The 111,777-nt window shown below is 64.7% G+C and carries 104 protein-coding genes and 3 pseudogenes (2 of these 107 cut by a window edge); 70 read left to right on the forward strand and 37 right to left on the reverse strand.

What is annotated here, in order from left to right:
- Nucleotides 1-33: 33 nt before the first annotated feature.
- The gene (locus AC1RWI_RS09495; protein WP_492865921.1) at nt 34-843 is read right to left on the reverse strand and encodes an SDR family NAD(P)-dependent oxidoreductase; all 810 of its coding nucleotides are present in this window, start codon (nt 841-843) and stop codon (nt 34-36) included.
- A gap of 440 nt (nt 844-1,283) precedes the next feature.
- Between AC1RWI_RS09495 and AC1RWI_RS09500 the strand changes: the two genes are divergently transcribed.
- A complete protein-coding gene (locus tag AC1RWI_RS09500) occupies nt 1,284-2,471 on the forward strand; it encodes a helix-turn-helix transcriptional regulator (protein ID WP_492865923.1) in 1,188 nt (395 codons plus the stop codon).
- 5 nt (nt 2,472-2,476) lie between these two features.
- Here the strand turns inward: AC1RWI_RS09500 and AC1RWI_RS09505 are convergent, their stop codons facing one another.
- Nucleotides 2,477-2,836, reverse strand: a complete 360-nt coding sequence (locus AC1RWI_RS09505) for a VOC family protein (RefSeq protein WP_492865925.1) — start codon at nt 2,834-2,836, stop codon at nt 2,477-2,479.
- Between the two features lie 14 nt (nt 2,837-2,850).
- Nucleotides 2,851-3,786 carry a 5'/3'-nucleotidase SurE gene (locus tag AC1RWI_RS09510; protein WP_492865927.1) on the reverse strand — a complete coding sequence of 312 codons (936 nt, stop codon included), beginning with the start codon at nt 3,784-3,786 and terminating at the stop codon, nt 2,851-2,853.
- A 223-nt stretch (nt 3,787-4,009) separates the two neighbouring features.
- Between AC1RWI_RS09510 and AC1RWI_RS09515 the strand changes: the two genes are divergently transcribed.
- From AC1RWI_RS09515 to AC1RWI_RS09555, 9 genes and pseudogenes are all read left to right on the forward strand, one after another.
- Nucleotides 4,010-5,161, forward strand: a complete 1,152-nt coding sequence (locus AC1RWI_RS09515) for an LLM class flavin-dependent oxidoreductase (protein WP_043355900.1) — start codon at nt 4,010-4,012, stop codon at nt 5,159-5,161.
- Between the two features lie 121 nt (nt 5,162-5,282).
- Nucleotides 5,283-6,476 (forward strand): acyl-CoA dehydrogenase family protein, encoded by a 1,194-nt coding sequence (locus AC1RWI_RS09520; RefSeq protein ID WP_492866071.1) that lies wholly within the window; start codon nt 5,283-5,285, stop codon nt 6,474-6,476.
- A 19-nt stretch (nt 6,477-6,495) separates the two neighbouring features.
- Nucleotides 6,496-8,238, forward strand: coding sequence for an FAD-dependent oxidoreductase (locus tag AC1RWI_RS09525; RefSeq protein ID WP_492865929.1), 1,743 nt, complete (start codon nt 6,496-6,498; stop codon nt 8,236-8,238).
- A 58-nt stretch (nt 8,239-8,296) separates the two neighbouring features.
- Nucleotides 8,297-8,815 (forward strand): flavin reductase family protein, encoded by a 519-nt coding sequence (locus AC1RWI_RS09530; protein ID WP_043358295.1) that lies wholly within the window; start codon nt 8,297-8,299, stop codon nt 8,813-8,815.
- 27 nt (nt 8,816-8,842) lie between these two features.
- Nucleotides 8,843-10,633 carry an FAD-binding protein gene (locus tag AC1RWI_RS09535; RefSeq protein ID WP_492865931.1) on the forward strand — a complete coding sequence of 597 codons (1,791 nt, stop codon included), beginning with the start codon at nt 8,843-8,845 and terminating at the stop codon, nt 10,631-10,633.
- Entirely contained in the window at nt 10,617-11,384 is a 768-nt protein-coding gene (locus AC1RWI_RS09540; RefSeq protein ID WP_043355897.1) for an SDR family oxidoreductase, read from the forward strand. The genes AC1RWI_RS09535 and AC1RWI_RS09540 overlap by 17 nt, the downstream gene beginning before the upstream one ends.
- Nucleotides 11,385-11,395: 11 nt before the next feature.
- Nucleotides 11,396-12,424 carry a 2Fe-2S iron-sulfur cluster-binding protein gene (locus AC1RWI_RS09545; protein ID WP_492865933.1) on the forward strand — a complete coding sequence of 343 codons (1,029 nt, stop codon included), beginning with the start codon at nt 11,396-11,398 and terminating at the stop codon, nt 12,422-12,424.
- 1 nt (nt 12,425) lies between these two features.
- Nucleotides 12,426-14,066: a FadD3 family acyl-CoA ligase gene (locus tag AC1RWI_RS09550; RefSeq protein ID WP_492865935.1), complete on the forward strand. Its 1,641-nt coding sequence runs from the start codon at nt 12,426-12,428 to the stop codon at nt 14,064-14,066.
- Nucleotides 14,067-14,158: 92 nt separating this feature from the next.
- Nucleotides 14,159-14,296: pseudogene (locus tag AC1RWI_RS09555) on the forward strand (IS66 family transposase); the annotation flags it as partial.
- 89 nt (nt 14,297-14,385) lie between these two features.
- On the opposite strand, the gene AC1RWI_RS09560 reads toward AC1RWI_RS09555, so the two are convergent.
- Together AC1RWI_RS09560 and AC1RWI_RS09565 are read right to left on the reverse strand one after the other, a co-directional pair.
- Nucleotides 14,386-15,888, reverse strand: coding sequence for a DUF1254 domain-containing protein (locus AC1RWI_RS09560; protein WP_492865937.1), 1,503 nt, complete (start codon nt 15,886-15,888; stop codon nt 14,386-14,388).
- A 202-nt stretch (nt 15,889-16,090) separates the two neighbouring features.
- Entirely contained in the window at nt 16,091-17,290 is a 1,200-nt protein-coding gene (locus tag AC1RWI_RS09565; protein WP_043355892.1) for a helix-turn-helix transcriptional regulator, read from the reverse strand.
- A gap of 417 nt (nt 17,291-17,707) precedes the next feature.
- Here AC1RWI_RS09565 and AC1RWI_RS09570 point away from each other — a divergent pair, with 417 nt between their 5' ends.
- The 19 genes from AC1RWI_RS09570 to AC1RWI_RS09660 all read left to right on the forward strand — a co-directional run bounded on the left by AC1RWI_RS09570 (nt 17,708) and on the right by AC1RWI_RS09660 (nt 38,877).
- Nucleotides 17,708-18,604 (forward strand): VOC family protein, encoded by an 897-nt coding sequence (locus tag AC1RWI_RS09570; RefSeq protein ID WP_043355891.1) that lies wholly within the window; start codon nt 17,708-17,710, stop codon nt 18,602-18,604.
- Nucleotides 18,605-18,608: 4 nt separating this feature from the next.
- Complete coding sequence (locus AC1RWI_RS09575) at nt 18,609-19,499, forward strand: CoA transferase subunit A (protein WP_492865939.1); 891 nt, start codon at nt 18,609-18,611, stop codon at nt 19,497-19,499.
- A gap of 26 nt (nt 19,500-19,525) precedes the next feature.
- The gene (locus AC1RWI_RS09580; RefSeq protein WP_043355889.1) at nt 19,526-20,329 is read left to right on the forward strand and encodes a CoA-transferase subunit beta; all 804 of its coding nucleotides are present in this window, start codon (nt 19,526-19,528) and stop codon (nt 20,327-20,329) included.
- Nucleotides 20,330-20,337: 8 nt separating this feature from the next.
- The gene (locus AC1RWI_RS09585; protein ID WP_492865941.1) at nt 20,338-21,228 is read left to right on the forward strand and encodes an enoyl-CoA hydratase; all 891 of its coding nucleotides are present in this window, start codon (nt 20,338-20,340) and stop codon (nt 21,226-21,228) included.
- Nucleotides 21,225-22,334, forward strand: coding sequence for an NAD(P)H-dependent flavin oxidoreductase (locus AC1RWI_RS09590; RefSeq protein WP_043355887.1), 1,110 nt, complete (start codon nt 21,225-21,227; stop codon nt 22,332-22,334). Before AC1RWI_RS09585 ends, AC1RWI_RS09590 begins: the two co-directional genes overlap by 4 nt.
- Before the next feature lie 12 nt (nt 22,335-22,346).
- A complete protein-coding gene (locus tag AC1RWI_RS09595; protein ID WP_052495112.1) occupies nt 22,347-23,165 on the forward strand; it encodes an enoyl-CoA hydratase family protein in 819 nt (272 codons plus the stop codon).
- Between the two features lie 9 nt (nt 23,166-23,174).
- Nucleotides 23,175-24,344 (forward strand): acyl-CoA dehydrogenase family protein, encoded by a 1,170-nt coding sequence (locus AC1RWI_RS09600; protein WP_492865944.1) that lies wholly within the window; start codon nt 23,175-23,177, stop codon nt 24,342-24,344.
- A gap of 54 nt (nt 24,345-24,398) precedes the next feature.
- The gene (locus AC1RWI_RS09605) at nt 24,399-25,508 is read left to right on the forward strand and encodes an acyl-CoA dehydrogenase family protein (protein WP_492865946.1); all 1,110 of its coding nucleotides are present in this window, start codon (nt 24,399-24,401) and stop codon (nt 25,506-25,508) included.
- 22 nt (nt 25,509-25,530) lie between these two features.
- The gene (locus AC1RWI_RS09610) at nt 25,531-26,682 is read left to right on the forward strand and encodes an acetyl-CoA C-acetyltransferase (RefSeq protein WP_492866073.1); all 1,152 of its coding nucleotides are present in this window, start codon (nt 25,531-25,533) and stop codon (nt 26,680-26,682) included.
- Between the two features lie 50 nt (nt 26,683-26,732).
- On the forward strand, nt 26,733-27,608 hold the full coding sequence (locus AC1RWI_RS09615; RefSeq protein WP_043355882.1) for an SDR family oxidoreductase: 876 nt from the start codon (nt 26,733-26,735) through the stop codon (nt 27,606-27,608).
- A gap of 14 nt (nt 27,609-27,622) precedes the next feature.
- Nucleotides 27,623-28,855: an acyl-CoA dehydrogenase family protein gene (locus AC1RWI_RS09620; protein ID WP_492865948.1), complete on the forward strand. Its 1,233-nt coding sequence runs from the start codon at nt 27,623-27,625 to the stop codon at nt 28,853-28,855.
- Between the two features lie 2 nt (nt 28,856-28,857).
- On the forward strand, nt 28,858-30,093 hold the full coding sequence (locus AC1RWI_RS09625; RefSeq protein ID WP_052495110.1) for an acyl-CoA dehydrogenase family protein: 1,236 nt from the start codon (nt 28,858-28,860) through the stop codon (nt 30,091-30,093).
- A gap of 5 nt (nt 30,094-30,098) precedes the next feature.
- Nucleotides 30,099-30,917 carry an SDR family oxidoreductase gene (locus AC1RWI_RS09630; protein WP_052495109.1) on the forward strand — a complete coding sequence of 273 codons (819 nt, stop codon included), beginning with the start codon at nt 30,099-30,101 and terminating at the stop codon, nt 30,915-30,917.
- Between the two features lie 305 nt (nt 30,918-31,222).
- Nucleotides 31,223-31,678 carry a MaoC family dehydratase gene (locus AC1RWI_RS09635; RefSeq protein ID WP_043355879.1) on the forward strand — a complete coding sequence of 152 codons (456 nt, stop codon included), beginning with the start codon at nt 31,223-31,225 and terminating at the stop codon, nt 31,676-31,678.
- A gap of 19 nt (nt 31,679-31,697) precedes the next feature.
- Entirely contained in the window at nt 31,698-32,900 is a 1,203-nt protein-coding gene (locus AC1RWI_RS09640) for an acetyl-CoA C-acyltransferase (protein WP_043355877.1), read from the forward strand.
- A gap of 72 nt (nt 32,901-32,972) precedes the next feature.
- The gene (locus AC1RWI_RS09645; protein ID WP_492865951.1) at nt 32,973-33,953 is read left to right on the forward strand and encodes a WD40/YVTN/BNR-like repeat-containing protein; all 981 of its coding nucleotides are present in this window, start codon (nt 32,973-32,975) and stop codon (nt 33,951-33,953) included.
- 55 nt (nt 33,954-34,008) lie between these two features.
- A complete protein-coding gene (locus tag AC1RWI_RS09650; protein WP_492865953.1) occupies nt 34,009-36,471 on the forward strand; it encodes an efflux RND transporter permease subunit in 2,463 nt (820 codons plus the stop codon).
- Complete coding sequence (locus AC1RWI_RS09655; RefSeq protein ID WP_043355869.1) at nt 36,468-37,658, forward strand: NADH:flavin oxidoreductase; 1,191 nt, start codon at nt 36,468-36,470, stop codon at nt 37,656-37,658. The genes AC1RWI_RS09650 and AC1RWI_RS09655 overlap by 4 nt, the downstream gene beginning before the upstream one ends.
- A 142-nt stretch (nt 37,659-37,800) precedes the next feature.
- Nucleotides 37,801-38,877 carry a 3-ketosteroid-9-alpha-monooxygenase, oxygenase component gene (locus tag AC1RWI_RS09660; protein WP_492865955.1) on the forward strand — a complete coding sequence of 359 codons (1,077 nt, stop codon included), beginning with the start codon at nt 37,801-37,803 and terminating at the stop codon, nt 38,875-38,877.
- A gap of 213 nt (nt 38,878-39,090) precedes the next feature.
- Here AC1RWI_RS09660 and AC1RWI_RS09665 read toward each other — a convergent pair whose 3' ends face one another.
- The 6 genes from AC1RWI_RS09665 to AC1RWI_RS09690 form a co-directional block, all read right to left on the reverse strand.
- Nucleotides 39,091-39,324 (reverse strand): type II toxin-antitoxin system Phd/YefM family antitoxin, encoded by a 234-nt coding sequence (locus tag AC1RWI_RS09665; RefSeq protein ID WP_043355867.1) that lies wholly within the window; start codon nt 39,322-39,324, stop codon nt 39,091-39,093.
- A 149-nt stretch (nt 39,325-39,473) separates the two neighbouring features.
- Nucleotides 39,474-40,505, reverse strand: a complete 1,032-nt coding sequence (gene dmpG, locus AC1RWI_RS09670; RefSeq protein ID WP_492865958.1) for a 4-hydroxy-2-oxovalerate aldolase — start codon at nt 40,503-40,505, stop codon at nt 39,474-39,476.
- Between the two features lie 10 nt (nt 40,506-40,515).
- Nucleotides 40,516-41,427: an acetaldehyde dehydrogenase (acetylating) gene (locus AC1RWI_RS09675; protein ID WP_492865960.1), complete on the reverse strand. Its 912-nt coding sequence runs from the start codon at nt 41,425-41,427 to the stop codon at nt 40,516-40,518.
- Nucleotides 41,428-41,482: 55 nt separating this feature from the next.
- The gene (dmpE, locus tag AC1RWI_RS09680; RefSeq protein WP_043355862.1) at nt 41,483-42,265 is read right to left on the reverse strand and encodes a 2-oxopent-4-enoate hydratase; all 783 of its coding nucleotides are present in this window, start codon (nt 42,263-42,265) and stop codon (nt 41,483-41,485) included.
- An 85-nt stretch (nt 42,266-42,350) separates the two neighbouring features.
- The gene (locus tag AC1RWI_RS09685; RefSeq protein WP_419188922.1) at nt 42,351-43,679 is read right to left on the reverse strand and encodes a DUF1329 domain-containing protein; all 1,329 of its coding nucleotides are present in this window, start codon (nt 43,677-43,679) and stop codon (nt 42,351-42,353) included.
- Between the two features lie 105 nt (nt 43,680-43,784).
- On the reverse strand, nt 43,785-45,374 hold the full coding sequence (locus tag AC1RWI_RS09690) for a DUF1302 domain-containing protein (protein ID WP_492865962.1): 1,590 nt from the start codon (nt 45,372-45,374) through the stop codon (nt 43,785-43,787).
- Nucleotides 45,375-45,644: 270 nt separating this feature from the next.
- Here AC1RWI_RS09690 and AC1RWI_RS09695 point away from each other — a divergent pair, with 270 nt between their 5' ends.
- Nucleotides 45,645-46,511, forward strand: a complete 867-nt coding sequence (locus tag AC1RWI_RS09695) for an SDR family NAD(P)-dependent oxidoreductase (protein WP_492865964.1) — start codon at nt 45,645-45,647, stop codon at nt 46,509-46,511.
- A gap of 13 nt (nt 46,512-46,524) precedes the next feature.
- On the opposite strand, the gene AC1RWI_RS09700 is transcribed toward AC1RWI_RS09695, so the two are convergent.
- Nucleotides 46,525-47,301 (reverse strand): SDR family oxidoreductase, encoded by a 777-nt coding sequence (locus AC1RWI_RS09700; RefSeq protein ID WP_492865966.1) that lies wholly within the window; start codon nt 47,299-47,301, stop codon nt 46,525-46,527.
- A gap of 150 nt (nt 47,302-47,451) precedes the next feature.
- On the opposite strand from AC1RWI_RS09700, the gene AC1RWI_RS09705 reads away from it, so the two are divergent.
- The 5 genes from AC1RWI_RS09705 (at nt 47,452) to AC1RWI_RS09725 (ending at nt 50,730) form a co-directional block, all read left to right on the forward strand.
- Nucleotides 47,452-48,300, forward strand: coding sequence for an alpha/beta fold hydrolase (locus tag AC1RWI_RS09705; protein ID WP_492865968.1), 849 nt, complete (start codon nt 47,452-47,454; stop codon nt 48,298-48,300).
- 56 nt (nt 48,301-48,356) lie between these two features.
- A complete protein-coding gene (locus AC1RWI_RS09710) occupies nt 48,357-49,142 on the forward strand; it encodes an SDR family NAD(P)-dependent oxidoreductase (RefSeq protein WP_492865970.1) in 786 nt (261 codons plus the stop codon).
- Between the two features lie 27 nt (nt 49,143-49,169).
- The gene (locus AC1RWI_RS09715; protein WP_492865972.1) at nt 49,170-49,595 is read left to right on the forward strand and encodes a nuclear transport factor 2 family protein; all 426 of its coding nucleotides are present in this window, start codon (nt 49,170-49,172) and stop codon (nt 49,593-49,595) included.
- Between the two features lie 18 nt (nt 49,596-49,613).
- The gene (locus tag AC1RWI_RS09720; protein WP_492865974.1) at nt 49,614-50,177 is read left to right on the forward strand and encodes a TetR/AcrR family transcriptional regulator; all 564 of its coding nucleotides are present in this window, start codon (nt 49,614-49,616) and stop codon (nt 50,175-50,177) included.
- Between the two features lie 298 nt (nt 50,178-50,475).
- On the forward strand, nt 50,476-50,730 hold the full coding sequence (locus AC1RWI_RS09725) for a hypothetical protein (protein WP_144410002.1): 255 nt from the start codon (nt 50,476-50,478) through the stop codon (nt 50,728-50,730).
- Between the two features lie 47 nt (nt 50,731-50,777).
- Here AC1RWI_RS09725 and AC1RWI_RS09730 read toward each other — a convergent pair whose 3' ends face one another.
- From AC1RWI_RS09730 to AC1RWI_RS09755, 6 genes are all read right to left on the reverse strand, one after another.
- The gene (locus AC1RWI_RS09730) at nt 50,778-53,570 is read right to left on the reverse strand and encodes a molybdopterin-dependent oxidoreductase (RefSeq protein WP_492865976.1); all 2,793 of its coding nucleotides are present in this window, start codon (nt 53,568-53,570) and stop codon (nt 50,778-50,780) included.
- Nucleotides 53,571-53,635: 65 nt separating this feature from the next.
- Nucleotides 53,636-54,865 (reverse strand): NAD(P)/FAD-dependent oxidoreductase, encoded by a 1,230-nt coding sequence (locus AC1RWI_RS09735; protein ID WP_492865978.1) that lies wholly within the window; start codon nt 54,863-54,865, stop codon nt 53,636-53,638.
- Nucleotides 54,862-55,233: a nitrite reductase small subunit NirD gene (gene nirD / locus AC1RWI_RS09740; protein WP_492865980.1), complete on the reverse strand. Its 372-nt coding sequence runs from the start codon at nt 55,231-55,233 to the stop codon at nt 54,862-54,864. The genes AC1RWI_RS09735 and nirD overlap by 4 nt, the downstream gene beginning before the upstream one ends.
- Before the next feature lie 45 nt (nt 55,234-55,278).
- Nucleotides 55,279-57,828 carry a nitrite reductase large subunit NirB gene (nirB, locus tag AC1RWI_RS09745; protein ID WP_492865982.1) on the reverse strand — a complete coding sequence of 850 codons (2,550 nt, stop codon included), beginning with the start codon at nt 57,826-57,828 and terminating at the stop codon, nt 55,279-55,281.
- A gap of 75 nt (nt 57,829-57,903) precedes the next feature.
- Nucleotides 57,904-59,226: an MFS transporter gene (locus AC1RWI_RS09750; RefSeq protein ID WP_492866076.1), complete on the reverse strand. Its 1,323-nt coding sequence runs from the start codon at nt 59,224-59,226 to the stop codon at nt 57,904-57,906.
- Nucleotides 59,227-59,573: 347 nt separating this feature from the next.
- The gene (locus AC1RWI_RS09755) at nt 59,574-60,077 is read right to left on the reverse strand and encodes a winged helix-turn-helix transcriptional regulator (protein ID WP_043355846.1); all 504 of its coding nucleotides are present in this window, start codon (nt 60,075-60,077) and stop codon (nt 59,574-59,576) included.
- 88 nt (nt 60,078-60,165) lie between these two features.
- On the opposite strand from AC1RWI_RS09755, the gene AC1RWI_RS09760 reads away from it, so the two are divergent.
- Entirely contained in the window at nt 60,166-60,801 is a 636-nt protein-coding gene (locus AC1RWI_RS09760) for a GNAT family N-acetyltransferase (RefSeq protein WP_492865984.1), read from the forward strand.
- Here AC1RWI_RS09760 and AC1RWI_RS09765 read toward each other — a convergent pair.
- Both AC1RWI_RS09765 and AC1RWI_RS09770 read right to left on the reverse strand, forming a co-directional pair.
- The gene (locus AC1RWI_RS09765; RefSeq protein WP_492865986.1) at nt 60,798-61,682 is read right to left on the reverse strand and encodes an EamA family transporter; all 885 of its coding nucleotides are present in this window, start codon (nt 61,680-61,682) and stop codon (nt 60,798-60,800) included. The genes AC1RWI_RS09760 and AC1RWI_RS09765 overlap by 4 nt on opposite strands.
- Before the next feature lie 92 nt (nt 61,683-61,774).
- Entirely contained in the window at nt 61,775-63,874 is a 2,100-nt protein-coding gene (locus AC1RWI_RS09770) for a TonB-dependent siderophore receptor (RefSeq protein WP_492865988.1), read from the reverse strand.
- Between the two features lie 208 nt (nt 63,875-64,082).
- Between AC1RWI_RS09770 and AC1RWI_RS09775 the strand changes: the two genes are divergently transcribed.
- From AC1RWI_RS09775 to hutG, 6 genes are all read left to right on the forward strand, one after another.
- Entirely contained in the window at nt 64,083-64,799 is a 717-nt protein-coding gene (locus AC1RWI_RS09775) for an SDR family NAD(P)-dependent oxidoreductase (protein WP_492865990.1), read from the forward strand.
- 292 nt (nt 64,800-65,091) lie between these two features.
- Entirely contained in the window at nt 65,092-65,859 is a 768-nt protein-coding gene (locus AC1RWI_RS09780; protein ID WP_043355839.1) for an IclR family transcriptional regulator, read from the forward strand.
- A 76-nt stretch (nt 65,860-65,935) separates the two neighbouring features.
- Entirely contained in the window at nt 65,936-66,685 is a 750-nt protein-coding gene (locus AC1RWI_RS09785) for a glutamine ABC transporter substrate-binding protein (RefSeq protein ID WP_043355837.1), read from the forward strand.
- 14 nt (nt 66,686-66,699) lie between these two features.
- The gene (locus AC1RWI_RS09790; RefSeq protein ID WP_492865992.1) at nt 66,700-67,368 is read left to right on the forward strand and encodes an amino acid ABC transporter permease; all 669 of its coding nucleotides are present in this window, start codon (nt 66,700-66,702) and stop codon (nt 67,366-67,368) included.
- A complete protein-coding gene (locus tag AC1RWI_RS09795; RefSeq protein WP_492865994.1) occupies nt 67,365-68,126 on the forward strand; it encodes an amino acid ABC transporter ATP-binding protein in 762 nt (253 codons plus the stop codon). The genes AC1RWI_RS09790 and AC1RWI_RS09795 overlap by 4 nt, the downstream gene beginning before the upstream one ends.
- A complete protein-coding gene (hutG, locus tag AC1RWI_RS09800) occupies nt 68,123-69,064 on the forward strand; it encodes a formimidoylglutamase (RefSeq protein WP_492865996.1) in 942 nt (313 codons plus the stop codon). Before AC1RWI_RS09795 ends, hutG begins: the two co-directional genes overlap by 4 nt.
- 41 nt (nt 69,065-69,105) lie before the next feature.
- On the opposite strand, the gene AC1RWI_RS09805 is transcribed toward hutG, so the two are convergent.
- Nucleotides 69,106-70,407 carry a type II toxin-antitoxin system HipA family toxin gene (locus AC1RWI_RS09805; protein ID WP_492865998.1) on the reverse strand — a complete coding sequence of 434 codons (1,302 nt, stop codon included), beginning with the start codon at nt 70,405-70,407 and terminating at the stop codon, nt 69,106-69,108.
- On the reverse strand, nt 70,404-70,697 hold the full coding sequence (locus AC1RWI_RS09810) for a helix-turn-helix domain-containing protein (protein ID WP_043355829.1): 294 nt from the start codon (nt 70,695-70,697) through the stop codon (nt 70,404-70,406). The genes AC1RWI_RS09805 and AC1RWI_RS09810 overlap by 4 nt, the downstream gene beginning before the upstream one ends.
- Nucleotides 70,698-71,390: 693 nt before the next feature.
- On the opposite strand from AC1RWI_RS09810, the gene AC1RWI_RS09815 reads away from it, so the two are divergent.
- Nucleotides 71,391-71,951 (forward strand): hypothetical protein, encoded by a 561-nt coding sequence (locus tag AC1RWI_RS09815; RefSeq protein ID WP_492866000.1) that lies wholly within the window; start codon nt 71,391-71,393, stop codon nt 71,949-71,951.
- A gap of 87 nt (nt 71,952-72,038) precedes the next feature.
- On the opposite strand, the pseudogene AC1RWI_RS09820 reads toward AC1RWI_RS09815, so the two are convergent.
- Both AC1RWI_RS09820 and AC1RWI_RS09825 read right to left on the reverse strand, forming a co-directional pair.
- Nucleotides 72,039-72,226, reverse strand: a pseudogene (locus AC1RWI_RS09820) (IS5/IS1182 family transposase); the annotation flags it as partial.
- 189 nt (nt 72,227-72,415) lie between these two features.
- The gene (locus AC1RWI_RS09825) at nt 72,416-72,922 is read right to left on the reverse strand and encodes a winged helix-turn-helix transcriptional regulator (protein WP_043355827.1); all 507 of its coding nucleotides are present in this window, start codon (nt 72,920-72,922) and stop codon (nt 72,416-72,418) included.
- Between the two features lie 82 nt (nt 72,923-73,004).
- Here AC1RWI_RS09825 and AC1RWI_RS09830 point away from each other — a divergent pair, with 82 nt between their 5' ends.
- The 10 genes from AC1RWI_RS09830 (at nt 73,005) to AC1RWI_RS09875 (ending at nt 81,805) form a co-directional block, all read left to right on the forward strand.
- A complete protein-coding gene (locus AC1RWI_RS09830; RefSeq protein WP_043355826.1) occupies nt 73,005-73,988 on the forward strand; it encodes an MBL fold metallo-hydrolase in 984 nt (327 codons plus the stop codon).
- Between the two features lie 8 nt (nt 73,989-73,996).
- Nucleotides 73,997-74,890: an alpha/beta hydrolase gene (locus AC1RWI_RS09835; RefSeq protein ID WP_043355825.1), complete on the forward strand. Its 894-nt coding sequence runs from the start codon at nt 73,997-73,999 to the stop codon at nt 74,888-74,890.
- Nucleotides 74,891-74,936: 46 nt separating this feature from the next.
- A complete protein-coding gene (locus AC1RWI_RS09840; protein ID WP_043355824.1) occupies nt 74,937-75,347 on the forward strand; it encodes a hypothetical protein in 411 nt (136 codons plus the stop codon).
- Nucleotides 75,348-75,410: 63 nt separating this feature from the next.
- Nucleotides 75,411-75,824 carry a tautomerase family protein gene (locus tag AC1RWI_RS09845; protein ID WP_492866003.1) on the forward strand — a complete coding sequence of 138 codons (414 nt, stop codon included), beginning with the start codon at nt 75,411-75,413 and terminating at the stop codon, nt 75,822-75,824.
- Nucleotides 75,825-76,051: 227 nt separating this feature from the next.
- Nucleotides 76,052-76,672 (forward strand): flavin reductase family protein, encoded by a 621-nt coding sequence (locus AC1RWI_RS09850; RefSeq protein WP_011295810.1) that lies wholly within the window; start codon nt 76,052-76,054, stop codon nt 76,670-76,672.
- A 157-nt stretch (nt 76,673-76,829) separates the two neighbouring features.
- The gene (locus AC1RWI_RS09855) at nt 76,830-77,726 is read left to right on the forward strand and encodes an alpha/beta hydrolase (RefSeq protein WP_011295809.1); all 897 of its coding nucleotides are present in this window, start codon (nt 76,830-76,832) and stop codon (nt 77,724-77,726) included.
- Nucleotides 77,727-77,754: 28 nt separating this feature from the next.
- Complete coding sequence (locus tag AC1RWI_RS09860; RefSeq protein WP_043355821.1) at nt 77,755-78,543, forward strand: enoyl-CoA hydratase/isomerase family protein; 789 nt, start codon at nt 77,755-77,757, stop codon at nt 78,541-78,543.
- Between the two features lie 165 nt (nt 78,544-78,708).
- Nucleotides 78,709-79,473 carry an SDR family NAD(P)-dependent oxidoreductase gene (locus tag AC1RWI_RS09865; protein ID WP_043355820.1) on the forward strand — a complete coding sequence of 255 codons (765 nt, stop codon included), beginning with the start codon at nt 78,709-78,711 and terminating at the stop codon, nt 79,471-79,473.
- A 45-nt stretch (nt 79,474-79,518) separates the two neighbouring features.
- Nucleotides 79,519-80,373, forward strand: a complete 855-nt coding sequence (locus tag AC1RWI_RS09870; RefSeq protein ID WP_492866004.1) for an SDR family NAD(P)-dependent oxidoreductase — start codon at nt 79,519-79,521, stop codon at nt 80,371-80,373.
- 55 nt (nt 80,374-80,428) lie between these two features.
- Nucleotides 80,429-81,805 (forward strand): MFS transporter, encoded by a 1,377-nt coding sequence (locus AC1RWI_RS09875; protein WP_492866005.1) that lies wholly within the window; start codon nt 80,429-80,431, stop codon nt 81,803-81,805.
- A 680-nt stretch (nt 81,806-82,485) separates the two neighbouring features.
- Here AC1RWI_RS09875 and AC1RWI_RS09880 read toward each other — a convergent pair.
- Nucleotides 82,486-83,094: pseudogene (locus AC1RWI_RS09880) on the reverse strand (DUF3363 domain-containing protein); the annotation flags it as partial.
- A 375-nt stretch (nt 83,095-83,469) separates the two neighbouring features.
- On the opposite strand from AC1RWI_RS09880, the gene AC1RWI_RS09885 reads away from it, so the two are divergent.
- Nucleotides 83,470-83,604, forward strand: a complete 135-nt coding sequence (locus AC1RWI_RS09885; RefSeq protein ID WP_492866007.1) for a hypothetical protein — start codon at nt 83,470-83,472, stop codon at nt 83,602-83,604.
- Nucleotides 83,605-83,695: 91 nt separating this feature from the next.
- The gene (locus AC1RWI_RS09890; RefSeq protein WP_492866078.1) at nt 83,696-84,028 is read left to right on the forward strand and encodes a 2Fe-2S iron-sulfur cluster-binding protein; all 333 of its coding nucleotides are present in this window, start codon (nt 83,696-83,698) and stop codon (nt 84,026-84,028) included.
- Here the strand turns inward: AC1RWI_RS09890 and AC1RWI_RS09895 are convergent.
- The 7 genes from AC1RWI_RS09895 to AC1RWI_RS09925 form a co-directional block, all read right to left on the reverse strand.
- Complete coding sequence (locus AC1RWI_RS09895; protein WP_492866009.1) at nt 83,994-85,175, reverse strand: NAD(P)/FAD-dependent oxidoreductase; 1,182 nt, start codon at nt 85,173-85,175, stop codon at nt 83,994-83,996. The two genes, AC1RWI_RS09890 and AC1RWI_RS09895, sit on opposite strands and share 35 nt — an antisense overlap.
- Before the next feature lie 54 nt (nt 85,176-85,229).
- The gene (locus AC1RWI_RS09900) at nt 85,230-86,495 is read right to left on the reverse strand and encodes a CaiB/BaiF CoA transferase family protein (protein WP_492866011.1); all 1,266 of its coding nucleotides are present in this window, start codon (nt 86,493-86,495) and stop codon (nt 85,230-85,232) included.
- Nucleotides 86,496-86,528: 33 nt separating this feature from the next.
- The gene (locus AC1RWI_RS09905; RefSeq protein WP_492866013.1) at nt 86,529-86,723 is read right to left on the reverse strand and encodes a ferredoxin; all 195 of its coding nucleotides are present in this window, start codon (nt 86,721-86,723) and stop codon (nt 86,529-86,531) included.
- A gap of 23 nt (nt 86,724-86,746) precedes the next feature.
- Nucleotides 86,747-87,949 (reverse strand): cytochrome P450, encoded by a 1,203-nt coding sequence (locus AC1RWI_RS09910; RefSeq protein ID WP_492866015.1) that lies wholly within the window; start codon nt 87,947-87,949, stop codon nt 86,747-86,749.
- A 26-nt stretch (nt 87,950-87,975) separates the two neighbouring features.
- Nucleotides 87,976-88,788, reverse strand: coding sequence for an SDR family NAD(P)-dependent oxidoreductase (locus AC1RWI_RS09915; protein WP_492866017.1), 813 nt, complete (start codon nt 88,786-88,788; stop codon nt 87,976-87,978).
- Nucleotides 88,789-88,970: 182 nt separating this feature from the next.
- Nucleotides 88,971-89,711: a FadR/GntR family transcriptional regulator gene (locus AC1RWI_RS09920; RefSeq protein ID WP_492866019.1), complete on the reverse strand. Its 741-nt coding sequence runs from the start codon at nt 89,709-89,711 to the stop codon at nt 88,971-88,973.
- 177 nt (nt 89,712-89,888) lie between these two features.
- Entirely contained in the window at nt 89,889-90,851 is a 963-nt protein-coding gene (locus tag AC1RWI_RS09925) for a Bug family tripartite tricarboxylate transporter substrate binding protein (RefSeq protein ID WP_492866021.1), read from the reverse strand.
- Nucleotides 90,852-91,257: 406 nt separating this feature from the next.
- Between AC1RWI_RS09925 and AC1RWI_RS09930 the strand changes: the two genes are divergently transcribed.
- The 6 genes from AC1RWI_RS09930 to AC1RWI_RS09955 all read left to right on the forward strand — a co-directional run bounded on the left by AC1RWI_RS09930 (nt 91,258) and on the right by AC1RWI_RS09955 (nt 98,248).
- The gene (locus AC1RWI_RS09930) at nt 91,258-92,934 is read left to right on the forward strand and encodes an FAD-dependent oxidoreductase (RefSeq protein ID WP_492866023.1); all 1,677 of its coding nucleotides are present in this window, start codon (nt 91,258-91,260) and stop codon (nt 92,932-92,934) included.
- Nucleotides 92,935-93,840, forward strand: a complete 906-nt coding sequence (locus tag AC1RWI_RS09935) for a fumarylacetoacetate hydrolase family protein (RefSeq protein WP_492866025.1) — start codon at nt 92,935-92,937, stop codon at nt 93,838-93,840.
- A 14-nt stretch (nt 93,841-93,854) separates the two neighbouring features.
- A complete protein-coding gene (locus tag AC1RWI_RS09940) occupies nt 93,855-94,796 on the forward strand; it encodes a cupin domain-containing protein (RefSeq protein WP_492866027.1) in 942 nt (313 codons plus the stop codon).
- 121 nt (nt 94,797-94,917) lie between these two features.
- Nucleotides 94,918-96,201, forward strand: a complete 1,284-nt coding sequence (locus AC1RWI_RS09945; protein WP_492866029.1) for a spinster family MFS transporter — start codon at nt 94,918-94,920, stop codon at nt 96,199-96,201.
- 55 nt (nt 96,202-96,256) lie between these two features.
- On the forward strand, nt 96,257-96,772 hold the full coding sequence (locus AC1RWI_RS09950; protein ID WP_492866031.1) for a nuclear transport factor 2 family protein: 516 nt from the start codon (nt 96,257-96,259) through the stop codon (nt 96,770-96,772).
- Nucleotides 96,773-97,108: 336 nt separating this feature from the next.
- On the forward strand, nt 97,109-98,248 hold the full coding sequence (locus AC1RWI_RS09955) for an acyl-CoA dehydrogenase family protein (RefSeq protein ID WP_492866033.1): 1,140 nt from the start codon (nt 97,109-97,111) through the stop codon (nt 98,246-98,248).
- Between the two features lie 684 nt (nt 98,249-98,932).
- On the opposite strand, the gene AC1RWI_RS09960 is transcribed toward AC1RWI_RS09955, so the two are convergent.
- Nucleotides 98,933-100,018, reverse strand: coding sequence for a porin (locus tag AC1RWI_RS09960; protein WP_492866035.1), 1,086 nt, complete (start codon nt 100,016-100,018; stop codon nt 98,933-98,935).
- Nucleotides 100,019-100,282: 264 nt separating this feature from the next.
- Here AC1RWI_RS09960 and AC1RWI_RS09965 point away from each other — a divergent pair, with 264 nt between their 5' ends.
- From AC1RWI_RS09965 to AC1RWI_RS09975, 3 genes are all read left to right on the forward strand, one after another.
- Nucleotides 100,283-100,660 carry an alcohol dehydrogenase catalytic domain-containing protein gene (locus AC1RWI_RS09965; RefSeq protein ID WP_492866037.1) on the forward strand — a complete coding sequence of 126 codons (378 nt, stop codon included), beginning with the start codon at nt 100,283-100,285 and terminating at the stop codon, nt 100,658-100,660.
- Nucleotides 100,636-101,154 (forward strand): zinc-binding dehydrogenase, encoded by a 519-nt coding sequence (locus AC1RWI_RS09970; protein ID WP_492866039.1) that lies wholly within the window; start codon nt 100,636-100,638, stop codon nt 101,152-101,154. Before AC1RWI_RS09965 ends, AC1RWI_RS09970 begins: the two co-directional genes overlap by 25 nt.
- A 238-nt stretch (nt 101,155-101,392) precedes the next feature.
- The gene (locus AC1RWI_RS09975) at nt 101,393-102,781 is read left to right on the forward strand and encodes an aldehyde dehydrogenase family protein (protein WP_492866041.1); all 1,389 of its coding nucleotides are present in this window, start codon (nt 101,393-101,395) and stop codon (nt 102,779-102,781) included.
- Between the two features lie 320 nt (nt 102,782-103,101).
- Here AC1RWI_RS09975 and AC1RWI_RS09980 read toward each other — a convergent pair whose 3' ends face one another.
- A complete protein-coding gene (locus AC1RWI_RS09980; RefSeq protein ID WP_492866043.1) occupies nt 103,102-104,277 on the reverse strand; it encodes a CaiB/BaiF CoA transferase family protein in 1,176 nt (391 codons plus the stop codon).
- A 62-nt stretch (nt 104,278-104,339) separates the two neighbouring features.
- Between AC1RWI_RS09980 and AC1RWI_RS09985 the strand changes: the two genes are divergently transcribed.
- The 6 genes from AC1RWI_RS09985 to AC1RWI_RS10010 all read left to right on the forward strand — a co-directional run bounded on the left by AC1RWI_RS09985 (nt 104,340) and on the right by AC1RWI_RS10010 (nt 109,965).
- A complete protein-coding gene (locus tag AC1RWI_RS09985; protein WP_492866045.1) occupies nt 104,340-105,461 on the forward strand; it encodes a CaiB/BaiF CoA transferase family protein in 1,122 nt (373 codons plus the stop codon).
- A 33-nt stretch (nt 105,462-105,494) separates the two neighbouring features.
- A complete protein-coding gene (locus tag AC1RWI_RS09990) occupies nt 105,495-105,716 on the forward strand; it encodes a hypothetical protein (RefSeq protein ID WP_492866047.1) in 222 nt (73 codons plus the stop codon).
- 12 nt (nt 105,717-105,728) lie between these two features.
- Entirely contained in the window at nt 105,729-107,156 is a 1,428-nt protein-coding gene (locus AC1RWI_RS09995) for an FAD-binding protein (RefSeq protein WP_492866049.1), read from the forward strand.
- A gap of 72 nt (nt 107,157-107,228) precedes the next feature.
- Entirely contained in the window at nt 107,229-108,218 is a 990-nt protein-coding gene (locus AC1RWI_RS10000; protein WP_492866051.1) for a Bug family tripartite tricarboxylate transporter substrate binding protein, read from the forward strand.
- A 111-nt stretch (nt 108,219-108,329) separates the two neighbouring features.
- Nucleotides 108,330-109,175 (forward strand): SMP-30/gluconolactonase/LRE family protein, encoded by an 846-nt coding sequence (locus tag AC1RWI_RS10005; RefSeq protein WP_492866053.1) that lies wholly within the window; start codon nt 108,330-108,332, stop codon nt 109,173-109,175.
- Nucleotides 109,176-109,494: 319 nt separating this feature from the next.
- Entirely contained in the window at nt 109,495-109,965 is a 471-nt protein-coding gene (locus AC1RWI_RS10010; protein WP_492866055.1) for a toll/interleukin-1 receptor domain-containing protein, read from the forward strand.
- Between the two features lie 180 nt (nt 109,966-110,145).
- On the opposite strand, the gene AC1RWI_RS10015 is transcribed toward AC1RWI_RS10010, so the two are convergent.
- Nucleotides 110,146-111,244, reverse strand: a protein-coding gene (locus AC1RWI_RS10015) for an IS3 family transposase (RefSeq protein WP_492866057.1) whose coding sequence is annotated in 2 segments (ribosomal slippage) — nt 110,146-110,992 and nt 110,991-111,244 — 1,101 coding nt in all. Because the reading frame shifts where the segments join, the coding sequence is not laid out codon by codon here.
- Between the two features lie 208 nt (nt 111,245-111,452).
- Nucleotides 111,453-111,777, reverse strand: the 3' portion of a protein-coding gene (locus tag AC1RWI_RS10020) for a ProQ/FINO family protein (RefSeq protein ID WP_492866059.1). 11 nt of this gene lie beyond the right edge of the window; 325 of the gene's 336 nt are visible here — the last part of the coding sequence; its start codon lies off the right edge, out of view — the gene reads right to left on this strand; its stop codon occupies nt 111,453-111,455.
- Nucleotides 111,769-111,777, reverse strand: the 3' end of a protein-coding gene (locus AC1RWI_RS10025; protein WP_492866061.1) for a PHA-granule associated protein 4. 366 nt of this gene lie beyond the right edge of the window; 9 of the gene's 375 nt are visible here — the last part of the coding sequence; its start codon lies beyond the right edge, outside the window — the gene reads right to left on this strand; the stop codon is at nt 111,769-111,771. Before AC1RWI_RS10025 ends, AC1RWI_RS10020 begins: the two co-directional genes overlap by 20 nt.

Below are 111,777 nucleotides of genomic sequence, written 5' to 3' on the forward strand. Positions count from 1 at the left end.
GGGGTGCAGGGGTGCGGGCCAGGCAGGCGCGTTTCAGACGGCGAAGGCAGGCGCCTTGCCGCTGGCGATGCCGTTCGCGCGCGCTTGCGCGGCGGCGGCCGCTTCAGCGTGCGGCAGGATCCAGAAATCTCCTGCGCACACGCCGTCGAGGATGTGCCTGGCCATGGTTGCCGCCGGCATGCCCTGCGCGATGCTCGCCCGTAGCGCCTGGTTCATGCCGCCGACGCCGCTTTGCGCGCCGGCTGGCAGGTCGAGCGCAATGCCGGTGGCCACCGGGCCTGGGCATGCCACCGACACCTTGAGCGGCAAGCCCGCCGCCTGCAGCTCCATCGCCAGCCCTTCGCTCAGCGCCACCACGCCCTGCTTGGACACGGTATAGGGCGCAAGCCAGGGGCCCACGGCTAGGCCTGCCATGGAGGCGATGTTGACGATGTGCCCGCTGCCTTGCGCCGCCATGCGAGGCACGAAGACGCGCAAGCTGTGGATGACGCTCCACAGGTTGACATTCAGTACGCGTTCGAACACGGCGGCATCCAGCTCCCAGCAGGCGCCGGTCGCCAGCACGCCGGCATTGTTGAAGAGCAGGTCGACCCGGCCCAGCAGTTCGAAGCTGCGCGCGCAGAGCTGCTCGACCTGGGCAGCTTGCGCCACATCGGTTGGCAGCATGGCTATCGTTTGCGGGTGGTGCGCCAGTTCGCCGTGCACGCGCAGCAGCGCGTCGGCATCCTTGTCCGCCAGCACCAGCGCCACACCCTGCGCGGCGAGCGCTTGGGCCAGGGCCCGGCCGATGCCGCCGCCGGCGCCTGTGATCACTGCAGTCTTTCCGGTCTCGTTTGCCGCCATGGCGGTGCTCCTCTCGAAGGGGTTGAAATGGATGGCGCGCAGGATTGCGTCCTCCCATTTCTATCGGCCGGGCCCGGCCCGCGCATCGTCTGTTTGAGTGAGGAGCCAGTCGCTCCGCCAGGCTCAGGGATTGCCCTGAGAGGGGAGTTGCCTAGTCCGTTTGCGGTATGTGAGCGCGCGGCAGGAGCGTAAGGTCTGGCCTATCCGCAAGCGGTGACGCGGGTGCGGAAACAAGCGCCGGCAACGCCGTGCGGCATGAAGCGACGGCGGCATCACAGGGCGCGCGGATCAGCGCAAAATCAGTGCAAACCATGACGCGCAATACTGCCGCCGGCACAGTGGCGATCCATATAATCGGGAACCGCCGGGGGGCCGCAGTGCCCCTGTCATGGCGAACGCCGGCCGCAGAGCCAGGCGTGAATAACAGGAGACAAAGAGGTATGTTGATGGAGGCAAGCCACAGCCAGGAACCGGCGCATTGCGATGCGCCGGTGTCGCTCTCGTTGGCGGATTTCAGTACGCTGCTTGGCAAGGTCTACCAGGGGCCCATGGAGCAGGTGCCCTGGAGCAAGGCGCTGGAACTCATCCGCACCCACCTGCGTGCGAACTACGTCACGCTGATCCTGCGCTCGCCGGCCAGCGACCGGCCCGGCCTGATGGTGAATGCCAGCGAACAGGGCGGCACCACCTTGCCCGGCGAGGCCATGTACAACAACTACTACTACGCGCTCGACCCCTTCGTTGGCTTGCCCGCCGACCGCGTGGTGACGATCGACGAGCAGCTTGGCACGGGCGTGTGGTGCAACAGCGACCTGTATCAGCAGTTCCTGAAGCCGCTCGGCATCCGCTATCTGCTGGGCGCGGATATCCGCACCGACGACGGCGTGGAATGCCGCTTTCGCGTGTGCCGCAACGCCGACGCGCCGGACTTCTCCGAGGCGGACAAGACCATTTGCGCGATGCTGCTGCCGCACCTGCGGCGCGCGGTCGATCTGCACTCGCGCATGGATGTGGTGGAGTCGGAGCGCACGCTGTACGCCAGCGCCATCGACCGCATGCTGGTCGGCATGGCGATACTCGACGAGACCGGCGCCATCATGCGGACCAATTCGGCCGCGGACGAGATCCTTGCCGACAAGGACGGCATCCGTATCGCCAGGGGCTCGCTGGATGTCGAGTACGCGCAGGAGAACCGCCAGTTCCAGCGCCTGCTGCGCCAGGCCATCATGGGCCATATCGGCAACGCGCCAGCGGTGATGGAGGCGATGTCGATCACGCGGCCTTCGGGCAACGCGAAGCTGGGCGTGCTGATCCGCACGATTCCGCTGAGCGAGTGGTCGGAAGACAACAAGCGCCAGCCTTCGTGCGTGATTTTCATCCGCGACCCGGAGCGCAAGTCGCAGGCCTCGCACGAGGTGGTGCGCAAGCTGTTCGATTTCACGCCGGCGGAAACCCAGCTCGCGCTGCAACTGGCCAACGGCCTCGCGCTGGAAGAAGCGGCCGAGGAGCTCGGCATCAGCAAGAACACCGCGCGTGCCCACCTGCGCGCCATCTTCTCCAAGACCGGCGTGACCCGGCAGGCCACGCTGGTGCGCATGTTGCTCAGCAGCGTGGTGGCGCTCGGCTAAGCGCGCTAGCCCGCCGGCCTGGCGGGCTTGGCGCTGACCACCAGCGGGAACCCCTGCGGCGTGGCCAGCACCGCGCGCAGCTCGTGCGGGCCGCTGGCAAGCGGCTGCGCGATCCGCGCGCCGCGCGCCAGCAGGTGCGCGATCGCCGCGGCGATATCCTCGCCGGCTTCCAGCCGGAATGCCAGCGCGGGCTGGGAGACAAGCCGCTCCTCGCCGGCCACCAGCGCTATCGTGATGGGGCCGGCATCCAGCGCACAATAGCGCCCGGCATCGCGAAACTTCACCGCCAGGCCCAGGCCCTGCTCGAAGAACGGTAGGGCGGCGTCGATATCGTCCACCGGGTAAAGCAAGAGGTTCGATTGCATGTTGGCGCTCCTTGTCAGCGGGCTGCCGCCGCCTGGCGGCACATGGCGCCGCTGGCGTCCTCACAGGCCGCCACGAATCCGCCCAGCCGCTGGTAGACCGCCTCGCCCTGCGCGGGCGGTGCGTCGAGGCGGGCGCCGATCACGCTGACGGTGATATTGCCGCGCTCCACCTCGCGTCCCTCGGAGCGGGCGGCGCCGCCATCGTACTGGGTCCTGGCGTCTCCCAGCACCACTCCCGGGCGCGCCGGCAGCGTCGTGCCTGGCAGCGCGTGCGGCGCCATATCGTCGACGAAGACCATGTGGTAGGGCGAGTAGTCGCCATTGACCGTTTGCATGACGCCCCGGATGGCGTTGGTGCGCGGCAGGTTCACGTTCAGCCCCACGCCCGGCGGCAGCAGCGCCTCGCCCGGGCTCTTGCCGCTCGCCTGCAATTGCGTCACCAGCGCGGACACGATGCCCGCTACCCTGGCCGGCGCGTCCTCGCTGTGGTCGGCGCTCACCGCTATGGCCGGCACGCCGCGGCGCAGCGCTATTTCCAGCACGCCGATGGTGCCGGACAGGTTGACGAGATAGCCCGTGTTCCAGCCGATGTTCGGCCCGGAGATGACGAGGTCGGGCGCCTTGTCCCGGAACACCCGGTCCAGGCCATACATGGTCGCCACTGCCGGCGTGCTGTCGACGATATGCACGTTCGGGTCCTGCGCGTCGCGGCGTACGTCGACCGGCTTGAAGTACTCGAACGAGGCCGAGGCGCCGCTGAAGTTGCGCTTCGGCGCGGCCATCACCACGTGGTGTCCATCCTGCTTCAGCCTGGCGTACAGGGCGCGGATATTGGTCGATTGATAGCCGTCGTCATTGGACAACAGGATGTCGAGCGCATGGGCGGGCGCGGCGGCGCCGGTCAGCAGGGCGGCCAGCAGCAGCGTGCGGCGAAGCGTAGGCATGTTCATGAGGGCGTATCCGTGTGGAGGTGGTGAGTGGTCCTGCACATGATAGGGATATGGTGCCGCTGCGCATAATCCAATCAGACGATGCCGCGCTCCCCCCGGCCGCTCACACTGCGCTCACGCAGGCCAGCAATAACGGTGCCGGCGATGGCGCCGCCCGCCACGACAACGCGGCGGTGCTGCCGGCCGATGGCCTGGAAACCAAATGCAAAGGAAGGGGACCGCAATGCGATTTTCGCTGATCTACGAAGCACAGACTGTCGACGCGTCGCGCGCCGGCGACCACAAGGTGTTCGACGAAATCATGGAGCAGGTGGAGCTCGCCGAGGACATGGGTTTCGATGTCGTCTGGGCGGTGGAGCACACGGCGCTGACCAACTACGCACACATGAGCGCGCCGGAGACGTTCCTGGCCTTCGTGGCCGGACGCACGCGCCGCATCGGCATCGGCCACGGCGTGGTCTGCCTGCCGCCGGCGATGAACCATCCGGTCAAGGTGGCCGAGCGCGTGGCCACGCTCGACATCCTCTCCGGCGGGCGCGTGCACCTCGGCGTGGGCAAGGGCGGCACGCAGCAGGAAGCGGGCACCTTCGGCTACGACCTCAATACCCTGCACCCCATGATCGATGAGTCGATGTACCTGATTCCGAAGATCCTGACCCAGGACGAGATCGAGCACGACGGCGAGTACATCAAGATCCCGCGCCGCCCCATCCATCCCAAGCCGCGCCAGGACCCGCATCCGCTGATGTACCTGGCATGCACCAACGCCGACACGCTGCAGCGCGCCGGCGCGCGCGGCATGGGCGCGCTGGTGCTTGGCTTTGGTGGCCCGGAAGACGTGGCGAAGAAGAACGCCATCTATCGCAAGGCATACGAGACGCGCCAGGCGGGGGACCAGGTTGGCTTGCGTCCTCACCAGCATCTTGCCGCGCTGTGTCCGACCATCGTGCTGGAAGACGGCAAGGCCGCGCGCAAGATCGGCATCAAGGGGCAGCGCTATTTCATGGAGTCGCTGGCGTACTGGTACTCCGGCGGCGAGCGCCCCAATCCCGATGCATGGGACGCGGAGAACGTCACGGAGGAGGACGCCCAGGGCAAGGCCGTGATCAAGACCAGCTTCGCCTCGGAGAAGGTCACGGTGGACTTCAGCGATCCGTCGATGATGATGCTCAACCCCAACCATGCCTACGGCACGGTGGAGGACTGCATCGGCTATGTGCAGCGCCTGATCGATGCCGGCGCCGACGAGATCCTGTTCATCTGCCAGATGGGCACGGTGCCGCAATGGGCCCAGCTTGAAACCATCCGCAATATCGGCGAACACGTGATCCCGCACTTCCGCGCCCAGGGCCGCAAGCTGCGCGCGCTCGCCTGAGCGAGCCACCGGCCCATCGCTGCCGCGCGACTAGTCCCCTCGGACGATGGCGCGGGGCGGCGGCGATGGCAGCATGAAGGCACGACAAGACCGGCCCGGCGGCCGGCAAGAGGAGATGGCGGTGCATCGAGACAACTACCCCGAAGGACTGGCAGCCGAACTGATCGGCCGCGCGCACGAAATGATCCCGGTGCTGGCGCAGCGCGCGGGCCAGGCCGAGGCGCAAGCGCGCATCCCGGCCGACACCGTGGCCGACATGCAGGCCGCGGGCTTCTTCAAGGTCCTGCAGCCGCGCCGCTACGGCGGCCATGAGCTGGACCCGCAGACCTTCTTCGAGATTCAGATGGCCCTGGCCAAGGGTTGCATGTCCACCGCCTGGGTCTATGGCGTGGTGGGCGTGCACAACTGGCAGCTCGCCTTGTTCGACGGCCGCGCGCAGCAGGACGTCTGGGGCACGGACGCGTCTACCCTGATCGCCTCGACTTATATGCCGGTGGGCAAGGTGGTGCCGGTGGACGGCGGCTTCCGCTTCTCCGGGCACTGGAAGTTCTCCAGCGGCAGCGAGCTGTGCGACTGGATCTTCCTCGGCGGGCTGGTGCCGCCGCAGCAGCCTGGCGCTGCGCCCGAGTACCGCACCTTCTTGCTGCCGCGCGGCGACTACACCATCGTGCGCAACTGGGATGTGCTGGGCCTGCGTGCCACCGGCAGCCACGACATCGTGGTGGACGACGTGTTCGTGCCGGCCTACCGCACCCACAGCGCCATCGACGGCGCCATGGGCACCAGTCCCGGCCTGTCGCTCAACAAGGCGGCGCTGTACCAGTTGCCGTTCGCCCAGATCTTCGTGCGTGCCGTCTGCACGGCCTGCATCGGCGCGCTGGAAGGCGGGCTCGACGATTTCGTTGCCTATGCCGATGGCCGCGTCAGCGCCAACAGCGGCGGCAGGACGGCCGAGGACGGCGGCGCGCAACTCGCCTGCGCCAACGCCGCGGCCGGCATCGACGAGATGCGCACCATCCTGCGCCGCAATTTCGACGAGCTGATGGCAACGGCGCAGCGCGGCGAGCAGCTCGATACCGCGCGCCGCCTGCATTTTCGCTACCAGTCGTCGCAGGTGGCCGAGCGCTGCGCGCAGCTCGCCAGCAGCCTGCTGCGCTACGCCGGCGGCAATGGCATCTACGTCACCAATCCGCTGGTGCGCCGCTTCCTTGACCTGCACGCGGCGCGCGCCCACTACGCCAACAACCTGGATCGGTTCGGCCAGAACCTGGGCGGCGTGATGATGGGCCGCACCAACACCGATTTCTTTATCTGAGGCCGGCGTGGAGCGGATCATGAATCAGGAAACAGGGCAGGCAGGCGGCACCGCCGTGTTTGATGTGGTGGTGGTTGGCTCCGGGGCGGGCGGCATGCTGGCAGCCTGCCGCGCGGCGGATCGCGGCCTGTCCGTGGTGGTGGTGGAAAAGAGCGGCCAGTACGGCGGCACCTCCGCGGTATCCGGCGGCGGGATCTGGATTCCGCTCAATCACCATATCGAAGAAGCGGGAGGCAGCGACAGCTACGACGCCGCGCTCGCCTATCTCGAAGCGTGCACCGAAGGCCGCTCCACGCCCGCCAAGCTGCGCGCCTACCTGGAACATGGTCCGCGCATGCTTGGCTACCTGGAGCAGCGCACGGGGGTGCGCTACTACTCGCTGCCGCGCTACGCCGATTACTTCCAGCGCTTGCCGGGCGCGTTGCCGGGATACCGGTCGCTGGATCCGATGCCGTTCGATGGCGCGCTGCTGGGCGCGGAGTTCGAGCGGCTGCGCCCGCCTTCGCCCGGGACGCTGGTGGCGGGCCGGGTGGCGGTGACCTCCGCCGAGGCCCACGCCATGCTGAGCAAAAGCCGGGGCTGGCTGGGCGTGGCGGCCCGGCAGTTCGGGCGCTACTGGCTGGATCTGGGCTGGCGCCGGCGCACCGCGCGCGACCGTCGGCTTACGCTGGGCAACAGCCTGGTGGGCGGCTTGCGCCACGCCATGATGACGCGCGGCATCCCGCTGTGGCTCGATACCGCGCTGGAAGACCTGCTGGTGGAGGAGCACGGCGGCGCGGCGCGCGTCACCGGCGTGCAGGCGCGGCGCGATGGCGTACCCGTGCGCATCGAAGCCCGGCGCGGGGTGATCCTGGCCGCGGGCGGTTTCGAGCGCAACCAGGCCATGCGCGAGCAATACCTGCCGCACCCCAGCCGGGCCGAGTGGAGCGCCACGCCGCCCCACAACACCGGCGACGGCATCCAGGCCGCGCAGCGCGCGGGCGCGGCGCTGGAGCTGATGTCGCATGTCTGGGGCGCGCCAACGGTGAAGGTCAACGGCGAGGAAAAGCAGCGCGCGATCTTTGTCGAGCGCGCGTTGCCCGGCTGCATCGTCGTCAACGGGCGCGGCAGGCGTTTCGTCAACGAGGCCGCGCCGTATTCCGAGTTCGTGCCCGCGATGTACCGCGACCACGAGCAGACGGGCTGCAGCGTGCCGGCGTGGCTGGTGTTCGATGCCACCTTCCGGCGCAAGTATCCCTGCGGGCCGATCCTGCCCGGATCGATCATGCCGGACCACCGCATCCCCGCGCCCTTCGCGGACATCCTGGTGCGCGCCGAATCGCTCGATGCGCTCGCCCGGCGCGTCGGCATCGCCCCCGCTGCCCTGGCGCATACCGTCAACCGCATGAACGGCTTCGCAGCGCGCGGGGTGGACGAGGACTTTGGCAAGGGCGACAACGTTTTCGATACCTACTACGGCGACACCCAGGTCCGCCCCAACCCGTGCCTGGCGCCGATCGGGCGCCCGCCGTTCTACGCGGTGCGCATCGACGCGGGCGATATCGGCACCAAGGGCGGGCTGGCGACCGACGCCAGCGCCCGCGTGCTGCGCGAGGATGGCTCGCCCATCGACGGGTTGTTCGCCATCGGCAATACCAGCGCCTCGATGATGGGCGCCAGCTATCCGGGCGCTGGCTCCACCATCGGGCCGGCCATGACCTTTGGCCTGATCGCCGCCGATGTGCTGGCGGGCGGGGCAACCGGGCAGGGCCAGGCGGAATAACACCATGACGCAGCGCGATGCGGCTACCGCGCCGCGCGGCATACAAGCAGGAGGCATGATGAACCAGACTATTTCCCCGTCGCTGCGCGACGATATGCTGATGGCAATGCGCCGCATGGCGCGCTCGGTAGCGGTGGTGAGTTGCCGCGAGGGCGAGCGCCGCTACTCGATGTCGGTCACGGCGGTCGATTCGCTGTCCGCCGATCCGCCTTCGCTGCTGATCTGCATCCACCGCAATGCCTCGATCTACCCGGCGCTCAATGCCGGAGTGGACTTCTGCGTCAACCTGCTGGCCGCCGATCATCGCGACATCGCAGTCGATTGCAGCGGCCGCCTCAAGGGCGAGGAGCGCTTTACCACGGGCCAGTGGGAGGCCGACCTGCTGGGCGTGCCTTTCCTGCGCGATGCCCAGGCAAACCTGATCTGCGAGCAGGACGGCCGTTTCGACTACGGCACCCACGCCGTCTTCATCGGCCGCCTGCGCGAGGTCCGGCTGGCCGGCGAGGTGGCGCCGCTGGTCTATGTGGACGGCGCTTACTCCACCTCGGCGCCGCTCGCCAGCCTGCGGGCAGCGTGAGGTGAACCAGATGCCGGAGCCCGCGCCATGACCGCCACCGCCGTCGTTCCCGATGCCGCTTCTGATCCCGCTTCTGATCCGACCTCAGGCGGGGTCAACGCGGTATCGCCGCCGCTGGTCGTCGCCGACCCGCTCGCCTACGGCTGGGATGCCTGCTGCGACGTGGCGGTGATCGGTTTCGGCGCGGCGGGCGCCTGCGCGGCGCTCGAAGCCGCACGGGGCGGGCTCGGCGTGGTCGTGGCCGAGCGCTTCGAAGGCGGCGGCGCCAGCGCCAGGAGCGGCGGCGTGGTGTATGCCGGCGGTGGCACGCCATACCAGTTGGCTGCCGGCTACCATGACACGCCCGAGGCCATGGCGGCTTACCTGCGCCAGGAGGTTGGCGACGCCGTGGGCGATGCCACGCTGCAGGCCTTCTGCGAGCGCAGCGCGGGCATGATTGCCTGGCTGGAGCAACTGGGCGCGCGCTTTGCCGCCACTGTGCCGCCCCGCAAGACCTCGTATCCCGCGCAGGACTATTACCTCTACTACTCGGGCAACGAGGCCGTGGCGGACTACGCGCGCCATGCCGAGCCGGCGCCGCGCGGCCATCGCTGCAAGGGCAATGGCATGTCCGGCCACGTGCTGTACGGCGTGCTGCGGCGCGCGGTGCAGGCGCAGGCCGGGGTGGAGGTGATGCGCCACGCCGCGGCGCGCCGCCTGATCGTCGATGGCCAGGGCGCGGTCATCGGCGTGGAACTGCGGCGCCTGCCGCCGGGCCGCCAGCAACGCCGGCATGCCCGCCTGGCGCGCTGGGCCGAGCGCCTGCACAATCTCTCCCCGGCGCTGGCCGATGTCTTGCGCCGGCGCGTGACGCAACTGGAAGCGAAATTCGCCCAGCCCTATGCAGTGCGTGCCGGTGCCGTGGTGCTGGCCACCGGCGGCTTTATCTTCAACCCGGCCATGGTGGCCGCGCATGCCCCCAAGTACCGCCGCAACTGGCGCTTGGGCACCACCGGCTGCGATGGCAGCGGGATCCGCCTCGGCCTGTCCGTCGGGGCGGCGGCGCGCTACCTGGAGCGTGTTTCCGCGTGGCGCTTCATCAATCCGCCGTTCGACTGGGCGCGCGGCTGCGTGGTCAACGCGCAAGGCGCGCGCATCGGCAACGAAGAAGTCTACGGCGCGCGCCTGGGCCACGCCATCTGCGAGGAGCACGGTGGCCGCGCCTGGCTGATCCTGAACGCCGGGCTGGCGCGCGCGGCCCTGCGCGATTGCGTGAGCGGACGCCTTTGGGCCTTTCAGCGCGTGCCCGCCATCATGCTGATGCTGTTTGGCGCCACGCGTGCCCCGGGTATCGAATCGCTGGCCGACAAGCTGGGCATGCCGAGCGCGGCCTTGCTGGCGACGCTGGCTGCGTATAACGCGGCGGCGCGCGGCGAGCGGCCCGACCCCGTGGGGAAATCCGCGGCGATGTGCGCATCGCTGGAGCACGGGCCCTATCTGGCCATCGACATCAGCGCGCACAGCCGCACCTTTCCCTGTCCCGCCATCACCCTTGGCGGCCTGCGCGTGGACGAGGCGTGTGGCCAGGTGCTGGCGCAAGGCGCCGGCGGGCAGGCAGCGGCGATCCCGGGCCTGTACGCGGTCGGCCGCACCGCGGTCGGCATCGCATCGAATCACTACGTGAGCGGCCTTTCGCTGGCCGACTGCATCTGGTCGGGGCGCAATGCCGGGCGCCATCTCGTTGCCCTGGCGGACCAGGCGGGCCGCATTGAAGACACCGACGAACACACCCACACCATCGAACACACCAAGGAGACAAGCCATGAGCAACCGGGTTGAAGGAAAGATCGCCATCGTCACCGGCGCCGCCAGCGGCGTCGGCAAGGAAGATGCCTTGCTGCTGGCGCGCGAGGGCGCGCGCGTGGTGCTGACCGACCTGAACGAGGAGGCCGGCCACGCCGTGGCGCGCGAGATCGGCGACACCGCCATCTTCGTGCCCCACGATATCGCCAGCGAAGCCGGCTGGCAGCAGGTCATGCAGCGCACCCAGGACCGTTTCGGCACGCCGGGCGTGCTGGTCAACAACGCCGCGGTGCTGGCGCTGGGCTCGGTGGAGGACACCACGCTGGAGCAATGGCAGCGCGTCATGCGCATCAATGCCGATGGCTATTTCCTGGGCTGCAAGTACGGCGTGGGTGCGATGAAGGCGAGCGGTGGGGTCATCGTGAATATGTCTTCGGTGGCGGCGCTGGGCGGCATGGGTGTGTTCTGTGCCTATAGCGCCAGCAAGGGCGCGGTGGCTGCGCTCACCCGCAGCGTGGCAGCCTACTGCAAGCAGCGCGGCTACAAGATCCGCTGCAATTCCGTCCACCCGGATGGCATCCTGACGCCGATGACGGCCGCGCTGATGCAAGGCGCGGCCGACGCCCCGGCCACCCATGAGCAGCAGGGCGGCGATCCGATGCAGCGCATGTGCCTGCCCGGCGACGTGGCAAACCTGGTGCTGTTCCTGGCCTCCGATGAGTCGCGCTTTGTCAACGGCGCCGAGCTGCGCATCGACAATGCGCAGACCATCATGGGCGTAGCCTGATCGCGGACATCATGGTGCAAGCGCAATTCCACCCGCTGCGCATCGCCCAGGTGGTGGCCGAAACCGACGAGGCAAGCTCGCTGGTGTTCGAGCTGCCCGACGGACTGCGCGATACGTTCGCCTACCGGCCGGGCCAGTTCCTGACGCTCAAGGTGCCGCTGGAGGGCGCCGCGCAGCAGCGCTGCTACTCGCTGTCCAGCAGCCCCCAGGTCGACAGCGCGCTGCGGGTGACCATCAAGCGCGTGCGCGGCGGGCGCGTATCCAACTGGATCTGCGACCGGCTCGGCGCCGGCGACACGGTCGAGGTGATGCCGCCCGCCGGCGTCTTCACGCCGCGCAGCCTGGATGGCGACCTGCTGCTGTTTGCCGGCGGCAGCGGCATCACGCCGGTGCTGTCGATCGCCAAGGCCGCGCTGCGCCATGGCGGCGGCAACGTCACGCTGATCTACGCCAACCGCGACGAGCGCAGCGTGATCTTCCGCGATGCGCTGTGCGAGCTGGCTGCGCGCCACGCGGACAGGCTGCGCGTGATCCACTGGCTGGACAGCGTGCAGGGGCCGCCCTCGCAGGCCCAGCTTGAAGCGCTGGCCGCGCCGTGGGGCCACGCCGATTGCTTTATCTGCGGGCCGGGACCCTTTATGGACGGTGCCCAGGCCGCATTGCAGACGCTTGGCGTGGCACGCGAGCGGATTCACGTGGAGCGCTTCGGCGCGCCGCCGCCGGCCGCGGTGCCGGCCAAAGAACAAACGCCGGCAGCTTGCGCGCCCGCCGCACTGGAAGTGGAGCTCGACGGCGTACGCCACCGGCTCGACGCGCGCGCCGGCGAAACCGTGCTCGACGCCATGCTGCGGGCCGGCGTGGCGGCGCCGAACTCCTGCCGTTCCGGCCTTTGCGGCGCCTGCATGTGCCAGGTGACGCACGGTGAGGCGACGCTGGGGGAGAACCACGTGCTCGACGCCGCCGACCGTGAGGCTGGCTGGACCCTGGCCTGCCAGGCCCGCGCGGCCGGCAGCGAACTGCACCTGAAATTTCCAGACTGACATGATGACAACCGACACCATCGAAACCGAACCGAGGTTGGCCGGCGCCGCCGGCGCGGGGGAGGCCATCCCCGCCACCATCCCGGCCACCATCCCGGAACTGGTACGCACAGCCGCCGCGCGCCACGGCGAGCGCATCGCCATCCAGGAGGACGGGCTGCGGCTCAGCTTCACGGAGCTCGACACGCTGCGTGCGCAGGCGGGGCGGGCGCTGCTCGCGCTGGGCGTGGTGCCTGGCGACCGGGTCGCCGTCTGGGCGCCAAACCTGTCGGAATGGATCGCCGCCGCCCTGGCCGCGCACAGCATTGGGGCGGCGCTGGTGCCCATCAATACCCGCATGAAGGGCATGGAAGCCGGCGCGATCCTGGCCGACAGCGGCGCGCGGGTGCTGTTCTGCATCGACGATTTCCTCGGCGAGAGCTATCCGGAAATGCTGGCGCCGCACCGGCCCGGCACGCTGGAGCGGATCGTGATGCTGCGCGGGCGCGCAGGGCGGCAGATGGCGCCGGACGAGCTTGCCTGGGCGGACTTCCTGGCACTGGCGCCGCGCACCGGCGAGGCCGCATTCCGTGCCTGCGAGAGTGCCGTGTCCGGCGACACCCTGATGGACATCATGTTCACCTCCGGCACCACCGGGCGCCCCAAGGGCGTGATGACCGCGCATGCGCAGAACCTGCAGGCCATCCACGGCTGGGCCTCGATCACCGGCGTGGAAGCCAGCGACCGCTACCTGATCGTCAATCCCTTCTTCCACACCTTCGGCTACAAGGCCGGGTGGCTGGCCGCGCTGGCCAGCGGCGCCACCATCCTGCCGCACCTGGTGTTCGATGCCGAGGCCGTGATGACCCGCATCGAGAACGAGCGCATCACGGTGCTGCCCGGGCCGCCCACGCTCTACCAGACACTGCTGAACCATCCGCGCCTGCGCGAGTTCGACCTGTCCTCGCTGCGGGTTGCGGTGACCGGCGCGTCGGCGATCCCGCCCGTGCTGATCCAGCGCATGCGCCGCGAGCTGGGCTTTCGCGACATCTTCACCGGCTATGGCCTGACCGAGTCGTGCGGCTTCGCCACCCTGACCCGTGCCGCAGACGATGCCGACATCGTGGCGCTGACCTCGGGCCGCGCCATGCCGGGGATCGAGCTGCGCTGCGTGGATGGCGCCGGCCAGCCGGTGCCGGCGGGCGAGCCGGGGGAGGTGACGGTACGCGGCTACAACGTGATGCGCGGTTACTTCCAGCTACCCGAGGCCACTACCGAAGCCATCGATGCGGGTGGCTGGCTGCGCACTGGCGATATCGGTACGCTGGACGTGCGCGGCAACCTGCGTATCACCGACCGCATCAAGGACATGTTTATCGTCGGCGGCTTCAATTGCTATCCGGCCGAGATCGAGAAGCTGCTGGTATCCCATCCGGCGATCGCGCAAGTGGCGGTGGTGGGCGTTCCGCACGAGCGCCTGGGCGAGGCGGGGAAGGCTTTTGTGGTGCTGCGGCATGGCAGCAAGGTTGGCGCAGACGAACTGATCGACTGGGCGCGCCGGCATATGGCTAACTACAAGGTGCCGCGCGAGGTGGTGTTCGTGCAGACGCTGCCGACCAGCGCGGCCGGCAAGATTCTTAAGTATCGGTTGCGGGAGGGGTGAGGGGCCAAGGAATCTGTTGGAACCCAGGGCCGTACGACGAAACTCTGGCGTTCCCAATGAGGCCACGCCAGCCTCCTGCAAGGATCGCTTTATTTCGGTTCAACCAAGCCGAACGCGACATCCGCATGCCCAAACTCAAACGGAAGGTCTCGGGCGGCTTGCTCACCCCGCACGGGCTGAGCGCGTTCTGCACCATTCGCTCCTATCTTGCCTCCCTGCGAAAACAGGGCCGCGCTCTTCCAGGCGCCGACCCTTGCATTTTCGGGCAACGTACCTTCGCCTGTCTGACGCGTGGTGGCTGAATAGTTACGTTCTCTCCTCAATCTCTTCGTACCAGTTTCGGCATGGCGTAAGACCCGTCGATCAGCGGCGCGGTCGGTCCATAGAAGCGCGCAGCGACGCGGAACGGTCCTTGCGGGGGCAGCGGTAGCCAGTTTCGCGCCTGTTCCGGGTCAGACGGCTTGTCATGCTGGAAATACAAGGTGAGCTTGCCGTCGTTCACCGCAAACTGCCCGGCCGCGACCTGGTAGCTCGTTACGCTGTAGCGGTCGATCGGGTTGTCGACAAAGTAGCCGCTGTCGTCGTAGACCGGCAGCTCCCAGAACTCGGTGACCGCAGGAAGGTTCTTCATGTCGAGCGTCATCGTGTAGCGACGGGCGCTGTCGAGCGGCCTGCCCTGTGCGTCCGCCATGGCGTAGGCAATGGTGTGCGACTGGTATGGCACGGGGCTGCCCCAGGCAATGTCCGCGGCCCCGGCCCTCGCCTTGAAGTCGTTGCCGTTGTTGAAGAGACTGCTCTGCAGCTTCCAGCCGTTCATGTCGGCCTGCGCGGCGCTGAACGCCGCGCGCGCCTCGGCACGTGCGGCGTCGAACCCCTTCTGCACGGCGCTGCGCTGCGCGCGTGTGAGCCTTTCCGGATCGAATCTCACGCCCTTGCGCAGGCCGAGCGGCCCCAGCGCGCGCAAGGTATCGCGCTCGGTCACCGAGTCGCTACGCAGGGTCAGGGATTCGTCGTTGATCACGAGGCTGGCCAACTGCAGGTAATCGGTGGCCGTCATCGAGTTGGCCATGTCGGAAATCTGAGACATGCGCGCAAAGGCGCGGTAGTTCGCGGCCTGCTTCGGGACCTCGGCCAGCGGCACCGGTTTGCCGCCGTTGCGTTTCCAGCGCTCCAGGAGCTCGACAGCCACACCGTCCATCAGGCGATGTGCGGATTCGAAGTCGGCGTCGTCGCGCGTGGTGATCGCCACGCGCAGCGTGATCGCGAACGCGTCGGACGGCGCTCGCACGACCTCGGTGCCGCGAAACCCCTGCGGCAAAGTACCGTGCCAGTTCGGCCCGACGATCAGGTAGCGTTGCGGCGCGTTGCCGGTGAACTGGCTACCCACCATAAAGAACCAGTCGGCGTACTGGTCAAGCGCCTGGATGCTCCAGTAGCGGCCATCTTCGACCTTGGGCGAGGTAACCACGACCGGCTGGCGGGACAGGTCGAAGAAGCCACCGGCATACAGGGTCGAGGCGTTCGGCGTGGTCGCGAAACGCTCTTTCGCGGTGAAGAGCTTCCGGTTCTGCGCCAGGCGGTTGATGCCGCGATATGCGGGCATCGCCTCCGCCTGCGTGAAGACGTAGCGCAACTCGTAGAACCCGGCTTGCTGCAGGCCCCAGAAGTACGCCTGCCGGGTCAGCGCTTCGATCTGATGAGGCGCAAGCCGCGCATCGATGCCCGCCGGGGCCAGGGGCGCCGGCGTCGGCTGGGCGTGGGCCTGCAGGCAAGCAAGGGCGAGGATGGCGGCGCAGGCGCGCCGCGACCAGTTGGCATTCATCGATGTGCTCCTTGTCGGTAAGGCTGCCCGATGGCATCGGGTCAGCAGCGCGGCACGACGCCGCCGGGCATGACTGCCCAGGGCCCGCCGTAGCCGCTACGCACGTCAGTGTCCCCGCAATGCCGGGCGCCGGCATCGTCCGGGTGAATGGCTGGGATCTACTCCAAATATGGGTGGCGCCGGCCCACGGCGCGTGCGTGGCTCAACTGAGCGACATGACGCTGTTGAGCAGCGTGCGCACCAGCTCGGCTTGCCGGGTGACGCCCGCTTTCTGGAAGACGGAGCGCAAATGGCTGCGCACGGTATTGGTCTTCACCTTCAACGCTTCGGCTGCGGCTTCCAGCGAACAGCCGTTGGCCATCAGCAGCGCCAGCGATGCCTCCGCCGGCGTGAAATCAAACAACTGGCGCAACACCTCGACGGAGGTCCGGGAGCTGCACGCGGGGTCGCGGATGACCACCACGCAAGCGGGACACCATTTGTTCTCTTCCGACCATTCCCTAACGGGTATCGCGCGGATCAACACCTCGAGCCTGCCCTTGCCCGAAGGGCGGGCCAGGGACATCGCCTCCACCATGGGCCCGGGGGCGCCGTCATCGTGTGAGATCGGGATCGAATCGATCGAGCGCCGGACCAGCTCACGGAAGCGGCCGCGCGCCCGGCTGTCTGCGAGCTCGAACTTGCCGCCGCGCAGGCGGATACCGTCATCCTCGCTCAGAACCGTGCGCGCCGCCGCATTGGCCTTGAGCACGATGCCCTGGTCGTCCAGCATGACCATGCCGATCTGCATGCGGTCGACCGCGTGTTCGTAGAGGCCACGTTCGGACTCGGCCACATCGATGCGGGAGTACACGTCGACGGCGCGCTTGATGTGAGGCAGCAGCGCAATGCAGACGGCTTCGTCCTTCTCCGAGAAATCCCCGGCGTCGTGGCTGCGGCACAGGCGGAAGCGGCACATCACGCCGTCGTCGGTCTGGATATCCGCGCCAAGGATATAGCGCATATCCATGCCCTTGAGCAGTTGCCGGTAGATGCCGCTCTGGCACCATGCCTCGGTGCCCAGGAACTTGTCCACCGTGGTCACGGTGCCTGGCGGCAGGTCGACAAACGGGTCCAGCGCATGGTAATGGCTGTCGTACGTGATCGGGTTGCGCGCATAGGTGTCGCGCGGCGGCATGTTGAACATCGATCCGGGACGGTCGAACGTGGGCGGTCGCAGCATCAGGGCTGCGGCGCGGGCATTGAGCAGGACGCGCACGGACTCGAGCGCGCTCGACCACGGTGCTTCCTCGAGCGGTCCGCGATAGATGGCGTCGAGCAGCTCGCCATACTGCGGGACCGTAAAACCCGCCGTTGCATAGATCGAAGGCTCGATACGATGCACGGTTTTCGCCATTGACATATTCCTCTCGTCTTCAGGTGAAGAATTGCCAGCCGGATTGTTCCATGAATTCCGGCGCGGGCACCATTGGCGTTCACCCGAAGGGCGACCGGCGCTTCGGCACATCGTCTGCGCAGACAGGGGGCGTCCACTACATTCCGAGGTCGCGCGCCCGCCTCCGCCACGCTTCTCGTCTCTGCGCAAGTGGCTGGGACGGCTCACAAGACTTCCCAGGAAATTCAGCCGCGCCAGCAGCCAGAGGCGCTAAAGCCGCGCCCCTTCGCGCCCCACCGCGCCACCCGCCAAAAGCCCAACCAACCCCACCTGGCTAGTCCCAACAGACGATGCCCACATCCCGCTTCCCCTGAACAATGGCTTCACCAACCTGCCGCACCCAACGCGGCAGCAAATGAAATCCAGGAACAGCGAGGAGGCAGCATGATGGACATCCGAGCGCTCGGCTATATCGTGGTCGAGTCCACCGACACCGAGCGCTGGCGCCACTACGGCGAGCAAGTGCTCGGCATGGCGTGCACCAATGCGCCCCATGGCGCGCTCTATCTCAAGATGGACGAGCGCGACTACCGCTACCTGATCGTGCCCGGCAAGCAGGACCGCTACCTGGCATCGGGCTGGGAGCTGGCCGGCGAGGCGGCCTTCAACCACGCGCTTGCCACGTTGCGTGCCGCCAACGTGGAAGTCACGCATGCCAGCGAGGCTGAGCGCATCCAGCGGCGCGCGCAGGCTGTGGCCTGGTTCGCCGATCCTTCCGGCAACCGGCACGAGATCTTCTGGGGCATGCGATCGGATTTCCTGCGCTTTGTCTCGCCCATCGGCGTGTCGTGCTTCGTCACCGATCCGCTGGGTGCGGGGCACTCCGTGCTGCCGGCGCCGGCCTTTGACGAAACCTATGCCTTTCTGCGTGATGTGATGGGCTTCGGCCTGTCGGACATCTTCCGCGCGCGCTTCACTACTGATCCGGCGGAGCCGGAGAAGCGCATCCACTTCCTGCATTGCGGCAACGGGCGGCACCACAGCCTGGCCATCTTCGAGGCCCCCGCGCCCAGCGGCTGCGTCCATGTGATGGCCGAGGTGCCGGACATGGGGGAGGTGGGCCGCGCGCTCGACCGCGCGCAGCAGCACGGCGTGGCGCTCTCGGCCACGCTGGGCCAGCACTGCAACGATCGCATTGTTTCCTTCTACATGAAGACGCCCGGCGGCTTCGACCTCGAGTACGGCTACGGTGGGCTGGTGGTCGACTGGAGCCAGCACGCCGCCTTTGAGGCCACCCGGGTCAGCCTGTGGGGTCACGATTTCAGCATCGGATATCGCTAGGACTATGCGCAAGACACTGGACAAGACCATGACCGCGGCCGAAGTGGTCGGCCGCCTCGCTGATGGCATGACCATCGGAATCGGTGGCTGGGGCCCTCGCCGCAAGCCGATGGCGCTGGTGCGGGAAATCCTGCGCTCGCCGTTGAAGGATCTCACCGTGGTGGCCTACGGCGGCCCGGAAGTCGGCATGCTGTGCGCGGCCGGCAAGGTGCGCAAGGTGGTGTTCGGCTTCGTCTCGCTCGACGTGATCCCGCTGGAGCCGCATTTCCGCGCGGCCCGCGAGCGCGGCGAAATCGACGTCTGGGAACTCGACGAGGGCATGTTGCAGCTCGGCTTGCGCGCCGCCGCCGCGCGCCTGCCGTTCCTGCCGACGCGCGCCGGGCTCGGGACCGACGTGCTGGCTTGCAACCCCGCACTCAGGACCGTGCGCTCGCCCTACGCCGATGGCGAGGTGTTGCTGGCGATGCCGGCCATCCCGCTCGACGCTGCGTTGCTGCATGTCAACGAGAGCGATGTGCTGGGCAACACCCGTATCGATGGCCCCGATCCCTTTTTCGACGAGTGGTTCGCGCGGGCGGCGGGCCAGTGCTATGTGAGCTGCGAGGTCCTGCACGACCGCCTGGAGGACGAAGACCTCGCGCGGGCGCGCAACAACCCCTTCGAGCGCGCGCTTGTCAGCGGCGTGGTGCACACGCCAGGCGGGGCGCATCCCACTTCCTGCGGGCCTGCCTATGGCTTTGACCTGCCGCAGCTGAAAGCCTACTGCGCCAGCGCCGAGCAGGAGGCGGGCTTCGCCACCTACCGCAAGGACGTGATCGGCGGCACCGAAGCCAGCTACCTGGACAAGATCGGTGGCATGCGCCACGTGCTGGACCTGCCGTTGCCGGTCCTTTGAACCCGTCACAAGGAGAAGGAGCCATCGTGAGCGCCACTCAACAATTCACTCTCGCCGAACTGATGATCGCCGCCGCGGCCCGTGCCTGGCGCGACGACGGCGAGGTCATGGCCACCGGCATCGGCACCGGCCCGCGCATCGCGGCCGGGCTGGCGCGGTTGCTGCACAACCCTGGCCTGATGCTGACCGACGGCGAAGCCTACCTGGTGGAAGAGCCGGTGCCGCTGGGGCGCCGCGAGCCGGGCTTCAAGGTGCGCGCCAGCGGCTGGATGGGCTATGCGCGCGTATTCGACTGCCTGTGGGGCGGGCGCCGCCATGCGCTGGTGATGCCCACCCAGATCGACCGCTTCGGCCAGGCCAATATCTCCATGCTCGGCGGCACCCATGCGCAGCCAAAGAAGCAACTGCTCGGCGCACGCGGCTTTCCCGGCAACAGCATCCACCATGCCAACTCCTTCTTTGTGCCGGCGCACAGCCCGCGCGCCTTTGTGGCCGGCGAGGTCGATATGGTGTGCAGCGTGGGCTACAACCCGGCGCGCCAGATCGAAGGCATGCGCAGCTTTGTCGACCTGCGGGTGATCGTGACCGACCTGTGCGTGATGGATTTCACCGGTCCCGATCACGCCATCCGCGTGCGCTCGCTGCATCCCGGCGTGAGCCTGGAGCAGGTGCGGGCGGCCACCGGATTCGCACTGGCCAACCCGTCCGGGGAAATACTGCCGCAGACCCCCGCGCCCACCGCGGATGAGCTGGCCGTCATCGGCCGGCTCGATCCGCACAACCTGCGCGCCGCCATCGTGCGCGAGAACCCGGCCGTGCGCGCCGCGTGAGGAACACCATGTCATCGCAAGCTAACGAATCCCTTGGGCTGGGCCCCAACGCCGAGGTGCTTTTTGAGGCGGCCGACGGCGTGGCCATCGTCACCATGAACCGGCCGCAGTACCACAACGCGCAGAACTCCAAGATGACCTATGCGCTGGACGAGGCGTTCCGGCGCGCGGCGGCGGACGACGCGGTCAAGGTCGTGATCCTGCGCGGCGCCGGCAAGCACTTCTCGGCCGGGCACGATATCGGCACGCCGGGGCGCGACATTGGCGAGTCGTTCGAGCGCGTTTCGCTGTGGCCCGACCATGTGGGCAAGCCGGGCGGCGAGATGCTTTACACCCGCGAGCAGGAGGTCTACCTCGGCATGTGCCGGCGCTGGCGCGACCTGCCCAAGCCGACCATCGCCGTGGTGCACGGCGCCTGCATTGCCGGCGGCCTGATGCTGGCCTGGGTGTGCGACCTGATCGTGGCGTCGGACGATGCCTTCTTTGCCGATCCGGTGGTGCGCATGGGCATTCCGGGTGTGGAGTATTTCGCGCACGCCTACGAGCTCAATCCGCGCATCGCCAAGGAATTCCTCTTCATGGGCGAGCGCATGGATGCCCAGCGCGCCTACCAGATGGGCATGGTCAACCGCGTGGTGCCGCGCGCGGCGCTGGATGCCACCGTGCAGGGCATGGCGGCCAAGATCGCGCAGATGCCGCGGCTGGGCTTGAGCCTCACCAAGCAGGCCATCAATCACGTCGAGGAACTGCAGGGCAAGCGCGCGGCCATGGACGCGGCCTTTGCCTGGCACCACTTCGCCCATGCCCACAACGAGCTGGTCAGCGGCGACAAGCTGGGCGGCTTCGACGCACGCGCCATGGCGGCTTCGCAACGCACCGGCGAGGAGAAGGCGGCATGAGCGGCGCGCCCCTGCATACCGTGCTGTGCGACTTGCTGGGTTGCCGCTACCCGATCGTGCAGACCGCGATGGGCTGGGTGGCCGATGCCCGCCTGGTGGCCGCCAGCAGCAATGCCGGGGCCTTCGGCTTCCTGGCCGGCGCCACCATCGAGCCGGGCGCAGTCGAGCAAGAGATCCTGCGGGTGAAGGCGCTCACCAGCCAGCCCTTCGGCATCAACTTCCATATGTTCCAGCCCAACGCCGACGAGGTGGTCGAGATGGCCATCCGCCACCGGCTGCGCGCGGTCAGCTACGGACGCGGGCCGGACGCCGCGATGATCGGCCGGCTCAAGGCCGCGGGCGTGGTGTGCATGCCCACCGTGGGCGCGGCCAAGCACGCCGCCAAGGCCGTGGAGCTGGGCGCCGACGTGGTGACCGTGCAGGGCGGGGAGGGCGGCGGGCATACGGGCGGCACGCCCACCACGCTGCTGCTGCCGCAGGTGCTGGACAAGGTGGCGGTGCCGGTGGTGGCCGCGGGCGGCTTCTTCGACGGCCGCGGGCTGGCCGCGGCGCTGGCCTACGGCGCGGCGGGCATCGCCATGGGCACGCGCTTCCTGATGTCCGGCGAGTCGCCGGTGCCGCCGCAAACGCTGGAGCGCTACCTGGCAGTCCGGGATGCGGCGCAGATCCGCGTCTCGCTTGCCATCGACGGCCTGCCGCAACGGATGATCGACAACCGCCTGCTGCTGGCGCTGGAGCAGGCCGGAGCGCTGCGCCGCACGCTGATGGCGCTGGCTACCGCCCGCCAGTGGCGCCAGCACAGCGGCATGGGGCTCGCGCAGATGCTGGCGGTGGCTTGGCGCGCGCTGCGCCAGCACGACTACACCACGGCGCAAACGCTGATGGCGGCCAACGCGCCCGTGCTGATCCAGCGCGCCATGGTCGAAGGCCACCCCGACGAAGGCGTGCTGCCGAGCGGACAGGCCGCGGCGGCCATTGGCGCCATCGAATCCTGCGAGCAGATCGTTGCCCGCATTGCCGCGCAGGCCCAGGCGCGCCTGGGCGCGCTGACGGGACCATCCAGCGCCAGGCCGGAACGCGGCAATCCCATCCAAGCCATCCATTGAAGGCAGACGTTCATGACAACGACGAGATCAAGCGAGCCTGTAGCACTGGCCGGTAACGAGCCCTTTCACATCGAGGTGCGGGACGGCGTGGCGGAACTGGCGATCGCCCATCCCCCGGTCAACGCGCTGGACAGCGCGGGCTGGCATGCGCTGGCGGCGGCCATCGAGCGGCTCGGCAGGGATGACGCCGTGCGCGTGATCGTGCTGCGCGCAGAGGGCCGGGGTTTCTGCGCCGGGGTCGACATCAAGGAGCTGGCGGCCCACCCGCAGCGCATCGTGGCGGTCAACGCCGGCAACTACGTCACCTTCCGCGCGGTCCATCGCAATCCAAAGCCTGTGATCGCGGCGGTGCACGGCTTCGTGCTTGGTGGCGGCATCGGCATCTGCGGCGCGGCGGATATCCTGATCGCCGCCGAGTGCGCGCGCTTCGGCGTGCCCGAGATCGACCGTGGCGCCATGGGCGGCGGTGCCCACCTGCAGCGCATGTTTGGCGTGCAGAAGGTGCGGGCGATGTATTTCACCGGCGACATGATCGACGCCGCCGAAGCCTACCGCCTGGGCGCGGTGGAGCGGGTGGTGCCGCGCACGGCGCTGCGCGATACCGCGCTGGAGATGGCGCGGCGCATCGCGCAGAAAAGCCCGGCCATGGTGCGCCTGGCCAAGGAGGCGCTCAACGGCGTGGAGGACGGCAACCTGGAGGACAAGTACCGCTGGGAGCAGGGCTTCACGCTGCAAGCCTATATGAGCGCGGATTCCGACGAGGCGCGCGCCGCCTTCGTGGAAGGGCGCGAAGCGCGCTTCGCGGCGCAGGCTTCCACTGTCAACGCCTGAGGTTGCCCGATGCATCTCGAATACACCGAACGCCAGCAGGCCTTTCGCGCCGAGATCCGTGCCTGGCTGGCCGAGCGCGTGCCGCGCGCGCCGCTGGCCAGCTTCGACACCGCCGAAGGCTTCGCGCAGCATCGCGACTGGGAGCGCACCCTGTACGAGGGGCGCTGGAGCATGGTGACCTGGCCCAAGGAACTGGGCGGACGCGGCTGCGACCTGATCGAATGGCTGATCTTCGAGGAGGAGTACTGGCGGGCTGGCGCGCCGATGCGCGTCAACCAGAACGGCATCTTCCTGCTCGGGCCGACCTTGATGGAGTTCGGCACGCCGGAGCAGAAGGCGCGTTTCCTGCCACGCATGGCCGCCGGCGAGCACGTGTGGGCGCAGGGCTGGTCGGAGCCGAACGCGGGCTCCGACATGGCCGCGATCCGCTGCACCGCCATCCGGCAGGGCGACGAGTACGTGCTCAACGGGCAGAAGATCTGGTCGACCCGCGCGGTCTGGGCCGACTGGCTGTTCGGCCTGTTCCGCACCGATCCCGCGTCGTCGCGCCACCACGGCCTGACGTTCCTGCTGATGCCGCTGGATACGCCCGGCATCACGGTGCGGCCCATCCGCCAGCTGAACTGCCTGACCGGCTTTGCCGAGATCTTCTTCGACGATGTGCGGGTGCCGGCGGAGAACCGGCTGGCGGCGGAGGGGGCGGGCTGGCAGGTGGCGATGGCTACCGCCGGCTTCGAGCGCGGGCTGATGCTGCGCTCCCCGGCGCGCTTCCAGGAGACCGCGCGCGCGCTGGTCCGGCTCTACCAGGAACACCGGGAATCGGCCGACCGCGACCCCGCATTGCGCGACGCCGTCACGCGGGCCTGGATGGATACCGAGGCCTATGCGCTATCCACCTACGCCACCGCCAGCAGGCTGGCCAAGGGCGGGCATATCGGCGCGGAGTCCAGCACCAACAAGGTGTTCTGGTCCGAGCTGGATATCCGCATGCACGAAACCGCGCTGGCGATCCTCGGCCAGCGCGGTGAACTGGTGCCCGCGCAAGACGCGGCGCAAGGCACGCTCGGTGCCTGGCTGGACGGCTTCCTGTTCGCGCAGGCGGGGCCGATCTACGCGGGCACCAATGAGATCCAGCGCAACATCGTCGCCGAACGCCTGCTGGGGATGCCGCGCGCCTGAGCGCGCGCGGCGGCAGCCAGTCTGACATCGTCCTTGACCCAACCGTGAACCACGATGGAATTCGCATTCAACGAAGAGCAGCAGCAGTTCGTCGAGTCAATCAGGCGCTTCCTGATGACCGAAGTGACGCCAGAGCTGACGCGGGAACAGTGGAGCAGCGCCAGCGGCCGCTCCGATGCCCTTTGGCAGAGGCTGGCCGCGCAGGGCCTGACGGCGTTGCTGGTGCCGCAGGCTTGCGGCGGCCTGGGGCTGTCCGAAACCGAATGGGCGCCGCTGGCGCAGGAGTGCGGCTACTTCGCGCTGGCCGAGCCGCTGCTGGACACCGCGCTGGTAGCGGCCGGCATGCTGTCGGACTGCCACGCCGCCACGCAGGACGCAGGCATCCGCGAGCGCTGCGAAAGCTGGCTGCGCCGCATCGCGCACGGCGGTGCGCGCGTGGCGGTGGCGCATCCGGGCCAGGCCCTGGTGGCTGACGCCCACGTCGCCGATGCCATCCTGTGCGAGCACGGCGGCGCGCTGCACCTGGTGCTGCCGGCGCAGGCCACGCTCACCGCGCATGCCAGCCTCGATCCTTCACGCCGGCTCTTCGCGCTCGGCTGGGCGCCGGACGCCGGCAGCCTGGTGCTGAGCGCGACGGCCGCGAAGCCCGTGTGGGAAGCCGCGCTCAATCGCGGTGCGCTCGGCGTCGCCGCGCAGATGCTCGGCCTGACGCAACGCATGCTGGATATCGCCATCGACTACAGCATCCAGCGCAAGCAGTTCGGCAAGGCCATCGGCGCCAACCAGGCGCTCAAGCACCTGCTGGCGGATGTCGCCATCCAGCACGAATTCGCCAAGCCGGTGGTGTACCGCGCGGCCTGCACGCTGGCGCAAGGCCATGGCACCGCCGGGCTGCATGTGTCGCACGCGCTGCTGGCCGCCACGCGCACCGCGCTGCTCGCGGCACGCAACACCATGCAGGTGCACGGCGCGATGGGCTACACCTGGGAGCTGGACCTGCAGATCTTCATGAAGCGCGCCTGGGCCCTGGCCGACAGCTGGGGCGACCGGGCCTTGCACAAGGCGCGCGTGGACGCGCACATCCTCGGGGCGGCCGTGCCGATCGGGGCCGGCGCCACCTTTGCCACCTTTGCCACTACAGCCAACTTGGCATCAACCCTTTGACAGGCGGAATGACCGAATGACCATGAGAGATGCATATATCGTCGACGCGCTGCGCACCCCGACCGGACGCCGCAAGGGTGGCCTGGCACACATGCACGGGGCCGACCTTGGCGGCTTCGTGCTGGCCGAGCTGGTGGGCCGCAACACCATCCCGGCTGCGGAGTATGACGACGTGGTGTTCGGCTGCGTCGACACCATCGGGCCGCTGGCCGGCAATATCGCCCGCAGCGCCTGGCTGGCCGCCGGGCTGCCGCTGGCCGTGCCCGGCGTGACCGTGGACCGCCAGTGCGGGTCGTCGCAACAGGCTGTGCACTTCGCCGCGCAAGCGGTGATGAGCGGCAACCAGGACGTGGTCATCGCCGGCGGCGTGCAGACCATGACGCAGATCCCGATTTCATCGGCCATGCTGGCCGGGCAGGCGCTTGGCTTTGCCGATCCGTTCTCCGGCAGCAGGGGCTGGCAGGCGCGTTTCGGTGACCAGCCGGTGTCGCAGTTCCACGCCGCGCAGCGCATCGCCAGGCACTGGCAGCTGTCGCGCGAGGCGATGGAGGCCTATGCGCTGCAAAGCCACCAGCGCGCAGCCAAGGCCATCGAGAGCGGCCGCTTCCAGCGCGAGATCGTGCCTTGCGAAGGCGTGGTCCACGACGAAACGCCGCGGCCCGATACCACGCTCGCCAAGATGGCATCGCTCGAACCACTGATGCCCGGCAGCGCGCTGACCGCCGCGGTTTCCAGCCAGACCGCGGACGCGGCGGCGGCACTGCTGGTGGTCTCCGAAGATGCGCTCAAGCGCTACGGACTCACGCCGCGCGCGCGCATCGCTCATATGAGCGTGATGGGCGACGACCCGCTGTGGATGCTGACCGCGCCCATTCCCGCCACGAAACGCGCGCTGGCGCGCAGCGGCCTGCGCTGGGAAGACATCGACGTGGTGGAGATCAACGAGGCGTTTGCTTCGGTGGCGATGGCCTGGCTGGCCGAGACCGGCTACCCGGCCGAGCGCACCAACCCGAACGGCGGCGCCATCGCGCTGGGGCATCCGCTGGGCGCAACCGGCGCGCGGCTGATGACCACGCTGCTGCACGAACTGGAGCGCACGGGCGGCCGCTATGGCCTGCAGACCATGTGCGAGGGCGGCGGCCTGGCCAACGTCACCATCATTGAGCGCCTGTGAGCCGGGTTCCCGGGGCATTGGCGCAAGCAACGGATAAGGGGAGTAGCGACATGGGAATCTGCGACGCACGGACCGTCATCATCACCGGCGCCGGCGGTGGCCTGGGGCGCGCCTACGCGCTGGCCTTCGCCGCCGAAGGCGCCAGCGTGGTGGTCAACGATATTCGCCGCGAGGCGGCCGAGGCGGTATGCGGGGAGATCCGCGCGCAAGGCGGGCAGGCGCTCGCCAGCGACGACGACATCACGCAACTGGCCACGGCCCAGCGCATCGTCGATGCCGCGCTGGCGGCCTTTGGCGAGGTGCATGTGCTGGTCAACAACGCCGGCATCTGCCGCGACCGCATGTTCGTCAGCCTGAGCGAGGCGGACTGGGACGAGGTGATGCGCGTGCACCTGCGCGGCCACTTCTGCCTGGCCAACTTGCTGGCGCGGCGCTGGCGCGACGCGGCCAAGGCCGGGCGGCCGGTCGATGCGCGCATCATTAACACCAGCTCCGGCGCCGGGCTGCAAGGCTCGGTGGGTCAGTCCAACTACGCCGCCGCCAAGGCCGGCATTGCCGCGCTGACGCTGGTGCAGGCGGCGGAGCTGGAGCGCTATGGCATCACCGCCAACGCGCTCGCGCCGGCGGCCCGCACCGGCATGACCGAAGACGTGTTCGCGCAGGTGATGAAGGCGCCGGCCGAAGGCTTCGACTACTACGACCCGGCCAATATCGCGCCGCTGGTGGTCTGGCTTGGCAGCCGGGCCTCGCGCCATGTCACCGGCCGCGTGTTCGAGGCGTCGGGCGGCATGGTGGCGGTGGCGCAAGGCTGGCGCACCGGCGTGAGCACCGACAAGGGCGCGCGCTGGCAAGCGGCCGAGTTGGGGGGCGTGATCGACGTGCTGCTCGCCCGCGCCGAGCCCGCGCAACGCGTCTACGGCACCTGAGGCGAGGACGCACGATGCGCTTCACGCTCTCCCTGGAACAACAAATGATCCGCGACGCCGCGCGCGATTTCCTGGCCGTGCGCAGCGATTCGGCGGCGGTCCGGCGGGTGGTGGATGCGGTTGCCGGCGCGGCGCGGGACGGCCATGACACCGCCCTGTGGCGGGAGATGGCCGGCGAGCTGGGCTGGTGTGGCATCGCCTTGCCGGAGCCGGCCGGCGGCGCCGGGCTGGGCGCTGTCGAGCTGGCGCTGCTGATGGAGCAGATGGGCCAGCGGCTGGCCTGCGTGCCGTACTGGTCGGCCATCTGCCTGGCGGCGCCGGCGCTGGCGGGCAGCCTCGCGCCCGAGGCCGCCGCGCCGTGGCTGGCGCGGCTGGCGCAGGGCGAGGCGCGGGCTGCGCTCGCCTTGCCTGCCTGGATGGCGCCCTGCGCGCACGGCTTGCTCGATGCCGATGCGCTGAGCGTCACTGCCGCCGTGGCCGGGGATGGCTTTGTGCTGGACGGGCAGCTTGCGCAGGTGTTCGACGCCGCTGGCGCGGACTGGCTGCTGGTGCCCGCGCGCCTGTGCGGTGACGCGGCAGGGCAGCCGGCGCTGTTCCTGCTGCAAACCGCAGCGCTGGCAGGCCAGCCAGGCTTCGGGCTGCGCCGCCTGGACGTGTTGGACCGTACCCGCCCGCTGGCCGATCTCGTCTTCGACGGGCTGCGTGTGGACGCGAACGCTTGCCTGGCGCAAGGCGCCGGGGTGGCGGCGGGAGTCGGCGCGGCCGTGTGGCACGGCAGCCTGATGCTCGCCGCCGAGCAGCTCGGCGGCGCCCAGCAATGCCTCGACCTTACCGTGGCCTATGCCGCCGAGCGCATCCAGTTTGGCCGGCCGATCGCCGCCTTCCAGGCCGTCAAGCACCGCTGCGCGCAGATGATGGTGGCGGTGGAGGCGGCGCGCTCCGCGGTGCATGGCGCCGCGCGGGCCTGGCAGGCGGGTGCGGCAGGTGGCGCTGCAGGTGGCGCGATGGACACAGCCAGGCTCGATGTAGCCGCGGCACGCCTTGCCGCCGGCGATGCCTTCGCCTTCTGCGCCCAGGAGGCCATCCAGTTGCACGGTGGCGTGGGTTTTACCTGGGAGTACGACCCCCAGCTCTATTTCAAGCGCGCGCAAGCCGCCGGCGGCTGGCTGGGGGGCTCGGCGGCCGCGCTCGCTTGCATCGCAGATGGCTTGCCGGCCGCATGCGCAGACTCAGCACTGCAAGGATAAGCATGGACTCGATGGAAAACCAAAGCGCCTGCGCCGGGCAGGCGCAACTGCGCGCGCAGGTGGCGGACTGGATGTCCGCCAACCTGCGCGGCGAATTCGACTGCCTGAAGCATCGCGGCGGCCCCGGCGACGAAGAGGCGCATCCCGGGCTGCGCAAGGCCTGGGAGCGCCGCCTGGCCGAAGGCGGCTGGACCTGCGTGGGCTGGCCGCAGGCGCACGGCGGGCGCGGCTTGCCGGTGATGTCGCAGGTGATCTTCCAGGAGGAGTACGCGCGTGCCGGCGGCCCCGGCCGCATGGGCCATATCGGCGAAGGGCTGATCGGTCCCACGCTGATCGCCTTCGGCAGCGAGGCGCAGAAGGCCCGCTTCCTGCCGGGCATCCGCAACGGCACCGAATTCTGGTGCCAGGGCTACTCGGAGCCGGGCGCCGGCTCCGATCTCGCCAATGTGCGCACCCGCGCCGAGCGCGATCCTGCCACCGGCGACTGGCGCGTGAGCGGGCAGAAGGTGTGGACCTCGCTGGCCCACGAGTCGGACTGGATCTTCGTGCTGGCGCGCTGCGATCCGGCGTCGCGCGGCAACAAGGGCCTGGTTTTCCTGCTGATGCCGCTGGCGCAACCGGGCGTGGAGATCCGCCCGATCCGCCAGATGGGTGGCGGCGTGGAGTTCAACGAGGTGTTCTTCGATGGCGCACGCGCCGCCGCCGCCGATGTGCTGGGCGCGCCGGGCGACGGCTGGCGCATCGCCATGGCGCTGCTGGGCTTCGAGCGCGGCATCTCCACCCTGGGCCAGCAGATGCAGTTCACCCACGAGCTGGGCTGGATCACCGAGGCCGCGCGCGCGAACGGCGCCTGGCAGGACGCGGCGCTGCGCCAGCGCATGGCGCGCGCCTGGGCCGGCCTGCGGGTGATGCGCTACAACGCGCTGCGCATGCTGGAAGGCGCGGAGCAGGGCGGTGGCGGCGGTGGCGGCGATGGCGGCGCGCCGTTGCAGCGCGAGACCCTGATCTACAAGTACTACTGGTCGAACTGGCACCGCGACCTGGGCCAGCTCGCGCTCGACGTGCTTGGCCCCAACGCTAACCGGATCGACGAAGCCGACGCGCGCCGCACGCGCCTGCAGCAGATGGCGCTGTTCTCGCGCGCCGACACCATCTACGCCGGTACCAACGAAATCCAGCTCAATATCATCGCCGAGCGCGGGCTGGGCATGCCCCGCGAGGCCAGAGGACAGTCATGACTGAAATGGCAGACAAGCAACCGGCCATGGCCGGCACCCCGATCCCACCGCCGGCTTATGTGGCCGGCCACCAGCTGCTGGCCGGCAAGAGCGTGCTGATTACCGCCGCCGCCGGCGCGGGCATCGGCTTCGCTGCCGCCAGGCGCTGCGCGGAGGAGGGCTGCCGCGCGCTGATGATCTCCGATATCCATGAGAAGCGGCTCGACGAGGCCGTGGCAACCCTGCGCGCCGAAACCGGCCTGCAGGCGATCCATGGCCAGCTTTGTGACGTCTCCGACCAGGCCCAGGTGCGGTCCCTGGTGGCGGCGGCCGAGGAGGCCCTGGGCGGCACCGATGTGCTGATCAACAACGCCGGGCTGGGCGGCTCGCGCCGCATAGTCGAGATGGACGATGCCGAATGGTCGCGGGTGCTCGACATTACGCTTACCGGCACCTTCCGCATGACGCGGGCCATGCTGCCGCATATGCAGGCGCGCCGGCGCGGCGTGATTGTCAACAACGCTTCGGTGCTGGGCTGGCGAGCGCAGAAGGAGCAGGCCCATTACGCCGCCGCCAAGGCCGGCGTGATGGCGCTGACACGCTGCAGCGCGGTGGAGGCTGCGGAGTTCGGCGTGCGCATCAATGCGGTGGCGCCGAGCATCGCCTTGCACGATTTCCTGCGCAAGTCGGCGCCAGCGGAGCTGCTGCGGGAGCTGGCCTCGCGCGAGGCGTTCGGGCGGGCGGCCGAGGTGTGGGAGGTGGCGAACGTGATGGTGTTTCTGGCTAGCGACTATGCGTCGTACATGACGGGCGAAGTGTTGCCAGTCAGCAGCCAGCGGGCGTAGCGGCTATCGGAGAAAAACCAGAGGCATCGGCCGAAGCCGAAGAACGGGCCAAAACCGCGTGCCATGACGACGGCTGTCTCTCCCTCTCCCCTCAGGGGGAGAGGGTCGGGGAGAGGGGTGGCTTAGCTAGGAGCCACTTGAAGCGAAGCCCCGTGGTTTTTGACGGCACGACAGCGTGACGAGCGCCCACCCTCTCCCCCGGCCCCTCTCCCACAAGTGGGAGAGGGGAGCAAACCAGCGATGGAGATCGGCGACGGTGCGGAGCAGGAACCCCGCAACAGGGAAGCAGCAAGGCAAGGAGAGGCATGACACGAGTATTCAATGGCGCCGAGGCGCTGATGCGCGCCGTGGGCGAGCAACTGGGACACAGCGCCTGGACCGTCATCACGCAGGCGCGCATCGACGGCTTTGCCCAGGCCACCGGCGACCACCAATGGCTGCACGTGGATCCCGGGCGCGCCGCGCAAGGCCCCTTTGGTGCCTGCATCGCGCACGGCTACCTCACCCTGTCGCTGGTCAACCAGTTCCTGCCGGAGATCCTGACGGTGGAGAACCTGCGCTGGGGCGTCAACTACGGCTGCGACAAGGTGCGCTTCCCGGCGCCGGTGCGGGTCGGCTCGCGCCTGCGTGGCGTGGGCGAACTGGTGCGCGCAGAGGCGCTGCCCGGCGGTGTGCAGTCGGTGGTGCGCGTCAGCGTGGAAATCGAGGGCGAGGATAAGCCCGCTTGCGTGGCCGACACCATCAGCCGCTATTACTTTTGATCCTTCCAAGGAAAGCAGCATGAGAGAAGCAGTCATTGTCGCCGTGGCGCGTACGCCCATCGGCAAGGCATTCCGCGGCGCCTTCAACGATACCGAGGCGCCGGCGCTGGGCGCTCACGTGGTGCGCGCCGTGGTGGAGCGGGCGGGGATCGACCCGGCCGAGGTCGACGATGTACTGATCGGCGCCGCCGCGCAGCAGGGCACGCAGGGCTACAACCTGGGCCGGCTGTGCGCGGTGGCGGCGGGCCTGCCCGACAGCGTGCCGGGCATGACCATGGACCGCATGTGCTCGTCGGGGCTGATGACCATCGCCACGGCGGCGAAAAGCATCATCTGCGGCGAGGCCGATATCGTGGTGGCCGGCGGCGCCGAGTCGATCTCGCTGACGCAGAACAAGCACAAGAACGCCTATCGCGCGCAATCCGAGGCGGTGCTGGCGCGGCAGCCGGACGCCTATATGGCGATGATCGAGACCGCCGAAGTGGTGGCGCAACGCTATGGCATTGCCCGGGCCGCGCAGGACGAATACGCGCTGCGCAGCCAGCAGCGCACCGCCGAGGCGCAGCGCCAGGGCCTGTTCGACGACGAGATCGTGCCGCTGGAGACCCGCCGCGCGCTGTTCGACAAGGCGGGCGCGCTCACCGGGTACGAAACCGTGCGCCTCGCGCTGGACGAATGCAACCGGCCCGATACCAGCGCCGACAGCCTGGCCGCGCTCAAGCCGGTATGGAGTGGCGGGCGCACGGTGCCGCAAGGGCTCCACATCACCGCGGGCAATGCCTCCCAACTGTCGGACGGCGCCGCCGCCGTGCTGCTGATGAGTGGTGAACAGGCCGAGCGCCGTGGCTTGCGCCCGCTGGGGCGCTATCGCGGCATGGCCGTGGCTGGCTGCGCGGCGGATGAGATGGGCATCGGCCCGGTGTTCGCCGTGCCCAGGCTGCTGGCGCGCCACGGCCTGACGGTCAAGGACGTTGGCCTGTGGGAGCTGAATGAAGCCTTTGCCTGCCAGGTGCTGTACTGCCGGGACACGCTCGGCATTCCCGACGCGCGCCTGAATGTCAACGGCGGCGCCATCGCGATCGGGCATCCGTTCGGGATGTCGGGCGCGCGCATGACCGCGCACGCCTTGCTCGAAGCGCGCCGGCGCGGTGCCGCGCATGCGGTGGTGACGATGTGCGTCGGCGGCGGCATGGGCGCCGCCGCGCTGTTCGACGTGCTGTAGCGGCCATTGCCGGTGGCAGTGCGAGCGGCCGGCACAAGGCCGGCCATGCCCCCCGGCACGGAGGAGACGACAATGAAAAAAGTGATTGGCATCGCCATGTCGCTGACGGTACTGGCCGCCGCGGCATGGTCCTTCTCGCCGCGGCCCTTGCCAGCCTTCGCCGCGACCGCGCTGCGAGCGGACCGGCTGCAGCTCAATGGCATCGCCCGGGCCGGCAGCCGCCTGGTAGCGGTGGGCGAGCGCGGCACCATCCTGCTCAGCGACGACGAAGGTGCGCACTGGCGGCGCGCCAGCGTGACGCCCGAGCATGGCGCCGCGCTCACGCAGCTTGCCTTCGCGCTCGGCAAGGACGACAGGGTCGGTGTGGCGGTAGGCCACGGCGGCTGGATCCTGCGCACCACCGACGGCGGCGAGCATTGGCGGCAAGTAGCCTTCGATGCGGCGCAGCCGGACCCCCTGCTGGGCGTCTGGGGCGAGGCGGCCGGACCGTGGTTCGCCATCGGCAGCTTCGGGCGCTTCCTGGTGTCGCACGACCAGGGCGCGCACTGGCAGTCCGCCGCCACGCCGCAGATGCAGGACAAGCACCTGAACGGCATCGCCGGCGATAGCCAGGGCCGCATGATGCTGGTGGGCGAGAACGGCCTGGTGCTGCGCTCGGCCGATGGCGGTGGCACCTGGGAAGCGGTCAAGGTGCCCTACGCGGGCTCGCTCTACGGCGTGCTGCCGCTGCGCGGTGGCGCCTGGCTGGTCTATGGCATGCGCGGCAACGTGCTGCGCAGCGCCGACTTCGGCGCGACCTGGGAGGCCGCCGAGGTGGGGCTCAAGACCTCGTTCTTCGGTGGCGTGCAACTCGCCGACGGCCGCATCGCGGTGGCCGGCCAGGGCGGCATGCTGGCCGTCTCGGCCGATGGCGGGCGCCATTTCAAGCCGGTGTCGGGCGGCGGCGCGCAGACGCTGGCCGCGCTCATCCCGGCTGCCGGCGGGCATGTCCTGACGCTGGCCGGCAACGCGGGGATTGCCCGCTTCACCCTGGCGCCGGACGCCGCGCCCTGATCCCGCCGCCGCACCAACAGCGCACCTCACCGCATTGCATAGAAGCGAGAACGCCATGACCCGCCCCGAAATCTCCGGCCCCCGGGCCACGACAACCCGCCTGAGCCGCTTCGTCGCGCGTTGCGCGGACCTGCTGATCCGCCGCCGCCGCCTGTTGCTGGTGCTGTGCCTGGCGATGACCGTGGCGATGGGTTTGTCCGCCACGCGCCTGCGGCTCGATCCGGGCTTCAACAAGATGATCCCGCTCCAGCATCCCTATATGCAGGTGCTGGGCAAGTACGCCAGCACCTTCTCGGGCGCCAACACCGTGCTGGTCAGCCTGCGCTGGAAGGGCGACGGCGATATCTACAACCAGGCCTTCATGGACAAGGTGCGCCGGGCCACCGACGAGGTCTTCTTCATCCCCGGGGTGGACCGCGCGCGCGTGTTCTCGCTGTTCACGCCGAACGTGCGCTACACCGAGGTGACCGAGGCGGGCTTTCGCGGTGACGTGGTGGTGCCGGGGCGGTTCTCCGGTTCGCCGGAGCAGCTCGACCAGGTGCGCCGCAATGTGGCGCGCTCCGGCCAGATCGGCCGCCTGGTCAGCAATGATCTCAAGTCTGCCCTGATCCGGGCCGAACTGCGCGAAGTCGATCCCGTTAGCGGCAAGGCGCTCGACTATGGCGAAGTGGCGCGCCAGCTGGAGAAGATCCGCGCCGGCTTTGCCGGCCCCGACGTCGAGGTCAACGTCATCGGTTTTGCCAAGCTGGTGGGCGATGTGGAGGAGGGCATCGCCGGCGTGATGGTGTTCTTCGCGCTGGCCTTCGTGGTGACGGCGCTGATGCTGTATGGCTACACGCGCTCGCTGCGCATCACCCTGCTGGCGCTGGTCGTGGCGCTGCTGCCGGTGGCCTGGCTGCTGGGCTTGCTGCCTCTGCTGGGCTACGGCATCGACCCGATGTCGATCCTGGTGCCGTTCCTGATCTTCTCCATCGGGGTCTCGCACGCGGTGCAGATGACCAATGCCTGGAAGCAGGAGGTGGTGCTGGGCCACGACCCGGTCGAGAGCGCCCGCGCGGCTTTCCGCAAGCTCTTTATCCCGGGCACAGTGGCCTTGCTGACCAACGCGCTGGGCTTCATGGTGATCATGCGCATCGAGATCGAGATCGTGCGCGAGCTGGGCATTACCGCGTGCCTGGGTGTGCTGTTGATGATCCTGACCAACAAGGTGTTCCTGCCGCTGCTGCTGTCGTACACGCGCCTGGAACCGGGCGTGGTGGCGGCTGCCCGCGTGCGCGCCGGGCGGCACGGCGCCTTCTGGGACCGGTTCGGCCGCTTTGCCCGGCCGGGGCCGGCGCTGGCGGTGTTCGGTGTGTCGCTGGCGCTGCTGGCGGTGGGCGCGCTGCAATCGCGCGGGCTCAAGGTCGGGGATATCGGCAATGGCGCGCCCGAGTTGCGCGCCGACTCCCGCTACAACCGCGACAGCGAGAAGGTCGTTGGCCAGTACAACATCGGTGTGGACGTGCTCACGGTGGTGGTGGAACCCAAGGGCTTCGACGATGCCTGCCTGCACTATCCGGTGATGAGCGCGGTGGAGCGCTTCGAGATGAACCTGCGCGGCGTGGCCGGGGTGCAATCGGTGGTGAGCGTGCCCTCGCTGGCCAAGGTGGTGATCGGGGCCTACAACGAAGGCAATCCGCGCTGGGAGGCATTGCCGCGCAATAGCGAGGGCCTGAGCCAGGGCGCCAAGGCCTTCGATCCGGACAACGGCATGAACACGTCGAACTGCCAGGCGATCCAGGTGCTGATCTACACCGCCAACCACGAAGGGGCCACGATTGCCCACATCGTGAAGGAAATCCAGCGCTTCATCGCCGCCGACCACACGCCCAACGTGGCCTTCCGTCTTGGCGGCGGCAATATCGGCGTGATGGCGGCCACCAACGAAGCTGTGGAAGAGGCGGAGGTGACCATGCTGCTGGCGATCTTCGGCGCCATCACGCTGCTATGCCTGCTGACTTTCCGCTCCTGGCGCGCCGTGCTTTGCATCATCGTGCCGCTGACGCTGGTGTCCATCCTGTGCAACGCGCTGATGGCGCGGCTGGGGATCGGGCTGAAGGTCTCGACGCTGCCGGTGATCACGCTGGGGGTGGGGGTGGGCGTGGACTACGGCATCTATCTGTATGAGCGCATGCAGCACCAGCTGCGCGACGAAGGCCAGGGCTTGCCGCAGGCGTTCGCCGAAGCCATGCGCCAGCGTGGCACGGCCGCCTTGTTCACGGCCATGACGATGTGCATCGGGGTGGGCACCTGGGCCTTCGCCGCGCTCAAGTTCCAGGCGGACATGGGCATCCTGCTGGCCTTCATGTTCATGGTCAACCTGTTTGGCGCGGTGTTCCTGCTGCCGGCGCTGGCCAGCTGGCTGGGCGTGGAGGAAGAGGAACGCGCACGCGCCAAAGGGCATGGCGCCGGTGCGCCGGCTCACGCGGGCGACATGGCCGCAGCCGGCGAGCGCGCGCTCAAGTCGGACGCGATATGAGCGCCCGCGCCTTCACGCCGCTGCGGCTGGCGGGCGTCACGCTGCCGAACCGTTTCATCAAGGCGGCGACCTTCGAGGGGCGCGCGCCGGCCGGGGAGCCAAGCGCCGCGCTCGCCGATTTCCATGCCGGCATCGCCCGCGGCGGCGCCGCGCTCACTACGGTGGCCTATTGCGCGGTGGCGCCCGGCGCCCGCACCTTCGATGACCAGATCGTCGTGGGGGAGGCCGCCATGCCCGGGCTGCGCCGGCTGGCGCACGGCGTGCATGCGGCCGGCGGGCGGGTATCCGCCCAGCTTGCGCACGCGGGTGCGTTCTCGCGGCTGAAGCGCCCTTTCGGGGAGCGTTCGCGCGGCCCGTCCGTGACGCTCAATGACTACGGCTTGCTGGCCGGGGAGCCCATCGCGGGCGCCATGCGGTCGAGCCATATCGAGCAGGTGGTGGCGCATTATGCCGCCAGTGCATCGCTGCTCAAGGCCGCTGGCTTCGATGCGCTGGAGATCCACATGGGGCACGGCTACCTGCTCAGCCAGTTCATCAGCCCGGCCACCAACCGCCGTACGGACGAGTATGGTGGCAGCCTTGCCAGGCGCATGCGGCTGCCCTTGCGCGTACTTGCCGCGGTGCGCGAGGCGGTGGGCGGCGACATGGCGTTGCTGGCCAAGCTCAACCTGGACGACGGCCTGCCCAACGGGGTGCATGTCGGCGACAGCGTCGAAGCCTGCCGGTTGCTTGCCGCGGGCGGCATCGATGCCATCGAGCTCAGCGGTGGCTTTGTCAGCCGCTCGCCGATGTACCTGTTCCGCGGGCAAAGCCCACTGCCGGACATGATCCGCAACGAGCGCAGCCGCCTGTACCGGTTTTTCTTCCGGCTGGCCGGGCCGTCGCTGTTTGCATCGCAGCCTTTCGCCCCGCTGTACTTCCTCGATCAGGCACGGCGCGTGCGGGATGCCGTGGAGATCCCCCTCATCTACCTGGGCGGTGTCACCAGCGGCGAGGACGTGAGCCGCGTGCTGGACCAGGAAGGCTTCGACGCCGTCGCGCTGGGCCGCCCGCTGCTGCATGACGCGCATTTCGTCGAGCGCCTGCGCGCGGACGATCGTCACGCCAGCGGCTGCACGCACTGCAACCGCTGCGTGGCACTGCTGGATGCGCCCGGGGGCGTGCGCTGCCCGCTGGCGCAGGGCTGAAGTGGCGCTCCGGGCCGCAAGGCCGGGGCTAGTCCGAAGGGACGATGAACCGCGCGTGCCCGGTCCGTATCGTGGTGCGTGGCCCGGGGTCCGGCGCCGGGGCGCCGGCGCGGCGGGCCGCATAGAACTATCAGGAGAAGACATGTCCACACAAGGCTACAAGATTGAATCCCGGCCGCCGCAGGCACGCTTCGCGCGCGGCTGGCATTGCCTCGGGCTGGCGGCCGACTACAGGGATGGCCAACCTCACAGGCTCGACATCTTCGGCCGGCGACTCGCCGCCTTTGCCGACTCGGCCGGCAATATCAAGATCATCGACGGCTATTGCCCCCATATGGGCGCGGATCTCAGCACGGGCACCGTGCAGGGCGACAACATCGCCTGCCCGTTCCATGGCTGGCAATGGGGCGGCGACGGCGGCTGCAAATCGATCCCCTACTGCAAGCGGGTGCCGCCCAAGGCGCGCATCGGCAGCTGGACCACCTGCGAGCAGAACAAGCTGCTGTTCATCTGGCACGACCCGCAAGGCAACGCGCCGCCGCCGGAAGTGGCCATCCCGCGCATCGAGGCGTGCTTCTCCGACGAGTGGTCGGACTGGGCGCTGGACAAGATGCTGATCCACACCAACTGCCGCGAACTGGTCGACAATATCTCCGACATGGCCCACTTCGGCACGGTGCACGGCGCACCGGTCGACTACTTCGCCAACCTGTTCGAGGGCCACAAGGGAACGCAGCTGATGATCGGCCGCAGCGCCAGGCTCTCGGGCGATGACCAGCTGACCGCGCTCTCCACCTATTTCGGCCCCGCGTACCACATCACCGAAATGAGCGGGCGCATGGGTGACCAGCCCATCCACTCCATCCTGCTCAACTGCCATGTGCCGGTGGACGCCAACAGCTTCGAGCTGCGCTACGGCGTGCTGGTCAAGCGCGTGCCGGGCCTGTCGGATGCGCAGAACCGCGCCATGGCGCAGGCTTACGTGGAGCAGGCGCGCGGCGCCTTCTACGAAGACGTCGTGATCTGGGACAGCAAGATCCGCATCGACAACCCGCTGCTGTGCGAGGGCGACGGCCCGATCTACCAGATGCGCGACTGGTACGGGCAGTTCTACACAGACATTGAAAGCGTGCCGCCAGGCAGTGTGGAGCGGCGCAAGTTCGAGCTCAATATTGCCGGGATCGAGCCGCCGGCGTTGCATCACGTGTTTGAGGGGTAGGCATACCGGACGCGGGGGCCTCCTGGCCCGCCGCGCCCGCTCGGCGCTGCGTTACGGCACAGCGCGCGACCGGCTACGGGAGCCGTTACCAGATCGTCTTGACGTGCGGGTAGGCGCGGATCTTCTCGTCCTTCGTCACCGGCGGACAAGGCGCTCGCGCGCCACCAGTGCCGCGACTCACCCACCAGACGAGCGCGCGCGTGTCCAGGACGGTCACTGCGCCGCCTCCCAATCATCGGCGTCCACCGGCTCGGTCGGTGCGTCGTAGCGCACCACGGAATCGCGCAGGATTTCCAGCGGGCTACGTGAAGGACTCCGATACGGCCGGACCTCGAGAACCGGCTTGCCGTGGTTGGTCACCACCAGCGGTTCGCCCGAGTCCTCAACCTGGCGGAAGTACGCCAGCGCATGTGCCTTGAAGTCCGATTTTGAGACTTGCCTCGCCATCTCTGCTCCTGATCGTATGACCATGGTCACATACTCTAAATCAAGATGACCGGCAGATTCGAACCTTCTTTTGGCGGCGGGTGACGATACAGGCATCTGCCCAGGCCACGGGAGGTGACGAGGGCAAGTGCGTGCGCCGCCGCGTGCCGTCAGGCCAGCAACCCACGCTCGCGTGCCAGCGTCATGGCGGTGTCCTCGATCATGTCCTCCTGCCCGCCCACCAGGCGCTGGCGCCCCAGCTCGACCAGGATCTCGCGCGCCGGAATGCCGTACTTGGCCTGGGCGCGCTTGGCGAACAGCAGGAAAGACGAGTACACGCCGGCGTAGCCCAGCGTGAGCGCATCGCGGTCGATGCGGATCGGCTGGTCCATGATGGGCACCACCAGGTCTTCGGCCACGTCGGCGATGCGGAACACGTCCACGCCGGTCTCGATGCCCATGCGCTCGCAGACCGCCACGAAGACTTCCATCGGCGTATTGCCGGCGCCAGCGCCCAGCCCGGCGGCGGCCGCGTCGATGCGGGTGGCGCCGCAGGCCACGGCCGCCAGCGAGTTGGCGATCCCCATGGCGAGGTTGTGGTGGCCATGGAAGCCCAGTTCGGTGTCCGGCTTGAGCGCCTGGCGCACGGCCGTCAGCTTGGCGGTGACGTCGTGCGGCAGCATATGCCCCGCCGAATCGGTGATGTAGAGGCAGTTGGCGCCATAGGACTCCATCAGCAGCGCCTGTTCCACCAGCGTCGCCATCGGCGCCATGTGCGCCATGTGCGCCATCATGAGGAAGCCCACGGTGTCCATGCCGAGCTTGCGCGCCATGCCGATATGCTGCTCGGAGACATCGGCTTCGGTGCAGTGGGTGGCTACGCGGATCGTGTGCACGCCCAGTTCATGCGCCATGCGCAAGTGTTCGATGGTGCCGATGCCCGGCAGCAGCAGGGCGGAGACCTTGGCTTGCTTGAGCTCGCCCAGCACGGCTTGCAGGTACGCTTCGTCGCTATGCGCGGGAAAGCCGTAGTTGACCGAGGCGCCGCCCAGGCCGTCGCCGTGGGTCACCTCGATCAGCGGCACGCCGGCTTCGTCCAGGCCGCGGGCGATCGTCTTCATCTGGTCGAGCGAGATCTGGTGGCGCTTCGGGTGCATGCCGTCGCGCAGGGTCATGTCGTGCACGGTAATGCGTTGGCTCATCTCTTGCTCCTTATGCGGTAGTGGCCACGGCGGGCAACGCGCCGCGCAGCATGGCGGCGCCGATGCGCTCGGCGGTGCGCGCGGCGGCGGCGGTCATGATGTCGAGGTTGCCGGCATACCTGGGCAGGTAGTCGCCCAGGCCCTCGACTTCCATGAAGATGGAAACGCGCTTGCCGTCGAAGACCGGGCCGTTCTTGAGCGTATAGCCGGGCACGTATTGCCGCACCTCGGCAATCATGTCGTGGACCGACGCCGTGATGGCATCCACGTCCGGCTCGTCCTCGGTCAGGCAGTGGATCGTGTCGCGCATGATGAGCGGAGGCTCGGCCGGGTTGATGACGATGATGGCCTTGCCCTGCCGCGCGCCGCCCACCTGCTCGATGGCGCCAGCGGTAGTGCGGGTGAACTCGTCGATGTTGCGGCGCGTGCCGGGGCCGACCGAGCGCGAGGAAACGGTGGCGACGATCTCGCCATATGCCACCGCCTGCACGCGCGATACCGCATACACCATGGGAATGGTCGCCTGGCCGCCGCAGGTGACCATATTGACGTTCATCGCATTGCTGCCGAGGTGTTCGTCCAGGTTGACCGGCGGCACGCAGAAGGGGCCGATGGCCGCCGGCGTCAGGTCGATCACGCGCACGCCGCGCGCGGTGAGCAGGTCGGAGTGCTGGCGGTGCACGTAGGCCGAGGTCGCATCGAAGGCGATGCGGATGTCGTCGGCGGCCAGGTGCGCAAGCAGGCCGTCGAGGCCCTGGTCGGTCGTCTTCAGGCCCAGTTCGCGGGCCCGGGCGAGGCCGTCGGAGGCCGGGTCGACGCCGACCATCCACACCGGTTCCAGAATGGTGCTGCGGCGCAGCTTGTAGAGCAGATCGGTGCCGATATTGCCGGGGCCGATCAGGGCACACTTGATTTTTGCCATGGGGCTTCCTTGCTTGGAGCGGGCAGGGTGGGAGAGTTCAGGTGAGTCAGGTGAGTCAGGTGAATCGGGTGCTGCAACTGCCGATGCCGTCGATGCGCAGGTGCAGGCGGTCTCCGGCAACGACCGGAATCAGCGCCGCGAGCGAGCCGGACAGGATGGTCTCGCCGGCGAGCAGGCCGATGCCAAGCGCGCCCAGCGTATTGGCCAGCCAGGCCACCGCTTCGGCGGGGTGGCCGAGGGCGGCGCTGCCTTGCCCCGTGGCGACCACGACGCCGTTCTTTTCCAGCGTCATGGCACAGCCGGCAAGGTCGAGGCCGGCCGGGCTTACGCGCTCCTCGCCCAGCACGTAGGCGCCGCAGGAGGCGTTGTCGGCCACGGTGTCCTCGATGCGGATGCGCCAGTCGAGGATGCGCGAATCGACGATCTCGAAGCAGGCGGAAACCGCTTCGGTGGCGGCCAGCACGTCGGCGCGGGTCACGCCGGGGCCGCGCAGGTCGCGCTTGAGAAAGAAGGCGATCTCGCCCTCAGCGCGCGGCTGGATCAGCGTGGCGGCGGGGATGGGCTGGCCGTCGGGGTAGCGCATGCTGGCCAGCAGCATGCCGAAATCGGGCTGGTGCACATCCAGCATCTGCTGCACCGGCAGGCTGGTGACGCCGATCTTCTTGCCGGTGATGCGGTCGCCGTGTGCCAGACGGTGCGCGACGAATTGTTGCTGGATGCGGTAGGCGTCGCGCACCGTGATCGGGTCGCCACGTCCGCTCAGGGGTGCGACCGGCACGCGCGCGGTCAGCGCCTGGTGGAGTTCCTCGCCTAGCGAGGCGATCAGGTCAGGTTTCATGGCGGGAAGGGACTGGATGGCCGCGGCGGACCGATGCCATTGGCATGGGTCCGCGCGAGCCTGCGGTGAGGCCGGGGGGCCGGTATCAGGTGCCCGAGCCGCGCACGGCGTCCGGCGAGAAGTAGGACTCGTTGAATTCCGGGCTGTGGTTGAGCACCGGCATCGGTTCTTCGTTGGTCAGGCGATCGGCAAAATAGGCACCCGACACCAGATCGTGATAGAACGCCGTGGTCGTGTAGAAGCGCTGGGCATCGTAGGCGTACACGGAGCCGGCCAGGTTGACCCGCCACAGCTGCCCGCGCGCGTCATGGTTCTCGGCGATCACCGCACTCCAGCTGTCCTCGTCGATGTACAGCACCCGCTTGGCGTACTGGTGGCGGAAGCCTTCCTTGAGCGAGGCCTCCAGCACCCACACGCGATGCAGCTCGTAGCGCATCAGGTCCGGGTTGGCGTGGCCCTTGCCGAGGATATCCTGGTACTTCACCGCGGTGCTCATCAGCTTGTAGTTGTTGTAGGGCACATAGATTTCCTTCTTGCCCACCACCTTCCAGTTGTAGCGCTCGCCAGAGCCATTGAAGAGCCGGTCGTCGTCGACGGTACGGAAGCCGCCCGGGCCGGAGGGCTGGTCGAAGCCGTACTCCGGCGTTTGCCGCACGCGCCGCGTGCCGGGGTTGTATTGCCACGTGCGGCGGGTGTTGGCGCCTTCCTGGTCCCACAGCTCATAGCCCACCAGCAACGTGCCGCGATCACGCAGCGGCAGCTCGGTAGCCTGGCGGAAAAAGGTCTTGCTGTTGAGCGCGCTCTTTGCGTCGAAGCTGGCTGCGTTGCGCGGCGAGAAGATGTTGTAGCGCACGCGGCCCCAGGCGATATTGCCGTCCGGGTACACCACCGCCTGGCCGTAGGTGGCCGATTCCGTGCCGATGGAGGAGGCGAAGCGCAAGTTCCACATCAGTTCCAGCCCGCTCTTGGGGATTGGGTACGGCGCTTGCGGCGGCGCGTTCCTCAGGCCATTGCCGTCCGCCGTCATGCTGACTTCGGGGGCGAGCAGGCGGATATTCTTGTAGGCCGCGTCCTCGTAGCGGAAATCGCGGTGGCTCGGGTAGACCGGCATCTTGAAGGTATCGGGATACTTCTTGAACAAGGCCTTGGTGCCTTCGGTCAGGTGCTCGGCGTATTGCGCCATGTTCTGCGCGGTGATGACGGCGAGCGGCTTCTCCGCGGCGTAGGGGTCCGGATAGCGCTCGCCGCGCTTCCACTGCACCCCCGCTGGCACGCCAAGCCACTTCCCGCTCCAGGCGGGGATCTGGCCGTCCTTGCTGCCGGCGCGTTCCGCGCCCATGGGCGTGAGCTTGTCATCGAGCTGCTTGAGCTCATCCGGTGTCACCTTGGCGTAGGCGGCGACAGCCAGCATCATGCTGGCCGCCAGCAGCGTGCCGCGGATCGTTGTCTTCGTATGCTGTTGCATGAGTGCGCTCCTGGGAATGAGGCCGGCCCTCGCGGGCACTGGCCCCGCAAAACGTTAAAACGAGTACTTCGCGTTGAATGCCACGTAGTCGCGGTCGGCCAGCGGGCGGTTGAGGGTGTTGGCGCCGCCCATGAACATGGCGTAGGTGAGGTTCAGTTCGAGGTTGTTGAGGTACTTGAAGGTCACGCCCACGCTGGCGCGGCGGTCGCCGAAGCCGGTCAGGGAGCCGAAGGCGCCGGCCACGGCCGACTTGCCGCTGAGGGCCTGGGCATAGGTGAGCGGCACCGTCATGTCCCAGCCGTCGAAGACATTGTTGTAGGTCAGCGACCAGCCGAGCTGCAGCGCTGCCGAGTTGGTGGTGTTGGTCAGCGTGCTGAAGCCGTTGACCGGTGTCACGCCGACGACGTGCTGGTAGGCGATTTCGCCGAGCAGGCTCTGCGAGTTGGCCAGGAAGCTCGGCCCGATGGCGTAGATGGCCGAGAGCTGCCCCTGCAGCACCTTGCCGCGGGTGGCTGTGGGCGATCCGGCCACGTTGACCAGGACCGGCACACCGTCCTTGTAGCTGACTTCCCCGGCGATATTGGCGCCAAGCATCTGGGTGGAGAAGCTGGCGCCGGTCAGGTTGATGTCGCCAAAGAATTTCTGCTGGTATTGCAGTGTCGGGAACAGCGAGGTCACTACACTCGGGTTCTTGTCGTGGTAGTGCAACTGGTACAGGCCGAGCTCGGTGTCGCCGAACACGCGAAAGCGCGTGCCCAGGCCCCACTGGCCGGAGTTGGACGGGTTGATGTCCGGCCCGCGCGGGATCTGGAAGCCGCCCGGGCCGATGATGTACTGCGCACCGGGGCCGACGATATCGCTGGTGCTGAAGTAGCTGCCGGGTGCGCTCAGCTGGTTGGACTTGTAGGTGAACTGGTAGTAGCCGAGCAGGCTGAGATCGGGATTGACCTGCCATTGCAGCGCGAGCTGGGGTACCGGCAGCAGGATGTCCTTGACCTCGGCGCCCGGCACGAAGGACTTGGTGGCGTCCGCGGGGCCTTGGGCGCCGGCGATATTGGGGAAGAACAGGCTCTCTCCCCATGCCACCACCTGGTTGCCGACCTTGACGTTCAGGCGTGTGCTGTCGATGCCGAAGGTGCCGTAGGCGTAGGCGTCCAGCAGTTGCGCGCGCTGGCCGTGGTAGTAGCGCGCCGAATCGGTGAACGCGTTGAAGGCGCCGCTGTGGTTGACGGTGGCCGGCGCATCGTTGGAATTCGAGGTGCGATAGGCGCGGTCGTAGAAGGCGCTGCCGCGCACGAACACGCCAAACTCGCCGCGCTGCAGATTGGCTTCGCCAAGCAGGGTGGCACGGTTGGCGATCATGTCGCCGCGCTTGAAATTGCGGTCGCCATCGTCGCCGTTGACGTTGGACGGTGACAGCAGTGCGCCGCTCGGCGCGCCGGTGCGGACCGCGGCGCCGTAGGTGGCGGTAAAGGAGTAGTTCAGCGACGTATCGTTGCCGAGATCGATGGTGTTGCCGGCCCAGGCGTTGGGTGTGATCGCCGCGGCGATGGCTGACACGATGGCGGCTGGCCGCAGCCTGCGCTTGCGATGCGGTGAACCCTGCGGTGTACCCTGCGTTGTACCCGTTTGTGACGCTTGCATATGTCTTCCCTATGGTGTTGGTGATGCGCGGTGATGCATTGACCTGGCACGTCTTGTGGCTTCTTCTTTGATGGAAAGCGTAATGACCGGGGCAGGGCCCGGAATCGTCAGAACGGACTAGACGGTTTCCCCTAGGCGATGGCCAGCGGCGCGACGCGCGGGCACGCCGCTAGTCCGAACGGAGGATGACGCGCGGCGGCATGCGCGATAGCGTCGGGCATCGCCCCGCGCGGCGGGATCGCGGCGTGGGAATCACAGAGGAGGAATGCAATGCGCAGTGCAAAGGAATACATCGTTGCGGTGGTCACGGGCGGCTCGCGTGGCGCGGGCAAGGGCATCGCGCTGGCGCTGGCGCAAGCCGGCGCGACGGTGTACGTCACCGGGCGCACCGAGCGCAGCGGCGAGGCGCCGTTGCCCGGCACCATCCACGAGACCGCGCGCGAGATCGATGCGCGCGGCGGCATGGGCATCGCGGTGGCCTGTGACCATCGCGACGATGCGCAGGTACGCCGGCTGTTCGAGCGGGTGGGCGACGAATCGGGGCGGCTGGACATCCTGGTCAACAACGCTACCTTCCTGCACGACGCACTGATCGAGCAGGGCGGCTTCTGGGACAAACCGCTGGCCCTGGTGGACATCCTCGACGTGGGCCTGCGCTCGGCCTATGTGGCGAGCTGGCATGCGGCGCCCCTGATGGTGGCTGGCGGGCGCGGACTGATGGCGTTCACGTCGTCCTTCGGCGCGAGTTGCTATATGCACGGCCCGGCCTACGGCGCGCAGAAGTGCGGCGTGGACAAGTTCGCCAAGGACATGGCGGTCGACCTGCGCCCGTACGGCGTGGCCGCGGTATCGGTCTGGATGGGCCCGCTGCGCACCGAGCGCACCATGCGGGTCTGGGCGCGCGAGCCCGACAAATACGCCGCTTTTGCGCCGAGCGCGGAGAGCCCCGAGTTCACCGGCAAGGTCATACTTGCCTTGCATGGCGACGCTGCCGTCATGGAGAAATCGGGCCAGGTGCTGATCAGCGCCGAGATTGCGCAGGAGTACGGCATTCTTGATATCGACGGCAAGGCGCCCGTTTCCTATCGCTCGGTGCTGGGTGGGCCGGTGCAGGCGCACCCGGCCAAGGTCGAGTAGCCGCGCTGCGTGGTCAGCCCGCGTGGCGGGCGGCCGCGTCGAGAAAGGCCGGCCGCTCGCCGCCGCCGTCGATGACCAGGTTGGCCCCCGATACATAGGCCGCATGCGGCGAGGCCAGGAAGAGGCAGGCGTCGGCGATGTCGCGCGGGTCCGCGAGCCGCCCGAGCGGCACGGTATCAGCCACCTGCCGGAGCGCGGCCGGATCACCGTAGTGTTGCTGCTGCGCAGCCTCGGTGAGGACCAGTCCCGGACTCACGGCCGTCACCCGCACGCGTGGCGCCCATTCCACCGCGAGCGAGCGGACCGCGCTCAGGATGCCCGCCTTGGCCGCGCCATAGGCCGCGGTGCCGGGGGAGGGCCGCAGCGCGCTGACGCTGCCGATGAAGATCTGCGTGCCGCCGCAGGCCTGGGCCTGCATGCGTGCGTTGGCGCGCTGCGCCAGTTGCAGCGGCGCCACCAGATTCAGGCGGATGATGGATTCCATCAGGCGCGGCGAGGCGTGCGCGGCGAGCGCGAAGGGTGCGCCGCCGGCATTGTGGATCACGATATCGAGCGAGCCGGCGCTGTCCACGATCCGGGTCAGCAGGGACTCCACCTGCTCGGCGTCGCGAATGTCGGCTGCGATGAACTCCGCCTGACGGGGCTGCCCCCCGTCAGTCTCCGGTGGCGTGCGCCCGCAGGTGAACACGCGGGCACCTGCTGCCAGGAAACCCTCGGCGATGCCACGGCCAATGCCGCGCGCGCCACCTGTCACCAACACCGTCTTGCCGCTGAAGTCGAATCCCGTCATCTCTGTCTTTCCCTGGTCTCGTTGCCTTGCTGGTCAGTGCGATCTTAGGGAAATCCACGGGACGCTTCGTAGTCTGAAAGGACGATGCCTGCCGCGTTGCGCATGAGCATGATCGGCCAGGTTCGTCATGACAACAGGGGAGACACCGACATGTCCAGTACGTCGCCTGCGGCATTGCCAGCCGGCCAAACCATCACCACGCCAGACGGCCTGCGCCTGCACTACCTCGATGCAGGTGCTGGCGAACCCGTGGTGTTCATCCACGGCAGCGGCCCGGGTGCCAGCGGCCATAGCAACTTCAAGCACAACGCACCGGCTTTTGCCGCGGCGGGCTTTCGCACCGTGGTGGTCGACCTGCCAGGCTACGGCCAGTCATCGAAACCGGCGGATGTGGAATACACGCTGGACTTCTTCGTCGCCGCGCTGCGCGCGCAATTGCTGGCGCTGGCGCTGCCGCGCTGCGTGCTGGTGGGCAACTCGCTGGGCGGCGCCATTGCGCTGAAATACGCGCTGGATTACCCGGAGCATGTCAGCCGCCTGGTGATGATGGCGCCGGGTGGCGTCGAAGACCGCGAGACCTATTTCCGCATGGAAGGCATCGAGAAGATGGTGTCGCTGTTTACCGGCGGGCATATGAACCCTGACACCATGCGCCAGTTGCTGACATTGCTGGTGCATGACGCCACGCTGGTCACCGATGCGCTGGTGGATGAGCGCATGGCCGTGTGCAAGGCGCAGCCGCGCGAGGTGCTGGCCACCATGAAGGTGCCCAACCTGACCGAGCGCCTGGGCGAGATCGCGTGCCCGGTGCTGGGCTTCTGGGGCACCGAAGACCGCTTCAACCCCGCCGGCGGCGCTCTCAAGTTCCTGCAGGGGTGCCGCGATGCGCGCTTCGTGCTGATCAATCGCTGCGGCCACTGGGTGATGGTCGAGCACAGCGATTACTTCAACCGCGAGTGCCTGGGCTTTCTCGCGGATACGGTCGAGGCCGCCGTGTAGCATGGCTGTGCGGCCGGCGTGTCGGCAGCGCCAAGAACCATAAACCTGGAGACAACATGGAATACCCGTTCAACCTGTTCGACCTGCGCGGCAAGGTGGCCGCCATCACCGGCGCCGCGCGCGGCATCGGCGCCGAGACCGCACGCGTGCTGGCTGCCGCCGGCGCCAAGGTCGCGGTGCTCGATTTGCTGGAAGCGGACGGCCAGGCCGCCGTGCGGCGCATCGAGGCCGAAGGCGGCCAGGCCGCCTTCTGGAAGCTGGACGTGTCCAGCGAGGCTGAGGTGGGCAAGGTGTTCGGCGAGATCGCCGCGCGCTTTGGCCGCCTCGACATCCTGATCAACAACGCCGGCATCGACGGCGTCAACGCGCCCACCCACGAACTGGCGCTGGCGCAATGGCAGCGGGTGATGGACGTCAACGTGACCGGCACTTTCCTGTGCACCAAGCATGCCATCGCGCATCTTGAGCGTGCGGGTGGCGGCTCGATCGTCAATGTGTCGTCGATGTACGGCATCGTCGGTGGCCCGGACGTGCCGCCGTACCACGCCTCCAAGGCCGCGGTGCGGATGATGGCCAAGACCGATGCCATGCTCTACGCCGGCAAGAACATTCGTGCCAACTCCGTCCATCCGGGCTATATCCGCACGCCGATGCTGGAGGAAGTGGCGCATGCCTCGGGGCAGGGTGAGGGCTTGTTCGCCTATCTTGGCTCGCAGGCGCCGATGGGCCGTCTTGGCGAGCCGCGCGACATCGCCGCGGGCATCCTCTACTTGGTGTCCGACGCTGCCCGCTACGTGACCGGCGCGGAACTGGTGATCGACGGCGGCTACACCGCGCGTTGAGCGTCTTCAGCTTCAACGAGGAAGGGAATGAGCATCGACACGACCAAAGCCATGACCAAAACCATGACCATGGACACGAGCAAGAGCGCCGGCATGAAAGCCACCTTGCTCGATTACGTGGCCGCTTTCAATGCGGCGGACGCCGAGCGCGTGGTGGCGCTGTTTGCCGACGACGCTACCGTCGAGGACCCCGTTGGCAGCCCTGTGATTGCCGGGCGCGAGCGCATCCTCGCCTTCTACAGGCACGCGGCGTCGCTCGGCGCGCGCCTGGAAGTGGTGGCGCCGCCGCGGGGGTCGCACGGCAACGCCGCGGCCCTGAGTTTCGCGGTGTATGCGCGCATGCAGGGGCATTCGGTACGCATTGACGTGACCGATGTGATGACCTTCGGTGCCGACGGGCGCATTACCGGCATGCGCGCCTTCTGGGGGCCGGATGACGTGCATCCGCAGTAAGGCGCGTGCCGTGCGGGCATGGTAAGACGTTGCCCGGGTGATGCGGCCGCCACGCGCGAGCGCATCCTTGCGAGCGCGGAGCTGCTGTTCGAGCGCCAGGGCGTGCAATGCGTGACGCTGGAGCAGGTAGCGAGCGCCATCGCCATGACACGCGGCGCGATCTACGGGCACTTCCGCAGCCGCGCCGAGCTGCTGGCCGCCATCATGGCGCGGGCGGAGGCGCATCTGGCCAGCCGGCTCGCAGCCTTCGGCGGTAGCGGCGGGGGCCTGGCCCGCCCGGATCTGGAGCGCGCGCTGGCGACGATGTTGCAGGATGAGGCCGTGCTGCGCTATGCGGGCATCATCCTCGGCTTGCTGCACCACGCGTGCACGCCTGGGTGCGAGCTTTGCCACCTCACGGTCCGCATCCGTGCCCGCGCCAGGGCGTTGTGTGATGGCCTTGGCAGGCTGCTGGGCGAGCAGGGCAAGGGCGCGCTGCTGGCGGCGCATCTATGGGGCCTGCTGAGCGCCTGTTCGCTGCGGCTGGCGCCGGTGGACCTGGCCGGCTGCGTCGGGCCGCTGCTGCGGCTCTATGGGGAATAGCCGGCTGCGCCCGGGGCGCCTTGCCGGTAGCTCGCGGCGAATTCCGCACGCTTCTCGCCTGTTCCCCTATCCATGCCCCTATCCATGCCCCTATCCATCGCCAATCCGGTCTTGAAGCACACGGCGCGCATGGGCGTACGGGATTGACCCTAGTCCGCATGGACGAAGAGGTTCTCTCCTCCGGCACTTACCTTTCAGTTCAGCAGACCGTGCTGGCGCAAGTGCATCGCCACCGCGCCACCGCGCCACATGAGCATGGCAATGCAAGAAAAGGGATACGAGCAAAGAGGAGGCAATTGTGAAGGATCGATATCGCATCACATGTCTGTTGGGAACCTGCGCCGTGCTGGCGCTGGGCGTCGCTGCCGGCCAGAGGACGGGCGCGCCTGTGGCCAGAGAGGACAGCGCGAGCGAGCGCATAGCGGCGGCCGCGAGCGCCGCGACGGATATCCGGGCGGCGGTGGACGCCGCGCTGAGCGATTGCGACGATGCTTGCCGGCAGAGCCGGGGCATCGCGGCCGTGATGGCGCTGGGTTATCGCCCGCCGCCATAGTACCCAGGGAGCACCGCAGGCTTGCCCTGGAGCGCTGCCGGCCACCATCAAGCCACTTCCGCCACCCGTATCTCCGCCAGCAGCTTCTTCAACTCCGGCACGCAAGACCCGCAGTTGCCGCCCGCCTTCACGCAGGCGGTGACTTCGGCCGGTGTCTTGAGGTCATGCTTGCGCACCGCATCGCAGATGGTGTTGCGCCCCACGCCGAAGCAGGAGCACACGGTGGGGCCGGCGTCCGCGCCCTTTTCCATCGGCTGGCCCAGCAGCAGGCCGATGCGATCGGCGTCTTCCAGGCGGTCCTTGGCGAACAGCGTGGACAGCCACGCGCGCGAGGGCAGGTCGGGGCGCGTGCATACGTAGAGGCAGGCCTGCAGGCGGTCGTCGACCACGTGGCCGGCGTGATAGATGCCGGCGGTGCGGTCTTCATACTCGATCCAGTCCGCATTGGGGTCGTCGATGCCGAGCAATTGGCGGGCCCACGCGGCGCGGTCGGCGATATTCTCGCGGCCGGCGAACTCGTAGCGCTGGAACTGGCGGCCCTGGACGCGCGTCCAGTAGGTCAGCTCGTCCGCCTGGAGGTCCTCGCGGCTCAACACGAAGCCATGCCACGACACGCGGAACTCTTCCACGCGCACCGGCGTGTGCTTGAACTCGGGCTCGCCCGAGACCGGGTCCACCACCGGGTTGACCAGCGCGCCCACGCGCGCGTCGGAGCTGAACTGGCCGTTCCAGTGGATCGGCACGAATACGCTGCCGCGCGGGATGCCGCCGCTGTGCTGCACCCGCGCCACCATGGCGCCCCAGCGCGTGGTCACGCGGGCCAGCTTGCCTTCGCTGACGCCGGATAGCAGGGCGTCCTGCGGATGCATGTCGACGAATGGCTCGGCGATGTGGTCTGCCAGCTTGGGCGATTTGCCGGTGCGGGTCATGGTGTGCCATTGGTCGCGCACGCGGCCGGTGTTGAGCACTAGCGGGAATTCGTCGTCGGTGGCGTGGAACGGCGCGCGCGGCGCGGTGGCGATAAAGCGGGCGCGGCCATCGGGGTGGGCGAAACGGCCATCGGCGAACAGCCGGGCAGTGCCGCCGGACGCGTTGGCGAGGCGCCCCGGGGGCGTGGCCATCACCGGCCATTGCACCGGCGAGAGCGCGTCGAATTGCTTCTGGCTCATGCCAGCCAGCCCGGCGAGGTCGAACATGCGTGGCGCGTGGGGCTGAGCGCTGCTGCCCGCGTTGCGGTAGGTGCTCAGCCGCGCGTGCTCGTCGAAGATCTCGTGCGGTCCGGCAAAGCGGAATCCATCAAAGCCCATGCGCGTGGCCACCTCGCACAGGATCCGCCAGTCAGCGCGGGCCTCGCCGGGCGCCGGCAGGAAGGCGCGCTGGCGCGAGATGCGGCGCTCGGAACTGGTGACGGTGCCGTCCTTCTCGCCCCAGCCCAGCGCGGGCAGCAGGACGTGCGCGGCGTCGTTGGTATCGGTGCGCAGCATGATGTCGGAGCTGACCACCAGTTGGCACTTGGCCAGCGCGCGGCGGGCCTGGTCGGCATCCGGCAGGCTGACCACCGGGTTGGTGGCGATCACCCACACGGCCTTGACCCGGCCTTGCTCGATGGCCTCGAACAGCTCCACCGCCTTCAGGCCTGGCTTGTCCGCGATGGCAGGCGAGCCCCAGAACGATTGCACGATTTCCCGGTGCAGCGGGTCGGCCAGCTCCATATGCGCGGCCAGCATATTGGCCAGCCCGCCGACCTCGCGCCCGCCCATGGCATTGGGCTGGCCGGTCAGCGAGAAGGGGCCCATGCCGGGCTGGCCCACGCGGCCGGTGGCCAGGTGGCAGTTGATGATGCTGTTGACCTTGTCGGTGCCGGCCGACGACTGGTTCACGCCTTGCGAGAAGCCGGTCACCACCTTGGGCGTGGCGGCGAACAATGCGTAGAAGCCGCGCAGGGCTTCAGGGTCGAGCTTGCATGCCTTGGCTACCTTGGCGATGTCGGCGCAGTCCGGGCCGGCGGCCGCCAGCGCGGCGTCCAGGCCGCTGGTGTGGGCGTCGACGAAGGACTGGTCCACCGCGCCGTGCTGTGCCAGATAGTGCAGCAAGCCGTTGAACAGCCACACGTCGGTGCCGGGCTTGACCGGCAGGTGCAGATCGGCCAGCTCGCAGGTGGCGGTGCGGCGCGGGTCGATCACCACCAGCTTCATTTCCGGCCGCGCCTCCTTGGCTTTGAGCAGCCGCTGGAACAGGATCGGATGGCACCATGCGGTGTTGGAGCCGACCAGCACCACCAGGTCGGCCAGTTCCAGGTCTTCGTAGTTGCCCGGCACCAGGTCCTCGCCAAAGGCGCGCTTGTGCCCGGCCACCGCCGACGACATGCACAGGCGCGAGTTGGTGTCGATGTTGGCGCTGCCGATAAAGCCCTTCATCAGCTTGTTGGCAACGTAGTAATCCTCGGTCAGCAACTGGCCGGAGACGTAGAGCGCCACGGCATCGGGGCCGTGTTCGGCGATGATGTCCTTGAAGCCCTGGGCGACCTTGTCCAGGGCATGGTCCCAGGACACTGGCTGCAAGGCGCCGTCGGCGCCGCGTACTTGCGGGTGCAGCAGGCGGCCTTCCAGGCCGACGGTTTCCGCCAGCGCCGAGCCCTTCACGCACAGGCGGCCCTGGTTGGAGCCGTGGCTGGTGTCGCCGGCCACCTCCACGCTGCCGTCGGCATGGCGGGTGGCGCGCACGCCGCAGCCCACGCCGCAATACGGGCAGGTGGTATCGGTGACGGTGACTGAGGCGTCGGCGGACAGCAGGGTGGGCGAACCGGTGGAGAGGATGACGGGGATATCGGACAGGTTCACGTTAGCGCTCGCTGCTGGCGGTCAATCGGGGACTAGGTCGTTCAAGCGTTCGGGCGTTCGGGTGCTCAGGCTGCCATGGCCTCACATTGTGCCTTGCCGAACAGCAATCTCTGGCGCATGGCGCCTACCGGGGCGCCGCTCTGGATCAGGTCGAAGTACCAGGGGCCGTCCTGCACGTCGCCGTACAGCACCGCCCCGACCAGCCGACCGCCTTGCAGCACCAGCCGCTTGTACATGCCGCGGCGCGGATCGCGCATGACGAGATCCTCGCTGCCTTCACCTCCGATGAAGTCGCCGGCGGAGTAAAGATCCACGCCAGTCACTTTGAGCTTGGTGGCGGTGGCCTGCTGCACGTAGCGGCGATGCCCGGCGCCGGCCAGGTGCGCGGCGGCCACGCGCGCCTGTTCCCAGATCGGCGCGACCAGGCCGAAGGTGGCCTGGCGGTGCTGCACGCATTCGCCCACGGCATACACGCGCGGATCGTAGCTCTGCAAGGTGTCATCGACCACGATGGCGCGCTCGCAGCGCAGCCCGGCCTGCTGGGCCAGCTCGATATTGGGGCGCACGCCGGCGGTCATCACCACCAGGTCGGCGGGGATCTGGGTACCGTCCTTGAAGCATACGCCGGTGACGCGGTCTTCCCCAAGGATGGCGCTGGTATTGGCGCCCAGCAAAAAGCGCAGGCCTTTGCGCTCCAGCGCCTGCTTGAGCAGCGCGGCGGCGGGCTTGTCGAGCTGGCGCTCCATCAGGCTGTCGGCCACGTGCACCACGCTGACCTCCATGCCCTGGCGCATCAGGCCGTTGGCGGCTTCCAGGCCGAGCAGCCCGCCGCCGATCACCACGGCGTGGCGATGGTTGCGGGCCGCCGCCAGCATGGTTTCCACGTCCTGGATGTCGCGAAAGGCGATGACGCCATCGAGCTGGTGGCCCGGCACGGGGATGATGAAAGGCTTGGAGCCGGTCGCCAGCAGCAGGCGGTCATAGCCCACCTCACGCCCGGATTGCGAGCGCACCAGCCGGCGGCGGCGGTCGATCGCCACCACCGGATCGCCGGCCAGCAGTTCGATGCCGTTCTGCGCGTACCAGTCGCGGGTGTTGAGCATGATGTCCGCGACCGTTTTCTCGCCCGCCAGCACCGGCGAGAGCAGGATGCGGTTGTAGTTGCCGTGCGGCTCGGCGCCGAACACGGTGATGTCATAGAGGTCGGGCGCGAGCTTCAGCAGTTCCTCGACAGTGCGCATGCCGGCCATGCCGTTGCCGACCACCACCAGGCGGGGTTTGGAGGGCGTGGTCATGCGGCCACCCAGACCTTGCCGTCATGGACGCGGGCCGGATACGCCGCGATCGAGTGCTCGGGCGCTTCCAGGCATTCGCCGGTCTGCAGGTCGAAGTGATGCTTGTAGATCGGCGACGCCACCACGATGCGTTCGCCCAGGCTGCCGACCAGGCCGCGCGAGAGTACGGCGGCGTTGGCGTTGGGATCGTAGTTGGAGATGGCGAACACTTGGTCGCCGTTGCCGCCCTGATCGTCGCTGTAGCCGTCGCCGACCCGGAACACGGCGATCTGTGCCTTGTCCACCAGTGCGCACACACCGGTATTGGGCACGATGTCGCGCAGGCTGCAAACGGCGGTCCAGGCTTCGGTATGGTGGGTGGGGCTCATGATGTTCTCCTTGGGCGTTGGCGCGAGATGATGGGTCGGTACGGTTCAGGCTGCCTTGACGATCACAGGGATCTGCTCAAGCCGGGATTTACGCAAGTTCCGTTCCTCCGGCGTAGCCGGGCGGATCTGGCCGCGCTCTTCCATGAAGACCAGGTTGTCGTCGCGCAGGTCGCTGTTGACGAAGTGGCGGAAGCGCTTGCGGGTTTCCGGGTTGGTCACGGCGGCCTTCCATTCGTCTTCGTAAGTGTCCACCACGTGCTGCATCTGCGCCTCCAGTTCGGCGCCAATGCCCAGGCTGTCGTCCAGCACCACAGCCTTGAGGTAGTCCAGCCCGCCTTCCATGTTGTCGCGCCACACGCTGGTGCGTTGCAGGCGGTCCGCGGTGCGCACGTAGAACATCAGGAAGCGGTCCACGTAGCGCAGCAGCGTTTCGCGGTCCAGGTCGCTGGCCAGCAGTTCGGCGTGGCGGGGCTTCATGCCGCCGTTGCCGCACACGTACAGGTTCCAGCCGCGTTCGGTGGCGATGATGCCCACGTCCTTGCCCTGGGCTTCGGCGCACTCGCGGGTGCAGCCGGAAACACCAAACTTGATCTTGTGCGGGGCGCGCAGGCCCTTGTAGCGGTTTTCGATCTCGATGGCCAGGCCGACCGAGTCGTCCACGCCGTAGCGGCACCACGTGGAACCCACGCAGGACTTCACGGTGCGCAGGGACTTGCCATAGGCATGGCCCGATTCGAAGCCGGCCGCGATCAGTTCTTCCCAGATCATCGGCAACTCTTCCACGCGCGCGCCGAACATGTCGACCCGCGCCCCGCCGGTGATCTTGGTGTACAGGCCATACTTCTTGGCCACCTGGCCGACCGCGATCAGGCCATCGGGGGTGACTTCGCCGCCCGGCATGCGGGGCACGACCGAGTAGGTGCCGTCCTTCTGGATGTTGCCCAGGAAGTAGTCGTTCGAGTCCTGCAGGCTGGCGTGCTCTTGCTTGAGCACGAATTCGTTCCAGCACGAGGCCAGGATGCTCGCCACGGTGGGCTTGCAAACGTCGCAGCCCAGGCCTTTGCCATGTGCAGCCAGCAGTTCGCCGAAGGTCTTGAAGCCGCCCACGCGCACCAGGTGGTAAAGCTCCTGGCGGGAGTAGGCAAAGTGCTCGCACAGGTGGTTGTTTACCGCCAGGCCTTGCTTCTTCATCTCGGCCTTCATGACCTGCGTGACCAGCGGCACGCAGCCGCCGCAGGTGCTGCCGGCCTTGGTGCAGCGCTTCATGTCACCGATGTTGGTGGTGCCGCTGCAGACGGCGGCGCAGATATCGCCCTTGGTCACGTTGTTGCAGGAGCAGATCTGCGCGGAATCGGGCAAGGCATCGGCGCCCAGCCCCGGCTTGGCCTGGCCGTCGGAAGACGGCAGGATCAGGAATTCCGGCGACTCGGGCAGCTCGATCTTGTTGAGCATCATCTGCAGCAGGGTGCCGTATTCCTCGGCATCGCCTACCAGCACGCCGCCCAGCAGGTACTTGCCGCACTCGGACACCACCAGCTTCTTGTAGACCTGCTTGCGCTCGTCGGTGAACTGGAACGAACGGCTGCCGGGCGCATTGCCGTGCGGGTCGCCCAGGCTGGCCACGTCCACGCCCATCAGCTTGAGCTTGGTGCTCATGTCGGCGCCGGCGAACTCGGCCTGGTGTCCGAGCAGGTGCTTGGCGGCCACGCGGGCCATTTCATAGCCGGGCGCGACCAGGCCGTAGATCTTGCCGTCCCACAGCGCGCATTCGCCGATGGCGTACACGTCGGGGTCGGAGCTCAGGCACTGGTTGTCCACCGTGATGCCGCCGCGCTCGCCAATGGCCAGGCCGCTGGCGCGGGCCAGCTCGTCGCGCGGGCGGATGCCGGCGGAGAACACGATCATGTCAGTGTCGAGGTGGCTGCCATCGGCAAAGTTCATGCGATGGGTGCCGTCTTCGCCGTCCACGATCTCCACGGTGTTCTTGCGGGTATGCGCGGTGACGCCAAGCTCTTCGATCTTGCGGCGCAGCATCGCGCCGCCGCCGTCGTCCACCTGCACCGCCATCAGGCGCGGGGCAAATTCCACCACATGGGTTTGCAGGCCCATGTCGCGCAGTGCCTTGGCGCATTCCAGGCCCAGCAGGCCGCCACCGATCACCACGCCGGTCCTGGAGCGGGCGCCGCATTCCTGCATGGCTTCCAGGTCTTCGATGGTGCGGTAGACAAAGCAATCCTTGCGGTCCTTGCCGGGCAGCGGCGGCACGAAGGGGTAGGAGCCGGTGGCCATGATCAGCTTGTCGTAGGACAGCGTCTCGCCGGTGGAAACCGTCACCGTCTTGGCCGCGCGGTCGATGCCGGTGGCGCGCGCGTTCAGGCGCAGCAGCATGTTGCTGCGCTCGAAGAAGCCGGCTTCCACCAGCGAGAGATCCTCGGCGGACTTGCCGGCAAAGAACTCGGACAGGTGCACGCGGTCGTAGGCGGGGCGCGGTTCCTCGCACAGCACCGTGACTTCGAGATCTTGCGAGCCGGCCTCGGCCAGGCATTCCAGGAATTTGTGGCCGACCATGCCGTGGCCGATGATGATCAGTTTCATGATGGTTTCCTTGTTCTGTGGGGCCGCTGGTGCGTGTGCTTTGGTGGCGTCGTTGCGTCGTTGCGTCGGGCGGGCTCAGGACCCGGAACCTGCCAGCGCGTTGTCGAACAGCGCCTGCTCGCTGGCCTTGTGCTCGGCCGAGAAACGCACGGCGATGGCGCACAAGGCGGAGACCATGGCCGCCGTGCCCAGCACGGTCAGCGTTTGCTGCAGGTTGCCGCCCAGGCCCTTCATCAGGAAGCCCGCCGCCACGGCGCCCACGTTGCCGCCGGCGCCGATGATGCCGGCCACGCCGCCCAGCGCCTTGCGGTCGATAAAGGGCACCAGCGCATAGGTGGCGCCGCAGGCCATATGGGTGAACAGGCCAAAGCCCAGCATGGCGGCAACGGCAGCCACGACGTTATGCGCCTGCGCAAACCACAACAGGCCCAGGCCTTCGCCCAGGATCAGCACGAACAGCAGCATGGAACGCGCATCCAGGCCACGGCGCAGCGCAGCCTTGTCCGACAGCCAGCCGCCCAGGGCACGGGCGAACAGGGCGAGCAGGCCAAAGCTGGCGGCGGCCAGGCCGGCGCTGCTCAGCGACAGGCCGAAGTGATCCACGTAATAGGTAGCGGCCACGTTGTGGATGAAGATCTCCACGCCGAAGCAGGCACCGTAGGTGATAAACAGCATCCACACGCGGTAGTTGCCGGCAGCGGCGACAAAGCTGGCCCAGCCGCCTTTCTTGCCGCTGTCGATGGCGATGCCGCGCGCGCGCAGATCCTTGAAGTCGCCTTGCGGGCAGTCCTGCGTATAGCGCCAGTACAGCACCGCCATGATCAGCATCAGCACGCCCGGCACCAGCAACGCCAGGCGCCAGCCCATGGTGTGGCTCACGCCCAGCATCAGCACGCCGCCCAGCAGCAGCGGCATCAGCGCTTGCGCGGCGCCACCGCCGGCGTTGCCCCAGCCAGCGGCTGCCGCGTTGGCGGTGCCCACCACATTGGGCGCGAACATCACCGAGGTGTGGTACTGCGTGATCACGAAGCTCGCGCCAACCGCGCCAATCAACAGGCGGAAGAACAGGAAGGCTTCGTAGCTCTGCGCCATCGCCACGCCCAGCACAGGGATTGCACCCAGTGCGAGCAGGCCGGTGTAGGCGCGCCGGGGGCCAAAGCGGTCGCACAGCGGGCCGATGGCCAACCGCACGAGAATGGTCACGGCCACCGCAGCGATATTGATATTGGCGATCTGGTCGGGCGTCAGGCCGAATTCGCCCTTGAGCACCGGCATCAACGGCGCGCAGGCGAACCACGCGAAGAAGCACACGAAGAAGGCCATCCACGTCAGGTGGAAGGCGCGCATCTGCGGGGTGCGCAGGCTTAGCAGTTCGATGCGGGTGGCTTTGCCGGTCATCATGGCTCCATAAAAACAAATGGCGTCCCGCAATCCGGTCGTGAAGACCAGATCAGGGGACGCCGTTGTCCTGGTGGCAGCGGTGAAGACCGCTACCACCCTGTGTGAGGTGAGCGGGCCGCCGTTGGTCCGCTCGCGTCTTATTACGCAAGCGTTGTGCCAGGGCTGTTTGTGATGGATGGCGGGCTTTTTGCGCCGCGCAGGAGCGTCAGGCCGGGAGGCGATGCGCCGAGGTGGGGCGGGGCGGCACGGTCATGGTGCAGTGCAATGGGCCGGGCGGTGCGCGGGGTGGTGCAGGCCGTGGCCGAAGGATTGACGGCCGATCGCGCCCAGGATCGCGCCCAAGATCACGCCTGCGTGGCAGGCGCGTGCGGGAATTCGCCCTCAGCCGCCGGCGCTGGCCGCTGGCTAGCGTGGCAAATCTCGATATCGTTGGGCCGCACCAGCTGATCCGCGTCATCCACCAGCGCCGCGCGCACGCGGCGCCCCTGCTGTGCGGTAAGCAAGGTCACCGGCCCCTGGCCGCTGGCGGCCAGGTGGCGATCCCCCCATTGCATCAGCCCGATGACCACCGGCAGCAGCTCCACCGCGGCGCGCGTCGGCCGGTACTCGAACCGTTCCCGCTCGCCCGGCTCCCGATAGCTCACCTTGCGCAGGATGCCTGCCTCGGTCAGCGTTTTGAGCCTGGCCGACAGCACGGCGGGGGAGCACTGCAGGCGCTCCAGAAAATCGTCGAAGCGCCTGATACCGTGGAAAACGTCGCGCAAGATAAGGATTGTCCACTTCTCTCCAACCAGCGAGAGGGTCGCGGCAATCGAGCAGTTGCGGAGTTCTTGGGTGGTGAGATCCATGCAATGAGCATAGCAGGCTAACTTCATTTGCAAAAGTCAGGGTATTGCCTATACTTCTGACTACGAAATATGAAGTCAGGAGCCGGACATGCAGCCTTCGAATCCCCCCAGCCTTGCCGGCCAATCCCGCCTGACCGGCGGCGGCTGGCATGCTGGCTGCCCGGAATGCGCCGAGACCTGGAAGTTGAGCGGTGGCGAGCGCGTGGTCGTGCGCGCCGTTCGTGCCGCTGATGCCGATAGAGAGCGGGCCTTCGTCCAGGCCCTGTCGCACGAAAGCCGTTATTACCGCTTCCTGACCGGCGGACGCGTGTCCGACGAGGTAATCGACCTGTTTATCGAGAGCCACGCTGGCCTGGCGCTGGTGGTCACGGCGGAAGTGGCGGGGCTGCCGGTGATCGTCGCCAACGGCAACTACGTGGTGACGCGTGGCGAAGACGGCGGCGTTGGCGAGTTCGCCGTGGCGGTGGCCGACGACTGGCAAGGCAAGGGTATCGGCCGCCGGCTGATACAGCGCTTGCGCGACGCGGCGCTGGGCGCCGGCCTGCATCTGCTGCGCGGGGACGTGCTGAGCGAGAACCGCCGCATGCTGGCGCTGATGCGGGAGTTCGGTTTCTCCACCCGGCGCAACCCGGAAGACAGCCTGCTGTATGAGGTGAAACTGGTGCTGGGCGAGCTGGCCGGCAACGGCGCGTTGCAGGGCGCCGCCCGGGTCCCGGCGCCCTAGGCCTCCGCGCTTGCGCGCCTGCGCGATCCGGCTGTCACGGTGCATCCCACTGACGCCGTGATGATGCTGGCAATCGCCAGCCATTGCTGCGTATTCAGCGTCTCGTGCAGGAAGGCGAGGCCTGCCAGGGCGCCCATGGCGGGTTCCATGCTGAGCAGGATGCCGAAAGTGCGGCGCGGCAGCCGCTTGAGCGCCACCATTTCCAGCGAATAGGGAATGGCGCTGGAAAGCAGGCCAACCGCCAGCCCTGCCACCAGCAGCGACGGGCTGAACATGGCCGCGCCGGCATGCGCCAGTCCGAAGGGCAGCACGACCAGCGATGCCATGGTCAGTCCGAGCGAGGTGGCTTGCCCGCCATGCGCGTTGCCTGCCATCTGCCCGAAGATGATGTACAGCGCCCAGCCCACGCCGGCCGCCAGCGCGTAGCCGATGCCCACGGGATCGAGCGTGGCAACGTTCTCCCCGAGCGGCAACAGCAACAGCAAGCCTGCCACCGCAAAGGCAATCCAGAGAAAGTCGATGGCCCGCCGCGACGACGACACGGCGACCACCAGCGGGCCGGTGAACTCGATGGCAATCGCCAGCCCGAGCGGGACGGTGCGCAGCGACATATAGAACAGCAGGTTGGTGGCGCCCAGCGCCGCGCCGTATAGCGCGATCACGCGGGCGTTGGCCAGGCTGAGCGGCATCCGCCAGGGCCGCCACACGCACAGCAGGATCAACGCCGAGAAGCTCACCCGCAGCGCCGTGGTGCCCTGGGCGCCAACCTCGGCAAACAGGCTCTTGGCAAACGACGTACCGATGCAGAGCGAAGCCATCGATCCGATCAAGGCCAGCACGGCGATCAGGGTGGCACTTTGTTTCAGGCGATTCAGCGGCAATTGCGACTCTCGGGCGATTCTGCGAGCCCGAATCTTGAACGATCCTGGCCCGGCTGGCTAGGCTGCGATGTGCTGCAAGCGCACAGCGTAGCTTAGTAGCTGAGCGCCACGTTGAGCATGACCGTACGGGGATTGCCCACCGGCACGATGTTGTTGCTCAGGCCGCCGGCGTAGTACGCCTTGTCGAACACGTTCTTGACGTTGAGCGCGGCCTTCCAGTGCGATGCCACATAGCCCACGCCAAGGTCCGCCACCGCGTAGCCGGGCACGGTGTAGTTGAAGGTGTAGCCGCGCCTGGCGCTCTGCGCGCGCATGCCGGCGCCGGCGTACCAGCCTGCCAGCGGCCCGCGGAAATGCTTGGTGCCCCAAAGCGAGACGCTGTGCCGGGGCACGTTGTTGAGCGGCTTGCCCACATTGGCGGCAACCGTGTCTTCCGTGACCTCGCTGGCGACGTAGGCATAGGCGCCGGCAAGGCTCCAGCCGCCGCCAAGATCCGCCGTCAGCTCCGCCTCCAGCCCGCGCGTGCGCTGCGCGCCCGTGGCAATGCTGAAGCCGGTATTGACCGGGTCCGAGCTCAGCACGTTGCGCCGGGTCAGGTCGAAGGCCGACAGTGTCAGCAGGCCGCTCTTGTTGGGCAGATCGAACTTGATGCCCACCTCTGCCTGGCGCCCCGTTTCGGGCTTGAAGGTGCCACCGTTGACGTCGGTGCCGCTATTGGGCAGGAACGAGGTCGCGTAGCTGACATAGGGGCGTGCCCAGCTGGTCAGGTCGTACATCAGCCCGGCGCTGCCGGTGACGGCCCGCGCGGTGTCGTCCAGGCGCGTGGCGGCCAGGCGGTCCGTGGTGCTGGTGCGGGCGGTGTCGTGGCGCAGGCCGGCGGTGAGCAGCCAGCGCTCGGCAAGCCGCACCTGGTCGCGCGCGTAGAAGCCCAGCGTGCTGACATTGTCTTCCTGGTTCAGGCTGTAGGCGCTGGGGCAGTTCACGGCCGCGCCATAGACCGGGTTGTAGACGTTCAGCGCCGCGACGCGGCAGGTGCGCTGCAGGCGGCTCTCGTTGCTGCGGTTGTAGTCCACGCCGAGCGTGATCTCATGCTGCTGCCCGGCAATCTCGAAGCGCCGCTGCAGGTTGGTGTCCACGCCGATGGTGGTGCCGGAAAAGTCCTGCTGCGTGCCGCTGCGGTTGAGCAACTGGCTGTTGACCGCCATGGTGCCGCCCGCGATCAGCGTGCCGGCCAGCGACAGCGTTTGCCAGCGGAAATTCTGGTTCAGCGTCCAGCCGGAATCGAAGCGGTGGGTCAGCGCATAGCCCAGCCGGTTCTGCTCGCCGTCGTATGGCGCCAGGCCCGGCTCGCCGGTAAAGCGGCTGTTGGGCAGGGTGCCGTTGCGGTTGGCGGTGAGCGTGCCGTTCACGGGCAGGCCTTGCTGGCGCACATATTGCCGCGCGTTGTGGCTCGCCAGCAGGGTCAGGTCGGTGCGCGCGCCGAGGTCCAGCGACAGCGACGGCGCGATATAGCGGTTGCGGTAATAGACGTAGTCGGTCGCGTCGTCGCTGTTCATCGCCAGGGCGTTCACGCGCAGCGCGGCCTTGCCGTTTTCCGACAGCGGCGTGCCCACGTCCGCCGTGGCCTGCCACAAGCCGTAGTTGCCTACCGTCAGCCCCAGTTCGCCAAACCGTTCGGGCCTGGGGCGCTTGCTGACGATATTGACCATGCCACCGGGCTGCACCTTGCCGAACAATACCGAGGCCGGGCCTTTGAGCACTTCCACGCGCTCGGCGCCGAACAGCTCCTGCGCCACGCGGTTGTTGCTCTCGACCAGCAGGCCATCCACAAAGACGGATTCCGATGCGCGCTGGCCGCGGATGATGAAGTCGTCCCAGCCGCGCCGGCCGTAGACATTGGTGGCCACGCCTGCGGAATTGGCCAGTGCGTCACCCAGGGTTTGGGCTTGCTGGCTGTCCATCAGGTCGCGCGTGATCACGGTGATGGACTGTGCGCTGTCCGCCGCGGACGCGCCGGACTTGGTCACGCCAGCTGCCCGGCGCGTGGCAAAGCCGGTGTCGGCGCGGGGGTCTTCGGCGGCGCTGACCGTGACGGACGGCAAGGTGGTCTCGGCGTCCGGGGCGGCCAGGGCCATGACGGGGGAGAACAGGCAGCCCAGGGCGGCCGGGGCAATCAGTTGGCGAGTGAGCATGGCGCTGCGAGAGTGCGGAAAGCGCCGGATTGTAAATGATAATGATTAGCGTTTGTAAGATTTTGCAATGACATCGATACGTGCTTTGCCGGCCACGGCGAGGCCGAATGCATGCGCCGGTCTTGCGCCTCGCCCTCGAACGCGCTTTGCACCTCAAGCGCGGCAGGCTATGGTGACTAGGAGACAGAAACCCGAACAGGAGAACACCATGGCACCGTCAGCATCCCCCCGCCGCATCGTGATTACTGGCGCCGGTGGCGCGCTTGGCCGCGCCGTTACCCAGGCGTTCGCGGACGAGGGGGCGCGGCTGGCCCTGATCGACCGCGACGTGGCAGTGCTGCGCGCGCATGCGCCGGTGCCCGAGGCTGCGGACTGGCACCTGTTGCTGGCGGCGGACGTGACCTCGACGCAGAGCATGGCCATGGCGGCACGCAGCATCCTCGACGCGTTCGGTGGCGTGGATGTGCTGGTGCACGTGGCCGGCGGCTTCGAGATGGGCGAGCCCGTGCATGCGCTCAGCCGCGAATCCTGGATGCGGATGATGGATCTGAACGCCTGGTCGCTGGTGGCCGTCACGCAGCACCTGCTGCCCGCCATGCTTGCGCAGGGTGCCGGCAAGGTCGTGGCTGTGACCGCGCGCGGCGCCGCCAGCGGGGCCGCCGCGATGGGTGCCTACTGTGCTTCCAAGAGCGCGTTGCAGCGTCTGGTGGAGAGCCTGTCGCGTGAGGTGCGCCGGGCCGGCGTCAACGTCAACAGCATCGCGCCGAGCATCCTCGACACCCATGCCAACCGCCAGGCCATGCCGGCCGCCGACCCGAGCGACTGGGTCTCGACCGCGGCGGCGGCGCGCGCCATTGCGTTTCTCGCCTCGGACGCCGCGCAGGCGATCCATGGACAGCACCTAGTGCTGGATGGGTTGAGTTGACCCGCGGCCGGCACGTGGGCCGGCATGGCGCGAGGCTTCTCCTGTATGGATTCCCCGGACTCGGCAGGCGCAAAGCCTGCCCGGGACGCTGCATCCATGGCGCGCAGGTAGTCGCTCTTCGCAGCGATTGGCGCTTGATGTGCACATGGCATGGGAAGTGGATCCGGGAGAACCCCGGTGATGACGCAAGCGGAAATCCATTTCGATGCTAGGGTAAATCCCAGTCCCGTTTTCCCGACTATTGGGAATCGAAGTTTTGATATTTGGGAAAACACGCGCATGCTCTCGTTCCATGCAGATCGAAGCCGACGCCCCCGAAACCAACTACCCCGCCGCTGGCGCGGATCGCGTGCTGTTTGTGCTCGCCGCCTTGGCCCAGCAGGGCAAGCCGATGACCGTGCGCGAACTGGGCGCTGCCACCGGCTTGCCCAAGAGCACCCTGTATCGCCAATTGGTGCTGCTCAAGAAATGGGGCTTCGTGCTGGAGTCGGATGGACGGTATGCGCCCGGTCCGATCAGCCTGCAGCTGGCGCTTGGTTTTGACATGGCCTCGCACCTCGCGCGCGAAGCGCAGCCGGAAATGCAATGGCTGGTACAGCAATCCGGCGAGAGCGTAGGGTTGGTGGTGGCGGTCAAGGACCAGGCGGTTTGCCTGGAAATGATTGAAAGCCGGCAGTCGCTGCGTTGCTCGTTTGAAAAGGGGCGCGGCGTGCCATTGCGGGCGGGGGCGTCGGCAAAGTCCCTGCTTGCGTTCATGCACGAGGACGCACGCCGGCGCATCGTGCTTGGCCTGCCCGATATGGACGCCATGCAGGCAGAACAATTGCTGGACGAACTTGCTGGCATCGAGCGGGCTGGCTATGCAGTCAGCCAGGGCGAGGTGGATGCCGGCGTATGGGGCGTCAGCGTGCCGGTGTTTCGCCGGCGCGAGAAGACGGCGGCGGTCGGCTCGATCACGCTGATGGCGCCGGCCACCCGCACGCAGGGGCGCGAGCCGCTCCTGATCGAGATGACGAGGTCGGCCGCAGGAAGAGTCTCGGCTGGGCTCCAGTCCTTCTAGTACCCGGCACCCTGGCACCCAGTACCGGATACGCAATAACCAGTACCAGATCCAATACCTACGAGAGGAGCGATTGATGAATCTTCGACGCAAATGCCTGCTTATCGGCCTGATGGGCCTCAGCCTCGCTGCCGGCCTGGCGCGAGCCCAGGACAACGCAGTCCTGCGGGTGGCCACGGATGCCACCTTCCCGCCAATGGAATTCGTCGAGAACGGCAAGCGCACGGGCTTCGATGTCGAGTTGGTCGAAGCGCTCGCCAAGACGATGGGCAAGCGCGTCGAATGGACCGACATCGATTTCAAGGGGCTGATCCCCGGCCTGATCTCGCGCCGCTTCGACATGGCGGTGTCCGGCATCTACATCACCGAGGAGCGCCGCAAGGTGGTGGATTTCACCGATCCCTACTACACCGGCGGCCTGGTCGCGCTGGTTAAATCCGGCAATACCGCCATCAATACGCCGGCGGATCTCAATGGCAAGAAGGTAAGCGTGCAGGTCGGCACCAAGTCAGTCAATTTCCTGCGCGAGAACTATCCGCAGGTCCAGCGCGTGGAAGTCGAAAAAAACCAGGAAATGTTCAACCTTGTCGAGATCGGCCGCGCGGATGCGGCAGTGACCGGCAAGCCCGCGGCAATGCAATATGTCAAGGCGCGCGGCGGTATGCGCGTGGTCGAGAAGGCCCTGACCACCGAGGAGTACGGCATGGCGGTGCGCAAGGATACGCCGGAGCTGACACGCGCGGTGAATGCCGCCCTGACCAAGCTCAAGGCCGACGGCACCTATGCGCAGCTGGTCCAGAAGTGGTTCGGCGCCGCGCATAAGTAAGGAGGGAAGACATCATGGAGCTGGACTTCTCGCCGGTCTGGGCCGGCTGGCCCGACCTGATGCGCGGCGCCGCGGTCACGGTCGAGGTGACAGCCTGCGCGCTGGTGCTCGGGTGCGTGATGGGTTTGCTGGTTGGCATCGGCCGGCTCGATCCGCGGCGCCGCGCCGTGTATGGGATCTGTACCGCCTACGTGACCGCGATCCGTGGCACGCCTTTGCTGGTGCAACTGTTTTTGCTGTTCTTCGGGCTGCCGCAGTTCGACATCCTGCTACCGGCATTTGTTTGCGGCGTGATCGGCCTGGGCATCTATTCCGGCGCCTATGTCTCCGAGATCGTGCGGGGCGCGATCCAGTCTGTCGACAAGGGCCAGATGGAAGCTGCGCGTTCCATCGGCATGTCGTCAGGCCAGGCGATGCGCGCGGTGATCCTTCCGCAAGCGATCGTGCGCATGATTCCGCCGCTGGGCAATGAGTTCATCGCATTGATCAAGAACTCTGCACTGGTATCGCTGCTGACCATTAACGACGTGATGCACGAGGGGCAGAAGATCATCAGTGTGTCCTATCGCTCGTTGGAGGTGTACCTGGCAATCGCGTTGGTCTATCTGCTACTGACCAGCGCCGCTGGATTGTTCCTGCGGCACATGGAGCAACGGCTGCGTATGGGAGGCATGGTGCAATGAGCGATTCCGCAATCATCCGGATCCGCAATCTGGGCAAATCCTTCGGCGACCATATGGTACTGAAGGGCATCGATTTCGATGTGGAGCCATCGCAAGTGGTGGTGGTGATCGGGCCCAGCGGCTCGGGCAAGAGCACGTTCCTGCGTTGCTGCAACGGCCTGGAGCAGGCGGAGAGCGGCACCATCGAGATCTGTGGCACCAAGCTGCTCGATCAGGGGCTGCTGATCGCCGACCCGGAACTAAACCGATTGCGCACGGAAGTCGGGATGGTGTTCCAGTCCTTCAACCTGTTCCCCCACCTGTCCGTGCTGCACAACGTCACGCTTGGTCCCCGCATGCTGCGCGGCGCCTCGCGCGACGACGCCGAGCGCAAGGCGATGGCGCTGCTGGAGAAAGTGGGCCTGGCACACAAGGCGCACGCCATGCCGGCCAGCCTCTCGGGTGGACAGAAACAGCGTGTGGCCATTGCGCGCGCGCTCGCCATGGCGCCGCGTGTGATGCTGTTCGACGAGCCTACCTCTGCGCTCGATCCTGAGCTGGTGGGCGAGGTCCTGCAAGTGATGAAGGTGTTGGCCGCCGAAGGCATGACGATGGTCGTGGTCACGCACGAGATGGGCTTTGCCCGCGAGGTTGCCGATGTCGTGGTGGTGATGGACGGCGGCGGCATTATCGAAGCCGGTCCGCCGTCCGTCATCTTCACCGCGCCCACGCAGGAGCGCACGCGCGGTTTCCTGCAAGCCGTGCTGACGCGGCAATGAGCATGGCAATGACAGAGTCTGTCTGGCAGGGCCGTAGCGACGCTGGCGAGCGTGGTGACACCAGGCGTTTGTTCCATGTCGTGCGCGCCGCGGGCGCGCCGCTGCCGGCCGGGTCGCCGGTGGTGGTCGGGTTTGCCTGCGATGCCGGCGTGCTGCGCAACCACGGCCGCGCCGGCGCGGCGCAGGGGCCGGATGCAATCCGCCGCGCCCTGGCCAACGTGCCCGCGCACGGACTGCCGGCCTTGTACGACGCTGGCAACGTGATCTGCGAGGACGATGCGCTGGAAGCCGCCCAGGAACGCTTGGCGGGGGCGGTCCGTGCCGTGCTGGACGGCGGCGGCTTGCCGCTGGTGCTGGGCGGCGGCCACGAAGTCGCCTGGGGCAGCTGGCAGGGGTTGCGGGCGCATCTGGATGCCGCCGGCGACGGCGGCCGGCTGCTGATCGTGAATATCGATGCACACTTCGACTTGCGTACCAGCCGGCCAGCCAGCTCCGGAACGCCGTTCGACCAGATCGCGTGCGAGAGTGCGCGCCGCGGGCTGCCTTTCGACTATGTCTGCCTGGGCGTAAGCCGTCTTGCCAATACGCCGGCCCTGTTTGCCCGGGCCGACGAACTGGGGGTGTCTTACGTCGAGGATGTCGACTTGCAGGAACGGCATCTCGATGCTCGCCTGGCCGCGTTGCGGGAGCGCATGGCCTTGGCCGAGCATGTCTATCTCACCATCGATCTGGATGCGCTGCCGGCGGCCGTCATGCCGGGCGTCTCGGCGCCCGCTGCCTTTGGCGTGCCGCTGGCGGTAGTCGAGGCGCTGGTGGGCGAGGTGCGGCGCAGCGGCAAGTTGCGCGTGGCTGACCTGGCAGAGTACAACCCCGGCTACGACCGCGATCATCAGGGCGCGCGGGTGGCGGCACGGCTGGCGTACCGGTTGCTGGCCTGAGGCGGTGCCCGCTTGCCCGGGGTCCGTCTCCCAGCGGCAGTCTATTTCCGCCGTGCCAGCGGCAATGTCGCCAGCCGTTCCAGCACGACGGCACGCATGCCCGCCGGCGCCGGCAACTGCTCCAGCAATGCCGGCCAGCGCTCGTTGGCCATCGCCACAGCGTCTTTCACGGCAGCGGTGGCGATGCGCTCGGCGATCCGGGCCTCGCGCGCGAACTCGCGGTAGGTCTGCAGCGTTTGCCCGCGCTGCTGGCGGTCGATGGCCACGTTCTGGCCGAAGCCGGCAAAGCCCGGCAGGGCGGCCACGCTGACGATGTCATAGGCGGGCGACAGCTCCGGCGCGATGCCGTTGCGGTACAGGAAGGAGAAGTTCTTCAGGTGGGCGTCGCTGTTGCCCAGCAATGTGTTGACGGCCTGCCGGATAAAGAACTGCCGCACATCCTCGATCCCGCGCACGCTCAGCCGGTCGAGCAATTGCACCAGCACGGCGTAGGCGTCGCGGCCGGCGTACTTGCTATTGGGCATGCGGGTCAGCAACTGGCAACCGTCTTCGGCATGCACGCGTCCGCCAGGTTCTCGGTCAAAGCGGTCCACGGCAAGGAAGTGCAGATCCGCGCCAAGGGCCTCGGCCAGCCCCTCAACCTCGATGGCGGCAAGCGGCACGGGCCGGCACGGCGCCACCGCCACGCCAGCGGCCTGCGCCAGCTGCATCGACACGTATTCGTTGAAGACCTGGCTATCGTCATTGCGCGCGGGCAGCTTGGCGATCAGGTCCGACAGGTGCCCGTGGGTGGGCATGGTGTAGCGCTTGCCGGCATGTGCGGTGGAAAGTGCAATCTTGTTCTGCACGCCCGAGACCGAGGCCGCGCCTTCGGTGGCGCCTTCGATCACGGCGATTTCCAGGTTGTCCGCGCCGCCTGTCACGCCGATGGTGCGCACGTGCGCGGGCAGGGCATCGATGGGCGCGGGGCGCACCACCACCGCGCCCGGCAGGTCGTCGCCGGCGGCGGCCAGGATGCCGAAATCGTCACGGTCTTCGGGATGGCGGCGCGTGGCCTCCAGGCGCTTGCGCAGCTCGCTCTCGGGCAGCAGCCCGGCGAAGTAGGGCGGCAACGCCGCGTTGGTGTTGTACAGCGCGGGATGGAAGGGGTTGGACAGCACCGAGGCGCTCAGCGTGTCGTTGCCGGGGAAGGTCAGCGAAAGGCTGAGCGTGGGCCGCAGCGGGTCGCCACGGAAGGCTTCCGCCGGCACGAAGCGGCAGGTGCGCCCGACCTCGCACAGATGGCCGCACAGCACGCCGTGCAGGTGCACTTCCAGATAGCGGGGCCGCAGCCCGGTGCTCATGATTCCTGCTCCAGGAACATTTCCACCGAGGTCTTGGCCTCGCGGTCCGGTCCGCTGTCCTTGCCCTCGACCAGGCGCTTCACGGCGAGCAGGTGCTCGCGGGGCACCAGGACCCATTCCGCATCGAGCGCGGCACCCACGGCTTCGAGTGTGGAGGCGCGCACATCGCTGCGGCCGCTCAGCGCCGTGGTCAGGTTGGACGGCGCCATGCCGATCAGCCGGGCCACTTCCCCCAGCGAGGATTTGCGTGCGGCTCGGCGTGCCCGGAGCTGGTCGTAGAGTGATGCCATGGCATATTTTCATCTAAAAAGATATGAAATAGCATAGCATACGACGGTGTTTGTTATGTTATTGCATAATATATATCAAGTTTATATGTCATAACATAGTAGCTTGCGCGATCAGGCCGCCTTGCTCTGGTCTGCCGCTTGCCCTGCGGACGCCAGAATGCGGAAGCGGCCCAGCTGTTGAGGAACAGGGATCGTGCGAGCGATGTACACAATGTGTAAAACCAATCACATTGCCAAAACACTTTGATTTCTAAGCGAATTCGTTCCGTAAGTACGCTTTTCGACAGTTGCTGAAAGGCAACGTCAAGGCCATGGATGCTCAGCATTCGTGAGACTACGTCGAACTCGCCAAAATCGCAGTTGCTTCGCGAAGCTTGCGCAACGTCCGACAGGAACGTTGGTTCGCATTGAAAAGCTACAGTCGCATGAATGCTGAGCGTGAAAAGGCTACGCTAGCATGAATGATGAGCGCGGCTCGCACGAATGACGATCTTCAACAGTTGCTGAACGGGCCCCAGTGGGACTCAACAGGGTTGGTGCTCGAGCCAGCGCACTGGGAGCGAGCCGTCCGGGAGTCCGGTTACGTGGCTGCGCAGCAGACAGTGCGGCTGCAGGTGTAGCGATGGTACTGCCAATACTGATAGTGCCGCCGATCCCGGTACAGGAAGCAGCCCCGCGCCAGAACAGAAAGCAGTGAATGGCCGCGACGCGCTCATATGCTATTGGCGCCGGGTGCTATGGCTGCCGCCACAAGCTATCGGCAATTGGCAGGGCAGGGCGGTGGCACTGCGCGGCACGACATTTGGGTTCGGCGGGATGACAGAAGCCGAATCGTACGATCTGCTTCGCGATTGCGAGCGGCTGACTCGGCTACTGCTGCGCCGATCGTGGGCGAGCCTGCCGCGGCTCCAACGGCGGTGGATCCGCAACGCTACCCGGGTCTTCGATCCAGGCATGCCGACTATCAAGGTGGCACGAGCGCAGACGAATGCTGCTGCCTGGCTGCTTTCGGCGATGCATTGGTGCGGCTGCCGCCATCCCGATGCCCTCCGGTGCAAGCCGCTGCATCCGCCGACAGGGGTGGTGCGCTGGCTGAGCGGCTTCAACGTGGTCGAACAGAAAGGCCATCCGCGCGCCATCATGACTAAGCTGGCGCAAAAGGTTGGGCGCGTAGAACAGCAAAGCCGCAAGCTCGTCAGCGCAATGAGAGGGCGAAAGGGAGTCGTCGCCTTGCTGCCCGAATTGCTGCTGTGAAAGTCGGCCCCGTAGAACAAATCGAGGGATTCATAGGATGGTTGCAACTTTACTACGCAAAAGTTGCATCTTTACTACACTTCACGGCAAGCGCGTCCACTTGCGCCGTGGATCCAGTTGTCCGCGCATACCCGGCTGCATCGCCACGTGCCACTTCGGCCCTGCGCTTCTTCGCGTTTATTCGCGCCCCGGTACCCAGCATCGCTAAAGGCCACCGTCTCTTCACCTTGCAGTAGCAAGCAAGCTTGCGTCACGTCGTTGACGTTGCTTGTGCTCAGACGAGGTACTGATCCGTGTATTCACCGCAAGGGACGGTAGACATGACAGGCATGTTCCTTTGCGCCAAGGCCGCCGCGCGGCAGATGCGCGGTGGCGGCGGCGGGCGAATCGTCAACACTGCATCGATCCTGTTTCAGTGCGCCAAGCAATTTGCTCGTCACGTCCCGCAATTCCTGAGCTAATTACTAACTAGTGATTGCCTTCTCGTAGTCAGCCCCGAGCTCGCCCAATACTGAGCGTGCCGGACGCGGTGCACCGAGATGCAGGTAACGTAGTTCATCCATAAGGGCACTCCAAAGTGAAGGGCCGCCCTTTTCCAGCAGTTCCGAGCGCAAAGACGCCTCCGGATGCGTATGCCGAAGGCCCCAGACAGCCATATATGCGAGCAGAGGTACAAGCTGTATGGCCGCTTCCGTGAGGCTGTAGATGCCTTTCTGTTGATGATTCGGATCCGGAGATCGTGTCAGCAGGCCAGACGCGGTCAAGTGCTTCAGCCGGCTTGCGAGGATGTTCGAGGCGATGCCTTCCTTGTTGTGCTCCAGCAGAGCGCCATAGCTGCGCCTGTTCTCGAACATGACATCGCGGATAACGATCAGGCTCCAGCGGTCGCCCATCTGCTCAAGCGTCAAGTTGATCGGGCAGCCCGATCGTCTTGTTTGGGACAAAGTCTTCTCCTGAATTTCTACTTGCATTATGCAATTGCTGGGCATACCATGCAACCACTTGCACAATGCAAGTGCCCGTAGAGATCTTGGCAGATCGTTAGGAAACACTATGAAATTCTCAACCATCACTTCGCATGCCGTTCTCGCGGTATCGCTGGCATTCACTGGCACCTTCGTTGCAGTAGCACCGGCCCACGCTGCAGCGCCGATGCAGCACAAGCAGGTTCCGGGCTTCTATCGCGCCATGATTGGCGACTATGAAGTCACCGCGCTTCATGACGGCAGCGCCGGCATTGACTCCAGCCTCCTGCATGGCGAACCGGGACTCATCCAGTCCCTCTTGGAGCGCTCCTTTCAAAACGACCCCAAGAATGTCTCGGCAACCGTCCAAGGCTACCTGGTCAACACCGGCTCCAAGCTTGTTCTCATCGACACGGGTGCGGGCGGCCACTGGGGCCCACCCGCGCTGGGCAAGCTGGTGCAGAACTTGAAAGCCTCCGGCTACAAGCCGGAGCAAGTTGACCTGGTGCTGCTGACCCATCTTCACGCCGATCATGTTGGCGGAATCTACAAGGAAGGGAAACGTGTCTTCCCGAACGCGACCGTGATGATGAAGAAGGCCGACTCCGACTTCTGGCTGTCGAAGGAAATCATGGCCAAGGCCCCGGAAGACGCAAAGATCTTCTTCAAGGTGGCACAGGATGCAGCCGCGCCTTACATCGCTGCCGGCAAATGGAAGCCGTACGAAGGCATGGACGAAATCGTCTCCGGCATCGCACCGTATGCCATTCCCGGCCATACGCCCGGTCACACCGGCTACATGATTTCCTCAAAGGGTCAGTCGTTGCTGGTCTGGGGTGACACCGCTCACGTCCTCGCCGTCCAGATGCCGCACCCGGAAATCGGCATCGCCTTCGACTCGGACGGCGCGACGGCCATCAAAACCCGTGAAGACCTTCTGGTGAAACTCGCCGCGGACAAGACGATGATTGCCGCAGCCCACATGCCGTTCCCCGGCCTGGGCCGTATTCGAAAGGCCGACACCGGCACTGGCTACGACTGGGTACCCGCAACTTTCCTCAACCTAAAGTGAGGTGAACCATGGCCTACGATTCCTCTTCCGCCCGCAAGCTCCGCGAAGCGATGTTCGCCTTCAACATTGCGCATCCCGTAAGCACGATCGAGACGCTCCGCGTCGGCATGGAGGCAATTTCACAAGCAAACCCGCCGGCGGCTGACCTAACCGTCGAGCCGACCCAACTCGGTGGCATAGCCGCGGTGGCGATTACGGCTCCCGATGCGTCCAAAGACCGTGTCATTTTGCATTTCCACGGTGGCGGCTGGGTGGCTGGCTCTCCTGCCTCGCATCTGGGCATGCTCGGAGAGTTGTCTCGAGCGGCTAAGTCCCAGGTTATCGTCCTGGACCACTCCTGGGCGCCCGAGCACCCATTCCCTGCTTCCTACGACGAGTCCATCCGCGGCTACGAAGCAGTGCGTGCGCTTGGCAAGCCGTTTGCCGTGACCGGAGATTCCAGTGGCGGCGGCATGGCTCTCAACGTCCTTGCCTACGCATCCTCGAAGGGCCACAAGGACGCACGAGCAGCACTACTCATTAGCCCATGGGCAGACTTAACGCTGACGCTGCCCTCGCTAACGCAGTTGGCCGACCGCGACCCAATGGTCAACGCGAGCGCGATGCGGGCGATGGTCGAGGCTTACGCTGGCAACCACGATTTGAAGGATCCGCGCATCTCACCGATGTTCGCCGACATGCGCGGCTTTCCTCCACTGCTCATCCATGTCGGAAGCGACGAAGTACTTCTCGACGACGCCCTTGAAATTGACCGGAAGGTGCGCGCGGCCGGCGGCAAGTCGTACCTCGAGGTCTGGCCGGAGATGCTGCACGTCTGGCACATTCAGACAGCCTCATTGCCTCAGGCCCACGACGCGCTGCAGAGAGCCGGCGAGTTTCTCATTGGGCACCTCGAGAAGTAGCACGCACGCCCTCAACGAAGACTTAGACACCAGATTGGAGAATGCAATGACTACTGACACCAAGACACCGGCAACGGCCTGGATGGAAATCGTCAAGAAGAAAGGAACCAGCGAATTCGCGGCGTCGTTCACCGCTGACGCCAGCCTTCAGACCTCTGCCCTCAGCAAGGCCGTGGTCGGCCCGACACTCATCGGGGCGTTCTTTGCCGCGACGAGCACGATGTACGAACAATTCGTGTTCACTGCGGAGACGGTTGACGGTGCGAAGACTTACCTTGAGTGGGATGCCATCCACGGTGGCAAGCCGGTCGCCGGCACCACCATACTCACTCGGAATGAGTCTGGTCTCATCAACAACATCAAGCTCTTCCAAAGCCCGTTTCCCGTCGTTCGTGAATTCTCATCTGGCCTTAAGGGGCGACTCGAAGGAACACTCGGTCAAGACTTCTTTAGTTAAGCAGGGAAAACATCCAACTTCATCGCCTCATTTGACCTGAACAACACAACCAAGGAAGCACTCATGCCAACATTTCACGCTCACATTCCAGCTAAAAAGCTCTCTAGCGAAGAAAAGCGGGCCCTGGCGGATGCCTTGAATCTCGCTCTTCATGAAGCCATGGATGCGCCTATGGATGACCGTTTCGTCATCATCAGTGAGCACAAGGACGATGAATTCTTCATTCATCCGACCTTTCCTGCCATGGAGAGATCCGACAAGCGCATGGTCGTAACGGTGACGTTCGGTACGAGCAGGACCGTGGAGCAGAAACGCAAGCTCGCGGAGTTGGTTACCCGATACGCAGTAGAAAAGGTTGGCGTCAGCGAAGACGATATCAGCTTGATGATGTATGCCATTCCCTTGGAAAACATGAGCTTTGGAGGCGGAAAGCTGGTCTCTGATATCGACCTTTCCATGCCTTGGGTGAACAAGTAAGAAGGACGCGCCTGCCCTGTTCTTGAAGCTAGGGCGCTGAATTGGCGGGAAACGGAAGTCTCGTTCGTTTCTAAGGCGTGGGACCACGAGGCTTCGATCCGAAACCATTCCCTGGACGGAACTCGCGATTGGAAAGTGCCAACGCTCCGGCCCTTTGTGCAGCAGACTCACCGAGCCGGAGGCTTGGAGTCTGCAGTCCTTGCGCCCGTCCACAAAGAGTTAGAGCTATGACCGACTGGCACTTCTACGAACCGGCACGGGGGCATGCCCTGCGTCATGATCCGCTCAACGCCATCGTTGCTCCGCGACCGATTGGGTGGATCAGCACAATCTCTAGCGACGGCGTGCGCAACCTTGCGCCCTACAGCTTCTTCAACCTGTTCAGCTACAAGCCTCCGATCGTCGGCTTTTGCTCGCTTGGTGCGAAGGACTCGCTCGCCAACGCGCGTGACACCGGCGAGTTTGTGTGGAACCTAGCTACGCGACCGCTTGTCGAGGCGATGAACGCCTCCGCGGCAATGGTGCCCGCGCACGTCGATGAGTTCGAGTTGGCCAAGCTGGAGACGCTGCCCTCCGCCAAGGTGCGGCCAGCGCGCGTTGCGGCTAGCCCGGTGCAGTTCGAGTGCGTGGTCACCCAGATCGTGCAGCTTGAGGCGCAGGGCGGCGCGGCGCTCCCGGCGTGGCTGGTGTTAGGCGAAGCAGTAGCGATCCACATTGACCGGCAGCTCATCACGAACGGCGTTTACCAGACTGCGCAGGCGCGCCCGATCCTGCGCGGCGGTGGGCCGGCCGACTACTTCGAAATCGGCGCGGGACAGCTCTTCACGCTTGAGCGACCGGGTGATTGACTTGGCGTCGAGCGAGATAGTGCACGTAGCGATTCATCGCTGGCCGCTTGATGGCGGCCGGAAATTTTCCGCGGGACTCGGTCGCCACCTGCAAGGCAAGGTCGACGCAAGTCACTTTTACGGCGTCGCCTGAAATCTTTCTACAAGGAGAAATCCCATGTTTCAACGTACCGATATCGCATTCGAAGCCGAGGGCGGCGTCACGCTGCGCGGCTGGCTCTATGTACCAGCCGGCGGCACCGGGCCCCATCCCGCCATCACCATGGCGCATGGCTACGCAGGCGTGAAGGAGCACGGCTTGGAGCGATTCGCCGAGAAATTCGCCTCAAACGGCTTTGTCGTTCTCCTGCATGACCACCGCAACTTCGGCGCCAGCGACGGCACGCCGCGCCAGGATATCGACCCATGGCGTCAGATCGCCGATTGGCGGCGCGCGATCAGCTTCCTCGAACACCAGGACGTCGTCGATCCGAAGCGCATCGGCTTGTGGGGCACGAGCTATTCCGGCGGCCACGCACTCGTGCTTGGCGCAACTGAACGCCGCTTGCGCGCAGTAGTCACGCAGGTGCCGACGATCAGCGGCTTCGAGCAAGGACTGCGCCGCATTCCGCCCGACGCCGTCGCCGCCATCGAGGAGGCCTTCTCGGCGGACGAACGCGCGCAGGCACGCGGCGAGCCGCCGCGCCGGCAGACGATCGTCAGCGCCGATCCGGCCGTCCCTGCTTCGTACCGCGCCAAGGACGCCATCGAGTTCTATCTGCAGCCCGTGCCTGACGGTGCCTGGGAGAACAGCGTCACCGTGCGCTCTACGCGTGCTGCGCGCATGTACGAACCGGGCGCGTGGATTGCGCGCGTGTCTCCCACGCCGCTGCTGATGATCGTCGCGCTCCAAGACACGATCACGCTGACCGATCTCGAGCTGGCGGCCTACGAGCGGGCCCTTGAGCCGAAGCGCCTCGTGACGATCCCCGGTGGCCACTTCGATCCGTACGTCGCAAGGTTCGATCAATCCAGTGCCGCCGCACTGGACTGGTTCAAGGAGCACCTCGCGTAACCACTTTGCAACAACGCAGGAGCCCGACATGTCTCATCTCACCCATACCATCGAGCATGGCATTGCCACGATCATTCTCGATCGCTCGCCGCAAAACCGTATCGGCGACCGGATGGTTGACGAACTGGCTGTAGCAATCAACGCGATCGAACGCAGCGACGCACGCGTCGTGCTGGTGCGCGCTGAAGGCGATAACTTCAGCTTTGGCGGCGACATCATGCCGTGGCCCGACGACACCCCCCGCCAGTTGCGTGCGCGCTTCGAGGGTTACATGGACGTCTTCAATCGCTTCGAACGCCTGCCCTTGCCTGTCATCGCGGTGGTGCACGGCTTGTGCGCCGGCGGTGGTTTCGAGCTGGCGTTGCGCGCCGATGTCATCTTTGCCGCCGAAAGCGCAACGTTCTGCCATCCGGAACAGTCGCTTGCCTTAGTGACCCTGCTGGGCGGCATCTACCGCGTCGCCGAACGCGCAGGACGCGCACGTGCCATGGAATGGGCACTGACTTCCGAGCGCGTCCCCGCCGCAACGATGGAGCGCTTCGGCGTGATCAACCGCGTCGTCGCCGATGCCGGGCTGCTTGCAGAGGCGCACGCGTTCGCCGGAAAGTTCGTGCACGGCCCGACGCGCGCCCACGCCGCCCACAAGGCCTTGCTGCGGGCCTGGGCCAACGGCGGTGTCCAGGCGGCCGACGATGTGATGTTCAACGTTGCCATGCCCTTGTTCGAGACAGAGGACGTGAAGGACGGGCTTGCTTCGGCCATCAAGGCCCTGAAGGCCGGCACACCGCGCCCACCGCTCGAATTCAAGGGCCGTTGATCCGCCACGCAAGCCCTGCAAGGAGCGCACATGCAGGAGTTGCTGGAGCGGGTGGTCGAGGCGCACGGGGATTGGCGCGCTAGAAGCGGGATGAAGCGCTCAGCGCCACGATCGTGACGGGTTGCCTTGCCCCAGTACCTCACTTGATTAACAGAAGGAATTCACATGCCTCATCCATTCCCCGATTTTCGCCTTACTGGCCAGGTCACCGTCGTTACTGGTGGCGGAAGCGGTATTGGCAAGGCCCTCGCACACACGTTTGCTGGCGCAGGTGCCCGGGTCGTTGTACTAGATACAAACGGCGCGGCGGCAGAACAGGTGGCCAACGAGATAGGCTCGATGGCACAACATGCGGTTGCGGACGTGTCCAATGAAGACGCGATCGAAAGCGTCATGGAGGACGTCGCCCGCCAACACGGTCGAATCGACGTGCTATTCAACAACGCAGGTGTCAATCGGCGCAACACCTCGTTTGATTTGACGATCGCGGATTGGAATGCGGTTGTAGCAGTAAACATGACCGGCATGTTTCTTTGCGCCAGGGCCGCCGCGCGGCACATGCGCGATGGCGGTGGCGGGCGAATCGTCAACACCGCATCGATACTTGGTATTTCCGGCGGTTGGTATCCGAATATTGTCTACCAGGCTACTAAAGGCGCGGTGGTCAACATGACCCGTTCGTGGGCTGTCGAATGGGCGCCCTACAACATCCGCGTCAACGCTGTAGCGCCGAGCATTATTCGCACTCCAATGACCGAAGCGCTCACAAGTCAGCCGGATGTGGTTGCGAAGTTCGAAGCGCTGACACCGCTAGGACGACTGTGCGAACCTGCGGACATGACCGGGCCAGTATTGTTTCTTGCTACTGCCGCATCGAGCATGGTTACCGGCCACATCCTTCCCGTTGATGGCGGCGTATTGGCGCAATAACATTTGAACGGAGCCTGCCCCACCAGATCGATTATCCAGATCTGGGTGCGCAAGTTTCCTGCTCAATGTTCAACAGAATTTTCCGATTCCATCCTTCAAATTCTCATTTACTTTAACGGAGAGAGAAAAACTATGAATTACAAGGGATTTGACCTTACTGGACGAGTTGCAGTAGTGACCGGATCCACTTCTGGAATGGGCTTGGCAATTGCTCGGGGCTTGGCCCAATGCGGTGCGCAAGTCGTCGTATCAAGCCATCTCCAGTCGGACACCGACTCGGCAGCGTTGTTATTGGCAAGTGAGGGTTTCGACGTTAAGGGTATCCCCTGCGACATCACCAATCTCGACAACGTAAAGAATTTTTCTGAAGAGTCTAAGCGCGCCTTCGGTCATGTCGATATTGTCGTTTGCCATGCGGCAGGTCCGGTCCCGGTCGGGCCAATTGCCGAAACCGATATTGATCTACTGGACTCTTTGCTCCTCACAACAGTGCGAAATAACTTGGTGTTGATCCGTCAATTCTTGCCAGAGATGGCGGAACGCCGTTACGGGAGCGTTCTCATGACGTCCAGTATCGCATCGGAACGCGCCAGTCCGGCTCTTGGCGCCTATGGTGCGGCTAAGGCCGCGCTGAACGGCGTGGTACGCAGCATCGCGGCCGAATGGGGGCAATGGAACATTCGCGCCAACGCCTTGGCCCCATCGATGGTGCGCACGGCGTTCTCGCAAGTCATGTTGAGCACCCCGGACGCCGTAAAAGCGATGGCCGCAAAATCCCCCTCTAACCGCATCGCCGAACCAGACGACATCGTTGGCGCCGCGATTTTGTTGGCGTCGCCAGCCGGATCGTACATATCTGGCCAGACCCTGCTCATCGACGGGGGGCGCTCAATTATTTAAGCCGTACCACGGCGCGATCTACGCTGCAATTAAACGAAAAAATACGGAGACAACAATGTCGGATAAGAAAAAAATTAATGTCGTTTCGTTTATTGATGAGCGCCCGGTTGGGCGCTATCAGATATTCATTATTATTTTGGTTTTTCTGGTCGTTGCATTTGATGGAATGGATGTCGCGATCATGGGCTTCGCTGCACCGGAAATCATTCGCACCTGGGGCATTACAAAGTTGCAAATGGGCTCAATCTTGGGGGCGGTCTTCTTCGGCGTAGCAGTCGGCGCCCTCATTGCAGGCCCAATCGGCGACCGCTACGGTCGCAAGCTCATTTTGACCGCCAGCGTGTTCTGGTTCGGGGTGCTGACTCTGGTTTCCTCTCAGGCGCCAGACGTCAATACGTTGATCACCTTGCGGATCTTGACAGGCCTCGGCCTCGGCGCGGCATTGCCGAATGCTGTTACGCTCATTTCCGAGTATGTACCCGTGCGGAAACGTTCGTTAATCGTAACGATCGTCTACAGCGGCTTTACTGGCGGGGCTGCCGTTGCCGGCCTGATTGCGGCGTGGCTACTCCCGGTGTTTGGATGGCGAGTCATGATCGCAATCGGCGGGCTACTCCCGATCGTATTGGCCCTTATCCTAGCTATTTGGCTGCCTGAATCGGTGGCATTTCTCACGCTTAAAGGAAAGCGCCTTGCTGCCATTCCTAAAATTCTCCGCAAAATCGACAGAGGCTCCAGCGTCCTCTCGGATGCCACGTTTTGGATTCCAACGCCCGTTGATCAATCAAAGGGATCTGTCGCCATCTTGTTCACAAAAGCCTATGCCATGGGGACATTTTTGTTGTGCGTCGCGTATTTCATGGGCGTGTGCGCCACGTACGTAATGGTCAACTGGCTGCCAGTCATTGCCAAGGACGCCGGTTTCACCCTCGGGCAGGGCGTGGTCATTACGACCCTGATCACGCTCGGCGGTCCGATTGGATCGATCTGTATCGGTGCGATCATGGATCGCGTACGTCCGCACTGGGTACTGGTACCGACGTTTCTGATCGCTGGCGCATTCCTCGCCTCCCTCAGCGTCGCGCCAAGAAATTTTGGTGCCTTGTGCGTATTGATGTTTGCCTTGGGGTGCTTCTTCCACGGATCAATGACTGGCTTGCAGGCGCTCTCGGCCATGTCATTCCCAACAGCGGCTCGCTCGACAGGGATCAGCTGGATGCATGGCTTCGGCCGCTTGGGCGCTATTGCCAGCGGCTTTATCGGCGCAACCATGATGGGCTGGGGATGGGGACTCGGACAGATTTTCCTGGCGCTGGCGGTGCCGATGGTCGTAGCAGCCTGCGCCGTCGCCGTTTTGGGCATGCGCAATGAGCGTACGCGTATTGAGCATAGTGAAATAGGTAGCTCACAGGCACTCAGTTTGCGAACCTGACCCTCGAATGGTCCTTCTGGTCCTTCTGGTCCTTCTGGTCGTTCGGGATGGTTGGGTAGTCTCATTACGACCAGCGGCTCGTGCAGTATGGCGATGCGGCCGTACGAGCAGCACGACATCAGCATCGGAAGACGGCCGGCCGTCTGGTCGAAAAATATCGGCGCTGACGCGTTGAGGTCGACATGGGAAGCGTTGCCAGTCGACGTAGCACGGCCGCGCGGGCCGAGGGGTGGTGTCGCCTTCGTGACCATTCCGTCGTGCGTGGGGATCTCGACATCCCAATCGCGATGATCACCGGGTGGCTCATACAGCCATTGACCTACATGCACCAAAAGTTGTCCACGATCGACGCGGCACTGCACTTCGTCGCGCAGAACCCGCATTAGCGCTCGGCGCTGGGTTCGCTGGTCCAGCGGAACCCAGCGGTCTCGCAGGCCAGATGCTGATGGCTCGGCAGAATGCGCGTGCGTATACAGCGATCGCAGCGACGCAAGGTAGGGAACCTCGATGTCGAGTCCGCACCGAGGTGACGCAGTAGGGTAACAGGGAGGACCCAAAGTGTGTTCAGCGGCCGCCCGCTTATGCACACGACGCCGATATGCAGCGCCAAGCCAAGCTTCATCGACCCGCCCACGCCGGCGAACGATCAGGCCCCTCTCGGCACCTGACTGCGGCCATTGCCGCCACGGCACCATGCTGAATCCCATGCTGTCATCGAGCATCGCGTATCGGCCGCTGGCGAGCATGACGGAACGTCGGTAGATGCCGGCCACGCGCTGCCCGTCCGCCATCGGGCGATGCTCCAAGCCGGTTTCGGCGGCGATGTCCTTGGCGGCTTGCGCTAGCTCCCGATTGCGCCGCGTGCCTAGCAGGTTGCGCGCCAGGATCACGCGCTGCCCGCGCCGCTGCGCCAGCCCCAGTTCTTCGAGGAAGTCGGCGCGCTGCTGCATGGCCTGCTTGGCATCGCCGCCAAAGCCCAGGTCGCCAAGTCCTCGGCCGCGGCAGATTAGTTGCTGGTCAAGCCAAGTCGCGCCGATGACGCGGGCCTGCCGCTCGATGGGCAGGTGCGATTTCAGCTCTACGGCCACGCCGCCCAGGCGCTGCGCATCGTACCGGCGGCCACGCTCGGCCAGGTCGTCCGGCACCTTCCATAGCCCTTCGGAAATGCGCGCCACGATGCCGGCCCGACGCAGTGCCTCTAGCCGCCGAACGTGAGCGGCGACGACTTCCTGCGGGTCGCGTCTCTCCTTGGCCCGGCCCTGTTCGATGGCCAGGTGGTGATCGGCGCGGTTGTTGAGGAACAGGGATCGTGCGAGCGATGTACACAATGTGTAAGACCAATCACATTGCCAAAACACTTTGATTTCTAAGCGAATTCGTTCCGTAAGTACGCTTTTCGACAGTTGCTGAAAGGCAACGTCAAGGCCATGGATGCTCAGCATTCGTGAGACTACGTCGAACTCGCCAAAATCGCAGTTGCTTCGCGAAGCGTGCGCAACGTCCCACAGGAACGTTGGTTCGCATTGAAAAGCTACAGTCGCATGAATGCTGAGCGTGAAAGGGCTACGCTAGCATGAATGATGAGCGCGGCTCGCACGAATGGCGATCTTCAACAATGGACGCCATCTTCCTACCTCTTGGCGAAAAAAAGTCTCTGAAACTACGTGCGTATTGCTGCGGTGGTCGCGCTTTTCTTCGATGCGTGGCGTTCTTCCGACTGCCTCGAGCACGGCGGCATCTACCAGTACGACCACCGCCTGGAATATTCGATGGCGATCGGCTGCGACGGCCGCGATTGACATGACGTCCTGGCGGCGATGGTCGGCTTTGGCTGCAACGCGGGAGCGGTACCCACGGATGGACCGTTCCAGGAAATCCTTCATCCCCAGCATGTGTTGGGGGTGCGGATTCAGTGCAAGTCAACTGCTTCTAACCGATTGCTCGAATGGGCAGTGTGGTACCTGCGCAGCCAACTGCGTATCTGGCTCGCCCGAGCTGGACGACTACGATCCAAGCGTCTTGCCCAACGATGAACGCGAAGATGGCGCAGTGCTGTGCTGCGTCTCCCGCGTTCACGAACCTGCTGTTATCGAATTCCAAAAAAGGCCCTGCACTGACCGAGTTCACAGCCTTTGGAGCGTTCAATGCGGGGCAGGAAGTGGAGATCCTAAGATACGTCCTTACCGGATCAGGCAGGTAGTAGGGTGTTTCTCGCGTCAATGAGGACCTGCCGATACTTCATCAGTCGTACTGCGGCATTGCAACCGGCCACACCGACAAGCCTGCCTTGATGGCGATACTCGACCAGGAAGGAGCCCTTTTCCAGATCGTCGTGAACGAACTTGCATTCGTCGGCGTCTTGAGGACTACCGAGTGCTTGAATGCGTTTGCCGTGCATGTCGGACCAGAAGTAGGGCACATACTCATCCCAGCGTGAGTACTCGCGGCCCGTAATATGATGGGCAACAATGCGAGCTTGTTCTCGCGCGGAGGTCCAGTGCTCGTCGCGCTTGCCCCAGGTCCCGTCTTTTTGAGCCCAGTTTGCGACGTCGCCAGCGGCGTACACATTGAGGCAATTCGTCTGCCCAAAGCTGTCACACACGATGCCATCTCGAACTTCGATGCCAGAGTTGGCGAGAAGCTCGGTATTCGGCAACGCACCGAGTCCTGCCACCACAATGTCTGCCGTGTCGACGGAGTCGTCGGCAAGATGGAGCTGATACGGTTCCCCAACTGGCTTCAGAATCTGCTGCACGCGCGCACCGGTCTTGAGCGTAACGCCTGAGGAACGGTGCAGCGTAGCCATTCGTTCACCAACGTCGCGGCCGAGAATGCGAATGAAGGGAAGAGCGTCTGCTTCGTAGATGGAGGCGGCCAGACCCAGCTTTCGGGCACTGGATGCCACCTCTGCACCGATGAATCCCCCACCGACCACTGCCACATGCTTGGCTGTGCGCAGGGCATTAGTAAGGGTTAGCGCATCGGCGAGCTCGCGGATGGTCAGGACGCCCTCTGGCGCGCTAGGGAAAGGACGGGCACGGGCTCCGGTCGCAATAATCAGGTGCGTGGCAGAAATCGACTCGCCCGACGCGAAGCGTACGGTCCGTGTCGACCCATCTACCTGTGAAATGGTTTCACCGAGGCGCAGTTCGATCCCGTGCTTCCGATACGCCTCTTCGTCGTGCAGACGTACCGATTCGGTGTGGGCCTCTCCGGTAAGGAACGCCTTGGACAGGGCGGGACGGTCGTAAGGAAGATGCGGCTGGGCATCCACCAGCGTGATCGTACCTTCATAACCGCATTCGCGTAGCTCAGTTGCCGCGCCAACGCCTGCGATTGAGGCGCCGATGATGATGACTGAATTGCTCATGAATTATGTCCTAAGACAACGCCGTGCGTAGCGCAACTATGCACGGCGAATCGGTCAGATGATGCCGCTCTCGCGGTTCTGCTTCAGTGCCTCGCTGGACATCCCGATGACTTCGCTCAGAATCTCATCAGTGTGTTCGCCTAACAGCGGCGGGCACTTCACGACAGGTGTTGGTGAGCAAGACATCCGCACGGGCCAGCCCGGCAATACGACGGGACCCCGAACGGGGTGCTCGACCTCGGTGAGAATCCCGGTCGCCCGTAGCGATGGGTCATTAATCAGATCCGCGCTGTCGAGGACCGCACCGGCCGGCACACCTGCATTGTTCAGCAGTGCCATGGCTTTGCGCTTGTCCTGTTCCGCCATCCAGGGAGCGATGATGGCGTCAACCTCTTCTTTGCGGTTGAACCGCTCCGAAGGGGTGTTGTAGCGAGGGTCGTCGATCAGATCTTCCCGGCCGATCACCTTGAGCAGCGCGTTCCATTGCTGGTTTCCGGTGATGTTGTCGCGTGCCGTGTAGATGAAACAGAAGTCGTTAGCACCGCCTCCCTTGCACGCATACAGCGCCGACGGTGCCGAGCTGCTGCTGGGAGAGGCGTTACCAACGCGTTCGGCGGGAGAACCGGTAACCTGTTGACGGGCGATGGACATGCGGGAGAACGTGAGCGTTGCTTCCTGCATGGCAACTTTCACGTGCTGACCGAGACCTGTGGCCTGGCGCTGGTACAACGCGGCAACGATGCCTGTAGCCAGGTAGATGCCAGTTCCGGTATCGGCGAAGGTCGGGCCGGGCTTCAGCGGCGGGCCGTCGCTGACACCAGTGATGGCGACGGCGCCACCCATCGACTGGGCGATGGCATCGAAACAGCGGAAGTCGCGATATGGACTCTGATCACTGAATCCCTGAATCGAACCATAGACGATGGCTGGATTCAGTTCGCGAACCGCTTCGTAGCCGAAGCCCAGTCGCTCGATAGTGCCTGGCGCGAAGTTCTCAAGAAGTACATCGCTCTTCTTGATGAGTTCGCGCAGGAGAGCCTTGCCTTCTGGCTTCGCAAGATTCAGCGTGACGCCCTTCTTGTTGACGTTCAGTACCAGGAAGTACAACGAGTCAGCATCCGGGCTGTCCATGGAGGCGATTCGGGCCGGATCGCCACCTTGTGGCCGTTCGATCTTGACAACCTCTGCGCCAAGGAAGGCAAGAGCGGTCGCGCAGGTCGAACCCGCCTCCCATTGGGTGAGATCGAGTACGCGAACTCCTGAGAGCGCCAGCGGTGCGCCTTGACCTGGAGAGTTCTGTTGGGGGTCGCTTTTCATCATGAACCTTCAGAATTACTTCTAAGTGGCAACTGCTTAGTCTTCGACTTTGATGGCTTCGGCGGGGCAGACGCGCGCTGCGAGAACCACGGACTCGCGCAGATCTTCCGGCGGATTTTCGTTGAGCAGGATCACGATGCCGTCTTCTTCACTTTGGTCGAAGACCTTCGGGGACTTGAGAACGCATTGGCCGGCGGCGATGCAGCGGGATTTGTCGATGATGACGCGCATGATGGTTGACTCCGAGAATTGATTTACCAGGCGAGGGGCAGTTCGTGGACGCCGTAGACAAACATGTCGTGGCGGAAGCGGAGCTGTTCAAAGGGAACAGCCAAGCGCAGGTTCGGCAGTCGTTTGAAAAGGGTGCCGTACACGATCTGAAGCTCTGCGCGCGCCAGCACTTGCCCCAGGCACTGATGTACGCCGTAGCCGAAAGCGACATGGCGTGCAGCATCTCGACCCACGTCGAATGCATCGGGATTGGGAAAGAGTTCCTCGTCTCGGTTTGCTGCAGGGATGGAACAGATGACGCCCTCTCCGGCCTTGACCACATGCCCATTGACGTCGATGTCTTCCAGTGCAACACGACGTGCACCGGTATGCAGGACGCTCGAGTAGCGCAGGAGTTCTTCGACCGCATTCGGAATGAGGTCGGGGTCCGCCTTGATGCGGTTCAGCTCGTCCGGATGCTGAAGGAGCGTGAGCACACCGAGGGCCGTCATGTTTTGCGTGGTCTGATGGCCAGCGCTGAGCAGCAGGCGGACGATGTTCAGCAGCGTGTCGCGATCAACATTGCCGGGGTTGAGTTGCTCCTCGACCAGGCGGCTGATGACGTCGTTCAGAGGCTCTTGCTGCTTCTTGGTGATGAGCTTGTCGAGGTACGCAAAGAGCTCTTTCAGCGACGTGCGCACTTGTTCGGGCGTCGAGCGGTTGCCGAACTGGATCTGCGTGGCCTCGTGGAAGAAATCGTGATCTTCGAACGGAATGCCGAGCAGGTGCGTAATGATCTCGGTCGGCAGCGGGCCGGAGAAATGCTCCACAAAGTCTGCGCCTTGCGGCAGGCTGGTATAGCGGTCAATCAGACGGTCGACCGTCTCCTGAATCATCGGCTTGAGGTCATTGACTTTCTTGACCGTAAATTCCTTCGTCACCATGCGACGCAGGCGGTCGTGCTCAGGGTTGTCGATACGCAGGAAGGAGCGATCTGCGACGTCCGCGGCCTTGCGGCCTTCGTAGACGTGCGGAAAGCCCTCGCGGTTCGGCTCGCAGCTGAACTGGGGATGTGCCAGAACCACTTTGATGTCGTCAAATTTGGTCAGCAGGTAGGGCTGCGTGCCGTCCCAGAGGCGGACGCGAGCAAACGGCTCCTCGCGTCGCAGTCGCTGATATTCTTCGGGCGGGTGAAACGGGCATCCCCGTTGCATCGGGTAGCGCAGTTCGGTTGTGGAGGTAGTCATTTCGTCTCCTTCTTGGTCAATTCGTGTTAGTGCGTTGTTTGGGGGGGAACGGTGCGCTGATAGGCTTTGCCCCTGCTTGCGATCCAGCGGCTTCGGTCTGAGGCGCGGCGTTGCTCAAATTCGGCAACCCGTGGGTGCGGCAGGATCAGGAACTCGCCGGCGCCAACGCGATCCAGCGTGAAGCGCGCAACCTCTTCAGGTTCAAGGAAGGTCATGCCTTTGGCTGCGTTCAGGCTGTCCGCCTTTGTCATGGCGGTGCGTACGCCTTCGGGGCAAACGCAATGAACGGACACGCCTGTCCCACTGGTCGTGATAGCAAGCCATTCGGCGAATGCGACAGCGGCATGCTTGGTGGCGGTGTACGGTGCTGTCCGGAAATCGGAGAGAAGACCGGCCGCCGACGCCATCATTACGAACCAGCCGCGTTGGCGTGCTTGCATGCCAGGCATCAATGCTCGCGCGGCATGCACATGTCCCAGAACGTTGACGCCGATGCTGCGCTGCCAATCCAGCGCGCTGCCAATGCCGCTGCCAACGTTGATACCCGCGTTCGAGAACCAGAAGTCGATCTCGCCGATTTCCTGGCGAATGCGTGTGATCAGGCCGCTTACGGCTTCCTCACTGCTGACATCGAGGGCAACGGCGATGGCCTTCCCCAGATGTCGCGCGTTGATTTCAGCCGCGACGGATGTGGCATTCTCATGATTGATATCAGCGACGACGACATGGCGCGCGCCAGCTGCGGCCAGCACTTCGCAGAAGGCTCGGCCGATGCCGCTCCCGCCGCCGGTGACGACGGCAATCATGCCCTCTGCCGAGAAAGTTTGTTTTGTCTCCATGGTATAATGGTAGTACCAATGTTAGAAAAATATTGGCGCCAAATTCTGCCGTTGCTACAGGGGAGGATTTGACGCTCGCGATCTTAGTCGCGGATTAGAACGAAGTTTAATGGTACTACCATTGAAAGTCAAGAGAGGGAGTTTCCTCCCTTGCTTCAGTGGACGACCGAGTGATGCGTAGTTTACGCCCCGGCCGCGGCTTTGCGGCGCGCACGTGGTTTCGGAGCCTCAAAGCGCGACAAGTAGTCGTTATGGACGCTCTTGAGGTAGTCCTCCATTTCTTTGGTGGCCCGCTTGGGATCTCGATCCCGCAGATAGCTGATGAACCTTACGCGTGACTCAAACACGTCATCGCTACGAGGCGGCCCAATGGTGTCAATGAAGTGCTCCATCACTGCTACCAAGCCGTCCATCACGGCAACGAAGATGGGATTGCCAGTTGAGCGCGCCAGAATTTTGTGGAACTGAAGGTTGATCCGCGAGCGGCGCTCGTAGTCTCCGGCACGCCCGGCCTTGCGTGCGTCCTCAATGTTTTTCTCCAGTTCAGCAATGACCTGTTCGGTGCATCGCTCGCAAGCGACGGGAACAATGGAGGCCGTGAAATGCAGGCGCGCCTCGGTCAGTTGCATCGGGGTCACCGAGCCGAGCTGGAACATGTCTTGGAAGGCCGTCGATACGGTCGTTCCGTCCGGCGCAACCAGGAAGGCGCCACCATGTGCCCCTTTGTGCAGCTCGAGCACGCCGGCCATTTCGAGGCCGCGGATCGCTTCACGGATTGTATTGCGTCCGACGCCCAGCTTGATGGCCAGGTCACGCTCGGAAGGCAGCCGGTCTCCAGGACGAAGGTGCCCCTCGACCACAAGGCGGCGCAACTGAGCCATGACCTCTTCGAAAGCACGGGATGTTTGAACGACCTCGAACATGGTGTCTGATTTTTCCTTTTTTAGCATCATCCCTCCCGAAGGACGTATTCCGTCTACAGTCATTGGATCGCCTTGATGGCAGGCAGCCCGCCCACACGGCCCAAGCAATGTTAATGGCAGACCATTCTACCATTGCAAAGTTTGACGATCTTTGGCGGAGGGTCCTAGAGCAAAGGGCTATTCCGGCACGATTCCGGCGGCCTTCACCATCTCTTCCGTACTCTTGCTTTCTGCCTGAATGGCGCTGGTGAGTTCGGAGCCGGCACTCGCCACCAACTGCAGCCCGGTCGGCGTCAGGTGCCGGGCGGCGAACGTGGGATCCTTAAGGATCGCGCGAACCTGGTCGCCCACTTCTTTCACGATTGCCGGCGGCGTGTCTCGCGGTGCGAACAGTCCATACCAGATGGACATCCGGGCATAGGGAAAGCCCTGTTCTGCGACCGTTGGCACATTGGGGTAGCCGGGCAGGCGTTTATCGCCAGTCACTGCCAAAGGGCGGAGCCGACCGGCCTGAATAAAGGGATTCAGAACCGCGGAACTGCCCAAGCCCACCTGGACTTCGCCCCCTAACAGGGCGGTCACGCTTGGCGCGATGCCGTTGTACGGGATGTGAGCAATCCCGATGTGCTCGCGGTGATTCAACGTGCCGAACAGCAAATGGGGCAGGCTTCCGTTTCCATACGAGCCGTAGTTCAGTGCGATGCCGTTCTTGCTGCGTGCGAGTTTGACGAACTCGGCCAGGCTGTGCGCAGGCAACTGAGGATTGGCTACGACCAGTTGGTCCGATTTCACCATCATTGTGATGGGCGCGAAGCTGCGATCCGGGTCATACGCGAGAGAGTGATAGAGATATCGATTCCCCGTCATCGTCTGGTTCACGGTGGCCAGCAGCGTGTAGCCATCCGGGCGGGCGCGTGCGACGAAGGTGGCGCCAATTGTCGAGCCAGCGCCCACCTTATTCACGACGATGACGGGTTGGTGCCACTTTTCGCTGAGTACTGCAGCCACTTGGCGCATCAGCACATCCACGCCACCGCCCGCAGGGAATGGCACTACCACCGTAACGGGCTGATCTGGGTAGGCCGCATGCGCCACTCCCGCTCCAGCAAGCGTCAAGCCGATCGCAAGTTTCCTGAACATTTGGGTCTCCATGTTGTTGACGACAGCCACTTCCAGCTTTGTCGTGCTCTTGTCAGATTGACACAATGGTACTACCATTGACCGAAATTAAACAAGGCGGCGTGGAAGCTCGAGGCTCGAGGTCCCGCTGAGACGTGAAGCAATCGAACCGGAGACAGGCGATGGCTCGGAGACAAATCAAAGCGGCGCGACTTGGGGTGGCGCTGACCAGCGGTCTGAAGTGGTTGGGAGAGTGCGTGATTCTCTGCGCGGTGTCCTGGTCCGTTCATGCGAGCACACCCTAGCCGCATTGCCGCGAAATCGCAAATGAAAGTCTGACGTCGACCGTGAGCGGCAGCGCCATGGCGTAGCCGTCGGGAAGACACACACCTGAACCTAGTGCATCGAGTTTTGGAGGAGAGTTGGCATGACAAATAGTGCATCGCGCAAACAGGCGCCGGTGGTGGTCGTTGGCGGTGGCCCAGTTGGCCTTGCGCTGGTTGGTGACCTGGGCTGGCGGGGAATCCCCGCCGTCCTGATTGAACGTGGCGATGGTTCTGTCTTCCAGCCGCGGATGGATATGGTCGGCGTGCGGACAATGGAATTCTGCCGTCGCTGGGGCATCGTCGACTGGGTTGAGAACGCAGGATACAACCGCGACTATTCCCAGGACTATGCCTGGGTTTCCCAACTGCACGGCGGTTACGAATTTGGCCGCGAGCATTTCCCGTCCGTACGCGATGAGCCAAAGCCTGAGCAAAGTCCTCAGAAACGTGAACGTTGCCCGCAGAACTTCTTCGATCCCGTGCTCTCGCGTTTTGCGAAAAGCACAGGGAATGTTGAGATTCGCTACGAAACGGACTATGTCTCCCACGAGGAGCACGCCGACGGCGTGACGCTGACGCTGCGCAACCTGCGTACAGGCGAACAAGAGACGCTGGAATGCCAATATCTCGTTGGCTGCGATGGCGGGGCAAGCAGTGTCCGGCAGGCGCTTGGCATCAAGATGAGCGGTGAACCGGCGCTGACCTACACGACGAACGCCATCATCGAGTGCGAAGGTCTGGAAGCTCTGCATGACAAGGCGCCCGGCTATCGCTACATCTTCATCGGGCCGGAGGGCACCTGGGGCACGGTGGTCGCAATCAACGGCCGCAACTGGTGGCGCTTCTCCATCGTGGGCGATGGCAACATGCGCACGTTGAACGAGGATGATGTTACCGAAGCCTTCTATCGGGCGGTCGGCCGAAAGGACTTCAAGTTCAAGATCATCTCCATCATGCCGTGGATCCGTCGCCAGCTCGTCGCCGACAGCTTCGGCACGTCGCGCGTGCTGATTGGGGGCGATGCGGCCCACCTCACGTCGCCGACCGGTGGTTTTGGCATGAACATGGGCATCCAGGATGCGGTGGATCTCGGGTGGAAGCTCCAGGCCATGGTCGAAGGCTGGGGTGGCCCTGACCTCCTCAAATCGTACGAAATCGAACGCCGCCCGGTATCCATCCGCAACGTTACGGAAGCGACCAACAACCTCAAGCTCATGCTGACGCCACGTCAGAAGCTGAACGCGCAAGTCTTCGAGCCGGGTGAGGCCGGAGATCACGCACGCAAGGAATTCGGCGATGCCTACACGGCCATGATGAAGCGGGAGTGGTACACGATCGGGATCCATCTTGGCTATCGCTACGAGGACTCGCCCATCGTCGTGCCGGATGGTACCCCGGAGCCGGACGACACGGTCAGCACTTATGAGCAAGTGGCTCGCCCGGGTCACCGAGCTCCGCACGTGTGGCTGACGGAAGACAAGTCCATGCTCGACCTGTTCGGAAAGGGATTCGTGCTGTTGCGATTCGATCAGAAGGTTTCCGCGGATCGTCTCATGCAGGCGGCCGCACAACGAAAGGTGCCGCTCCAGGTCATTGACATCGAAAACGAGGCCGCTCGAGCACTGTATGGCACGGCTCTCGTGCTGGTCCGACCCGACGGCCACGTGGCATGGCGTGCAGATGCTGAGCCGGCCAATGCCGCAACCATCTTGGCCAAGGTCACTGGCTTTGACGCCTCGGAAATCGAAACCAAAAAAATGAAGCAGGAGGCCGCTTAAATGAAGTTTGTATCGTTCAACAATGGTCGCATCGGCGTCGTTCGTGACCAGGAAGTCATCGATATCACGGAACTGTCGGGGATCTCGCCGGACTTCTGGCCGCCCATCGGCATGGTGCGCTTCATTGCCGAATTCGAGGCGCTGCAAAGCCAGCTTGAAACCGCGTTGACCAAGGGAGTCGCACAACAGCTGTCGAGCGTGCGCCTTGATGCGCCAGTCCGCTGGCCGAACAAGGTCATTGCCTTTCCCGCCAACTACAGTGCGCACATCGATGAGATGGGAAAAGCTGGGCGCAGCGGTGTCATCTCGACGTTCAAGGCGAGTGGACAGGGCTTCTTCCTGAAGGCCAACTCCAGCCTGAGCGGGCCGGCTGACCCCATCGTGCTGCCGCCCCTCGAGGATCGAGAGGTGCATCACGAGTGTGAATTGGGCATCATCATAGGCAAGCGTGGCCGTGGCATTGATCCGAACGATTCTCGTCCGTACATCTTTGGCTTTACCTGCTTGCTTGACATGGTGGTGCGTGGAGCGGAAGAGCGCGTGATGCGCAAATCGTTCGACACGTTTTGCCCGATCGGGCCGTGGATCACGACCGCAGACGAAGTACCCGATCTCGAGAACATTCGCCTGTCGCTCAAGGTGAACGGCGAAGTCAAACAGACCGCGAACACGCGGGACCTGATCGTGTCGATTCCGGAGATGATTGCGATGTCCTCCGCGGTCACCACCTTGGAGCCCGGTGACATCATTGCAACGGGCACACCGGCTGGCGTCGGCCCGGTGAAAGATGGCGACATCGTCGAGATCTCGATCGAAGGCGTCGGCGCCATGTCGCTTCCGGTAAAGCAGGGCAAGATCGGCGCGCATTCCGTCTGGAGTGCGAGCAAGACTGCGCTCGTTGCCTGAACGGAGGCCAAGCCATGAGTTCCCCTCAATCGGCACTTGAAGCCCCGGCAGGATACTTCGAGGCGTTGGAGCAGAAGGCGCTTTCGCCGGGTTGGGCGAAGAAGCGTCCGCAGATGTGGTCGGAGCCGCGGCCTCATTATGTGCCGGCGATCTGGCGCTATGCAGACGCTCGCGCAGCCCTCGACCGTGCGTGTGATTTCGTTTCTCCGGAGTTTGCGGAGCGCCGGAATCTGATCATGGTCAACCCCGTGCCGGAGAACATTTATCCGACGTCCAGAAACCTCGTTGCGGCTTTCCAGTTGGTACTGCCTGGTGAGACCGCACGATCGCATCGGCACACGCCGAACGCGTTGCGAATCATCCTGGATGCGGGCGGAAGCACCTACACCGTCGTGAACGGTGTGAAGGTCGACGTTGCGCCAGGTGACGTTGTGCTGACGCCCTCATGGAATTGGCACGGGCATTCCAACGCCGGCGACGAGCCAGCATTCTGGATTGACATTCTTGACGTACCGCTCGTCCAGCACCTGGAGAACATGTTCTTCCAGGATTATCCGGAGCGCAACGAGCCTGTCATTGGTCATGAACCCGATTCCGTTCTTCGCTTCAAGGGTGCCGACCTGGCGCGCGACGCACGGGAGAAAGGGACGTCCGATGTGGCGACAGGCTTCTACCAGACCATCGGCATCCAGGCCATCGGCATCTCCCGCGGGGATTCCCGCGTGATGCGCTCCCGGCGAGACAGCAGCATCTTCGTTGTCATGGAGGGGGAGGTTGGATTCGACGTGGCCGGTTTGCCCAAGGCCGATCTCTCACGCGGGGACGTCATTGTCGTGCCAGGTTGGCATGACTACAGCTACGCGGCGCTGTCGGATACGGCGAGGTTGATTCGCGTGAGCGATGAGCCTTTGTTCTCGGCATTGGGATTTCATGGGGAGCCCCCCGCGAAAGCTTAAATCCCGGAGCGCGTCACGGCGCTCAACAGACACAAAACTATAGTCGGGGAATGTTCCATTTCCGGTGACGTGGTAGGACGTCACCGGTCTTTTTGGTCCCGACAACACCGGAGACAACATCGTGACAGACCCTCAAAAGAATACAGGGCATCGATACACGCGCTACGCGTTCTTTATTCTGTGTGGCGTAGCACTATTCAACTACATCGATCGCCAGATCCTGGTCATTCTCCTGGATTCCGTGAAGCGGGATTTCGGCGTTAGCGATGCCGCAATGGGGCTGCTGACAGGAACCACATTTTCCATCTCTTACGTCCTTGGCAGCATGCCACTGGCGCGGTGGGCGGACCGCGGGGTCCGTCGCAACGTCCTGGCGTGGGCGCTGGGCGTGTGGAGCGCGATGACCGCGGTATGTGGGCTGGCTCAAAGCTACCTGCAACTCGCCATCGCGCGAGCCAGCGTGGCGGCCTCCGAATCGGCGGCCATGCCCATCTCGCATTCGATGCTCTCGGATCTCTATCCTCCAGCGAAGCGGGCAACGGTGTTTGGGATCCTGATGGCTGCGGGCGCGGGGGGTATCGCAGCCGGCCTCTATCTGGGAGGCTGGATGAACCAACACTACGGCTGGCGGATGACCTTCTTTGTAGTTGGGCTGCCAGGGGTGGCACTGGCACTCCTCCTGCGATTCACGGTGGCCGAGCCAGTCCGGCATGCTGAAGACGGCACCCGTTCCAGTGCCCTGCAGTTGATGAAGGAGCCGCTTTTTGCTGCCCTGATGGCACTCGCGGCCTTGGGGGGCGTTGCCGTCTACGCGACGCTAACCTGGTCGCCGGCGTTCTTGTTGCGTGTGCATCATCTTCAGACGGCCGAGATTGGCTGGAAGCTGGGCCTGGCGACTGGTCTTGGGACGGCGCTCGGTCATCTGGCAACCGGCCATATCGCCGACAAGCTCGCCGAACGGAGTGTGTGGTGGTACGCACGGGTTGCGTCCATCGGCAGCTTGGTGGCCATCCCATTTGGCTTTGCGTTCCTGTTCCTGCAGGACGTGACGTTGTGCATCTGGAGTTTGTTCGTACTCACCTTTCTGCTTTGTGCTTGGTACACGCCCACCTACGCTCTTGCGTTGCGTATGGCCACCAATCAGACGCGAGCTCGAGCTTCGGCATTGATCACGGCGAGCATGGTTCTGATTGGTCTGGGCCTTGGTCCCCTGGCGGTGGGTACGCTTAACGACGCGCTCGCGCCTATCTATGGCGCGGAGGCAGTGCGGTACTCGATGCTCTCGATTCTTGGAGTCATCGGTCTGATGGCAATCGGCTACTGGTGCTTTGCGGAGGCCGGTGCAAAGCGCCTCCACAACGTGTCCGTGACGGAGGGCACGGAAGTCGGCGCCGCGGCAAGTTGAGTTGGGTAGGAGTGTCCGCGATTGGCGCGAGCACTCGGAATTTTGGAGATCAAGTATGAGTAAGGCAAAGAGCCTGGGTGAACTGCTTCGGAACGACGAGGATCCTTTTGACTCGTGGGAGGCGCGCCGTACTGCAAAGAACGCAGTCAAGACATTCTTGAAGGCGGTAGCCGCAGGTGACATGGGCGCGCTTGCCGCCGCGGTGACAGACGACGTGGTCTACGAAATGCCATTTAGCGAAACGGGATCCACCGAACAGGGACGTTATCGTCAGTACCTGGGGCGTGATGCCGTTGTGGAGTTCTGGCGCGGTATGTCAGGGTCGGGCATCAAGAATGCGGGGCCGGAAGATGTTGAGCTGTCGATTCTGGGTGACGGAAGTCGATTGTTCATCGAACAACGTGGCAACATGACGATGCCGAATGGCAAGGACTATCGCAATCGGTACGTATTTCGCTTCGATGTTGAGGGCGGGCGGGTCAGCCATGTCAGGGAATATCTGAATCCCATCATCTCGGCCTACGCGTTTGACCGTCCGATCGCTAACGGCATCAAGATAGAAACTGTTTGAGTCCTACTCTGAAGAGGTTGAACAAAGGGCGCCTCGGCATCCTTTGTTGTGACTGAATGCCGACCTGATCTAGCAGAGTCGGTCACTACGCCCAAGTGATTGGCGCCTGCCATCGTGGTTCCAAATCCCGGCGTGCCTGGAATGAGACCAATGCTGAGGCAAGTAGTCAACCTTGCGATTTGGCAGGGATGCCGCTTGCTTGGCGCTAGCTTGCGTTTGTTCTGCTGCCAAGAGGGGAACCTGACTATTGCCTGGCAAGGGTCTGTTTCACTACTCACCAGCGTATCCCCTCATGAAATCATTTTTAACGATTATTAGCTAAGACTGGAAAGACACATGGAAATCAGCCGCACCATCTTTCGCGATGATCACGAAATGTTTCGCAGTACTGTACGCCGTTTCCTTGAGAAGGAATGCGTGCCGAAGCAGGTCGAATGGGACAAGGCCGGCAAGGTCGACCGCGAGACTTGGCTGAAGGCCGGGCGCGAAGGTCTGTTGTGCGTTACCTTGCCAGTTGAATATGGCGGAGGCGGGGGAGATTTCGGCCACTCGACGGTCCTAAACGAAGAGATCAACCGCCTCGGGCTTAACGCCCTCGGCTTTACTGCCCACTCGGATATCATCGCGCCATACATCGCGCGTATCGCCAATGAGGAACAGAAGCAGCGCTGGCTTCCAAAGGTGTGCTCGGGTGAATACATCCTCGCCATCGCAATGACCGAGCCCGGCAGTGGCAGCGACCTTAAGGCTGTACGGACTACCGCCGTTCGAGACGGGGACGAATACATAATCAACGGGAGCAAGACCTTCATCAGCAATGGGCTGAACGCCGATCTCATCATCATGGTGTGCAAGACGGATCCTTCAGCAGGCTCGCGGGGCGTGAGCCTCATCGTGGTGGAGTCCGCGCGCGAAGGGTTCCGCCGTGGCGGGAAACTGGAGAAGATTGGTCGACACGCACAAGATACCGCCGAGCTTTTCTTCGACAACGTGCGCGTCCCTGTAGCCAACTTGCTGGGAGAGGAGGGTAAGGGGTTCGGCTACCTGATTAGCGAACTTCCGCAAGAGCGCCTGTCCATCGCCGTGGGCGCCGCTGCCTGCATGGAGGCTTGCCTTGAGCATACTCTGACCTATGTGAAAGAGCGAAAGGCCTTCAACCAAACAGTTTGGGATTTCCAGAACACCAAATTCAAGCTGGCAGACATTAAAGCGCAAGCTATCGCCGTTCGCTTGATGGTTGACCACTACGTTAGCGAGAATTTGCGTCGACGCTTGACGCTGGAAGAAGCAGCAGTTGCCAAGTTGTTCGCCACGGAGACGCTTGGAAAGGCGCTTGATGAGATGGTTCAGTTGCACGGTGGCTACGGCTATATGCTGGAGTACCCCGTCGCGCGTTCGTTCGTTGACGCGCGCGTCAACCGAATCTATGGCGGTACTAGCGAAGTGATGCGTGACCTGATCTCACGCAAGTTGTAACGTAGTAGACCCGTTTCCTGAGGAAATCGGGTCATCAAGCCGCACCCCCTGTTGAGTAAAGTTCCGGACTTGGCTATGGAATTTATTGCAGGAGAGGTGTTGCTCAACGATCTTTAAATTCTCGGCAAGGAGCCTTGGCAAGCAACAATGCGATGCTTTCTGAGGCGCTGCCCGTCTACGAAACTGAGACGTGTCGAGCCTGCTTTCGGCTGCACCGGAATCGCTTGAAGTCAAGGCGGACCTGGCGCATCCGCATTTGTGGTGGAAGAGAGTGAGTCGTACCGTTTGAATCTTCGCGATCTGGCCTTTGCATGCAGGATGCGCTGCACGTTACCAATCGGCAACCTACGCAAAGGCGAGCGATCGCTTGAGCGTGAACGGCGGAATCAGGGGCGGGTCGACCCCTGCGGCCAGGCTGTGCTGCATGCCGAAAGGCGTGGTCTTCCCCGATATTTCGGTCTGGTTTGCCACGCTGTTGCACGTGGGTTGGTATTGGACCTGAGGTGGTGCGGCTATTGAATGCCGAGTGATCGCGCGAATGTAAGCCTTGCTCAGTAAGTATTAGGCGTGCTGCAACTACTTTGGTCGCGTACCGGATTATTTTTGCCTGAAAAAGTGGAAAGGGCGCCTCAGGCGCCCTTTCTTATTTTGCATGCCACGCCTACCGGTGCAGGCGCGTCGCAATCAGAACTTATGACGCAGACCGGCAATGACGCCTAGCTGGCTGGCTCCAACGGTTGTGGTGCCGAATCCCGAGGTGCCTGGAACAAGGCCGAGGTTGGCCGCGCCCTTGTTCTTCGTGTAGCCGACATTGAGGTAGACGTCAGTGCGTTTGGAGAACGTATAGTCTGCTGACGCGACAAAGAGCCATGCATCGGAGCTGCTTTTCGCAAAATCCTGATAGTAGGCGGCGCCAGTCAAGGACACGGCCGGCGTTACCTGCCACGCAAGACCTGTCCACCAGAGGTTCGATCGTTGTACGGCACCTGGTTGCGCACCCGCTAGCGTTGCGCCATCCAGGGCATTGGCCCAGCGATAGCCTACATAAGCCTTGCCATCCGTGAAGGCATAGGTGGCAGCCACAACCGCGCGCCGCGTCTTCGCATCGGGATTCGTGGTGAGCGTGCCGGTGCTGACTTCATCGTATGCAGTTCCGAAGCTGACGGGGCCTGTTGAGTATGTCAGGTTGAATCCATACTGCCGCCCAAGTTTGCTGTTGCCTGGGACTTCGCTGCCATTCACAGTGGTGCTGTCTGCGCCAAAGCTGTACATGGCAGATACGCCCAGACCACCAAATGTGCCCGTGTACTTGATGGCGTTGTCGGAGCGCCCGGTAAACGCTGCATCCTGAATCACGATGGAGTAGCGGGGCGCTAGGACCATGGGGTCGAAGTTGCCGGCCATGTCAAAGATCAGATTTTGCTGGCGGCCGAGATAGACGCTGCCCCAAGCATTTTGCAAGCCTAGGTATGCCGAGCGTCCAAACAGGCGGCCTGCGTAGCTTAGGACGCCCGTATCGTTCGCGAAGCCGCTGTCGAGCAGGAAGATGGCCTTGAGTCCTTGGCCGATGTCCTCCACGCCGCGAATTCCCCAGCGAGGGCCGGACAAACCGCCTGAGTCAAGCCTTGTCACGCTATTGCCGCCACCGGCCTGGTGATTCGCAAATTCGATGCCGTTGTCCACCACGCCGAATAGCGTGACGGAGGACTGCGCCATTGCAGAGCCTGCGCACATTGCACCACAGGCCAAGACCAAAGCTGTTCGTTTCATTCGTCTCCCCATTTTTGAGATGTACCGCGTTGGCCGCGGATGGAGAATTATCCTATGGAAGAATGGTAGGACCAAGCAGTGTAAACACTAGGTGGCAGATGCCGTGACTTCAGTGAGGCGTCGCAGGAGTTTAGCTCGCATCTTTTGTGTGGTGCGGGATTGGCTTGTTGTTGCTTAAATTGGAAGTAAACCCCAATGGTCCTACCAATAAATGTGATATAGCTTGTCGATCTATCAATAGGAAGACAACAAGGAGAAGGCAGCATGAAGGCAGCTGTACTGAACGCCGTTGCTGGTGGCTTCGATATCGAAGACGTGCAGCTCGGTGGGCCACGCGCCAGTGAGGTGTTGGTAGAAGTCAGGGCCGCAGGCTTGTGCCATTCCGACTTGCATCTGGCGGAGAACGACTACGGCATCCCGTTGCCCGCAGTACTCGGTCATGAACTGGCTGGTGTAGTTCTCAGCGTCGGTCCGGATGTAAAGGATTTTCGGTTGGGGACCATGTTGTTGGATCCCTGGTGCAATACTGCGGCCATTGTATGCACTGCGTTGGTGGCAGCACATGGCTTTGCGACAGTCCCGAAGAAACGCTCAGAGCAACGGATCAGGCTCCGCGCTTGCTCCGTGCCAATCGACCGCTGACGCAGGTATTCGGCGTCTCGGCATTCGCCGAATGCGCGCTCGTTCATTCTCATCAACTCGCACGCGTTCCCACGGACATGCCTTTTGCTGTCGCCTCGCTGCTGGGGTGCGGCGTCATCACGGGGGTCGGTGCCGCAATTAATACGGCGGGCGTCCGTCCTGGAGATAGCGTTGCCGTTATTGGCATCGGAGGTGTCGGTCTGAATGTTGTTTCCGGTGCCCTCTTGGTTGGGGCGGCTCGCATCATTGCCATCGACACGCGGCCAGAAAAGGAGGTGCTCGCGAAGCAATTCGGTGCTACGGACTTTGTTGATGCGGGTCGAGGTGATGCTGTTGAAGCCGTGAATGCTTTGGTCCAGGGCGGCGTCGACCACGTGTTCGAGGTTGTAGGACTGCGAAGCACGCTCAAGCAAACAATCAAAATGACTCGGAAGGGCGGCGGAATGTACGTGATTGGGCTGCCGAAACCCGGCTTGAGGTGCACGCAGATCTGATTCGCCGGCAAGTAACGATTAAGGGCGTGTACATGGGATCAACGAACATCAAGCGTGACACTCCCATGTATGCCGAACTGTACCGGCAAGGGCGCATCCGCCTCGATGAACTCGTTTCGCGCGAAATAAACATTCGAGATATCAATGCAGCGTACAACGAGCTGAAATCAGGAAGAATCGCACGCAGTGTGATTACATCTTTCTAAAGACTGGTCACGGAATCTCGGAGATTGGACCGATGGAATTTAAGCTTTTGGTAGAAGGCAAGCTAGTGGACGGTGCCGGGAAACTTGACGTGATCAACCCAGCAACGGCTAACGTGTTTGCAACGTGTTCCCGTGCTGATGTAAAGCAGCTGAATGATGCTGTCGAGGCTGCGCGGCGCAGCCAAGCTTCCTGGTCGCGATTGGAATCGAAGGAGCGAGGTGCATACCTGGAATCGCTGGCGGACGAAATCATTCGTCGTGAAGACGACTTCGCTCGGCTGCTGACCTTGGAGCAGGGCAAGCCGCTTGCGCAAGCATACGGAGAAATCAGATCAGCAGTGGCGCGCCTTCGATACTTCGCGCAGGTGAGAGTCGACCCGGTTGTTCTACGGGAAACCGATGCGGAGAGGATCGTGGAGATTCATCGACCGTTGGGCGTTCTGGCAGCCATTACGCCGTGGAATTTTCCATTCAGCTTACTTATTAGCAAGATGGCGCCGGGGCTCGCTGCTGGAAATACACTCGTGGCAAAGCCAGCTCCAACCACGCCATTGACGACTTGCCTACTGGGAGAGGTGGTTGCCAAATTGCTACCTCCTGGGGTATTCAATGTCATCGTTGATTCGAACGATCTCGGTGCGAACCTTACCGCGCATCCGGATGTGGCCAAGATTGGGTTTACAGGCTCGACCGAAACCGGAAAGAAGGTTATGCAGAGCGCGGCCGGTACCCTTAAACGAATCACTCTCGAGTTGGGCGGAAACGACGCCGCCATCGTGTTGGATGATGCCGGTGTCGAGGTTGTAGCGCGTAGGGTGTTTCAAGCAGCGATGCTAAACGCCGGGCAGGTTTGTCTGGCCGCGAAGCGTGCCTATGTGCACCGCAGTCTGTACGACAGCTTTTGTGACGCGTTAGGAAAATGCGCGGAACAGGCAAGGGTCGGGGATGGCATGGCGCCAGAAACTGAAATTGGTCCGCTCCAGAACCGTATCCAGTACGAGAAGGTGCTGGGAATGATCGATAGGTGTAAGTCGGACGGTCGTATCGTCGCTGGCGGGTTCGCTCTTGATCGCGAAGGCTATTTCATCGCACCAACGATTGTGCGCGAAGAACAGTTCGGTCCGGTACTACCTCTACTTGCATTCGACGATGTTGACGAGGTCGTGCGCCGTGCCAATGACTCTGTCTTCGGACTTGGTGCGACCGTGTGGACCTCGGACTATCGTCGTGGCATCGAGATCGCCGAGCGACTTGCGACGGGTACAGTCTGGGTCAATAGGCACCTGGATCTACCGTCGGACGTTCCCTTCGGCGGCGCACGCCAATCTGGAATTGGTTGTGAGAACGGCATCGAGGGCCTCAAAGAGGTTATGCAACGGCAGATCGTCAATGTCGCTAAGGATATGCCTCGAGCGATGTAATAATCATGCCCCGAGGCTAGTGGGCTTCCCACTAGCCATCGCACTGAAGGCTTTGACGGCACGCGATCGCATTCCGTTCGATGCCCGGAATTTGCGCTAGGTTGCCCACGCCTTACGACTGCTCGTGCGCTAGTGCGTATCGTTGTTTCGGGGGAAGCGTTTCGTTTATCAAGCCGCACCACTGTTGCGCGAAGCTTTGTCTACGAAGCAGAGATAAGTCGAGCCCGCTTTGGCTGCGCTGGAATCGCTCGAGGTGAAGGCGATTCTGGCGCAGCCGTATCACTGCAGCCACGTTGATCGGCCGAACACAACGGGGGTACTTAAGAAACCGCTCCGATCGCATGCAGCGTGTGAATGTCGTCGTCCGAGAGGCCATGCTCTCGCAGAATTTCGTCGGAATGCTGGCCGGCATGCTGCACAGGGGGACTGACTATGGCAGGGTGCGATCGGCTGAACCGCGGCGCCGGGCGTGGTTGTTCAACATCGTTTACTTTGCAGAACATCTCACGTGCGACAACGTGAGGATGCAAACGCGATTCGTGAATGGACAGCACTGGCGCAAAGCAGCAATCAGATCCTTCGAGGAGATCACACCATTCTGCGCGGGTGCGGGAGCGGAAAATCTCACTGAATGTCTTTTGTAGCGCGGGCCAACATTTTCTGTCGTGTCGGTTCGGAAGGGACTCGGACTCGATGCCAAGTTTGTCCAGCAGCAGACTGAAGAAGCGGCTCTCGATACCACAGATAGTGACGTACTCACCGTCAAGGGTCTCATAGACTGTGTTCCATGGCGCGGCTCCGCCAATAACGTGTTCTCCGCGATTGGCCAGCCAAGTCCCTGCTGAGGCTTGTCCGTGTACCGAGGCCAGCAGTGTGGAGACGCCATCGATAATCGCGGCGTCGACCACCTGCCCGGTCCCTGAGACCTGTCGCTCCAATAGTGCGGATAAGACACCTAGCGCCATGAAGAGCGATCCGCCCGCGAAATCGCCTACTAAGTTCAGTGGTGCCACAGGAGGGCCCCCTGCCGTACCGATTGCATGTAGCGCGCCCGTAAGAGCGACGAAATTCATGTCGTGACCAGCCGCCGCCGCCAGAGGGCCGTCTTGGCCCCATCCTGTAAGCCGGCCGTAGACCAACCGGGGGTTGGACGCTAGGCACGGCGTTGGGCCCAGCCCGAGATTCTCCATCACGCCAGGGCGATAGCCTTCGATCAGGACGTCGGCCTGTTCGATGAGCTTCATGGCACTGGCTTTGCCTTCCGGATGCTTGAGGTTCAGTGCCACCGAACGCTTGCCTCGGCCCGTGATTTCAAAGTTCGGATCCCTGTGCACGCCCAATTCGGCTTCGATCGTGCGGTCCACGCGGATGACTTCTGCCCCCATGTCCGCCAACAACATGCCGCACATAGGTACTGGGCCAACACTGGCCATCTCAATGACTTTGAATCCTACAAGTGGTCCCATTGCCGTTCTCATTCCTTGGTTGGTCATCATGATTGACTCTATCGTACAATGATCCTACCATTGGACCTATAAGATTTTAACGGAGAGAGTACATGTCGCAGAGAAAGCCGCTTGAGGGCATCACCGTGGTGGACTTCAGCATGCATATGGCTGGTCCATTCTGTACCCGCGCCCTCGCGGATATGGGGGCGGAGGTGATCAAGATCGAACCTCCCGGTGGGGACAATATGCGCAGCATGCCGCCGCACCGCGACGGGGCGAGTAGCTATTTCGGGCATGTCAACGTGGGCAAGAAGAGCGTTGTGCTGGACCTGAAAGACTCCGAGCAGCGTGCGGCGGCTCGTGCATTGGCGTGTAGGGCCGATATCGTCATCGAGAACGGCCGCCCTGGTGTAATGCGCCGGCTCGGGCTGGATTACAGTTCGATTCGCGAAGACAATCCACGTTTGATCTATTGCTCCATTTCCGGATATGGTCAAGAAGGGCCAGGCGCCCAGCGCCCAGCGTTCGCGATGACGATCCATGCGGCATGCGGAATGGATTTAGCTCATATGGCTTACCAGGATCGGCAGGCTCGCCCGTCGAACGTCGGTATCTTCACTGCCGACTTCTTATCCGGGGTCTACGCCCTCTCCGGCGTCCTGACTGCATTGTTTGATCGAGAGCGAACTGGCGCGGGTCAGCACGTCGACGTGTCTCTAATGGACTGCATGCTAAGCATGCTCCCCTACGAGATTCAGGAAGCGCAGTTTCCAACTGGCAAACGCAGGAACACCTACAAGCCTATCGCCACCAGCGACGGTTTCATCATGCTCGCGCTCATTACCGGCAAGAACTTTGAATCGGCGTTTGAAGCTATTGCACTGCCTGAGTGGCGTAGCAATCCGAAGTTCGCGACGCAATCCAGCCGAGCCGAGCATTGGGATGAAGTTTTCTCAACAATCGAACTGTGGACTTCGTCGCGTACGACAGAAGAGTGTCTAGCGGTGTTCTCGCAAGCCGGAGTACCTGTGGCGCGCTACCAGACGGTGGCGCAGGCAATTCTGGACCCGCAACTCGCGTTCCGGCAAACACTTTCGACTGTACGTGATAGGGCAGGCGAGTTTTTGGTCGCCAATCAGCCTTTCAAACTCTCCGCTGCTGCAATCGTTCCGGACGGTCATTCGCCGGCGCTTGGGGAACACACGGAAGAGGTGTTGCATACCTATCTGTGACGTGACCGCCAACAACAGTATTAAGGAGGAGCAATGAAGACATATCCGGCAATCAAGTTGTTTTCCCAGTGCGGCCGCGCGGCATCCTGGGTGGTACTAACTCTGGGATGCTTGGCAATCATCTATGCAGTGATCCGATCTGAGCGAATTGAGAACGTCGCTATCGTGGCAGGCATTGTTTTGCTCGTGAGTGGCATCGTTCGGTTAGGAGCTGAGCTGATGGAAGTAGTGTCCGACACGTTAATCCCGCGCTGAGGAAAACTAGCTATGAATCCTCACAAAGTTGTTGTAGTTGGAGGCGGTTTGGCGGGACTTGTGGCGGGGGTCAGAGCTGCTGAGCTTGGCCTGCCTGTCGTCGTACTCGAACAGGGGACAGAAGAACGTTACCTGTGCAATACGAGGATCTCGTCGGGCGTGTTTCATTTTTGCATGACCGCACCGCGTGCAGAACCTGAGGCGCTGTACAGCAAGGCTCAGACCGTGCTCGACCCGTGTGTCGACCCAGAGTTGGTGCGCACGATCGCAGGTGACGTGAGTCGTTCGATCTCATGGCTTCAGCAGCAAGGTGGCCGCTTTGTTAGTCGGAACGACCCGGCCTGGCCGCACCATACACACTTGTTGGCGCCAGTGGCGCCGATGCAATTGGGGCGGCAATGGGAAGGGCGCGCTGGGGACGTGCTATTGCGAACGCTTGAAGCGCGCCTGCTTCTTCTTGGGGGTGAACTGCGCCGCGGCCACACAGTGGTCGATCTAACTATTGATGAAGGTAGTTGCACCGGTGTCACTGGTACGCTCGCCTTGGAAAACAGGCCTTTCTCGATGCCAGCATCTGCCGTGGTGTTGGCCGACGGTGGGTTTCAATCCAATCCGGAAGCCCTAAAGAATTGGATTGCTCCTCGCCCAGAGCGTCTTCTCCAACGGAATGCCGGTACGGGCGTCGGCGCAGGGCTGGCCATGGCCGTGCGTGCTGGCGCTGCTACGTCCGATTTATCGGGGCTCTACGGCCATCTGCATTCTCGTGATGCCCTAGTCAAGGACGCACTTTGGCCCTATCCATCCCTCGACGAGGTCGCTTGTCGGTACATGCTTGTGGATGGTTCTGGCAAGCGTGTGGTCGACGAGGGACGCGGAGGCATTTACGCTGCCGCCGCCGTCGCGCGGTCCGCGGATCCAGCGGGAGTGACGATTATCTGCGACAAGAACGGTTGGGAAGGCAAGGCCAGCGCGGCCAGTTCAGGCTACCTACCCGTAAACCCCATGCTGGAGAAGGGGGGAGGCTCGGTACTTCTCGCGGGAAGCATTCGTGAACTGGCGGTAAAGGCCGGCATCGATCCGAACGGATTGGCGGCGGAGGTAGAGCGGTACAACACGGCCTTGGCTAACGGGACGCTCGCCGAGCTTAGCCCGTCGCGCTCCAGCGCGGCATATCCGGCGATGCCGATTGCAGAAGCACCATTTGTTGCGCTGCCGGCTGTGGCCGGCATTACTTACACGATGGGTGGTCCCCAGATCGACATCCACAGCCGCGTGCAGCGCCGCAAAGGCGGCGAGATTCCCGGGCTCTATGCCGCGGGTAGCACGAGTGGCGGCCTGGAGGGCTATGCAAGTAATGGTTATGCCGGCGGCCTAGTCAAGGCCGCCGTCACGGCACTACGTGCTGCGGAGCATATTGCAGCCAGGAGATCAACTCCGTGAGACGAGAGAAACAGGACTTCGCGGATACAAGGGCGCCCATCTGAGACCCCAGTTCATAAAGGAGACAATGCGATGAAACTAAAGAGATTGGTCCCCGCAATCTGTACGGCGGTGGCAATGAATGGTGCCATTACCAAGGCTTCGGCCCAACAGTCGGTGCAGCAGTATCCCACTGCACCCGTTCGAGTGCTCTGTGGATTTGCACCCGGCGGGTCCACAGACGCTGCGGCACGCCTTGCAGCAAAGTGGCTAAGCCAGGAACTGAAGCAATCGTTCGTGGTGGACAACAAGGTAGGCGCCAATGGGCTGGTATCGATCCAAAGCCTGAAGAACAGCAAGGCGGATGGCTACACGCTGATGATGGCTTCAGCCGGTTCCATGACGATAACGCCAGCAGTTAAGCGCAACGCTGGCTATCAGCCTCTGCAGGACTTTGCACCGATCGCGATCGTCGGTTGGTATCCCTATGCGCTCGTGGCTCGCCCTTCCTTTCCGGCCGATAACACGGCTGAGTTGATCGACTACGCAAAGAAGCATCCGGGGCAAGTTTCCTACGGTTCCGCAGGGCTTGGCTCAACTAATCACCTTGCCGGGGAATGGTTTTCCAAACTGACCGGTACGTCGATGAATCATGTGCCTTACAAGGGGGACTCGCCTGCCGTCACTGACCTTCTCGCGGATCGCCTGGACGTGTACTTTATGACGCCAAGTGTGGCAATGCCGCACGTGAAAGCCCACAAGCTTAAGCTGCTGGGATCCACAGCCGCGGGTAGCAGCCCATTGATTGATGGTGAGAACCGAATGGTGTCGAGCACTGTTCGAGGCTTCGAGATGGGTAGTTGGCTTGGTCTGGTGGGCCCTGCTGGCATGTCGCCTGAGTTGGTGGCGCGACTAAACAAAGTGCTAAATGACGCCATGCGTCGCCCCGATGCGCAGGCCGAGATGCTTGCCGCTGGGCTTGTACCGATCATCGTTACTCCGGCAGAGTTCAAAGCTCGTATCAAGACCGAGTTGAACCATTGGACAAATATCGCCCGGACTTCGAAGATTGAGATTGATTGAGTCGATAGTTGCGCCAAGCCTGCGTGAATGCAGGCTTGGCTGTGTTCCTAGGACGCAGGCTGCGCTTGTGCCTGCCTCCTTCTCAATCGCCTCTCTGACGCAGGATAAAAAGTGGAAACTACAGTCGTGGCGCGGGATCTTGGTTTCATCGAGGGACCGGTCTGGAGGCCATCAGGCACTCTTCTCGTCGCATCAATCAGTCACGGTTGTGTATATGAGATCGGTCTCGATGGCCAGCATTTAGGCAAATGGGTGACGGGTGGTGGTCCCAACGGCCTAGCATGCTATGCCGACGATGTTCTAGTGGCGCAGAACGGGGGAATTTTTGGCGCCTCAGGACAAAGTAAAGGAGGTGTTCAGCGGCTGAATAGAGGATCGTCCGCGCCACTACTGTTCGCGAGCGAATTTACTGCACCAAACGACCTGTGCGTCGCCCCCGACGGCAGAGTGTTTGTCAGCGATCCTTTGACTGATCGTGCGCTTCTTGAGCCTGTGCTGGGCAGGCTAGTCGTCTGCGACGTCGAAACCGGTGAGCACGAGATAGTCGCGGCGGACAGGCTATTTCCGAACGGTCTGGCGTTTGATCCATCAGGCGAAATTCTGTATCTCGCGCAAACCTACTCTCGAGTCATTGAGCGGTTCTCAGTGCGCGGCAGCAACGTGGTCTCGCTGGGCTTCTTGTGCATGATGAGAAATGGTCGCCCCGATGGCATGGCGGTCGACGTGGATGGAAATATATGGGTATGCACGCCAGGCACCGGCGGGTTAGAAGTGTACTCGTCGAGTGGTCATCTGCTTGATCGTATCGAGATCGGAGCGGGCTCGATGACAACGAATTGTTGCTTCGGCGGAGAGAATATGTCGGATCTGTTTGTCACCGCGTCTGGGTGGGGCAGTCTGCTACGGCTGCGGACCTCTACTCAAGGCTTGTCGTTGTATCGAAGTGCCCCGAAATAGGAGAGCCAAGGCAGCGCAGCACAAGCCCGGCTTAAGCAATTGGGTTTAACATCATCGCTGTCACAAGAGAAGAGGCTGCATGGCTATGGCAAGATGCACGGCACCAGTACGCGGACACAACTCGGCTGCAGCGGCGGCTGCCTGTCCTGCATGTAGCAGCCGCGGCTACCGTCACAGCGGTGGCTACAGCTCGCCCTACTCAACATCGGGCAGCGGAGGAGATGGTTACAGCAACAACGGCGGTGGTCGCAGGTCCAGTGGCGGAGCAAGGCCGCGGTGGTCGCGAGCCGGTTCGTCCGTCTCGTACACGACTTCTCAAGTGCAGTCACTCACGCCAATTCGCCAATCCGTTGAGAAGACAGCGGTAGAGCAGCCTGACCTTCGCGATTGCTTCCTGTGCCACGCGTGGGACGACCGGCAGGGGGCAGCCAAAGAGCTGTACGAATTGCTCGTGGCGGCCGGTGTCAAGGTTTGGTTCAGCGAGAAGGACCTTGGCCTCGGCGTGCCGATGATGCGTGCGATCGACAAGGGCTTGGCAAATTCCCGCATCGGGCTCGTGCTGGTCACCCCGAACCTGTTGCGTCACCTCCCGCAAGAGGGCGTCGCCGACAAAGAACTTTCGGCCCTCTTGGCGGGCAACCGGCTCGTGCCCATCGTGCACCAGACGACATACCCAGAGCTCCGGAATGTCAGCCCCTTGCTTGCCTCCCGAACCGGCCTGGACACTGCCGAAGACTCAATGGCGGTGGTCGCGACCAAGATTTCCGAGCTAGTCGCCATCTGGACCTAGCTGGCTTTCTTCCAATCGGCCGAGAGGCCAACGGACTGCTGGCTTCTTCCACCTTTGCGCCCCTTGGCTTCGCCCTTGGGGCGTTGTTGTTTGCGCCTACCGCGCCGAAAACTCTTCAGGCAGGCGAGTGGTCGGCTACTACGTGGAAGAGAGTGACCTGCGGCGGGATTTTGTAGCCAATCAGGCAGTGAGTCGGCTGTCGATATTAGCAGTATGCAGCCAGGCTCGACGAACCGTGGCCGGAGGTTGATAGCGATGGGCGCTGTGCGGTCGGCGCTCGTTGTAGAACTGCCGCCAGCGCTCGATGAGCACCTTAGCCTCGGCGCGGCTGCGAAACCATTCGCGATTCAGCAATTCGTCGCGCAGCTTGCCGTTGAAGCTCTCGACGAAGCCGTTCTGCCATGGGCTGCCGGGCGTGATGAAGGCCGGGCCGATCGCAGCATCACGCAGCCAGCGCATGACCTTGGCCGCCGTGAATTCGGCGCCGTTGTCCGATCGAATGTGGGCCGGCTTGCCGTACAGCCGCATCAGACGCGACAGCGTCAGAATCACGTCCTGCGAGCGCAAGCTGGCGCCGACCTCGATCGCCAGGCATTCGCGGGTGTATTCGTCGATCACGCACAGCATCTTCAGCGCCCGGCCATCGACCAACTGGTCATGGACGAAGTCGTAGCTCCAGACCGAGTTGGGCTGCGTCGCGCCTGGCAAGCGGATGTCGCTGCCGCAACGGCGCCGACGAGGGCGCCGTCTCGGGATGCTGAGTTTCAGGGCGCGCCACATCCGGCGCACACGCGATTCCCCCATTGCCAGCCAGGCCGCCATCCGACGATAGCCAAAGCGCGGCACCTCCGACGATGCCGCGAGCAGCCGGTCGCCCAGGCGCCGATCCTTCCCCGGCTGCTTGAGCACGTAGGTCGCCACCCGGCGGCTGAGTCCGAGGTAGCGACATGCCTTGCGTTGCGAGAGACCCCGCCGAGTCAGGACTTCCAGCGCCTCACGCCGGCCCGTCGGGGTGATCATTTTTTTGACTGAATTCCTTCAAACCATCAATCACCAACAACTGCTCGGCAAGCAGGCGCTTGAGCCGCTCGTTCTCCGATTCCAGTTCCTTGAGCCGGTGTGCCTCGGCCACGTCCATGCCGCCGAACTTGTTGCGCCAGCGATAGAACGTCTGCTCCGTGATGTTGTGGCGCTTGCACAGATCCTTCGTCGGGACCTCCCGGCTTTCTGCTTCCCGCAGGATGCGGATGATCTGTTCGTCGGTAAATCGCTTCTTCATCGAGTTCTCCATACTCCAAGGATACGAGAACTCACTTTCCGACTGGCTACAGGATTCGTCTCAGGTCAAGGCCGCCGCTCACGCGGCCAGAGTCTCCGGGCAGGCAGCGAGGGAGGATCACACGCACATGGAAGAGGGTAACGCCCAATACTTTTAAGCAGACACGCCGGCGCGAACCAGCACGCCTGCGGCGGGCCCCCTTCGTGGATCAATTGGTTCGCGGCCTGCGGCAAGGCCCGTGCTGCGCGACGGGCTTGCCATTGCCGTGTCCGTTTTGCATTGGCCTGCGATACCTGTCCCACCTCTTGGTCTGCCAGATCCACGCGCGGCGCGCCTTCCACCAGAGAGGTCCATATCGGGTGCCGCGGCACCAGGTCCGGAGCGCGTCGCGCAATGCCGGCTCTGTCAGGGCCAGTTCCGGCGCGTGCTTGGCCAGGTCCTCGAAGATGTCAACCTTCAGTGGCACCTTGGACGCGGGACTCTTCGGGAACGCCGCGGACGCTCCGGACCAGAGCCGCGATGGCTTAGTCAGT

It is taken from the genome of Cupriavidus sp. MPR-AND1C, assembly GCF_058809705.1.

What these genes read in the sequence shown, in the direction of transcription:
- AC1RWI_RS09495 (WP_492865921.1), bottom strand. Translation starts at nt 843, where the DNA reads ATGGCGGCAAACGAGACCGGAAAGACTGCAGTGATCACAGGCGCCGGC.
- AC1RWI_RS09500 (WP_492865923.1), top strand. Translation starts at nt 1,284, where the DNA reads ATGTTGATGGAGGCAAGCCACAGCCAGGAACCGGCGCATTGCGATGCG.
- AC1RWI_RS09505 (WP_492865925.1), bottom strand. Translation starts at nt 2,836, where the DNA reads ATGCAATCGAACCTCTTGCTTTACCCGGTGGACGATATCGACGCCGCC.
- AC1RWI_RS09510 (WP_492865927.1), bottom strand. Translation starts at nt 3,786, where the DNA reads ATGAACATGCCTACGCTTCGCCGCACGCTGCTGCTGGCCGCCCTGCTG.
- AC1RWI_RS09515 (WP_043355900.1), top strand. Translation starts at nt 4,010, where the DNA reads ATGCGATTTTCGCTGATCTACGAAGCACAGACTGTCGACGCGTCGCGC.
- AC1RWI_RS09525 (WP_492865929.1), top strand. Translation starts at nt 6,496, where the DNA reads ATGAATCAGGAAACAGGGCAGGCAGGCGGCACCGCCGTGTTTGATGTG.
- AC1RWI_RS09530 (WP_043358295.1), top strand. Translation starts at nt 8,297, where the DNA reads ATGAACCAGACTATTTCCCCGTCGCTGCGCGACGATATGCTGATGGCA.
- AC1RWI_RS09535 (WP_492865931.1), top strand. Translation starts at nt 8,843, where the DNA reads ATGACCGCCACCGCCGTCGTTCCCGATGCCGCTTCTGATCCCGCTTCT.
- AC1RWI_RS09540 (WP_043355897.1), top strand. Translation starts at nt 10,617, where the DNA reads ATGAGCAACCGGGTTGAAGGAAAGATCGCCATCGTCACCGGCGCCGCC.
- AC1RWI_RS09545 (WP_492865933.1), top strand. Translation starts at nt 11,396, where the DNA reads ATGGTGCAAGCGCAATTCCACCCGCTGCGCATCGCCCAGGTGGTGGCC.
- AC1RWI_RS09550 (WP_492865935.1), top strand. Translation starts at nt 12,426, where the DNA reads ATGATGACAACCGACACCATCGAAACCGAACCGAGGTTGGCCGGCGCC.
- AC1RWI_RS09560 (WP_492865937.1), bottom strand. Translation starts at nt 15,888, where the DNA reads ATGAATGCCAACTGGTCGCGGCGCGCCTGCGCCGCCATCCTCGCCCTT.
- AC1RWI_RS09565 (WP_043355892.1), bottom strand. Translation starts at nt 17,290, where the DNA reads ATGTCAATGGCGAAAACCGTGCATCGTATCGAGCCTTCGATCTATGCA.
- AC1RWI_RS09570 (WP_043355891.1), top strand. Translation starts at nt 17,708, where the DNA reads ATGATGGACATCCGAGCGCTCGGCTATATCGTGGTCGAGTCCACCGAC.
- AC1RWI_RS09575 (WP_492865939.1), top strand. Translation starts at nt 18,609, where the DNA reads ATGCGCAAGACACTGGACAAGACCATGACCGCGGCCGAAGTGGTCGGC.
- AC1RWI_RS09585 (WP_492865941.1), top strand. Translation starts at nt 20,338, where the DNA reads ATGTCATCGCAAGCTAACGAATCCCTTGGGCTGGGCCCCAACGCCGAG.
- AC1RWI_RS09590 (WP_043355887.1), top strand. Translation starts at nt 21,225, where the DNA reads ATGAGCGGCGCGCCCCTGCATACCGTGCTGTGCGACTTGCTGGGTTGC.
- AC1RWI_RS09595 (WP_052495112.1), top strand. Translation starts at nt 22,347, where the DNA reads ATGACAACGACGAGATCAAGCGAGCCTGTAGCACTGGCCGGTAACGAG.
- AC1RWI_RS09600 (WP_492865944.1), top strand. Translation starts at nt 23,175, where the DNA reads ATGCATCTCGAATACACCGAACGCCAGCAGGCCTTTCGCGCCGAGATC.
- AC1RWI_RS09605 (WP_492865946.1), top strand. Translation starts at nt 24,399, where the DNA reads ATGGAATTCGCATTCAACGAAGAGCAGCAGCAGTTCGTCGAGTCAATC.
- AC1RWI_RS09610 (WP_492866073.1), top strand. Translation starts at nt 25,531, where the DNA reads ATGAGAGATGCATATATCGTCGACGCGCTGCGCACCCCGACCGGACGC.
- AC1RWI_RS09615 (WP_043355882.1), top strand. Translation starts at nt 26,733, where the DNA reads ATGGGAATCTGCGACGCACGGACCGTCATCATCACCGGCGCCGGCGGT.
- AC1RWI_RS09620 (WP_492865948.1), top strand. Translation starts at nt 27,623, where the DNA reads ATGCGCTTCACGCTCTCCCTGGAACAACAAATGATCCGCGACGCCGCG.
- AC1RWI_RS09625 (WP_052495110.1), top strand. Translation starts at nt 28,858, where the DNA reads ATGGACTCGATGGAAAACCAAAGCGCCTGCGCCGGGCAGGCGCAACTG.
- AC1RWI_RS09630 (WP_052495109.1), top strand. Translation starts at nt 30,099, where the DNA reads ATGGCAGACAAGCAACCGGCCATGGCCGGCACCCCGATCCCACCGCCG.
- AC1RWI_RS09635 (WP_043355879.1), top strand. Translation starts at nt 31,223, where the DNA reads ATGACACGAGTATTCAATGGCGCCGAGGCGCTGATGCGCGCCGTGGGC.
- AC1RWI_RS09640 (WP_043355877.1), top strand. Translation starts at nt 31,698, where the DNA reads ATGAGAGAAGCAGTCATTGTCGCCGTGGCGCGTACGCCCATCGGCAAG.
- AC1RWI_RS09645 (WP_492865951.1), top strand. Translation starts at nt 32,973, where the DNA reads ATGAAAAAAGTGATTGGCATCGCCATGTCGCTGACGGTACTGGCCGCC.
- AC1RWI_RS09650 (WP_492865953.1), top strand. Translation starts at nt 34,009, where the DNA reads ATGACCCGCCCCGAAATCTCCGGCCCCCGGGCCACGACAACCCGCCTG.
- AC1RWI_RS09655 (WP_043355869.1), top strand. Translation starts at nt 36,468, where the DNA reads ATGAGCGCCCGCGCCTTCACGCCGCTGCGGCTGGCGGGCGTCACGCTG.
- AC1RWI_RS09660 (WP_492865955.1), top strand. Translation starts at nt 37,801, where the DNA reads ATGTCCACACAAGGCTACAAGATTGAATCCCGGCCGCCGCAGGCACGC.
- AC1RWI_RS09665 (WP_043355867.1), bottom strand. Translation starts at nt 39,324, where the DNA reads ATGGCGAGGCAAGTCTCAAAATCGGACTTCAAGGCACATGCGCTGGCG.
- dmpG (WP_492865958.1), bottom strand. Translation starts at nt 40,505, where the DNA reads ATGAGCCAACGCATTACCGTGCACGACATGACCCTGCGCGACGGCATG.
- AC1RWI_RS09675 (WP_492865960.1), bottom strand. Translation starts at nt 41,427, where the DNA reads ATGGCAAAAATCAAGTGTGCCCTGATCGGCCCCGGCAATATCGGCACC.
- dmpE (WP_043355862.1), bottom strand. Translation starts at nt 42,265, where the DNA reads ATGAAACCTGACCTGATCGCCTCGCTAGGCGAGGAACTCCACCAGGCG.
- AC1RWI_RS09685 (WP_419188922.1), bottom strand. Translation starts at nt 43,679, where the DNA reads ATGATGCTGGCTGTCGCCGCCTACGCCAAGGTGACACCGGATGAGCTC.
- AC1RWI_RS09690 (WP_492865962.1), bottom strand. Translation starts at nt 45,374, where the DNA reads ATGCAAGCGTCACAAACGGGTACAACGCAGGGTACACCGCAGGGTTCA.
- AC1RWI_RS09695 (WP_492865964.1), top strand. Translation starts at nt 45,645, where the DNA reads ATGCGCAGTGCAAAGGAATACATCGTTGCGGTGGTCACGGGCGGCTCG.
- AC1RWI_RS09700 (WP_492865966.1), bottom strand. Translation starts at nt 47,301, where the DNA reads ATGACGGGATTCGACTTCAGCGGCAAGACGGTGTTGGTGACAGGTGGC.
- AC1RWI_RS09705 (WP_492865968.1), top strand. Translation starts at nt 47,452, where the DNA reads ATGTCCAGTACGTCGCCTGCGGCATTGCCAGCCGGCCAAACCATCACC.
- AC1RWI_RS09710 (WP_492865970.1), top strand. Translation starts at nt 48,357, where the DNA reads ATGGAATACCCGTTCAACCTGTTCGACCTGCGCGGCAAGGTGGCCGCC.
- AC1RWI_RS09715 (WP_492865972.1), top strand. Translation starts at nt 49,170, where the DNA reads ATGAGCATCGACACGACCAAAGCCATGACCAAAACCATGACCATGGAC.
- AC1RWI_RS09720 (WP_492865974.1), top strand. Translation starts at nt 49,614, where the DNA reads ATGGTAAGACGTTGCCCGGGTGATGCGGCCGCCACGCGCGAGCGCATC.
- AC1RWI_RS09735 (WP_492865978.1), bottom strand. Translation starts at nt 54,865, where the DNA reads ATGACCACGCCCTCCAAACCCCGCCTGGTGGTGGTCGGCAACGGCATG.
- nirD (WP_492865980.1), bottom strand. Translation starts at nt 55,233, where the DNA reads ATGAGCCCCACCCACCATACCGAAGCCTGGACCGCCGTTTGCAGCCTG.
- nirB (WP_492865982.1), bottom strand. Translation starts at nt 57,828, where the DNA reads ATGAAACTGATCATCATCGGCCACGGCATGGTCGGCCACAAATTCCTG.
- AC1RWI_RS09750 (WP_492866076.1), bottom strand. Translation starts at nt 59,226, where the DNA reads ATGACCGGCAAAGCCACCCGCATCGAACTGCTAAGCCTGCGCACCCCG.
- AC1RWI_RS09755 (WP_043355846.1), bottom strand. Translation starts at nt 60,077, where the DNA reads ATGGATCTCACCACCCAAGAACTCCGCAACTGCTCGATTGCCGCGACC.
- AC1RWI_RS09760 (WP_492865984.1), top strand. Translation starts at nt 60,166, where the DNA reads ATGCAGCCTTCGAATCCCCCCAGCCTTGCCGGCCAATCCCGCCTGACC.
- AC1RWI_RS09770 (WP_492865988.1), bottom strand. Translation starts at nt 63,874, where the DNA reads ATGCTCACTCGCCAACTGATTGCCCCGGCCGCCCTGGGCTGCCTGTTC.
- AC1RWI_RS09775 (WP_492865990.1), top strand. Translation starts at nt 64,083, where the DNA reads ATGGCACCGTCAGCATCCCCCCGCCGCATCGTGATTACTGGCGCCGGT.
- AC1RWI_RS09780 (WP_043355839.1), top strand. Translation starts at nt 65,092, where the DNA reads ATGCAGATCGAAGCCGACGCCCCCGAAACCAACTACCCCGCCGCTGGC.
- AC1RWI_RS09785 (WP_043355837.1), top strand. Translation starts at nt 65,936, where the DNA reads ATGAATCTTCGACGCAAATGCCTGCTTATCGGCCTGATGGGCCTCAGC.
- AC1RWI_RS09790 (WP_492865992.1), top strand. Translation starts at nt 66,700, where the DNA reads ATGGAGCTGGACTTCTCGCCGGTCTGGGCCGGCTGGCCCGACCTGATG.
- AC1RWI_RS09795 (WP_492865994.1), top strand. Translation starts at nt 67,365, where the DNA reads ATGAGCGATTCCGCAATCATCCGGATCCGCAATCTGGGCAAATCCTTC.
- hutG (WP_492865996.1), top strand. Translation starts at nt 68,123, where the DNA reads ATGAGCATGGCAATGACAGAGTCTGTCTGGCAGGGCCGTAGCGACGCT.
- AC1RWI_RS09805 (WP_492865998.1), bottom strand. Translation starts at nt 70,407, where the DNA reads ATGAGCACCGGGCTGCGGCCCCGCTATCTGGAAGTGCACCTGCACGGC.
- AC1RWI_RS09810 (WP_043355829.1), bottom strand. Translation starts at nt 70,697, where the DNA reads ATGGCATCACTCTACGACCAGCTCCGGGCACGCCGAGCCGCACGCAAA.
- AC1RWI_RS09825 (WP_043355827.1), bottom strand. Translation starts at nt 72,922, where the DNA reads ATGCAAGTAGAAATTCAGGAGAAGACTTTGTCCCAAACAAGACGATCG.
- AC1RWI_RS09830 (WP_043355826.1), top strand. Translation starts at nt 73,005, where the DNA reads ATGAAATTCTCAACCATCACTTCGCATGCCGTTCTCGCGGTATCGCTG.
- AC1RWI_RS09835 (WP_043355825.1), top strand. Translation starts at nt 73,997, where the DNA reads ATGGCCTACGATTCCTCTTCCGCCCGCAAGCTCCGCGAAGCGATGTTC.
- AC1RWI_RS09840 (WP_043355824.1), top strand. Translation starts at nt 74,937, where the DNA reads ATGACTACTGACACCAAGACACCGGCAACGGCCTGGATGGAAATCGTC.
- AC1RWI_RS09845 (WP_492866003.1), top strand. Translation starts at nt 75,411, where the DNA reads ATGCCAACATTTCACGCTCACATTCCAGCTAAAAAGCTCTCTAGCGAA.
- AC1RWI_RS09850 (WP_011295810.1), top strand. Translation starts at nt 76,052, where the DNA reads ATGACCGACTGGCACTTCTACGAACCGGCACGGGGGCATGCCCTGCGT.
- AC1RWI_RS09855 (WP_011295809.1), top strand. Translation starts at nt 76,830, where the DNA reads ATGTTTCAACGTACCGATATCGCATTCGAAGCCGAGGGCGGCGTCACG.
- AC1RWI_RS09860 (WP_043355821.1), top strand. Translation starts at nt 77,755, where the DNA reads ATGTCTCATCTCACCCATACCATCGAGCATGGCATTGCCACGATCATT.
- AC1RWI_RS09865 (WP_043355820.1), top strand. Translation starts at nt 78,709, where the DNA reads ATGCCTCATCCATTCCCCGATTTTCGCCTTACTGGCCAGGTCACCGTC.
- AC1RWI_RS09875 (WP_492866005.1), top strand. Translation starts at nt 80,429, where the DNA reads ATGTCGGATAAGAAAAAAATTAATGTCGTTTCGTTTATTGATGAGCGC.
- AC1RWI_RS09890 (WP_492866078.1), top strand. Translation starts at nt 83,696, where the DNA reads ATGTGTTGGGGGTGCGGATTCAGTGCAAGTCAACTGCTTCTAACCGAT.
- AC1RWI_RS09895 (WP_492866009.1), bottom strand. Translation starts at nt 85,175, where the DNA reads ATGAGCAATTCAGTCATCATCATCGGCGCCTCAATCGCAGGCGTTGGC.
- AC1RWI_RS09900 (WP_492866011.1), bottom strand. Translation starts at nt 86,495, where the DNA reads ATGATGAAAAGCGACCCCCAACAGAACTCTCCAGGTCAAGGCGCACCG.
- AC1RWI_RS09905 (WP_492866013.1), bottom strand. Translation starts at nt 86,723, where the DNA reads ATGCGCGTCATCATCGACAAATCCCGCTGCATCGCCGCCGGCCAATGC.
- AC1RWI_RS09910 (WP_492866015.1), bottom strand. Translation starts at nt 87,949, where the DNA reads ATGACTACCTCCACAACCGAACTGCGCTACCCGATGCAACGGGGATGC.
- AC1RWI_RS09915 (WP_492866017.1), bottom strand. Translation starts at nt 88,788, where the DNA reads ATGGAGACAAAACAAACTTTCTCGGCAGAGGGCATGATTGCCGTCGTC.
- AC1RWI_RS09920 (WP_492866019.1), bottom strand. Translation starts at nt 89,711, where the DNA reads ATGTTCGAGGTCGTTCAAACATCCCGTGCTTTCGAAGAGGTCATGGCT.
- AC1RWI_RS09925 (WP_492866021.1), bottom strand. Translation starts at nt 90,851, where the DNA reads ATGTTCAGGAAACTTGCGATCGGCTTGACGCTTGCTGGAGCGGGAGTG.
- AC1RWI_RS09930 (WP_492866023.1), top strand. Translation starts at nt 91,258, where the DNA reads ATGACAAATAGTGCATCGCGCAAACAGGCGCCGGTGGTGGTCGTTGGC.
- AC1RWI_RS09935 (WP_492866025.1), top strand. Translation starts at nt 92,935, where the DNA reads ATGAAGTTTGTATCGTTCAACAATGGTCGCATCGGCGTCGTTCGTGAC.
- AC1RWI_RS09940 (WP_492866027.1), top strand. Translation starts at nt 93,855, where the DNA reads ATGAGTTCCCCTCAATCGGCACTTGAAGCCCCGGCAGGATACTTCGAG.
- AC1RWI_RS09950 (WP_492866031.1), top strand. Translation starts at nt 96,257, where the DNA reads ATGAGTAAGGCAAAGAGCCTGGGTGAACTGCTTCGGAACGACGAGGAT.
- AC1RWI_RS09955 (WP_492866033.1), top strand. Translation starts at nt 97,109, where the DNA reads ATGGAAATCAGCCGCACCATCTTTCGCGATGATCACGAAATGTTTCGC.
- AC1RWI_RS09960 (WP_492866035.1), bottom strand. Translation starts at nt 100,018, where the DNA reads ATGAAACGAACAGCTTTGGTCTTGGCCTGTGGTGCAATGTGCGCAGGC.
- AC1RWI_RS09965 (WP_492866037.1), top strand. Translation starts at nt 100,283, where the DNA reads ATGAAGGCAGCTGTACTGAACGCCGTTGCTGGTGGCTTCGATATCGAA.
- AC1RWI_RS09975 (WP_492866041.1), top strand. Translation starts at nt 101,393, where the DNA reads ATGGAATTTAAGCTTTTGGTAGAAGGCAAGCTAGTGGACGGTGCCGGG.
- AC1RWI_RS09980 (WP_492866043.1), bottom strand. Translation starts at nt 104,277, where the DNA reads ATGATGACCAACCAAGGAATGAGAACGGCAATGGGACCACTTGTAGGA.
- AC1RWI_RS09985 (WP_492866045.1), top strand. Translation starts at nt 104,340, where the DNA reads ATGTCGCAGAGAAAGCCGCTTGAGGGCATCACCGTGGTGGACTTCAGC.
- AC1RWI_RS09990 (WP_492866047.1), top strand. Translation starts at nt 105,495, where the DNA reads ATGAAGACATATCCGGCAATCAAGTTGTTTTCCCAGTGCGGCCGCGCG.
- AC1RWI_RS09995 (WP_492866049.1), top strand. Translation starts at nt 105,729, where the DNA reads ATGAATCCTCACAAAGTTGTTGTAGTTGGAGGCGGTTTGGCGGGACTT.
- AC1RWI_RS10000 (WP_492866051.1), top strand. Translation starts at nt 107,229, where the DNA reads ATGAAACTAAAGAGATTGGTCCCCGCAATCTGTACGGCGGTGGCAATG.